Origin of the sequence: Alcaligenes sp. NLF5-7 (genome assembly GCF_024266725.1) — a bacterium.
Classification (GTDB): domain Bacteria; phylum Pseudomonadota; class Gammaproteobacteria; order Burkholderiales; family Burkholderiaceae_B; genus Alcaligenes; species Alcaligenes phenolicus.
Window position 1 is genome coordinate 2,697,461 of the sequence record NZ_CP100755.1, and the last position, 115,108, is coordinate 2,812,568.

103 protein-coding genes and 2 rRNA genes (2 of these 105 cut by a window edge) are annotated in these 115,108 nt (G+C 56.5%); 62 read left to right on the plus strand and 43 right to left on the minus strand.

Translation table 11 applies throughout. The features are described 5' to 3' along the window. The 3 genes from MID00_RS12385 to MID00_RS12395 form a co-directional block, all read left to right on the plus strand. Positions 1-1,518: ribosomal RNA gene (locus MID00_RS12385) — 23S ribosomal RNA — on the plus strand; it begins 1,367 nt to the left of the window's first position. Positions 1,519-1,698: 180 nt separating this feature from the next. Next, a 5S ribosomal RNA gene (gene rrf / locus MID00_RS12390) occupies positions 1,699-1,811 on the plus strand. 600 nt (positions 1,812-2,411) lie between these two features. Continuing rightward, on the plus strand, positions 2,412-2,777 hold the full coding sequence (locus tag MID00_RS12395) for a hypothetical protein (protein WP_009459779.1): 366 nt from the start codon (positions 2,412-2,414) through the stop codon (positions 2,775-2,777). 191 nt (positions 2,778-2,968) lie between these two features. Here MID00_RS12395 and MID00_RS12400 read toward each other — a convergent pair whose 3' ends face one another. The 3 genes from MID00_RS12400 to MID00_RS12410 all read right to left on the minus strand — a co-directional run bounded on the left by MID00_RS12400 (position 2,969) and on the right by MID00_RS12410 (position 5,397). Beyond that, on the minus strand, positions 2,969-3,547 hold the full coding sequence (locus MID00_RS12400; protein WP_250756020.1) for a hypothetical protein: 579 nt from the start codon (positions 3,545-3,547) through the stop codon (positions 2,969-2,971). An 18-nt stretch (positions 3,548-3,565) separates the two neighbouring features. After that, complete coding sequence (locus MID00_RS12405) at positions 3,566-5,011, minus strand: deoxyribodipyrimidine photo-lyase (RefSeq protein WP_254498896.1); 1,446 nt, start codon at positions 5,009-5,011, stop codon at positions 3,566-3,568. A 107-nt stretch (positions 5,012-5,118) separates the two neighbouring features. Continuing rightward, complete coding sequence (locus tag MID00_RS12410; protein ID WP_009459783.1) at positions 5,119-5,397, minus strand: SWIB/MDM2 domain-containing protein; 279 nt, start codon at positions 5,395-5,397, stop codon at positions 5,119-5,121. 318 nt (positions 5,398-5,715) lie between these two features. On the opposite strand from MID00_RS12410, the gene pyrC reads away from it, so the two are divergent. Together pyrC and MID00_RS12420 are read left to right on the plus strand one after the other, a co-directional pair. Further along, the gene (pyrC, locus tag MID00_RS12415; RefSeq protein ID WP_021446964.1) at positions 5,716-6,774 is read left to right on the plus strand and encodes a dihydroorotase; all 1,059 of its coding nucleotides are present in this window, start codon (positions 5,716-5,718) and stop codon (positions 6,772-6,774) included. Between the two features lie 87 nt (positions 6,775-6,861). After that, positions 6,862-7,662 (plus strand): hypothetical protein, encoded by an 801-nt coding sequence (locus MID00_RS12420; protein WP_250756018.1) that lies wholly within the window; start codon positions 6,862-6,864, stop codon positions 7,660-7,662. Positions 7,663-7,666: 4 nt separating this feature from the next. Here MID00_RS12420 and ruvB read toward each other — a convergent pair whose 3' ends face one another. Next, positions 7,667-8,737, minus strand: a complete 1,071-nt coding sequence (gene ruvB / locus MID00_RS12425; RefSeq protein WP_003803078.1) for a Holliday junction branch migration DNA helicase RuvB — start codon at positions 8,735-8,737, stop codon at positions 7,667-7,669. A 201-nt stretch (positions 8,738-8,938) separates the two neighbouring features. Between ruvB and MID00_RS12430 the strand changes: the two genes are divergently transcribed. Beyond that, a complete protein-coding gene (locus MID00_RS12430; protein WP_009459790.1) occupies positions 8,939-9,898 on the plus strand; it encodes a threo-3-hydroxy-L-aspartate ammonia-lyase in 960 nt (319 codons plus the stop codon). Between the two features lie 72 nt (positions 9,899-9,970). Here the strand turns inward: MID00_RS12430 and ruvA are convergent, their stop codons facing one another. The 6 genes from ruvA to MID00_RS12460 all read right to left on the minus strand — a co-directional run bounded on the left by ruvA (position 9,971) and on the right by MID00_RS12460 (position 15,284). Then, positions 9,971-10,552 carry a Holliday junction branch migration protein RuvA gene (ruvA, locus tag MID00_RS12435; RefSeq protein WP_009459792.1) on the minus strand — a complete coding sequence of 194 codons (582 nt, stop codon included), beginning with the start codon at positions 10,550-10,552 and terminating at the stop codon, positions 9,971-9,973. A gap of 18 nt (positions 10,553-10,570) precedes the next feature. After that, the gene (gene ruvC, locus MID00_RS12440; RefSeq protein WP_009459794.1) at positions 10,571-11,116 is read right to left on the minus strand and encodes a crossover junction endodeoxyribonuclease RuvC; all 546 of its coding nucleotides are present in this window, start codon (positions 11,114-11,116) and stop codon (positions 10,571-10,573) included. A 1-nt stretch (position 11,117) separates the two neighbouring features. Further along, on the minus strand, positions 11,118-12,710 hold the full coding sequence (gene purH / locus MID00_RS12445) for a bifunctional phosphoribosylaminoimidazolecarboxamide formyltransferase/IMP cyclohydrolase (RefSeq protein ID WP_254498897.1): 1,593 nt from the start codon (positions 12,708-12,710) through the stop codon (positions 11,118-11,120). 26 nt (positions 12,711-12,736) lie between these two features. After that, positions 12,737-12,976 carry a helix-turn-helix domain-containing protein gene (locus MID00_RS12450; protein ID WP_003803089.1) on the minus strand — a complete coding sequence of 80 codons (240 nt, stop codon included), beginning with the start codon at positions 12,974-12,976 and terminating at the stop codon, positions 12,737-12,739. Between the two features lie 55 nt (positions 12,977-13,031). After that, the gene (gene dusB, locus MID00_RS12455; RefSeq protein WP_035271912.1) at positions 13,032-14,027 is read right to left on the minus strand and encodes a tRNA dihydrouridine synthase DusB; all 996 of its coding nucleotides are present in this window, start codon (positions 14,025-14,027) and stop codon (positions 13,032-13,034) included. Positions 14,028-14,123: 96 nt separating this feature from the next. Next, positions 14,124-15,284 carry an FAD-dependent monooxygenase gene (locus MID00_RS12460; protein WP_254498898.1) on the minus strand — a complete coding sequence of 387 codons (1,161 nt, stop codon included), beginning with the start codon at positions 15,282-15,284 and terminating at the stop codon, positions 14,124-14,126. Positions 15,285-15,410: 126 nt separating this feature from the next. Between MID00_RS12460 and MID00_RS12465 the strand changes: the two genes are divergently transcribed. The 4 genes from MID00_RS12465 (at position 15,411) to MID00_RS12480 (ending at position 18,935) form a co-directional block, all read left to right on the plus strand. Further along, the gene (locus MID00_RS12465) at positions 15,411-15,860 is read left to right on the plus strand and encodes a hypothetical protein (RefSeq protein WP_021446960.1); all 450 of its coding nucleotides are present in this window, start codon (positions 15,411-15,413) and stop codon (positions 15,858-15,860) included. 340 nt (positions 15,861-16,200) lie between these two features. Then, complete coding sequence (locus MID00_RS12470; protein WP_003803097.1) at positions 16,201-16,536, plus strand: hypothetical protein; 336 nt, start codon at positions 16,201-16,203, stop codon at positions 16,534-16,536. A 33-nt stretch (positions 16,537-16,569) separates the two neighbouring features. Next, complete coding sequence (locus MID00_RS12475) at positions 16,570-17,424, plus strand: cytochrome c oxidase assembly protein (protein ID WP_250756015.1); 855 nt, start codon at positions 16,570-16,572, stop codon at positions 17,422-17,424. Between the two features lie 17 nt (positions 17,425-17,441). Next, on the plus strand, positions 17,442-18,935 hold the full coding sequence (locus tag MID00_RS12480; protein ID WP_250756014.1) for a M48 family metalloprotease: 1,494 nt from the start codon (positions 17,442-17,444) through the stop codon (positions 18,933-18,935). Positions 18,936-18,963: 28 nt separating this feature from the next. Here MID00_RS12480 and MID00_RS12485 read toward each other — a convergent pair whose 3' ends face one another. Together MID00_RS12485 and MID00_RS12490 are read right to left on the minus strand one after the other, a co-directional pair. Continuing rightward, complete coding sequence (locus MID00_RS12485; protein ID WP_009460098.1) at positions 18,964-20,094, minus strand: YheT family hydrolase; 1,131 nt, start codon at positions 20,092-20,094, stop codon at positions 18,964-18,966. A 66-nt stretch (positions 20,095-20,160) separates the two neighbouring features. Further along, complete coding sequence (locus MID00_RS12490) at positions 20,161-20,373, minus strand: zinc-finger domain-containing protein (protein ID WP_254498899.1); 213 nt, start codon at positions 20,371-20,373, stop codon at positions 20,161-20,163. A gap of 285 nt (positions 20,374-20,658) precedes the next feature. On the opposite strand from MID00_RS12490, the gene MID00_RS12495 reads away from it, so the two are divergent. The 3 genes from MID00_RS12495 (at position 20,659) to MID00_RS12505 (ending at position 23,170) form a co-directional block, all read left to right on the plus strand. Then, a complete protein-coding gene (locus MID00_RS12495) occupies positions 20,659-21,345 on the plus strand; it encodes an AzlC family ABC transporter permease (protein WP_009460096.1) in 687 nt (228 codons plus the stop codon). Next, on the plus strand, positions 21,345-21,680 hold the full coding sequence (locus tag MID00_RS12500) for an AzlD domain-containing protein (protein WP_009460095.1): 336 nt from the start codon (positions 21,345-21,347) through the stop codon (positions 21,678-21,680). The genes MID00_RS12495 and MID00_RS12500 overlap by 1 nt, the downstream gene beginning before the upstream one ends. 113 nt (positions 21,681-21,793) lie before the next feature. Continuing rightward, entirely contained in the window at positions 21,794-23,170 is a 1,377-nt protein-coding gene (locus MID00_RS12505) for a DEAD/DEAH box helicase (protein ID WP_080748056.1), read from the plus strand. Here MID00_RS12505 and MID00_RS12510 read toward each other — a convergent pair. Continuing rightward, entirely contained in the window at positions 23,150-23,539 is a 390-nt protein-coding gene (locus MID00_RS12510; RefSeq protein WP_009460093.1) for a thioredoxin family protein, read from the minus strand. The genes MID00_RS12505 and MID00_RS12510 overlap by 21 nt on opposite strands. 73 nt (positions 23,540-23,612) lie before the next feature. On the opposite strand from MID00_RS12510, the gene MID00_RS12515 reads away from it, so the two are divergent. From MID00_RS12515 to MID00_RS12525, 3 genes are all read left to right on the plus strand, one after another. Continuing rightward, entirely contained in the window at positions 23,613-24,431 is an 819-nt protein-coding gene (locus tag MID00_RS12515; RefSeq protein ID WP_035271921.1) for an EI24 domain-containing protein, read from the plus strand. After that, positions 24,421-25,230 (plus strand): molybdopterin-binding protein, encoded by an 810-nt coding sequence (locus MID00_RS12520; protein WP_254498900.1) that lies wholly within the window; start codon positions 24,421-24,423, stop codon positions 25,228-25,230. Before MID00_RS12515 ends, MID00_RS12520 begins: the two co-directional genes overlap by 11 nt. 121 nt (positions 25,231-25,351) lie before the next feature. Next, positions 25,352-26,101 carry an IclR family transcriptional regulator gene (locus tag MID00_RS12525; protein WP_009460091.1) on the plus strand — a complete coding sequence of 250 codons (750 nt, stop codon included), beginning with the start codon at positions 25,352-25,354 and terminating at the stop codon, positions 26,099-26,101. Positions 26,102-26,134: 33 nt separating this feature from the next. Here MID00_RS12525 and MID00_RS12530 read toward each other — a convergent pair whose 3' ends face one another. After that, positions 26,135-26,347 (minus strand): hypothetical protein, encoded by a 213-nt coding sequence (locus MID00_RS12530; RefSeq protein WP_009460090.1) that lies wholly within the window; start codon positions 26,345-26,347, stop codon positions 26,135-26,137. On the opposite strand from MID00_RS12530, the gene phaP reads away from it, so the two are divergent. Then, the gene (phaP, locus tag MID00_RS12535) at positions 26,346-26,945 is read left to right on the plus strand and encodes a TIGR01841 family phasin (RefSeq protein WP_009460089.1); all 600 of its coding nucleotides are present in this window, start codon (positions 26,346-26,348) and stop codon (positions 26,943-26,945) included. The two genes, MID00_RS12530 and phaP, sit on opposite strands and share 2 nt — an antisense overlap. A 134-nt stretch (positions 26,946-27,079) precedes the next feature. Here phaP and MID00_RS12540 read toward each other — a convergent pair whose 3' ends face one another. From MID00_RS12540 to MID00_RS12565, 6 genes are all read right to left on the minus strand, one after another. Continuing rightward, entirely contained in the window at positions 27,080-28,114 is a 1,035-nt protein-coding gene (locus MID00_RS12540) for a quinone-dependent dihydroorotate dehydrogenase (protein WP_021446955.1), read from the minus strand. Positions 28,115-28,135: 21 nt separating this feature from the next. Continuing rightward, complete coding sequence (locus MID00_RS12545) at positions 28,136-28,858, minus strand: arginyltransferase (RefSeq protein WP_021446954.1); 723 nt, start codon at positions 28,856-28,858, stop codon at positions 28,136-28,138. 48 nt (positions 28,859-28,906) lie between these two features. After that, positions 28,907-29,635: a leucyl/phenylalanyl-tRNA--protein transferase gene (aat, locus tag MID00_RS12550; RefSeq protein ID WP_254498901.1), complete on the minus strand. Its 729-nt coding sequence runs from the start codon at positions 29,633-29,635 to the stop codon at positions 28,907-28,909. Between the two features lie 2 nt (positions 29,636-29,637). Next, a complete protein-coding gene (locus MID00_RS12555) occupies positions 29,638-30,228 on the minus strand; it encodes an NUDIX hydrolase (RefSeq protein ID WP_009460085.1) in 591 nt (196 codons plus the stop codon). A gap of 20 nt (positions 30,229-30,248) precedes the next feature. Next, positions 30,249-30,851: a DUF2946 family protein gene (locus MID00_RS12560; protein ID WP_254498902.1), complete on the minus strand. Its 603-nt coding sequence runs from the start codon at positions 30,849-30,851 to the stop codon at positions 30,249-30,251. A gap of 111 nt (positions 30,852-30,962) precedes the next feature. Continuing rightward, positions 30,963-31,520: a MarR family winged helix-turn-helix transcriptional regulator gene (locus MID00_RS12565; RefSeq protein WP_021446953.1), complete on the minus strand. Its 558-nt coding sequence runs from the start codon at positions 31,518-31,520 to the stop codon at positions 30,963-30,965. A gap of 840 nt (positions 31,521-32,360) precedes the next feature. Here MID00_RS12565 and aspA point away from each other — a divergent pair. The 3 genes from aspA (at position 32,361) to hppD (ending at position 35,655) form a co-directional block, all read left to right on the plus strand. Then, positions 32,361-33,779: an aspartate ammonia-lyase gene (gene aspA / locus MID00_RS12570; RefSeq protein ID WP_009460082.1), complete on the plus strand. Its 1,419-nt coding sequence runs from the start codon at positions 32,361-32,363 to the stop codon at positions 33,777-33,779. Between the two features lie 147 nt (positions 33,780-33,926). Then, positions 33,927-34,310 (plus strand): TSUP family transporter, encoded by a 384-nt coding sequence (locus MID00_RS12575; protein WP_082453649.1) that lies wholly within the window; start codon positions 33,927-33,929, stop codon positions 34,308-34,310. Between the two features lie 268 nt (positions 34,311-34,578). Next, complete coding sequence (gene hppD, locus MID00_RS12580; protein ID WP_026484753.1) at positions 34,579-35,655, plus strand: 4-hydroxyphenylpyruvate dioxygenase; 1,077 nt, start codon at positions 34,579-34,581, stop codon at positions 35,653-35,655. Between the two features lie 99 nt (positions 35,656-35,754). On the opposite strand, the gene MID00_RS12585 is transcribed toward hppD, so the two are convergent. Both MID00_RS12585 and MID00_RS12590 read right to left on the minus strand, forming a co-directional pair. After that, a complete protein-coding gene (locus tag MID00_RS12585) occupies positions 35,755-36,888 on the minus strand; it encodes an HPP family protein (protein WP_254498903.1) in 1,134 nt (377 codons plus the stop codon). 55 nt (positions 36,889-36,943) lie between these two features. After that, positions 36,944-37,384 (minus strand): hypothetical protein, encoded by a 441-nt coding sequence (locus MID00_RS12590; protein ID WP_009460079.1) that lies wholly within the window; start codon positions 37,382-37,384, stop codon positions 36,944-36,946. 220 nt (positions 37,385-37,604) lie between these two features. Here MID00_RS12590 and gspG point away from each other — a divergent pair, with 220 nt between their 5' ends. From gspG to gspF, 11 genes are read left to right on the plus strand one after another with little or no spacing between them, the layout of a single operon-like run. Then, positions 37,605-37,982 carry a type II secretion system major pseudopilin GspG gene (gene gspG, locus MID00_RS12595; RefSeq protein WP_230940677.1) on the plus strand — a complete coding sequence of 126 codons (378 nt, stop codon included), beginning with the start codon at positions 37,605-37,607 and terminating at the stop codon, positions 37,980-37,982. Positions 37,983-38,004: 22 nt separating this feature from the next. Further along, on the plus strand, positions 38,005-38,454 hold the full coding sequence (locus MID00_RS12600) for a type II secretion system protein GspH (protein ID WP_232466899.1): 450 nt from the start codon (positions 38,005-38,007) through the stop codon (positions 38,452-38,454). A gap of 11 nt (positions 38,455-38,465) precedes the next feature. Beyond that, positions 38,466-38,810 (plus strand): type II secretion system minor pseudopilin GspI, encoded by a 345-nt coding sequence (gene gspI / locus MID00_RS12605; protein ID WP_254498904.1) that lies wholly within the window; start codon positions 38,466-38,468, stop codon positions 38,808-38,810. After that, the gene (locus tag MID00_RS12610; RefSeq protein WP_035271938.1) at positions 38,807-39,406 is read left to right on the plus strand and encodes a type II secretion system protein J; all 600 of its coding nucleotides are present in this window, start codon (positions 38,807-38,809) and stop codon (positions 39,404-39,406) included. Before gspI ends, MID00_RS12610 begins: the two co-directional genes overlap by 4 nt. Continuing rightward, positions 39,403-40,263, plus strand: coding sequence for a type II secretion system minor pseudopilin GspK (gene gspK / locus MID00_RS12615; protein ID WP_254498905.1), 861 nt, complete (start codon positions 39,403-39,405; stop codon positions 40,261-40,263). The genes MID00_RS12610 and gspK overlap by 4 nt, the downstream gene beginning before the upstream one ends. A gap of 4 nt (positions 40,264-40,267) precedes the next feature. Then, positions 40,268-41,233, plus strand: a complete 966-nt coding sequence (locus MID00_RS12620; RefSeq protein ID WP_009460072.1) for a GspL/Epsl periplasmic domain-containing protein — start codon at positions 40,268-40,270, stop codon at positions 41,231-41,233. After that, complete coding sequence (gspM, locus tag MID00_RS12625) at positions 41,230-41,781, plus strand: type II secretion system protein GspM (RefSeq protein WP_021446949.1); 552 nt, start codon at positions 41,230-41,232, stop codon at positions 41,779-41,781. Before MID00_RS12620 ends, gspM begins: the two co-directional genes overlap by 4 nt. Continuing rightward, positions 41,778-42,524, plus strand: coding sequence for a type II secretion system protein N (gspN, locus tag MID00_RS12630; protein WP_009460064.1), 747 nt, complete (start codon positions 41,778-41,780; stop codon positions 42,522-42,524). The genes gspM and gspN overlap by 4 nt, the downstream gene beginning before the upstream one ends. A 13-nt stretch (positions 42,525-42,537) precedes the next feature. Continuing rightward, positions 42,538-44,850 (plus strand): type II secretion system secretin GspD, encoded by a 2,313-nt coding sequence (gene gspD / locus MID00_RS12635; RefSeq protein ID WP_254498906.1) that lies wholly within the window; start codon positions 42,538-42,540, stop codon positions 44,848-44,850. Next, the gene (gene gspE, locus MID00_RS12640; protein ID WP_009459386.1) at positions 44,847-46,265 is read left to right on the plus strand and encodes a type II secretion system ATPase GspE; all 1,419 of its coding nucleotides are present in this window, start codon (positions 44,847-44,849) and stop codon (positions 46,263-46,265) included. The genes gspD and gspE overlap by 4 nt, the downstream gene beginning before the upstream one ends. A 14-nt stretch (positions 46,266-46,279) precedes the next feature. Continuing rightward, positions 46,280-47,482 carry a type II secretion system inner membrane protein GspF gene (gene gspF / locus MID00_RS12645; RefSeq protein WP_021446947.1) on the plus strand — a complete coding sequence of 401 codons (1,203 nt, stop codon included), beginning with the start codon at positions 46,280-46,282 and terminating at the stop codon, positions 47,480-47,482. A gap of 102 nt (positions 47,483-47,584) precedes the next feature. On the opposite strand, the gene MID00_RS12650 is transcribed toward gspF, so the two are convergent. Beyond that, a complete protein-coding gene (locus MID00_RS12650) occupies positions 47,585-48,148 on the minus strand; it encodes a recombinase family protein (RefSeq protein ID WP_128831655.1) in 564 nt (187 codons plus the stop codon). A 649-nt stretch (positions 48,149-48,797) separates the two neighbouring features. Here MID00_RS12650 and MID00_RS12655 point away from each other — a divergent pair. From MID00_RS12655 to MID00_RS12675, 5 genes are all read left to right on the plus strand, one after another. Further along, entirely contained in the window at positions 48,798-50,009 is a 1,212-nt protein-coding gene (locus MID00_RS12655; protein ID WP_254498907.1) for an EAL domain-containing protein, read from the plus strand. Further along, positions 50,006-55,948, plus strand: coding sequence for a YadA-like family protein (locus MID00_RS12660; RefSeq protein ID WP_254498908.1), 5,943 nt, complete (start codon positions 50,006-50,008; stop codon positions 55,946-55,948). Before MID00_RS12655 ends, MID00_RS12660 begins: the two co-directional genes overlap by 4 nt. A 74-nt stretch (positions 55,949-56,022) precedes the next feature. Continuing rightward, positions 56,023-56,796, plus strand: a complete 774-nt coding sequence (locus MID00_RS12665; RefSeq protein ID WP_250756004.1) for an OmpA family protein — start codon at positions 56,023-56,025, stop codon at positions 56,794-56,796. Positions 56,797-56,859: 63 nt separating this feature from the next. After that, positions 56,860-57,408, plus strand: a complete 549-nt coding sequence (locus MID00_RS12670; RefSeq protein ID WP_254498909.1) for a hypothetical protein — start codon at positions 56,860-56,862, stop codon at positions 57,406-57,408. Between the two features lie 24 nt (positions 57,409-57,432). After that, positions 57,433-57,909, plus strand: a complete 477-nt coding sequence (locus MID00_RS12675; protein WP_009459371.1) for a hypothetical protein — start codon at positions 57,433-57,435, stop codon at positions 57,907-57,909. 157 nt (positions 57,910-58,066) lie between these two features. Here MID00_RS12675 and MID00_RS12680 read toward each other — a convergent pair whose 3' ends face one another. From MID00_RS12680 to MID00_RS12690, 3 genes are read right to left on the minus strand one after another with little or no spacing between them, the layout of a single operon-like run. After that, entirely contained in the window at positions 58,067-60,244 is a 2,178-nt protein-coding gene (locus MID00_RS12680) for a phosphocholine-specific phospholipase C (RefSeq protein WP_009459369.1), read from the minus strand. A 21-nt stretch (positions 60,245-60,265) separates the two neighbouring features. Continuing rightward, the gene (locus tag MID00_RS12685) at positions 60,266-60,463 is read right to left on the minus strand and encodes a hypothetical protein (protein ID WP_022983356.1); all 198 of its coding nucleotides are present in this window, start codon (positions 60,461-60,463) and stop codon (positions 60,266-60,268) included. A 21-nt stretch (positions 60,464-60,484) separates the two neighbouring features. Next, entirely contained in the window at positions 60,485-62,563 is a 2,079-nt protein-coding gene (locus MID00_RS12690) for a LamG-like jellyroll fold domain-containing protein (protein WP_022983355.1), read from the minus strand. Positions 62,564-62,730: 167 nt separating this feature from the next. On the opposite strand from MID00_RS12690, the gene MID00_RS12695 reads away from it, so the two are divergent. Next, complete coding sequence (locus MID00_RS12695) at positions 62,731-63,012, plus strand: hypothetical protein (protein ID WP_254498910.1); 282 nt, start codon at positions 62,731-62,733, stop codon at positions 63,010-63,012. Positions 63,013-63,540: 528 nt separating this feature from the next. On the opposite strand, the gene murI is transcribed toward MID00_RS12695, so the two are convergent. Further along, positions 63,541-64,377, minus strand: a complete 837-nt coding sequence (murI, locus tag MID00_RS12700) for a glutamate racemase (RefSeq protein WP_254498911.1) — start codon at positions 64,375-64,377, stop codon at positions 63,541-63,543. A gap of 163 nt (positions 64,378-64,540) precedes the next feature. Then, a complete protein-coding gene (locus MID00_RS12705) occupies positions 64,541-65,887 on the minus strand; it encodes an aspartate aminotransferase family protein (RefSeq protein WP_009459363.1) in 1,347 nt (448 codons plus the stop codon). A gap of 100 nt (positions 65,888-65,987) precedes the next feature. On the opposite strand from MID00_RS12705, the gene MID00_RS12710 reads away from it, so the two are divergent. After that, a complete protein-coding gene (locus MID00_RS12710) occupies positions 65,988-66,911 on the plus strand; it encodes a LysR family transcriptional regulator (protein WP_021446942.1) in 924 nt (307 codons plus the stop codon). Between the two features lie 43 nt (positions 66,912-66,954). Here the strand turns inward: MID00_RS12710 and MID00_RS12715 are convergent, their stop codons facing one another. Both MID00_RS12715 and MID00_RS12720 read right to left on the minus strand, forming a co-directional pair. Next, positions 66,955-67,380, minus strand: a complete 426-nt coding sequence (locus MID00_RS12715; RefSeq protein ID WP_250755998.1) for a lipocalin-like domain-containing protein — start codon at positions 67,378-67,380, stop codon at positions 66,955-66,957. Between the two features lie 116 nt (positions 67,381-67,496). Then, positions 67,497-68,924 carry a PLP-dependent aminotransferase family protein gene (locus MID00_RS12720; protein ID WP_254498912.1) on the minus strand — a complete coding sequence of 476 codons (1,428 nt, stop codon included), beginning with the start codon at positions 68,922-68,924 and terminating at the stop codon, positions 67,497-67,499. Between the two features lie 233 nt (positions 68,925-69,157). Here MID00_RS12720 and MID00_RS12725 point away from each other — a divergent pair, with 233 nt between their 5' ends. Genes MID00_RS12725 through MID00_RS12735 form a run of 3 tightly spaced genes read left to right on the plus strand, consistent with a single transcriptional unit; the run spans position 69,158 to position 72,010 of the window. Continuing rightward, positions 69,158-70,810 carry a cbb3-type cytochrome c oxidase subunit I gene (locus MID00_RS12725; protein WP_026484662.1) on the plus strand — a complete coding sequence of 551 codons (1,653 nt, stop codon included), beginning with the start codon at positions 69,158-69,160 and terminating at the stop codon, positions 70,808-70,810. A gap of 4 nt (positions 70,811-70,814) precedes the next feature. Then, positions 70,815-71,423, plus strand: a complete 609-nt coding sequence (locus MID00_RS12730; RefSeq protein ID WP_009459358.1) for a cbb3-type cytochrome c oxidase subunit II — start codon at positions 70,815-70,817, stop codon at positions 71,421-71,423. Beyond that, on the plus strand, positions 71,420-72,010 hold the full coding sequence (locus MID00_RS12735; protein ID WP_250755996.1) for a cytochrome c: 591 nt from the start codon (positions 71,420-71,422) through the stop codon (positions 72,008-72,010). Before MID00_RS12730 ends, MID00_RS12735 begins: the two co-directional genes overlap by 4 nt. 1,096 nt (positions 72,011-73,106) lie before the next feature. On the opposite strand, the gene MID00_RS12740 is transcribed toward MID00_RS12735, so the two are convergent. Then, positions 73,107-73,967 carry a DMT family transporter gene (locus MID00_RS12740; RefSeq protein ID WP_009459353.1) on the minus strand — a complete coding sequence of 287 codons (861 nt, stop codon included), beginning with the start codon at positions 73,965-73,967 and terminating at the stop codon, positions 73,107-73,109. 677 nt (positions 73,968-74,644) lie between these two features. Here MID00_RS12740 and MID00_RS12745 point away from each other — a divergent pair. The 4 genes from MID00_RS12745 (at position 74,645) to MID00_RS12760 (ending at position 77,706) form a co-directional block, all read left to right on the plus strand. Beyond that, positions 74,645-75,127 carry an AmiS/UreI family transporter gene (locus MID00_RS12745; protein WP_250755995.1) on the plus strand — a complete coding sequence of 161 codons (483 nt, stop codon included), beginning with the start codon at positions 74,645-74,647 and terminating at the stop codon, positions 75,125-75,127. Positions 75,128-75,259: 132 nt separating this feature from the next. Beyond that, positions 75,260-76,414: a transporter substrate-binding domain-containing protein gene (locus MID00_RS12750; protein ID WP_009459349.1), complete on the plus strand. Its 1,155-nt coding sequence runs from the start codon at positions 75,260-75,262 to the stop codon at positions 76,412-76,414. Positions 76,415-76,462: 48 nt separating this feature from the next. Beyond that, a complete protein-coding gene (locus MID00_RS12755) occupies positions 76,463-77,107 on the plus strand; it encodes an ANTAR domain-containing response regulator (protein ID WP_051359129.1) in 645 nt (214 codons plus the stop codon). A 170-nt stretch (positions 77,108-77,277) separates the two neighbouring features. Next, the gene (locus MID00_RS12760) at positions 77,278-77,706 is read left to right on the plus strand and encodes a hypothetical protein (protein ID WP_250755994.1); all 429 of its coding nucleotides are present in this window, start codon (positions 77,278-77,280) and stop codon (positions 77,704-77,706) included. Positions 77,707-77,708: 2 nt separating this feature from the next. Here the strand turns inward: MID00_RS12760 and MID00_RS12765 are convergent, their stop codons facing one another. The 3 genes from MID00_RS12765 to MID00_RS12775 are packed head-to-tail and all read right to left on the minus strand — an operon-like array spanning position 77,709 to position 83,325. Beyond that, a complete protein-coding gene (locus MID00_RS12765; RefSeq protein ID WP_254498913.1) occupies positions 77,709-79,142 on the minus strand; it encodes an efflux transporter outer membrane subunit in 1,434 nt (477 codons plus the stop codon). Beyond that, positions 79,139-82,255: a MexW/MexI family multidrug efflux RND transporter permease subunit gene (locus MID00_RS12770; RefSeq protein ID WP_009459334.1), complete on the minus strand. Its 3,117-nt coding sequence runs from the start codon at positions 82,253-82,255 to the stop codon at positions 79,139-79,141. The genes MID00_RS12765 and MID00_RS12770 overlap by 4 nt, the downstream gene beginning before the upstream one ends. Beyond that, positions 82,252-83,325, minus strand: coding sequence for an efflux RND transporter periplasmic adaptor subunit (locus MID00_RS12775; protein WP_009459332.1), 1,074 nt, complete (start codon positions 83,323-83,325; stop codon positions 82,252-82,254). Before MID00_RS12775 ends, MID00_RS12770 begins: the two co-directional genes overlap by 4 nt. Positions 83,326-83,606: 281 nt before the next feature. Here MID00_RS12775 and soxR point away from each other — a divergent pair, with 281 nt between their 5' ends. Beyond that, positions 83,607-84,083, plus strand: a complete 477-nt coding sequence (gene soxR / locus MID00_RS12780; protein ID WP_009459330.1) for a redox-sensitive transcriptional activator SoxR — start codon at positions 83,607-83,609, stop codon at positions 84,081-84,083. On the opposite strand, the gene MID00_RS12785 is transcribed toward soxR, so the two are convergent. The 5 genes from MID00_RS12785 to MID00_RS12805 all read right to left on the minus strand — a co-directional run bounded on the left by MID00_RS12785 (position 84,080) and on the right by MID00_RS12805 (position 89,780). Next, positions 84,080-86,071, minus strand: a complete 1,992-nt coding sequence (locus tag MID00_RS12785; RefSeq protein WP_009459329.1) for a choline BCCT transporter BetT — start codon at positions 86,069-86,071, stop codon at positions 84,080-84,082. The genes soxR and MID00_RS12785 overlap by 4 nt on opposite strands. Before the next feature lie 85 nt (positions 86,072-86,156). After that, a complete protein-coding gene (pdxK, locus tag MID00_RS12790; protein ID WP_254498914.1) occupies positions 86,157-87,026 on the minus strand; it encodes a pyridoxine/pyridoxal/pyridoxamine kinase in 870 nt (289 codons plus the stop codon). Further along, positions 87,023-87,745 (minus strand): glutamine amidotransferase, encoded by a 723-nt coding sequence (locus MID00_RS12795; RefSeq protein WP_021446939.1) that lies wholly within the window; start codon positions 87,743-87,745, stop codon positions 87,023-87,025. Before MID00_RS12795 ends, pdxK begins: the two co-directional genes overlap by 4 nt. A 32-nt stretch (positions 87,746-87,777) precedes the next feature. Then, positions 87,778-88,830, minus strand: a complete 1,053-nt coding sequence (locus MID00_RS12800; protein WP_254498915.1) for a 2Fe-2S iron-sulfur cluster-binding protein — start codon at positions 88,828-88,830, stop codon at positions 87,778-87,780. Continuing rightward, entirely contained in the window at positions 88,827-89,780 is a 954-nt protein-coding gene (locus MID00_RS12805; RefSeq protein WP_009459326.1) for a diiron oxygenase, read from the minus strand. Before MID00_RS12805 ends, MID00_RS12800 begins: the two co-directional genes overlap by 4 nt. Before the next feature lie 665 nt (positions 89,781-90,445). Here MID00_RS12805 and glyA (MID00_RS12810) point away from each other — a divergent pair. Then, positions 90,446-91,741: a serine hydroxymethyltransferase gene (glyA, locus tag MID00_RS12810; RefSeq protein WP_254498916.1), complete on the plus strand. Its 1,296-nt coding sequence runs from the start codon at positions 90,446-90,448 to the stop codon at positions 91,739-91,741. Between the two features lie 11 nt (positions 91,742-91,752). Here the strand turns inward: glyA (MID00_RS12810) and MID00_RS12815 are convergent, their stop codons facing one another. Then, positions 91,753-93,258, minus strand: coding sequence for a PLP-dependent aminotransferase family protein (locus tag MID00_RS12815; protein WP_021446938.1), 1,506 nt, complete (start codon positions 93,256-93,258; stop codon positions 91,753-91,755). A 125-nt stretch (positions 93,259-93,383) separates the two neighbouring features. Here MID00_RS12815 and serC point away from each other — a divergent pair, with 125 nt between their 5' ends. The 4 genes from serC to MID00_RS12835 all read left to right on the plus strand — a co-directional run bounded on the left by serC (position 93,384) and on the right by MID00_RS12835 (position 97,217). After that, the gene (serC, locus tag MID00_RS12820) at positions 93,384-94,466 is read left to right on the plus strand and encodes a 3-phosphoserine/phosphohydroxythreonine transaminase (protein ID WP_009459323.1); all 1,083 of its coding nucleotides are present in this window, start codon (positions 93,384-93,386) and stop codon (positions 94,464-94,466) included. Between the two features lie 73 nt (positions 94,467-94,539). Then, positions 94,540-95,829 (plus strand): serine hydroxymethyltransferase, encoded by a 1,290-nt coding sequence (gene glyA, locus MID00_RS12825; RefSeq protein WP_021446937.1) that lies wholly within the window; start codon positions 94,540-94,542, stop codon positions 95,827-95,829. Positions 95,830-95,928: 99 nt separating this feature from the next. Next, a complete protein-coding gene (locus tag MID00_RS12830; protein ID WP_009459322.1) occupies positions 95,929-96,639 on the plus strand; it encodes a hypothetical protein in 711 nt (236 codons plus the stop codon). A gap of 2 nt (positions 96,640-96,641) precedes the next feature. Beyond that, entirely contained in the window at positions 96,642-97,217 is a 576-nt protein-coding gene (locus MID00_RS12835) for a hypothetical protein (protein ID WP_009459321.1), read from the plus strand. A 249-nt stretch (positions 97,218-97,466) separates the two neighbouring features. On the opposite strand, the gene queC is transcribed toward MID00_RS12835, so the two are convergent. The 3 genes from queC to MID00_RS12850 form a co-directional block, all read right to left on the minus strand. Then, positions 97,467-98,180: a 7-cyano-7-deazaguanine synthase QueC gene (queC, locus tag MID00_RS12840; protein ID WP_254498917.1), complete on the minus strand. Its 714-nt coding sequence runs from the start codon at positions 98,178-98,180 to the stop codon at positions 97,467-97,469. Further along, positions 98,177-98,851, minus strand: a complete 675-nt coding sequence (locus MID00_RS12845; protein WP_022983354.1) for a 7-cyano-7-deazaguanine/7-aminomethyl-7-deazaguanine transporter — start codon at positions 98,849-98,851, stop codon at positions 98,177-98,179. Before MID00_RS12845 ends, queC begins: the two co-directional genes overlap by 4 nt. Before the next feature lie 250 nt (positions 98,852-99,101). Then, positions 99,102-99,767, minus strand: coding sequence for a TetR/AcrR family transcriptional regulator (locus MID00_RS12850; protein WP_009459318.1), 666 nt, complete (start codon positions 99,765-99,767; stop codon positions 99,102-99,104). A gap of 463 nt (positions 99,768-100,230) precedes the next feature. Between MID00_RS12850 and MID00_RS12855 the strand changes: the two genes are divergently transcribed. The 11 genes from MID00_RS12855 to MID00_RS12905 all read left to right on the plus strand — a co-directional run. Next, on the plus strand, positions 100,231-101,985 hold the full coding sequence (locus tag MID00_RS12855) for an alpha/beta hydrolase (RefSeq protein ID WP_031232705.1): 1,755 nt from the start codon (positions 100,231-100,233) through the stop codon (positions 101,983-101,985). Between the two features lie 136 nt (positions 101,986-102,121). Further along, complete coding sequence (locus MID00_RS12860; RefSeq protein ID WP_254498918.1) at positions 102,122-103,627, plus strand: efflux transporter outer membrane subunit; 1,506 nt, start codon at positions 102,122-102,124, stop codon at positions 103,625-103,627. After that, a complete protein-coding gene (locus MID00_RS12865; protein WP_009459316.1) occupies positions 103,624-104,703 on the plus strand; it encodes an HlyD family secretion protein in 1,080 nt (359 codons plus the stop codon). Before MID00_RS12860 ends, MID00_RS12865 begins: the two co-directional genes overlap by 4 nt. A 3-nt stretch (positions 104,704-104,706) precedes the next feature. Further along, positions 104,707-107,445, plus strand: a complete 2,739-nt coding sequence (gene rbbA, locus MID00_RS12870; protein WP_254498919.1) for a ribosome-associated ATPase/putative transporter RbbA — start codon at positions 104,707-104,709, stop codon at positions 107,443-107,445. Position 107,446: 1 nt separating this feature from the next. Then, a complete protein-coding gene (locus MID00_RS12875; protein WP_021446932.1) occupies positions 107,447-108,571 on the plus strand; it encodes an ABC transporter permease in 1,125 nt (374 codons plus the stop codon). A 54-nt stretch (positions 108,572-108,625) separates the two neighbouring features. Next, positions 108,626-109,066 (plus strand): phasin family protein, encoded by a 441-nt coding sequence (locus MID00_RS12880; protein WP_235484280.1) that lies wholly within the window; start codon positions 108,626-108,628, stop codon positions 109,064-109,066. A gap of 5 nt (positions 109,067-109,071) precedes the next feature. Continuing rightward, positions 109,072-109,818 carry an acetoacetyl-CoA reductase gene (gene phbB, locus MID00_RS12885; protein ID WP_009459304.1) on the plus strand — a complete coding sequence of 249 codons (747 nt, stop codon included), beginning with the start codon at positions 109,072-109,074 and terminating at the stop codon, positions 109,816-109,818. A 70-nt stretch (positions 109,819-109,888) separates the two neighbouring features. Next, entirely contained in the window at positions 109,889-111,073 is a 1,185-nt protein-coding gene (locus MID00_RS12890) for an acetyl-CoA C-acetyltransferase (RefSeq protein ID WP_254498920.1), read from the plus strand. Positions 111,074-111,146: 73 nt separating this feature from the next. Continuing rightward, positions 111,147-113,852: a DUF3141 domain-containing protein gene (locus MID00_RS12895; RefSeq protein WP_368044567.1), complete on the plus strand. Its 2,706-nt coding sequence runs from the start codon at positions 111,147-111,149 to the stop codon at positions 113,850-113,852. A gap of 37 nt (positions 113,853-113,889) precedes the next feature. After that, positions 113,890-114,642 (plus strand): SDR family NAD(P)-dependent oxidoreductase, encoded by a 753-nt coding sequence (locus MID00_RS12900; RefSeq protein WP_009459298.1) that lies wholly within the window; start codon positions 113,890-113,892, stop codon positions 114,640-114,642. 109 nt (positions 114,643-114,751) lie between these two features. Then, positions 114,752-115,108, plus strand: partial view of an SDR family NAD(P)-dependent oxidoreductase gene (locus MID00_RS12905; protein WP_254498922.1) — the 5' portion only. The gene runs 396 nt beyond the window's last position; 357 of the gene's 753 nt are visible here — the first part of the coding sequence; it begins with the start codon at positions 114,752-114,754; its stop codon lies beyond the right edge, outside the window.

A 115,108-nucleotide genomic window follows, 5' to 3' on the forward strand; every position in this document is an offset into this window, starting at 1 on the left:
GTAGCTGATGGGAAGCGGGTTAATATTCCCGCACCGTCGTAGAGTGCGATGGGGGGACGGATTGCAGAATGTTATCGGGGTGTTGGATGTCCCCGTTGGCGCATCATAGAAGGCACTTAGGCAAATCCGGGTGCGTAATTCAAGGGTGTGACTGGATAGAGCTTCGGCTCTAAACTAACTGGAAGCAGTTCCAAGAAAAGCCTCTAAGCTTCAGCTCTACGAGACCGTACCGCAAACCGACACAGGTGGACGGGATGAATATTCCAAGGCGCTTGAGAGAACTCAGGAGAAGGAACTCGGCAAATTAATACCGTAACTTCGGGAGAAGGTATGCCTCATTAGTGTGATGTGCCTGCGCACAAAGCATGAAGAGGCCGCAGTGAATCGGTGGCTGCGACTGTTTACTAAAAACACAGCACTCTGCAAACACGAAAGTGGACGTATAGGGTGTGACGCCTGCCCGGTGCCGGAAGGTTAAGTGATGGGGTGCAAGCTCTTGATCGAAGCCCCGGTAAACGGCGGCCGTAACTATAACGGTCCTAAGGTAGCGAAATTCCTTGTCGGGTAAGTTCCGACCTGCACGAATGGCGTAACGATGGCCACACTGTCTCCTCCTGAGACTCAGCGAAGTTGACATGGTTGTGATGATGCAATCTCCCCGCGGCTAGACGGAAAGACCCCATGAACCTTTACTGTAGCTTTGCATTGGATTGTGAACCGGCCTGTGTAGGATAGGTGGGAGACGTTGAAGCGTGGTCGCCAGATCGCGTGGAGTCATCCTTGAAATACCACCCTGGTCTGTTTGCGGTTCTAACCTAGGTCCCTTATCGGGATCGGGGACCGTGCATGGTGGGCAGTTTGACTGGGGCGGTCTCCTCCTAAAGTGTAACGGAGGAGTTCGAAGGTACGCTAGAGACGGTCGGAAATCGTCTTGATAGTGCAATGGCATAAGCGTGCTTGACTGTGAGACTGACAAGTCGAACAGGTACGAAAGTAGGACATAGTGATCCGGTGGTTCTGTATGGAAGGGCCATCGCTCAACGGATAAAAGGTACTCTGGGGATAACAGGCTGATACCGCCCAAGAGTTCATATCGACGGCGGTGTTTGGCACCTCGATGTCGGCTCATCTCATCCTGGGGCTGTAGCCGGTCCCAAGGGTATGGCTGTTCGCCATTTAAAGAGGTACGTGAGCTGGGTTTAAAACGTCGTGAGACAGTTTGGTCCCTATCTGCCGTGGGCGTTGGATACTTGACGGAGCCTGCTCCTAGTACGAGAGGACCGGAGTGGACGTACCACTGGTGTATCGGTTGTCATGCCAATGGCATTGCCGAGTAGCTACGTACGGAAGAGATAACCGCTGAAGGCATCTAAGCGGGAAACTCGTCTGAAGATTAGGTATCCCGGGGGCTTGACCCCCCTGTAGGGTCGTCCGAGACCAGGACGTTGATAGGCTGGGTGTGGAAGTGCAGTAATGCATGTAGCTAACCAGTACTAATTGCCCGTGTGGCTTGATCCTATAACCCTTGAGGTTGTAGTGAGTTAAGTTGTTGACCACAGAACGTAATATTGAAGTGCAGCGCAACCCGCGCTCGACACCTTCGTAACCGCTGCTAGCTGATCCGTACTGATCGCTAGCGGTGTGCTTCTTCCAATTGGCTGGGGCGTCCCTTAAAAGACGACTCGGCAACCAGTTACGCTTGACGACCATAGCAAGGTGGTCCCACACCTTCCCATCCCGAACAGGACTGTGAAACGCCTTTGCGCCGATGATAGTGGACGGACGTCTGTGAAAGTAGGTCATCGTCAAGCTCTTATTCCTCAAAACCCCCGCAAGCATCCCTTGCGGGGGTTTTGTTTTATGCGGCGACAAAAGCGCAGGCTACCGGTCTGTCTCGGATTGCTCGAAGGCCTGACCCTGGACCGCCCGGTTCAGGCGTACCGCCACCCCTCCTGGCCCGTTCCGGGCTGCGTGTATTCCTTATTCTTACCGACGCCGATTGGCCCAACCCTAGCAGGTCGGTCTTGGCATCCTGTCCCGGCACCAGAGGATTGGCGTTCAATCCGTCGCTGCTTACCTGTAGGGTGGTCGGTCGTTCCTCTCTTGCTGTACTGACTGTCTGTTGTTGAAACGCGGCGACAGACCACTTCTTCTTCTTCTTCTGCTGCTACTGATTGCTCCGGATAGTGACGCTAATCGGCATGCGCGGTGCCTGCTCTATGAGTGGCCCGCATAGCGCTTGTTTCTTCGGTAACTGCATAGAGCGTGACTGGATCATAGAAGCGGCATTTCATACGCCGCTTCTTCTGCCTGGATGGTGGTAGCTCTGCCACTGTCATACGGTTAATGCTCAAAGTATGGGTAAAATAGTTCGGTATAGTTATTGTTAATGCTTGTTTCAGGAGAACCGAATGAATCAGCCCATTAGCCCCGAGCTTGAACCAGGCTTGTCGCTGCGCAAGATTACGCACATCTGCTATGGCTTGTTTTCTTTGGCTATGATCAGTGCAGGTATCTTCGGTGCTGCAGCTGTAGCAGCTGTGATTCTGGCTTACGTCAAACGCGGTGATGCATCGGGCACTATTTATGCCAGCCATCTGGATTGGGTCATCAAGACTTTTTGGTGGGGACTGTTGTGGGTGGTGTTGAGCGCTTTGCTGACGACCATCTTTATTGGTTGGGTAACCGCTCTGGTAGCCATGGTATGGATCATCCACCGTCTGATTAAAGGCTGGTTGGCTTTGGCAGGTGGTCAGGCTCTGGGCCACGACTACTAACGCGATCCCATTTCAGTAGTGTTCTGGCGTAGCCCAGAAAGAAATATTTAAAAGGTGCTCAGATGAGCACCTTTTTTTATTTGATGTTGCTTTGCTTGGGCTTGCTCAGATTTGGCCAGCATCTGCTTGGCTATGCACCCCGGTTCAGGCCCTTGGTCGGTGCGTTTCGCTTATCCCTGTTGAGGAAGACTTTAAGGTGCCAGCAGGTGGATCTGTTCGACATGCATATGATGCAGGCACTCACGCAGCAGCAAGAGATAAATACCCAGGTTTTGATTATTGACCAGCTGATGGATATTTTCCAAAGAGCCCGCGTTGATCATTTTCAGGCTGACCGCTCCTTGGCTGGCTGCTGCATACAGGGTGAACAGGTCGTCAATCATGTCCCGATTAAGAGTGTGCTGCTCGCTGCCTTGGGCATCTGTGAGCCAGACGCCAAGCTCTTCAGCAAACTCCCCAGCGGCAAACACCATGAACTGACGCAGATCCAGGCTGGCTGGCATGATCGCGTCTTCCACGACCTCGATAGCATGTTCCAACTGCGCTGCGCGCGAGCTGGAGTCTGCGAAACAGCTTGCCAAGAGCTGGACGCCACTAAGTTCCGGGAAGTGCTCGGTATGAACAGGGACACCCTTATGAGCCATGCTTATTTCAGCGTGATCGGAGCCGAAATCAAGGATAGCCACTTGTGCTTGAGGATGAGCGGTTTGCAGGTTTTGCAGTATTACCGGGGTACTGGCTGGAGGTGGTGGTCGGGAGCTGTCTGACATAAATATCCTTAAGGTATTTCAATCCGTTTGCTCTTGCTCTCCTGCTTGCTTGAATAGCGCCAAAGCAAGATGCCGTTGTGTGTCGTGATCCACGATGGGGGCCGGGTAATCCTGTCCCAGCCTGAATTCGATAGGAAGCTGCTTGGCCTGCCAGGGGGCATGCACGGCCTGCTTGTCCAGAGACGCCAGCTCAGGGACATAGCGTCGTATGAATTGCCCCTCTGGATCAAATTTACGCGATTGGGTGATGGGATTAAAGATGCGAAAGTAAGGCTGCGCATCGCATCCGGTAGAGGCGGCCCATTGCCAGCCTCCCACATTGGAAGCCATATCGTAATCAAGCAGCTTCTGAGCGAAATATTGTTCACCCCAACGCCAGTCTATCAGCAAGTCTTTCACCAGAAAGGAAGCGCTGATCATACGGAGCCGGTTGTGCATATAGCCTGACTGGTTCAATTGACGCATGGCGGCATCCACAATCGGGTAGCCAGTCCGGCCTTCTTTCCAGGCCTGGAACCAGTCTTCGCGATTAGGGAAGGGCAGATCCTTGTAGGCGGGCTTGAAGCTCTCTGTCGCCGTTTCAGGGTGATGCCACAGGAACTGCTGATAGAACTCTCGCCAGATCAATTCGCTAAGCCATGTTGCTGCGCCCTCGGAGTCGCTGGGCCAAGCTAAAGATACCGCTTGGCGGATAGAGAGGGTTCCAAAGCGCAGATGGGGAGCCAGATAGGACACCCCTCGTTTGGCTGGAAAGTCTCGGCGCTCCTGGTAAGCGTGGATTCTGGGTTCGAATTCTTCCAGCAAGGTTTGGGCGCCTTGCCAACCGGCGGGGTTCAGCAGTTTTGCGCGAGACTCGTCTTGAAAGCCCAGTTGCTCCAAGCCAGGCAAGGCTTGCTCGGGCAGCGCGGCCCATTGGCCTTGCGAGCAGTCGTATGCTTGCACATTTTCAGATTGGATACGCGCCAGCCAATTGCGCTTGTAGGGCGTAAAAACCGTGTAGGGCTGTTTCTGTTGGGTCAGGATTTCATCCTGCGCAAAGATCACCTGGTCCTTGAACAGCTGCAGTTCCATGCCTTGTGAGGATAGAGCATGGCTGACAGCCCGATCCCGCGTGATGGCCGCAGGCTCGTAGTCCTCGTTTGTATAGACGGTTTTTGCATTCAGGCTGATCGCCAATTCTGGAATTTTCTGTACAGGGTCCCCATAAACCGTGATCAGATCACTGCCATTTTGACGCAGCTGCTCCTGAACCTGTAGCAGGCTGTCGTAGATAAAAGCCAGTCGGACATCATTGGCGGGTAAGGATTGCAGGATGGTGCTGTCAAAGACAAACACACAGGCTACAGGCAAACCACTTTTCAAGGCATGGTGCAAGGCAGCATGATCGTGCAAACGTAGATCACGGCGTAGCCAGCACAAGGCGCGTGGGATTTGAGCGGGTGGGGTAGAGAATGAAATCGACATGAATACGAGAAAGCAGCGGACTTGATGCCGCCAAATGAAAAAAGGGCCGCGGCTGAAAGCTCAGCGGCGCGGCCCGATATTGCCAGAGGTGCCTGGGCACCCCGTGCTTATTTCAGGTGAGCGCTGACCAGCTTGGTCAGTTCAAACATGGAGACCTGGTCCTTGCCGAACAAGGGGCGCAGCTTGGCGTCGGCATTGATGTTGCGACGGTTCTTGGGATCCTGGAGATCGTGTTTCTTGATGTATTCCCAGATTTTCTTCGTAACTTCAGTACGCGGCAGCGCGCCAGAGCCAATCACCGCAGCCAGTGTTGGGCTAGGAGTGAGTGGTTTCATGAAGGCTGCATTGGGTTTGCGGGTAGCAGGCTTTTTTTCAGTGCTGGCCATGAACGGAACTCCTGAGAAACGAGTTGAAGGGGCGGGTTATGCGCTAGGGCACGACTTGTCTGTCAGCATACCGTGATACTCCCTATACGTCCAAGCCCTTTGTGAGCAAGAGCTTTGCGGGTCTGTAAGCAGATTTTCCAGTGTTTACAGGCTGCTGCAACGCACTATGGATTTGGGTTCGGGATTCCTGTGCCAATCATGCGCAGCACAGGTAGCTGTAGCATAATGATGGATTCGGCCTGCTGAAAGGCAATTTTGGCACCTGTTGCTTTATTGACGGTTCAAAGCACGGGCCTTTGTTTGATATTGAGTAAAGATATGAGCCCTACTGTGGATACCCTGGTCATTCGTCGTCCTGATGATTGGCATTTGCACCTGCGCGATGGCGCTGTGTTGGAATCGGTCTTGGGCCATACCGCGGCACAATTTGACCGGGCTATCGTCATGCCCAACCTGACGCCGCCCGTTACCGCAACGGCACAGGCTCTGGCCTACCGCGAGCGTATCCTGGCCGCTTTGGCCAAAACTGAGTACGCTGGCAAGTTTGAGCCTTTGATGACCTTGTACCTGACCGACAATACTCAGCCAGAGGAAATTATCCGCGCCAAGGAAAGCGGAGTTGTGCATGGCGTCAAGCTGTATCCTGCCGGTGCCACCACCAACTCCGACGCGGGCGTGACAGATTTGTTGAAGAACTGTTCCAAGGTGCTGGCCCAGATGCAGGAATCGGGTATGCCTTTGCTGATGCACGGAGAGGTCACAGACCCCAGCATCGACTTGTTCGACCGGGAAGCCGTATTCATCGAGCGTGTGATGATCCCCATGCGCAAGGCCTTCCCCGAACTGAAAGTGGTGTTTGAGCACCTGACCACGGCAGAGGGCGCTGCCTATGTGAGCCAGGCGGAAGGCCCGGTTGCCGCAACCATCACCGCCCATCACTTGCTCTATAACCGTAATGCTTTGTTCCAAGGCGGTTTGCAGCCACACTGGTACTGTTTGCCTGTCTTGAAGCGCGAGAAGCATCGCCAGGCCCTGGTTGATGCTGCCACCAGCGACAGCAATCGTTTCTTCCTGGGTACAGACAGTGCACCACACTCGCGTAGCCGCAAAGAACAAAGTTGTGGCTGTGCGGGCTGTTATACCGCACTGCACGCGATGGAGCTGTACGCATCGGCTTTTGACAAGGCTGGCCGTCTGGATCGCCTGGAAGCCTTTGCCAGCTTGAATGGCCCTGCTTTCTACGGCCTGCCCGTCAATGAAGGAACAATGACCTTGCAGCGCAGCCAGTTCACGATCCCCGAGTCTGTGGAGATGGCCGGTGAGCCATTGATTCCTCTGGCTGCCGGTCAAGCCCTGGACTGGAGTGTGGTGAGCTAAGGATGACAGAAGCCGCCTGGCTCCAGCGTCTTTACTAGCGCTGAGTCAGGCTGCTCTGGACAACTGGTTTCACCGCGAGATACCGTCGTGGAAACTGCTTTTCTTGATGTGGCGTGGTCTGCTTTGGCAGTCCGCATGGCCGCCACCGCTTTGGTTGTTGTTCTGGTGTCGTGGTCAGTGAGCGCATTTGGCCCATTGATTGGTGGTGCTCTGGCGGGTTTGCCCATGGTGTTGGGCCCCGGCTTCTATTTTCTGTCCCAGCAGTTCCCCGCCGATTATGTGCAGCAGGCGGCAACCTATGCCGTGTATTCGCTTAGTGCGACTCAGCTGTTTTTGCTGCTCATCATTGTTTGTGCTCCCACTTTGTCGCCTTGGCGCACCTTATTGTGTGCGGTCGCTGGTTGGGCGGTGGCCGCCTTGCTCTTGTCCTTCATGCCTGTGCAACCTGTGTTGGGGCTGGCTTTGTTTATTGCTGTGACTGCGTTCAGTTTGCGCGTGTCGCGTCGTCTGGCCGGCATGAAAGGGACCAGCAAAGCAAAAGCGGGTTGGGGTTTGCTGATATTCAGAGGGGCTTTGGCAGGACTTCTGGTTGCTATCGTGACCACCAGCAGCTCTTTGCTGGGGCCGAGCTTGTCGGGGCTGATCATGGCTTTCCCCATTGGCTACACCGTGGTCGCCGTGACCATTCACCAAACCTTGGGGGCAGCCAGCTTGGTCGCGACTTTGCGTTCGGCCTTGTGGGGAACAGGCAGTCTGGCGGGGTTTTGCACCACGCTGGCGTTGACCTTCACGCATTTACACTGGCTGACAGCCTTGCTGTTGGCTGCCGCCGTGTCGATTGCGATTACCTTGCTGTTGGTGTTCCGCCCCTGGGCTCGCCGGGGCTAAGCGCTTATTCTGCGTCGAACAGATCCTGACCCTGTGTGTTGCGTGGCGGCGTGAGCCCCAGGTGACGCCAGGTGTTCAGGGTAGCAATGCGGCCTCTTGGGGTGCGTTGCAAAAAACCATGCTGGATCAGATAGGGTTCGATCACATCTTCGATCGTGTCGCGTTCTTCACCAATGGCTGCCGCCAGGCTGTCTACCCCAACCGGGCCACCGTCGAATTTATGCACGATGGCCTCCAGCAATTTTCTGTCCATCAAATCCAGGCCTTGTGGGTCCACTTCCAGCATGGACAGGGCGGCTTGTGCGCATTCGGTATGGATGATGCCGCCGGTTTTGACTTCGGCGTAATCGCGTACTCGGCGCAGAAGTCGGTTGGCAATACGCGGGGTGCCACGCGAGCGGCGGGCAATTTCGTAGGTGCCTTCATCCGTCGTGCTGACATTCAGTAGCCCGGCACTGCGAGCCACGATATGCGTCAGGTCTTTGACGTCATAAAACTCCAGGCGGGACACAATGCCAAAACGGTCACGCAAGGGGTTAGTCAACATGCCGGCACGAGTCGTGGCACCGACCAGGGTGAAGGGCTGCAAATCCAGTTTGACGCTGCGCGCTGCCGGGCCTTCGCCAATAAGAATGTCAATTTGAAAGTCTTCCAGTGCCGGATACAGAATTTCTTCGACGACGGGAGACAGGCGATGGATCTCGTCAATAAACAGGACGTCGTTAGGTTCCAGGTTTGTCAGCAAGGCGGCCAGATCACCGGGGCGCTCCAGCACGGGGCCGGAAGTCTGGCGCAGGTTCACGCCCATTTCATGGGCAATGATGTGGGCCAGCGTGGTTTTACCCAAACCGGGAGGGCCAAACAGCAAAACGTGGTCCAGCGCTTCCTGGCGTTGGCGAGCAGCCGCAATAAAGATTTCCAGCTGTTCGCGCGCCCGAGCTTGCCCGACATAGTCCTCCAGCATCTTGGGTCGCAAGGCGCGTTCGATGGACTCTTCGTTGGGTGACAAGGGTTTGGGCGTAATGATGCGCTGTTCAGAAGGCAGGCTGGAGAGCGAATCGGAATGTATGGCCATGATGACTACGCTGATTGAATATACAGTATGGTACACCAAGCACCCACCGCCTGAGTATCAGGGCACATGGCAGTGTTCATGGAGTGCGCGGGCAAATCGGTCATCCGTAGCAGCCAGGCTGGATTTGTCCGGCCAGCGCTAGGCTGCTTCGCATGGCATCGCGCATAATGTGGGTTGGAGTTTTTAATCGAGATTTTAGCCATGTCCCTGGAATTACCTGATTTTGCTGATGTTGTAGCCGCCGCTGAACGCTTGGCGCCTGTGGCACACCGCACACCGGTCTTGACTTCCGCAACCTTGAACGAGCGCCTGAATGGCGAAGTCTACTTCAAGTGCGAGAACTTTCAGCGTATTGGTGCTTTCAAGTTTCGCGGTGGCTTCAATGCGCTGGCGCAGTTGAACGAGCAGCAGAAAAAAGCAGGGGTCGTCGCTTTTTCCTCGGGCAATCATGCGCAAGCTGTAGCCCTGTCGGCCAAGCTCTTGGGGATACCGGCCACCATCATCATGAATTCGGATGCTCCGGCTGCCAAATTGGCCGCAACGCGTGGCTACGGTGCCAAAGTGATCGAGTACGATCGCTTGACCCAAGATCGTGCCCAAATTGCACAAGAGCTGGTCGAGCGTGAAGGGCTGACCTTGATTCCTCCCTTTGCGCATCCTGATGTGATCGCGGGGCAGGGAACGGCGGCACTGGAGCTGCTTCAGGAAGTGCCGGACTTGCAGCAGTTCTATGTTCCATTAGGGGGCGGTGGCTTGCTGTCGGGCTGTTTGCTGGCCGCCAAGGCTATGGCACCGGCTTGTGAAGTCTTTGGTGTTGAGCCGCAGGCTGGGGATGATGCCCAGCAGTCCCTGCGTAGTGGGGAGATCGTCAAGATTGCTCCGCCTGCATCGATTGCTGATGGGGCGCTGACCCAAGCTTTGGCGCCCATGACGTTTGAGCTGATTCGCAGCATGGTCACAGATATTTTGACGGTGCCTGATACCGAGCTGGTTCAGGCCATGCGTTTCTTTGCGGAACGCATGAAGATGGTTGTGGAGCCTACAGGTTGCTTGGGTGCCGCGGCGGTAATGCGTCAGGGTGATTTGCAAGGCCGCAAGGTTGGCGTACTCATCAGTGGCGGGAATGTGGATGTATCCGCCTTGGGGCGTCTGCTCGCTTGATAAATGGAATAGTTTTTAAAAATCGGGCCGTTCATATGAACGGCCCGATTTTTTATACATAGCAGTGTCGTCTCAAGCGCGTGACAGCGATTTCAGCGCTTGCTTGATCCCTTCTGACACATCAATATCATCTGGCAAGGCTTTGACAGCAACACTGGCTTCCTTGTTGGAGTAGCCCAATGCTTCCAAAGCGTGCAGCACATCATCCCGGCTATTGGGAGCGGCGCTGACTGTACCGCCGCTGCCCAGGTCTGCACCCAGCTTGCCACGCAGTTCCAGTAAAAGACGCTCGGCTGTTTTCTTGCCTATGCCCGGAATCTTGACCAGACGGGACGTTTCCTGGCGCGTAATGGCATCAGCCAGTTCTTCTGCACTCATGCCCGAGAGCAAGGACAGGGCGGTGCGGGCACCAATGCCCGTAACTTTGATCAGTGCCTTGAAAGTGCTGCGCTCGTTCAGGCTGGAAAAGCCAAACAGCACGTGAGCATCTTCACGAATAGCCAGATGGGTGAACAGATTGACCTGTGCGCCCAGCTCTGGCATTTGGTAGAGCGTACTCATGGGGACATCGATTTCATAACCGACCCCACCCACATCCACACAGATGGTAGGCGGTTGTTTTTCGATCAAGGTACCCCGGATGCGACCTATCATGACGTTCCTTCTGGAGAGTTAACCCAAGATCCGGCCAGCGCGAATGCGACGGCGCGGCCCGGTGGTGATGGCTCCGCCTTTTTGCAGGCCGCCCACCACACTGCTGTGATGAGCATGACTGATGGCGCAGGCCAGGGCATCGGCCGAGTCCGGTGCGGGCAGGCCGTTCAGCTGCAAGAGCCGCTGGACCATCAGCTGGATTTGTTCTTTGGCAGCATGGCCGCTGCCGGTGACGGTTTTCTTGATCTGCAACGCTGTGTATTCATGTACATCCAGCCCGCCTACGGCCAACGCACACAAAGCGGCGCCCCGTGCCTGCCCCAGCAAAAGGGTGGAGGCAGGGTTGCTGTTGACAAAGACTTTTTCGATGGCAGAGGTATCGGGCTTGCTTTGCTCAATCACTTCAGTGATATGAGTCAGAATCAGCTTTAGCCGCTCTGCCAGAGGCAGATCAGGCGGGACCACGATGGTCCCGCTGGCCACATAGCGCAAGCTGGGCCCCTGGGCGTCGATCACTCCGAAACCAGTGCGACGCAAGCCAGGGTCTATGCCCAGGATTCGCATATTAGTGACGGAAGTGGCGTGTGCCGGTCAAGACCATGGCAATACCACGCTCGTTGGCGGCGGCAATGACTTCGTCATCACGCACGCTGCCGCCGGGTTGAATCACGCAGGTGGCGCCTGCTTCGGCAACTACATCCAGACCATCACGGAAGGGGAAGAAAGCGTCGGACGCAACAGCCGAACCCTGCAGGGTCAAGCCAGCGTTTTCAGCCTTGATGGAGGCGATGCGGGCAGAGTCCACACGGCTCATCTGACCAGCGCCCACACCCAGGGTCATGCCCTGACCGCAGAACACAATGGCGTTGGATTTCACGTACTTGGCCACGTTCCAGGCAAACAGCATGTCTTGCATTTGCTGGGCGGTAGGTTGTACTTGCGTCACGACCTTGAAGGCTTCGGTGTTGTCGCGGAAGGTGTCGGGCGTTTGCACCAACCAGCCGCCGCCGACACGTTTCACGTCGAAAGCGTTGTGAGCCTGACCGGGCTGAATGCTCAGCACGCGCACGTTCTTTTTCGCGGCAAACACGTCCAGAGCACCTTGCGTGTAGGAAGGTGCCAGCAGCACTTCTACAAACTGGCTGCTGATCGCCTGGGCAGCGGCTTCGTCCACTTCACGGTTGAAGGCAATAATGCCGCCAAAGGCCGACGTCGGGTCAGTTTGGAACGCTTTGCGATAGGATTCCTCGGCGGTTTCGCCCAGAGCGACACCGCAAGGATTGGCGTGCTTGACGATGACGCAAGCGCCCGCGTCAAAGCTGCGTACACATTCCCAAGCGGCATCGGCGTCAGCAATATTGTTGTAGGACAGTTCCTTGCCCTGCAGCTGCTTATAGCGACCCAGCAGACCTTCGCCAATGGTGCCGTCTGTGTAGAAAGCCGCGCTTTGATGCGGGTTCTCGCCGTAGCGCAGAGTCTGTTCCTGTTTGAGCTGAATGGTCAGCACATTGGGCCAGGTGTTCACTTCGGGGGCGCTGTCCTGGGCAGGCTCGGCCTGAGCCAGGCTGGTGAGGTAAGCCGCAATAGCACCGTCGTAAGCGGCGGTGTGGGCGTAAACCTTGGCGGCCAGTTCCAGACGCAGGCCGTAAGAAGGGTGACCAGCAGGGCCATCCATATCAGCCAGTACGCGTTCGTAATCGACAGGGTCAATTACCACACAGGCGCCGCCTTCAGGCGTGCCGTGGTTCTTGGCAGCAGCGCGCAACATGGCGGGGCCACCAATATCAATGTTCTCTACCGCATCGGCAAAGGTGCAACCCGGCTTGGCAATGGTTTCACGGAAAGGGTAGAGGTTGACGACCAGCAGATCGATACGGTCAATGCCGTGCTCTTCCAGAGTCTTCAAATGTTCGGCGCTGTCGCGACGCGCCAGCAGGCCACCGTGAATTTTTGGATGCAGTGTTTTGACACGGCCATCCAGAATTTCTGGCGAACCGGTGTGCTGGGCCACTTCGGTAACTGTCAGGCCAGCTTGGGCCAGCAGCTTGGCGGTGCCACCAGTGGATAAAAGCCGCACTCCGCGTTTGACGAGTGCTTGGGCAAATTCGACAATACCGGTTTTGTCGGAGACAGAGAGAAGAGCTGTCTGGATTTTCATGGAAGGTGAGACTTGAGAGTTAGGAATCAGGGTTGCAGATTGTGGGCACTGAGCTTCTTGCGCAAAGTACTACGCGTGATGCCCAGCATTTCTGCGGCCTTGGATTGGTTGCCCGCGGATTTCTCCAGGGCAACTTGCAGGACAGGCCGTTCCACGCAGGAGATGACCATCGACAACAGATCGCGTGGCTCGGATTCGCCCAGATCGGCGAAGTAGCGTTCGAGGCGTTCACGTACGGACTGTTCTAGTGGGTTGGTCGTTGACATTTTTTTCTGAAGGTATACGTAGTACTTAAATACAAAAGAGCCACACAGCTGTCTGTTATTGCAGGTAGGGCTGGTCCAGGTCGCATTCTTGAAACCAGTGAGTAATGGCTTCTAATTGATCTGCACAGTTTTCGATACGATTAATCTGGTCCAGCCAGTGTCGGGAGTCCGGCATATCCGACAAATACCAGCCTATATGCTTGCGGGCAGTACGTACTCCAGTGTGCTGCCCATAGAAAGCGTAATGGTCTTGCAGGTGTTCGATCATGCAATCGCGCAGTTCGCCGAAGGTGGGGGCTGCACGATGTTCGCCATGTTCGAGGTAATGCAGGATTTCCCGGAAAATCCAGGGTCGTCCTTGCGCGGCTCGACCGATCATGACGGCATCCGCTCCGGTGTACTCTAGTACGAATTTTGCCTTTTCGGGACTATCGATATCCCCATTGGCGATGACCGGAATAGAGAGGCTGTTTTTGACTTCGCGTATGGTGTCGTATTCGGCGTGGCCCTGGTAGAAGTCGCAGCGGGTGCGGCCATGCAGAGTCAAAGCGGCGATGCCGATATCCTCGGCCAAGCGGGCAATACGAACAGCATTGCGCGATTGCGCATCCCAGCCGGTGCGGGTCTTGAGTGTAACCGGAACCTGGTAGGGAGTACATGCCTTGACAACGTGTTCAAGGATTTCAATGATGCGTGGCTCGTCACGCAAGAGGGCGGAACCCGAGGCCACGTTACAGACTTTTTTGGCCGGGCAACCCATATTGATATCAATGATGCGAGCACCTTTGCCGATATTGAACACAGCGGCTTCGGCCATCATTTCAGGGTCTGAACCGGCAATCTGTACAGCGACCGGATCCGCTTCACCTTCGTGATTCAAGCGTCGTGACGTTTTCACACTGTCCCATAAGCGCTTGTTGCTGGCGGCCATTTCCGAGACGGCATAACCGGCGCCCAGCGTCTTGCACAGACGACGGTAAGGTCTGTCTGTGACTCCAGCCATGGGGGCAATGAAAATAGGGTTAGGAAGGGTCCAGGGGCCGATACGCATGGGGAAGATTTTAACCCTGCGACACGGGTTCGTGGGCAAGGACTTACAAGAAGAATAAGGGGTGGCCCCGCATCGGGGCCTGTAACGCAGGTGGGCCTAGGCGCGCATTCCTTGCAGCAGCTGCCGGGCAAATGGCTGCCGGGCGAAGGGCAGGGTGTCCATGGCCAACAGTCCCAGACCACATGCATGCTGGATCAATGGATTCCTGGTGGCGAACAGACGCGGCAAGGTGTCGGTGATGGCAGCGGTCAACCAGCGATCTGGGCGACGCAAACGGGCATAGCGGGCCAAAAAGGGATCGGGGTTCTGGCTGCAATCAGCTTGCCAGGCGGCCAGACACTGTGACAATTGTGCGACATCACGCAAGCCCAGGTTCAGACCCTGACCGGCAACCGGGTGCAAGGTCTGGGCGGCATTGCCTACTGCCAGCAGGCGTTCGGACAAGCGACTGGGGCCAGCATGAAAGGCAAGCGGGAAGATGTGACGCTTGGACACCAGCTCCAGATGTCCCAGGCGCTCTCCAAAGGCTTGCAGCATGGCGGCCTGGAACTCTTGAACAGGCAGCTCGGCCAAGGATTGGCTGCGTTCCGGGCTATTGCACCAGACGATGGCATATAGATCGGGAGCGTCAGGGTGGGGCAGAGCTGCAAAGGGGCCGTGCTCGGTGAAGCGCTCGTAGGCCCAGCCGGTTTGAGGCTGGCTGGCGCGCACCGTCGTCAACAAGGCATGTTGACCATAATCGCGTCGCACGCCGGTAGGGCGGACGCCATCACACTGTACGGCAATCAAGGCTGTGGCTTGACCCGCATCGTGGTCGACCAGAATCTGTTTGGGGGCGGAGTGGGTACGGGCCTCCTGAGCGGGCAGCAGCGTGACGCCGCTGTCCCGGAGCCGGGCATGCAGGGCCCAGAGCAAATCATCGTAATGAACCACGGCGCCAAGGTCAGGTACACCCAGTTCGTCGGCTTGAATCAGACAACGGCCCAGACGTCCTTTTTGGGAAACATGCACGGTGCGCATCAGGGCGGCGCGCTCGGGCCAGGCTTTGAGCTGATTCAGAATCAGGCGACGGCTGCCGTGATTGAGGGCCAGGGTGCGTGGATCGCCCTGGGCATGTTCGGTACTGGCCAGATTGAAGTTTTTCCCCAGAACGGCAATGCGTGACGGGCTTGGGTGCTGGGCAACCAGCATTAGCGCCAAAGATGCGCCTACGGGACCGGCGCCACAAATGGCGATGTCGTAGTCGGTGGCATTCATGGGGGACCTCATGACGGCAAGGAAGTAATTCAGGTATTGTACGGGAAGGTGGCTGTCAAATTGGCTTTAAGCAAATGACAGCTGTGCGCAATGGCTGGCAGCACAAGCCCGGATTGGATGCCCTGCATGTCTCAGCAGACTTTGTCATTTGAACAGACCAAACCTTTTCGCCATAAAGTCACCGCTGCGTGGCTGTCTCTTCTATTAGGTGTGGTGGGCGCACAGCACCGCTATCTGGGCAGACGTTTTTGGTATGTCCCTTTGATGTTTACCAGCCTGGCCATTCTGGGAACGCTGATGTTTCAGCAGGGGCTGGATTCGTTATTCCCCAATTTGCTGATCTTGCCGGTCAGTGCCGGGATTATCGAGGCCGTGATTCTGGCGCTGCGTAGCCCCGAAAAATTTGACGCGCTCTACAACCCCCAAAGCGAGCAACACAATCAGCATGGCTGGCCCAGCGTCCTGACAGCGGTGGTCTCGACGGTTGCCTTTGCCAATATCAGCCTGTTCTGGCTGGTACACATCATCATGGCCTTTTATCGTTATATGGGCTGGCTGGATCTGTCTGTGTATTAAACACATCAAGTGCCTTGTAAAGTAAAGGTTTTTCACAGGCCTGCCCTTGTGGCGAGGGCTTGCGCACGTTACAATACGGGTTCTTTAGTTTTATAGGAGCTGTGTGGTGAATCCCGACCCCGGCGACAGTGCTAGTCGATCTATGTTCGACCTATCTATGTCCAGGCGCGTTCAGGCCCGCTGATTCCTTCACAGCTTGCCGCGTCCTGGAAATTTCAGGGCGTGGTGTCTCAGGCGGCTGTTCTGCTGCCTCAAATTCCCCGCCATTTCATTCTCTGGAAAGCCTTTGGCTTTCTGAATCCTGATGTGTTGCAACTTTTATGTGCAATAGGGGGAATGTATGCGTATTTTCGATCTCTTTTTGCGCCGTGCCGGCATCCAGGCTTCTGCCCTGCGTGCTCGTGCCCCTTTGTCCGTCTCCCGTTTGACGGTTGTCTGCCCTCGTGGCGATCTGGCCCAGATCCGGCGTCGTATTTACTCGGACCTGAATACCGCGGGCATCCGCGTGGCCAATGTGCAGGTAGACCATTCCGATACGCACGATACGGCGTGCGTGACCTTGACTTGCCCGCCTGAGCTGCGTGCAGAACTGATGCAGCGTGCCCGACTGATTCGGGATTATCCCGGTGTGCTGAATGTGAAGTGGGCAGGGCGGGAGCGTATTGCTATAAACTAAACCGCAACTGGATTTGTTGCGGATGGCGCTGCTATGTCCTTGCTCGACTGGCTGACACCTTGGGAGTTTTCTCCTGTTCTGCTTTTGACCTTCTTGCTGGTCATCGCTTTGTACGTCCGGGGGCGGCAAGTACACCGCCCCAATCTTTTGCGCCAGTCCTTCTTCTGGATTGGCCTGATTCTCCTCTACCTTTCCTTGCACACGCGCCTGGACTATTACGCCGAGCGCATGTTCTTCATCCATCGGGCCCAGCATTTGATCTTGCATCATCTGGGCCCCTTGTTCCTGATGGGTGCCTATCCCGGTCAAACCTTGCGTGCGGGGCTGCCGTTGAGCTGGCGGCGGGCTTTGGCTCAATGGTTGCGCCGACCCAGTGGCCGACGTGTTCAGGCTGTCCTGACCAACCCGATACTGGTCGCCTTTCTGTTTGTTTTCCTGGTCCTGATCTGGATGCTGCCTACGGTGCAGTTCTATTCCATGCTGGACTGGCGTTTGTACCGTTTGATGAATTGGTCTGTGGTCATCAGCGGGATCATGTACTGGAACCTGATTCTGGATCGTCGGCCTTCACCACCGGCCCGGCTGTCGGTGGGTGGGCGTATACTTTCGCCGGTTATTACGATGGTGCCGCAGATGATTGTGGGCGCCGTCATCACATTTACTGAATACGACCTTTATCCGATTTTCGATTTATGCGGTCGTGCCATTCCGGGTATGGATGCGCTGGCTGATCAGGTCATGGGTGGCCTGATTATGTGGGTGCTGGCCGGTCTGGTTGAAGTGTTTGGCCTTTTGTATGCCTTGGGCACCTTGATGCGCCTGTCAGCGCGTCACCGTTTGCCAGAATCTCGCAAGCGGACAAGCGCTATGATGGTCAGGGCCAATTGATTTTGTCGGGAGTATCCATGCAGTTTAAACCCGCCCGTTCCGCGCTTTCTCTATGCCTGGCTTTGTCGCTGGCTTTCGGTTCAGTGTTGCCTGTGCAGGCGCAGCCTGTGGGCATCCCTTCAATGGGAGCAGCTTCGGGTGCCGAGTTGTCTCCGGCTTTGGAGCGGACTTTGGGCAATGCCATCATGGAGCAGGGCAGGCGTTCACCCGACTATGTCTCGGACCCGGATATCAATCAGTATTTGACGGATATGGGCCGCAAGCTGGCCCAGTACGGTCCTGCCATGGCGCAGCCAGTGACGGTATTTGCCCTGCGTGATAGCAGCATCAACGCCTTCGCCTTGCCCGGTGGCTATATCGGTATTCATAGCGGGCTGTTCACGGCTTCACAGTCCGAGTCCGAATTGGCCTCGGTGCTGGCTCACGAAATTGCCCACGTAGCGCAACGTCACGTGGCTCGCGGTATTACCCAAAGTGCGCAAAGCAACCATTTGCTGATTGCTGCTCTGGCCGGAGCCTTGTTGGGGGCCCTGGCGGGCAGTGGTGACCTGGCGATGGGGGCGGCTGCTTTCGGACAAGCAGCGGCCGTGGATAGGCAGCTGGGTTTTTCTCGTCAGGCCGAGCAAGAAGCTGACCGCGTCGGTTTCGAGATGCTGCTCAAGGCTGGTTATGAGCCACAAGGCATGGTGCAGATGTTTCAGCGTCTGGCCGCGGCTTCGCGTCTGAATGAGCGCGCGACAGCCAATGAGTACGCCAGCACTCACCCCATGTCTCAGCAGCGTGAATCGGACATCAGTAACCGGGTGCGCGGTCTGCCAGCCAGTAATTATCAGGACACCCCTTCGTTCTGGTATATCCGTGCGAAGTTGATGGTGATGCAGGCTGGGGGTGGGCAGTCCTTGCGTGTTCTGGAGCAGGCGCTGCAAAGCACGAACCAGTCACAAAGTGATCTGGAGCGCTCTGCGGCGCAATACGGTCTGGCCTATATTGCGCAAGGCCGTCAGGATTATGAACAGGCTCGTGCGCATCTGACCGAAGCGCGGGGACAGGGCAAATTCCAGGCTCCGGAGCTGGATACCCTGGGTATACGCATTGCGATTGCCGATCGAGATGTGCAAGGTGCTTTGAATTTGGCCAAGCAGGCCTGGCAGCGTTGGCCCAAGAGCCAAGGCGTGGCTTTGGCTTATGTGCAGGTTTTGCAGCAATTGGGGCAAAACGATCAGGCGCAGGCTTTCTTGATGGAGCGTATCAAGCAATGGCCTGATGAACCCCAGCTGCATCAGTTGCTGGCACAAACCTATGATCGTTTGGGCGACGGTGTAAAGGCCCGACGTACCATGGCTGAGTACTATCAATTAGTGGGGGCTCTGCCTACCGCTGTGGAGCAATTGCAGCAGGCCCGCAATTTGACCCAGGACTTCTATCAGCAATCCGAGCTGGATACGCAGATTCGTCAATTGCGTGAACGTGTGGAAAGTGAGCGTATCTTGCTGGAGCGTTTCCGCTCCTGATGAGCCCGCAGGCCCGCTTTAGCCAATCTTAGCTATTGGTTTCAAAGAAGCGGGCCAGTCTTGCGGGTAACCAACCCATATTGCCGGGGATGCTGCCCGTGATGAAACCGACGTGCCCGCCTTCGGCAGGTTGATGCAGCAGGATGGAGTCCGAGCAGTCCTGAATGGTCGGCAAGCTGGCATGCGGCACGAAAGGATCGTTGCGAGCATTCAAAACGAGCGTAGGGATTTTGATATTGCGCAGCAAAGGCTTGCTGGATGCGCGCGTCCAGTAATCCAGCGCATGGCTGAAGCCGTGCATGGGCGCGGTATAAATGTCGTCGAAGTCGCGTATGGTGCGGGCCTGATTCAAGCGGGCAGTATCGACCATGCCTGGAAAACGGTGGGTCTTGTCCTGCAGCTTGCTGCGCATGCTTTTCAGAAAATAGGGCGAGTAAAACCAGCGGCCCATTCGGGATTCGGACAGGTAGCGGCCGCAAGCGACCAGATCCAGTGGTACCGAAATGGATGCACATGCCTGCAACCAGGACACTTCATCACCCGCTTCCCCCAAATATTTGAGCATGGCATTGCCGCCCAGCGAGGTGCCGGCTACGTGCCAGCGCACATTGGGCAGATGGCCTCGAACCGTATTCAGGATAAAGCTGATTTCTTCCGAGTCACCCGAGTAATAGGCGCGTGCCATGCGATTCGGGAAGCCCGAGCAGCCCCGGAAATGAGCGACCACCACAATCCAGCCACGGGCGCGGAAGTACTGGGCGATTGCCTGGATGTAATGGCTGCGGCTGCTGCCTTCCAGCCCATGAAACAGAACCAGGGCATGGGTATCGGCCGTGCTGGGCAGGCTGTCCCAATCCTGGGGTTGCATCCAGCGACGGGCGGCGGTGCGGGATAAGTGGGCGTCGGGTTGGGCGGTGGCACCGTTGGCCAGCTTGTCGGCAAACAGGCCAGGCCCGGTCCAGTCCAGGTCCAGGAAGTCGCCATCGGGTGTATCAATCCTTTGACGGACAAAGGCGATATGGTGATGGCGGGCAAAAAATGCCCCATGAATGGTCTGTATGTGTCCGCCAGGTAACCAGGCGGGCAGGGGGCAGGCGCTGGCATCCAGACGGGCAACCGTATCGGCATGACGCCAGGGTTGCGCGTCAGCTCCGGGCACAGGGCCCGGCTCTATCGCATTGCCAGAGGGGGGAGCAGTGGGGTCCAACGAAGCCAGATTCAGAAATTAATGACCGTTAACTTTCTCGCCTTCTTTCAGGCGGTAGCGGGCACCACAGTAAGGGCAAGCGGCTTCGCCGGTCTTGCTGATATCGATATACACGCGGGGGTGCATGTTCCACAGTGTGCCACCTGGACGGGGGCAGTGCACGGGCAGATCGTCGGCTCCGACCATAATCAGTTCGTGATCTGCTTTTTTAGGTTCGATAGCGGCGCTCATAAGGTTCCTGATAACAATGAGAGAGGTAAGAATACCGTGCACGCAACGGCGGTGCCGAACTTTACGTGCGTAGACTAGCGATTGTAGCAAGACCCGGCCTGTTTTTTCTTGACCTTATCAACAGAGCAAGATGTTCGTGCCTCGGTTTTGCTTCTAGAATAAGAAAAATCATAAGCAAAGCTGCCGCCGCTGTTTACAGCTTGCGGGCAGCACATCTCAGGAGACGGCGTGTCAGCCATCACAAGATTATCGGCCTTGTTGCCTAGTGCACAGGATCGTGTACACATGCGCGCCGGTTTCATCGACTTCATTCCCGCCTTGATTGCCACTGTGGTCTGGGGCTTTGTAACGGGCGTGGCCATGGTCAAGTCCGGCTTGAGCGGGTTTGAAGCCACCTTGATGACCTTGTTTGTGTATGCGGGCTCGGCCCAGCTGACGGCCTTGCCGCTGATCGAGTCCCACGCGCCCTTGTGGTTGATTTTCACTGCCGGGTTCATCGTCAATATTCGCTTCATTATTTTTGGAGCGGCCTTGCAGCCTTTTTTTCGTCATCTGAGCTGGAAGAAACGCCTGGGCCTGGGCTATATCACCAGTGACATGGTGTTTGTGCTGTTCATGTCCAAGTATGGCGACTCCAAAGAGCGCGGCTCTCGCGAGCATCTTTGGTATTACCTGGGAATCATCCTGCCTGGTTGGCTAAGCTGGCAGATTGCCTCCTTGTCAGGCATTGTGCTCAGTGCCTATGTGCCGCCTTCCTGGTCGCTGGAGTTTGCGGCCATTCTGGCCCTGCTGGCGCTCCTGATTCCCTTGGTCAACAACCGTGCCATGTGGGCCTGTTTGATTACGGCCAGCGTGATTGCATGGGTCGGACAGGCGCTGCCCCTGCGTTTGGGGCTGGTGGCAGCGGTGCTTGGCGGAGTGCTGGCTGGCGTGGCGGCAGAACAACTGCAACGGCATAGGGATGCACGGTGATGAGCGATTGGCAGTATGATTGGTACGTTTTGGGTGCAATCGCCCTGTTGGTGTTGTGCAGCTTGCTCACCCGCTCCGGCTATTTCATGTTTGGTGATTTGCTGCCCCTGACCGAACGTATGCGGCGCGCCTTGCGCTTTGCTCCGGTAGCTGCTCTGGCAGCAATCATTATCCCGGAACTTTTGCCTTGGGCTTACGGCGACACCCCCCGATTGGATATTAAAGCTCTGGCCAGCCTGGTGGCTGTGCTGGTGTTCATCCGTACCCGTAACGCTGTTTGGGTAATCGTGGCCGGGATGGTGGCGTTCTGGCTGATACGTGCCGTGATGCCATAAAATCCTGACCCGAGTACTGACATGCCCGTGACTGCTGTGAGGCAGGCGGGCATAAGTTAAAATAGGATTGTTACAAATGCTTGCCACTGGTGGCAAGCCGACTTTTTGCGTACATGACAGATAAAACTCCTTCGACCCCCAATGACCTTACGTTTGCTGATTTCGGTCTGCACCCTGGAATATTAAGCGCCGTTACCGAGGCGGGATATTCCAAGCCTACGCCTATTCAGGCCGAGGCGATTCCCGTGGTGCTGGCCGGCCGTGATGTCATGGGGGCAGCCCAGACGGGTACAGGTAAGACGGCAGCCTTTTCCTTGCCTATCCTGAATCGTCTGATGGCGCACGCCACGACCAGCGCTTCGCCCGCCCGCCACCCGGTGCGGGCTTTGGTGTTGACACCAACACGCGAGCTGGCCGACCAGGTGGCCGAGAGCATTGCGCTCTACAGCAAATCGGTCCCCTTGCGCTCGACGGTGGTGTTCGGTGGTGTGGATATTGGTCCGCAAAAAGAAGCCCTGCGCCGTGGTGTTGAAATTGTCATCGCCACCCCAGGTCGTCTGCTTGATCACATTGATCAGCGCACGATCAACTTGAGCCAGGTCAGCATTCTGGTGCTGGATGAAGCTGATCGCATGCTGGATATGGGCTTCCTGCCCGATCTGGACCGTATTGTGTCCTTGCTGCCCAAGAATCGTCAGGGCCTGTTGTTCTCGGCGACGTTCAGCAAGGAAATCCGCAAGCTGGCCCGCAACTTCCTGAATGATCCGGTCGAGATCGAAGTGGCTGCCCGTAACGCGACCGCATCGACAGTCACCCAGGTGGTGTATCCCATGTCGGCGGACGAGAAGCGTCGTGCCGTGGCGCATCTGATCAAGACCAAGAAGCTGACCCAGACTATCGTCTTTTCCAATACCAAGATTGGTGCTGGTCAACTGGCCCGCTATCTGGAGCGTGAAGGCATCAAGGCGGAATCCATCCACGGCAATAAAAGCCAGCTGGAGCGCATGAAGGTACTGGACGCCTTCAAGAGCGGCAGTGTGGATGTGTTGGTAGCAACTGATGTGGCCGCCCGCGGTCTGGACGTGGCCGGTATGCCTTGCGTGATCAACGTGGACTTGCCGTACAACGCTGAAGACTACGTGCACCGTATTGGCCGTACTGGTCGTGCTGGCGCCTCGGGTGAAGCCATTGCCCTGATGGCTCCTGATGAAGAGCATTTGCTGCAAGAAATTGAGAAGCTGATTGGCACGGCTGTGCCACGTCTGAAGCTGGATCTGCCAGCGGCTGCCTCCTCGTCCCGTTCCGGTTCCAACCGTCACGAGCGTGGCGAGCGTCGTTCGTATCAGTCGAACACGCCACCCGTGGATGAATTTTTCCTCAAGCCTTACGAGCCATCGACCGCTGCTGCGCCCAAGCCAGCGGTGACGACTCCTTCCAATACAACGCGCAAGCGTTCGGTGGGTGTGCTGTTAGGCGGCGGCCGCTACTAAGGCGCGCAAATCCCCAGGCCCGGCATCAACGACCGGGCTGCGTTCGGAGATGCTGTGCACCAGACGCTCCAGATGTTCGATATGAGGCAGCATGGGACCGTAGAAAACGGTCCCATTTTCGTTCTGGATCAGCAGCGTGGGGAAATCTTCAATATCTTCATCGCCCACTAGCTCGGGCTGCTCTTCAATATCAATCCAGATCAGGCAAGCCTGGGGAAACTGTGTGGCCAAAGCCTCAAAAGCGGGTTGATACTGCTGACAGGTTTTGCACCATTCGGCGCAGAAACAGGCAATCAACAAAGCATCGGGTTCGGCTTGCAGGTGGGCCGCCAGGGCGGTCAGATCGTGTTGGGCGTTGAACAAGGCCATAATTTCATACAGACAAAAAGAAGCGACTGTGTCTATGATACTCGGGTAATCGATTTTGCTTAGCAGGAGCAGTATGTCCGTATCTTCGTCTGCCCCATCGCGATCGGGCCCTGCTGGCGGTTGGGCCAGCATCTCCATCGCCTTCAAGCGTTCTTTGGTGTCGCAATTTCAGCCACGCATGCTGGTGGCCCTGGTCATGCCTTTCCTGATCATGTTTGTGGGCCTGATTTTACTGAGCTGGCTATTGTGGACCCCCATTCAGACCTGGTTGCTGGAGCTGCTGGGGGGCTGGAATGCCTTTGAATCCGTGGATCAGTGGTTGGTGGGCTTGGGCCTGTTCTCGCTGAAAGTGTATCTGGCGCCCTTGTTGGCTTTAGGCATTTTGTTGCCTCTGGCCGGTGTGTTGGGCCTGATTATTGCCGCTGTGCTGGTCATGCCTTTGGTCCTGGGCCATTTGCAGCAGAAAGACTATCCCGATCTGATCAAGCAAGGCCACAATGCCACGGTCTACAGCGTCTGGAACGCGGTGTGGGTGGGAACCTTGTTTGTAGTGGGTTGGCTGGTCACCTTGCCGTTATGGATTTTTCCTCCTTTTGCGCTGATTTTGCCCGTGCTGTGGTGGGTTTTTGCCCTGACGCGCATGTTGCGGGTGGATTCCCTGGTTGAGCACGCGAATGTGCAAGAGCGCAAATATCTGTGGTCCCGTCTGAATAGCCAGTACTGGTTGATCGGTCTGATCTTTGCCCTTTTGAACCTGATTCCACCGGCCTGGCTGGTCTTGCCTGTGTTCTCGGCTCTGGTGTTTGCCCACTTCTCTTTGGAAAACCTTCGTCGCCTGCGCCAGCACGAGGCAGCAGCGGCTTCTACTACGCTTATTGACCATGACAACTAAGGATCAAGCCATTATTCGTCTGATTATTATTGGCGACGAAATCCTGTCGGGACGTCGCTACGATAAACACTTTTCAAAACTGATCGAGCTGCTGGGGGCCAGGGGCTTGCAGCTGGGAGGCGCCCAGATCATCCCTGATGACCTGGATACGATTGCCGCCACCCTGGAGCGCAGTTTTGCGACGCCGGATATTGTGTTTTGCTGTGGTGGGATTGGTGCGACACCGGATGATCAAACCCGCCAGGCGGCGGCCAAGGCTTTGGGTGTGGAGCTGAGGCTGCATCCCGAGGCCGCAGCCTTGATTGCTGAGCGCTGTGCTGAAAATGAGCGTAATGGCGTGGGTAGTGCGGATATGTCCTTGCCCGAGAACCAGCAGCGCCTGCAGATGGGTGTGTTCCCGGTGGGTGCCGAAATTGTGCCCAACGTCTACAACAAGATTCCCGGTTTTTTCATTCACAATCACACCTTCATGCCGGGTTTTCCTGTGATGGCCTGGCCCATGATGGAGTGGACGCTGGATACTCGCTATCGGGAACTGCACCATCTGGCTCATCGAGTCGAACACTCTTTCCTGGCCTTTAACTTGCCAGAGTCGCGTATTACGCCGGCCATGGAGCATGTAGAGCTAAATTGGCCAGGTGTGAAAGCGTTTAGCCTGCCCAGCGTGGGGGAAGCGGGCGGACAGCCACATATTGATCTGGGCGTTAAAGGGGAGCCGGAACCGGCGGCAGAGGCCTTGGCTTATTTGCGCCAGCAGGTGCTGGACTTGGGCGGGAGCTTGAGCCCTGCGCTAAAATAGCGCTTGCCAAGCGCGCGACCATTTCATATTATGGAATTTGTTGCGTTGCATCATAATTCTCCTAATAATGACAACAAATTCCTTTACGCCCTCAGGCGCGTCGTCAAACAATGGTGGTCAGATGTCGATCCAGGTTCTGGAACGCGCCATGATTCTATTGGACGAACTGGCCAAGCAATCTGAGCCAGTGGCATTGAAGAATCTGGCGGCTGCAACTGGCCTGCATACCTCAACCACTCACCGTATCCTGAACGATCTGGTAGTGGGGCGTTATGTGGAGCGCGTGGACAGCGGTTTATACCGACTGGGCATGCGTTTGCTGGAGCTGGGCTCCCTGGTTAAAGGCCGTCTGAATGTGCGTGCGGCTTCCCTGGGCCCCATGCGCGAGCTGCACAAGTACACCGGACAAACGGTGAATCTGTCCTTGCAGCAGGGCGATGAAATTGTCTATGTGGAACGTTCCTGGAGCGAGAGCTCGGGTATGCAGGTGGTGCGCGCCATTGGTGGCCATGCACCTTTGCATTTGACCTCGACCGGCAAGCTGTTTCTGGCTTCCTGGGAACCGCGTCAGGTGCGGGCCTACGTCATGCGTACCGGCTTGGCCGGTGCTACCCGTAACAGCATTACTCAACTGGAATTGCTGGAGCGCGAATTGGCGCAAGTTCGTCGTCTGGGCTATGCCCGCGATAACGAGGAGCTGGAGATGGGTGTGCGCTGTATTGCGGCTGGTGTGTATGACGACACCGGCAAGCTTTTGGCCGGTCTGTCTTTATCTGCTCCGGCCGAGCGTTTGCACGACGACTGGATTCCCGTTTTGCTGAATACCGCCGCTAAAATTTCCGAAACGCTGGGATACGACAAACAGCGTTAAGTCTGTGTTTTAGTGTTGTTTTTCCAGTCTTGATTACAAGTCCATGACGGTTTTGTTGCAGCGCAACAAATTACGTTGACTTTGTTTTGGATAGCGCTTAAAGTTGAATTGTTGCGGTGCAACATAGAAGGTTTGCCTTGCGTAGTTGCGAATGGGCCGGGCCTTCTTCAGACCCTTGTCTAGTAACACTGACACTAATTTCACGCTGGCTTGACCCAGGCCACGTATCTCCAAGGAAAACATCATGAGTGCTATTCCACAAAACGTACTGGAATCCCAACAAGCTACTTTGAACAACCTGTTCGCTGCTCAAGGTCAATTGCTGCAAGGCTTTGAAAAACTGGTTGGTCTGAACCTGAATCTGCTGCGCAGCTCGCTGGAACAAGCGGCAGGCCAATCCCAGCAAGTTATCAACGCCAAAGACGTGCAAGACGTTGTGGCCCTGTCGCAAAGCGTGGCCAAGCCTAATGCTGCCCAGGCTCTGGAATACGGCAAAAGCGTTTACGACATCTTCTCCGATCTGCAACTGAACCTGTCGCGTATCGCTGAAGCTCAACTGGCTCAAGGTCAACAGCACGCCGCTGACGCTATCGACCAGCTGGCCAAAAATGCGCCTACCGGTACCGAAAGCGCTGTTGCTTTGCTGAAGTCTTCCTTCGCCACGGCTTCCAACGCTGCTGAAACCGTTGTCAAGGCTGCTCGCCAAGCTGCTGATGCTGCTGAAAGCAACATCCAGGCTGCCACCAACGCCAGCCTGAAAGCTGCTGCTCAAGTCACCGAAGCCAGCAACAAAACGGTTGAAGCCGCTGCCGCTGCTGCGACTGCTGCTACCAGCAAGAAGTAAGTTTTTGCTTGTCTGATTTAATCAGGCGCTAAAGAAAAAGCCAGCTCATTGAGCTGGCTTTTTTCTTGCGTGCAGTGCCAATAGTGAACGTGCTTCAGGGTGCTAGTGCACGCGTTACGCGGGCACGATGCGTTTTACAGGGCGCGAATGCACTCGGAAATCAGGGCCGGGCCTTTGTAAATCAAGCCGGTATACAGCTGTACCGCCTGGGCTCCGGCCTGGATCTTTTCCTGAGCCTGACGGCCAGATTCAATACCGCCAACACCAATAATAGGGAAGTCGGGGCCTAGTTGCTCGCGCAGACGACGAATGACGTTCAAGGATAATTCGTGCACTGGTGGACCGGACAAACCGCCTTGCTCCTGGCCGTGGCGCAAACCCTGTACGGCATCGCGCGACAAGGTGGTATTGGTGGCAATAATGCCGTCCAGACCTTGCGATGGAACCGTGTCCGCAATGGCATCAATTTGTGATTGATCCAGGTCAGGGGCGATTTTCACCACAATGGGCACGTAGCGTTGGTGTTCTTGTGCCAATTCCGTACGTAGCGCTTGCAAGGAACCGAGCAGACGAGCCAGTTCATCCTGAGCCTGCAAGGCACGCAGGTTTTGCGTGTTGGGTGAGGAGATATTCACAGTGACGTAATCGGCGTGGGGGTAGACCGCACGCAGACACGTCAGATAGTCCTGATCGGCCTGTTCAATAGGGGTGCTCGCGTTCTTGCCAATATTCAGGCCCAGAATGCCGCCTTGCGAGCGGAACTGGCTTTTGCGCACATTTTCAATAAAGGTATCCAGGCCGTGGTTGTTAAAGCCAAAGCGATTGATCAGGCTATTGGCTTCAGGCAAGCGGAACAGGCGTGGTTTGGGATTGCCGGGCTGCGCTTTCGGGGTCACTGTGCCAACTTCGACAAAACCAAAGCCCAGTGCGCCCAGGGCATCAATATGCGCGCCATTCTTATCCAGGCCTGCGGCCAGACCCACAGGATTGCGCAGCTTCAAACCCATCAGTTCCAGAGGCTTGCTGGGCAGGTCTTTCAGCAAACTGCCCAAAATAGGAGTTTGGTGGGCGCAATGCAGGGATTTCAGAGTCAGTTCGTGAGCGTGTTCAGCATCCAGACTGAACAGCACCCGGCGAGCCAAGGGATAAAGGCTGAATAGGGCAGACATGGGGATCGATAAAAGAGGACGTTAAGCCAGCCATTCCCAACGACCTTTCATCAGGAGCTGGTAGGGGCGAAAGCGGGTTTTGTAGGCCATTTTACGGCTTTCTTCGATCCAGTAGCCTAAATAGAGCCAGGGCAGGGATTGTTGACGGCAATAGTCCAACTGCCAGAGCACGGCGTAGGTGCCCAGACTGCCGGTGTCGTCGGGATCAAAAAAGGTATAGACAGCGGAAAGCCCGTCTTGCAGCACGTCGATGACGGCCACAATTTTCAAGGTACCGTCGGGTTCACGAAACTCCAGCAGGCGCGAAGTGACATGGCTGGCCAGCAGAAACTGGGCGTACTGAGACTGGTCGTCCTCGTCCATGCCGGCGCCGGGGTGGCGACTGGCCTGGTAACGGCGGTACAGCTCGTAGTGTTCGGCATTCCAGTGCAGGGGCAGGTCTTGTACGACCAGATTGCCGTGGCGTTTTTTGGCACGGCGCTGGGCACGGTCAGGCTGAAAATGCAGGGTGTCACAACGCAGGGGCAGGCAAGCGCGGCACTGGTCGCAATAGGGGCGATAGGTGAAGGTGCCGCTGCGTCGAAAGCCTTGCTGGACCAGCTTGGAGTAAACCGTGTCGTTAATCAGGTGAGCAGGAGCGGCAACCAGCGAGCGTGCCTGTTGTTCTGGCAGGTAACTGCAACGATAGCTGGCCGTGGAATAGAATTGCAGCGTTTGGGGACTGGGTGCTTTGGGATAATTCATGCGACTCTGCCAAGCGTGATAGAGCCATTATGGGATGCTCGCGCCAGCCTAGCAAGTTGGGGGCAGGCCTAGTTGCAATGCCCCACGCGGCCAGACCGGGCTGGGTTGATCTTTGGCCCAGCTCAGGGCAGCCATAAAGTCTTTCCGGGGGATGGGGCTGGCACCCAGACTGGCCAGATGCGATGTCTCTTGCTGGCAGTCTATATACGGGATGCCCGCGAACTTCAGGAACTCCACCAGATGGGCCAGGGCGATCTTGCTGGCATCGGTTTGCAAGGCAAACATGGATTCGCCAAAGAAAAAGCGGCCCAGATTCACCCCATACAAACCGCCGACCAGCTTGCCGCCCATCCAGGTTTCTACGCTGTGGGCGTAGCCACTGTGGTGCAAATCTGTATAGACCTGCTCAATATCCGGGCTGATCCAGGTGCCGGTCGCACTACGTTGGGCGGCGCATTGGCCTATAACTTGCTCAAAGGCCAGATCGCAGGTGACACGGACAGGGGCGTCGTCCTGATCTTGCTGCCGTGCAATCTGGCGCAGTTTTTTGCCCAGGGAGCGGGAAATCTTGAATTGATCGACCTCCAGCACCATGCGCGGATCAGGAGACCACCACAGAACCGGGTCGCCAGGGCTGTACCAGGGAAACATGCCCTGGCTATAGGCTTCCAGGAGGCGTGGAACGCTTAAATCCAGACCGGCAGCCACCAGCCCGTCGGGGCTGGCGTGTTCAGGGCTGGGCAGGGCCTGATCAGGAGCGACCCATACAAGCGACATGATCAGCCGTGGTCGCGGGGGGCGATATCAAATTCGTGAATCTGGAAGCGGCCTGCCTTGTGGTCTTCGACGTAACGCTCCAGGGTGGCGGTTACGGTGCGAAAAGCCAGGTTGTCCCAAGGGATGTCGTCCAGGTGGAAGAAGCGGGCTTCCAGGGACTCCGGACCGGGGTCCAGCACGTCGCTGATGACTTTGGCCAAGTAGTACACGTGAACTTGTTCAGCGTAAGGTACGCTGATAACGGTAAAGAGTGGGCCGGGTTCGACTTGCGCACCCGCTTCCTCGCCCATTTCACGCAAGGCGCCTTGCCCCAGCGTTTCGCCCAGCTCCATGAAACCGGCGGGCAAGGTCCAGGTGTTGTAGCGCGGCTCGATAGCGCGACGGCACAGCAAGACCTGATCGTCCTTCCACATGGGCACAATACCGACCACATTGCGGGGATTCTGGTAGTGCACCGCGCCGCAATTTTCGCAGACATCACGCATGCGGTTATCGTCCGGGGGCACCAGGCGTGTCAATTTGCTGCCACATTGATTGCAGAAGTTTTGCGTGCGTGGGGCGGGGAAATAGAAAGAGGCGGATGGCTGGGTCATGCAGATTCTGTGATGGCGGTTCAAATGGGATCGGGCTCTGGCAAAACAATATACGCCAATTCCTCGGCGGGCGACACGCAGGACGACCAGACTGTCAGGGAAAAGGCTTGTGGGTAAGCGGGCAAGGACCAGCCCTCGCTGCGCTGGGCTTGCTCCAGATCCAGACTCTCCAGGCCGTGTTGGTCTGTGCGTAACTGTTCCAGCAGGGCAGGAACATCACGACCCGCCAACAAGGCCGGGCCTGCGGAGGTGCGCAAATAGAGCCTGCCCTCAGCGCTGATGTACCAGGCCTGAATAGTTTCAACAGGTCGGCCAGTATGGTCTTGCAAATGAGCTTGATCCTGGGCCAGGGACACAATCAGTGGGGCGGCGTCCAGACGGACATAAACACGTTGCGGACCATTCTGGATAAACCAGCGGCCTTGTTCGTCCGCCTGATAATTGCGGTTGAAAAATGCCAACAAACCCTGGTGGGCAATGCGCTCGCCCACTTTCCCTGGGTGCTGGTTAGCATCGCCAGCCGGGTGATGACGCCAATGACCAGACTGATCCAAAGAGATATACCCGCTGACAGCGGGTACATTGGGCCATTTTTTCATGGCATCCATAACAGCAGCATCCATAAGTTTCAGCCTTGCAGGGACGAAAACAAAGGGTGGCACCGATACGGTTGCCACCCTTGACGGTGTAGGGCCGACGACAAGGTCGACCCTGGGGCAAGGCGAGTTTGCGCCTTAAGCCATATAACTGCGCTGCATGGTTCCGGGGATGGTGTGCGAAAGAGGCTTTTCAACTTTGATTTCCGGTGTGTCGTTGCCTTGCAGGGCTTTGGATAACAAATTGGACAAGCGTTCGCGCACGTCTTGGGGCACATGACTAAATACGCCCGATAGCCACTCGATGTAATAGGGCAGCAGGTGCTCGCACAACTCTTGTCCGGCCTCGGTGAGTTTAACAGTGAGCACGCGGCGGTCCGAGGTATTGTTCTGGCGTACCAGCAATTGCTGCTGTTCCAGCCCGTCGAGCAGGCCGGTGATGGTGGCGCGGGTCACGCCAGCTTGTTCTGCCAATAGCGCGGGGCTCAGGCCAGAGGGTTGGCGGCTAAGCAAGAACAGCAGAACCAGACGTCCTTCGGACAGACCAAATTCGTTCAGAACAGAGCTGGAAGCGCGATTAATGCTGGAGGCCAGCGACAGAACGCGTAAACACAGTTCGATATCCTCGGTTTTAGGGTGGGCCTGGCGTTGGGATTCGCTCAGGATAGTTTGATATTTCAGATCGAGTAATTTCATAGTGCTGTGCCGTTAAGGAGTGCGCGGCAAAGAGCAGTAGTTATTTAGAAAGAATCAATAAAACCCAATAAAAACGGGTTTGCTTTCTTTTATTACTGAGCCGCTGCTTTTAATGTGGAAATTTATCTTATTTTTTAATTCCATTTTTATTGATTTAAACATCTTTTATTGATTAGGAATTTTCATTTAGTAAAATAAGGTCAATTTTTTTCAGTATAAGCGGCTATGGGTTTACAGAATAGTCGTAAAGCTTGTGTATACTCTTTTGCCTTCCTTTTTTTCTCAAACTGCAAGGTTTCCGGACTTCCTATCCGGGCAGCATGGGATGATTTTTGATCCTGTGCTGTGAGTCTTATGGCTTGAACGCATCAAAATGATGCAAGCGCGCAACGCTCGTGTCCAAAGCGCCAGACTCTTGTTACAGACATGATGAGCGAGCTATATCGGAGATACACCGCTAAATTAAGCGAGTTTTCAACTGTCAGTCAGGAAGACAAGGCGGCCCAACTCAAGAAAAACCGCAAAACGACGTGCATGTGAGCGCTCGGCGTTTACAATGTTCAAAGCGCTTCCCGAGCTCGACGATGCCTTCAAAAAAGGCGGTTGGATCATTCACCCCGCTTGGCGGATTGCAATAGAGGCCCGTTTTTTACGGGCCTTTGCTTTCCGGAATTGGATACAAGCATTATCCAAAGCTTATTAGCGGTATTTGCCAGCATGTCCCCGAGCCCCTGCCAAGTTCGCAAGAAATGGTAGGGCTTTGTTCCGTTTGTAGTCCGGGATTGAGTATGAGGCGTATCAAAAAAGTCTTGCTATCGTTATTAAGGAAACGAAGGAATTATGAGTCAGTTCCGTATCGAACATGATTTGCTGGGAGACCGCCAAGTCCCCGATGAAGTCTATTATGGTGTTCATACCTTGCGTGCCAAGGAGAATTTCCACATTACCGGTACGCCTATTTCAACTTACCCGGAACTGATTAATGCTCTGGCGCTGGTCAAGCAGGCAGCTGCTCAGGCCAATTTCAAACTGGGTTTGCTGGAGCAGGATAAGCACGACGCCATTGTGGCTGCATGTCAGGCCGTACAAGCGGGCAAGTGCCATGAGCATTTCGTGGTAGACATGATTCAGGGCGGCGCAGGTACCTCGACCAATATGAATGCCAACGAGGTTATTTGTAACTTGGCCTTGGAACATATGGGGCACAAGCGCGGCGAGTACCAGTATCTTCACCCCAATGAAGATGTGAACATGGCCCAAAGCACCAACGATGTCTATCCAACGGCTTTGCACCTGGCTGCCTACCGTTCGCTGGACCCGCTGTTTGCCGCCATGGAACGTCTGCGCGACGCCTTCCTGAAAAAGTCCGAGGAATTCTCCTCGTACATGAAGATTGGCCGCACTCAGTTGCAAGATGCTGTGCCCATGACCCTGGGTCAGGAGTTCAACGCCTTTGCCACCATGATCAACGAAGACATCGTGCGTCTGAAAGAATCGCGCAAGCTGATGTGTGACGTGAATCTGGGCGGTACGGCTATTGGTACCGGCATTACGGCTCACCCTGAGTATGCTCAGCTGGCTGTGGCTGCCTTGTCCGATCTATCCGGTGTTCAACTGCGTGTCTCTGACGATTTGATCGAAGCCACTCAGGATTGCGGCGGTTTCCTGCACCTGTCGGGTGTGTTGAAGCGCGCTGCCGTCAAGCTGTCCAAGCTGTCCAACGACTTGCGTCTGCTCTCCAGTGGCCCTCGTGCTGGTATGGGTGAAATTTGTCTGCCCGCCGTGCAAGCTGGTTCGTCCATCATGCCCGGTAAAGTCAACCCCGTGATCCCTGAAGTGGTCAACCAGGTTGCCTTTGAAGTGATTGGTGCCGACATGACCGTGACCATGGCTGCTGAAGCCGGTCAGTTGCAGCTGAACGCGTTTGAGCCTGTGATTATTCACTCCCTGTTGCGTAGCATGGCTTTGTTGAGCAATGCTTGCGACACGCTGACCCAGTTCTGCGTGGTAGGTATCACTGCCAACCGTGAATGCCTGGAAAGCAATATCGAGCGTTCCATTTCCCTGGTCACCGCCTTGAACCCGTTCATCGGTTACAAAGCGGCTACCTCGGTTGCCGCCGAAGCCTTCCAGACAGGTACCAATATTCGTGACGTGGTTCTCAAGCGTGGTTTGATGGATGCCGAGACCCTGAATGACGTGTTGCGTGCCGAATCGCTGATCCAACCTCGTGATCTGCGTGCTGCTGACCCAGCCTGAACCAATCTGAACCAGGCCTGATTGGCCAGTCTTGGCCGACGCCGGTAACAGTTTGGGAAGCCTCCATTGTGGGGGCTTTTTTCTGTCCGCTCGATTCGTAAAGAGAGATACTGTCGCTTGTCTACAGGCAAGGAGCAGCGGGGGATGATGGAGTCGGTTTACTGGGCGGTGGCTGTTGGCGCCATTGTGGCGGGTTTTGTGCAGGGTTTGTCGGGATTTGCCTTTGGCATGGTGGCCATGTCCTGCTGGGCCTGGTTTCTGGAGCCTCAACTGGCGGCGGTGCTGGCGGTATGCGGTGCCTGGACAGGGCAGATGATTGCCGCCTTCACCCGGCGGCGTACCTCTTATTGGCAGATCCTGTTGCCGTCTATAGGACTGGTGATGCTGGCTGTGCTGATCCCTGTGCTGGCGGGCGCGCGCCTGTATGTGGGCATTAGCCAAAGCACGTTTCGGGCCATTGTTTTAAGTCTGTTGACCCTGTCCGGCATTGCCATGCTGGTCTCGTCCGTGCCGCAGCTGCTGGCGCGCTAGAGCAGGTGGTTGAAGCCTCTAGGGTAATGCTCTATATCGAAAAAAGGCCTGTTTACCTGATAATAAATGTCGGCGATGGGAATGCATTTCGGCTTCCCGCCCACTGGAGCAGAGCCTGTGAGGTTTCTGGGATTTCAATTGTTGTTTGGTGATCACTTGGCACGCAGTGTGCGTGGGGTATCCTGCGCGCCCCCCTGCAAGGCTTGAGCCCAAGTTTCAAGGCGTTTTTACGCCATCTTTGATTACCTGATTGCAACTGGAGTCTGCTATGACTGACTTGTTTGAAAATCCAATGGGCCTGATGGGCTTTGAGTTCATCGAATTTGCCGCTCCCCAGCCTGGTGTGATGGAACCTGTCTTCGAGATGATGGGGTTCACCAAAGTGGCGGTACACCGCTCCAAGAAAGTGTCCCTGTATCGCCAGGGTGAGATCAATCTGATCCTGAACGAAGAACCCAAGAGCCACGCTGCTTACTTTGCCGCCGAGCATGGCCCTTCGGCCTGCGGCATGGCGTTCCGGGTGCGTGATGCGCAAAAAGCCTACGAGCGCGCGCTGGAACTGGGTGCCCAACCCGTCGATATTCCTACCGGACCGATGGAACTGCGTCTGCCTGCCATCAAGGGTATTGGTGGTGCCCCTCTGTACCTGATCGACCGTTTTGGTGAAGGCAACTCCATCTACGATATTGACTTCGTTTACCTGGACGGGGTGGATCGTCATCCCGTGGGCGCGGGCCTGAAAGAGATCGATCACCTGACCCATAACGTGTATCGCGGCCGCATGGCTTACTGGGCCCAGTTCTATGAGCACCTGTTCAACTTCCGTGAGATTCGCTATTTCGACATCAAGGGCGAATATACCGGCCTGACGTCCAAGGCCATGACCGCCCCCGATGGCAAAATCCGCATTCCCCTGAACGAGGAATCTGCCAAGGGCTCGGGCCAGATCGAAGAATTCCTGATGCAGTTCAATGGTGAAGGTATTCAGCACGTGGCTTTCCTGACCGACGATCTGATCGCCTCCTGGGACAAGCTCAAGGCCATGGGCATGCGCTTTATGACCGCACCGCCACAAACCTATTACGAGATGCTGGAAGGCCGCCTGCCTGCACACGGTGAACCCACCGCAGAACTGCAAAGCCGTGGCATTTTGCTGGACGGCACATCGGAAGGTGGCCACCGCCGTCTCTTGCTGCAGATTTTCTCTGAAACCTTGATGGGCCCCGTGTTCTTCGAGTTCATTCAGCGCAAGGGCGATGATGGTTTTGGTGAAGGCAACTTCAAGGCCTTGTTTGAATCCATCGAGCGCGATCAGTTGCGCCGTGGTGTCTTGCAGGCCGAGTAACAAGGTTCTGCGCCTGTGCTGGACGCACGGGTGCTGATCTGTCCCCACTGTTTGGCGATGGCAAACAGTGGGGATTTTTTTTGGGCTGAATCTATATATTCAGTCCTGCTTGCCGCGTGGTGGCTGCAGGATTCTGAACAGCTCCAGCATCAGGTCAGATTGGGTAATCATGCCTACCAACTCTTTATGGTCATTGACCACAGGCATGTGACGGTGGCGGCCCTGGCTGAACAAGGGAATCAGCTCTGCCACCGACCAGTTTGCGTTGGCGGTAACGGCAGGCGCAGTCATGATCTCGGCTACTGTGGGGGCTGCACGCTGTCGGGGGCTCAAGAAGCGCTTGAGTCGCTGGCGCAGATTATCCGGCTGATCCAGTCCGGCGCGTTGCAAGAAGTCCGACAGGGCCAGGATACCAATCACGTGCTTGTTCTGATCCAGCACGGGCAAGGCCTTGATCTTGCGCTCGCGCATCATGTCCCAGGCCTGCTGCAAGGGCGTACTGACCAGGCAGGACAGAGGCGCATCATTCATCAGGGTGGAGCAGCGGCGTGTGCCCAGATTGCGTCGGAAGGCAGACTGGTGCACATAGCCGACCAGCTTTTCCAGATCATCGTGGCTGATGTTCAGCGTCTGGTTGTAGTGGCTTAAAGCCGCATCGTAATCCTGGTCCGTAAAGCGGGCTGGTGTGGCGGCCGGACGTGTTGCGGGTTTATGTACCGGCGGATAAGCCACGCCGGTCAGGCGGTTGTACAGCATGCCCAGAAGGATCAGCACGCAGGAGTCAAACAGCACCGGAAACAGGACGAAGTCGTAGTTCTGAATACCATTCAGGGCGGGAAAGACCGCCATTGCCAGACTGGGCGGATGCACGCAGCGCAGGGCCAGCATGATGGGCATGGCAACGCAGACGGCCATCGTAATGGCAGCAATCGGATGAGGGAGCAGCACCGCGCAGGTAATGCCTGTGAGTGCGCCCACCAGATTGCCCAGCAATATGTTCCAGGGCTGTGCCAACGGGCTGCTTGGCACCAGAAAAATCAGCAAGGCGCTGGCAGCCAGGGACGCCACCAACCAATGATGCGTATGTGCAAAATCCGACAGGTACAGGCTAAGAGAGGAAACCAACAACACGCTAAGCGTGGCGCCTAGCGTGGCACGCAGCATTTCAGGGCGTGCAATGGCCAGCGACTTGGGGCGCAGGCTGTCAAACCAGTGACGAAGTAAAGCAGGCATACCCACCAGGGTGAAGAAGAAAGACAGCTTTAAATCATACTGCTAACTCTTCAATTCAGGGCTTAGCCCCTTGCTGGATACCGGGAATGATGGCGGGGCCTTTGCGCTCAGTGGCGATTTGTTGAGGCACGGCATCGACCGTAATCACAATGTGTTCGCGTTGCAGCGAATCCAGCAGCACACCCGGTGCCAGCTCCTGGCCAGGGCGATACGCACGTACCGGCTGTTGATTGATGCTGAGCAGGGCTGCCCCCGACTGGCCGCTTACGATCATGCCATGCAAACGCAACTCGGGCAGCGCGGTGCTGCCTCCAAACCACTGCGCAATTTGCTGCGTGCTGATCTGCTCGCGGTGGTCTTCTTCCAGTACCGGCGCAATGGTCCCATCCGAGGGCAGGAACAGGTTGATCAGCAAATTGATCAGGGCCAGAGCGATACCGGCCTGACACAGACGCAACCAAAGATGTGACGGAAATATGGCGGAAATAATACCCATTTAGACTGCATCGCATAGTGCTTTGGCAGACGGCCGAGATGGCTGTCTTAAGGGCTCTTAGTGTGCGTGTGCTGCATGAAGCCCGTATGACAAGAGCTTGGGTTTTTTTGGGTAGCTTATTTCCTTCATGTCTCGATCTACTTTATCTCGCCGTCCGGCACGCCGTTTGGCCGGCTCTGTTCAGTCCCGCGCTCAACAAGGTTTTTCTCTGATTGAGGTCATGGTGGTGGTGGTCATCATGGGCATTATGGCCGCCCTGGTCGTCCCCAGTCTGATGGACCGTCCCGATCAGGCACGTGCCGTCGCCGCTCGTCAGGACATTGCTGCCCTGACACAGGCCCTGAAGCTGTACCGCCTGGATAACGGCCGTTACCCCAGTACCGCTCAAGGTCTGGCGGCACTGCACCAGCGTCCCACCCAGCCTCCCGAGCCACGCAACTGGCGTCCTTATATGGACCGCCTGCCCAACGACCCTTGGGGCAATCCGTACCAGTATCTGCAACCCGGCGTTCATGGCGAGATTGATGTGTTCTCGCTGGGGGCGGATGGGCAGGCCGGTGGGTCGGGCAGTGATGCCGATATAGGCAATTGGGACTGATGTGGCTCAGCGGGGCTTTTCCTTGATCGAGACCCTGGTGGTCTTGCTGATCGTGGGCATTGTCAGCAGCGCGGGTTTAAGCGTGCTGGTGCTGGACCGGGATCACGGAATACAGCGAGAAGCCCGTCAACTGGCTCTGCGTCTGGCCGAGCTGCAAAGCTATGTGCGTGAAAGCGGGCGTAGCGTCGCCTGGAGTGCGGATCAGCAGGGCTATCGCTTCAGCTTGATCCCGGACGCTACGGATGGTGCCAGCCCCACTCCGGGCTGGCTGCGCGATCAGGCCCGTTTTGCCCAATTGTTTCCCCAACGATCCTGGACTTTGGAATCAGTGCGTGTGCGCCTGGAGCCGGCGGGACCGTGGGTTTTTGTGAATGAATGGTTGTCCGCGCCGCGTCAGCTGGAGCTGGATGATGGTCACGAGGTCCTGCATTTACGCAGCGACCCGACGGGCCGTTTTGATGTGCAGTCATGACAGAGCGTGGCATGAGTTTGATTGAAGTATTGATTGCGCTGGCGATCGTCTCGGTGGCCTTGACCGCCGGATTGCGCGCACTGGGCCTTAGCGCCTCTGGTAGCCAGGCCATGCATGAACGCAGCCTGGCTCTGTTGGCAGCCGATGGTGTGGTGGCCGAGATGCGGCTGCGCCGCCTGTTTCCCGATCCGGGTGAAACCGTTGTGCCTTGTCGTCAGGGGGCCTTGAACTTGCAGTGCAAGCAAACCGTGCAGGCCACGGCCAATCGCTTCTTTCGTCAGGTAACGGTACAAGCTTTCTTGCCCCAAGGCCCCGTGCTGGCCGAGTTGCACGCGACCTTGGCGTCCTTGCCATGACAGACGCGAGCCAGGAAGGCTTCACTTTGGTGGAAATGTTGGTGGCCCTGACCATCATGGCCTTGATCAGCCTGATGTCCTGGCGTGGCCTGGATGCGGTCTTGCACGCGGATGAGCAGCTTGGCCGACAGGCGCGCCAGACCCAGGCCTTGTTCAATGTCTTGTCCCAAATGGGCCGGGATCTGGAGTTGCATCTGCCCACCGCACCAGGTCCCGCGGATCCGACGGGGGCGATGGCGGTATTGCCAGCCAGTATTCGCTGGCAAGCCAAGGGCGAAGGCCCGGCCATCCTGATGATTGAACGTCGCGCCGAAGCCGGAGCGGGAACCCAGCAGATTCAATGGCGTTTGCAGCAAGGCGTGTTGCAACGGGCTATTGCCCAGGCAGGAACGGTTTACCCCTTGCCCGAGTTGGGCCCTTTGCAAGATGTGCTGGAGCAGGTCACCGCCTGGAACTTGCGTATCTGGATTCCGGCGCGTGGCTGGCAAAGCTGGCCGTGGCCCGATCAAGCCGGGGCAGCCGCTACAGGCATAGAACTGACAGTGCAGTTGGAAGGGCAGGAGCACCCGTATCGCAAAGTGGTGATGCTGCTATGAATCGGGCATCTCAACAAGGCATGGCGGTGATCAATGCGCTGGTGGTCGTGATGGCGGTGTCCATTGCCACCATGGGCATCGTCCAGCGTCAAAGTGGGCTGGCAACCCAGTTGGCCAGCGAGCGCGATTACATGCAGGCCAACTGGTTGCTGCGCGGTGCGCTGGATTGGGCTGTGCTGGTCTTGCGTCTGGACTCGCAGCGCTCGGCTGTGACGCACAAAGGTGGACTGTGGGCACAGGCCCTGAGCGAGCTGAAGATAGAGACTCCGGACAAGACCCGTGCGGCTTACTTCTCCGGCTATATCCAGGATGAGCAGGGCAAATTCAATCTGGCTTTATTGCTGCGCGATGGTCGCATTCAGGCCCGCTATGTACAGGCATTGGAACAATTGCTGGGCAATGTGCAGCAGGAACCCTCTTTGGCTTTGGAGCTGGCCCAGCGATTGGAGCGGGCACAGGCCGGGCAAGCGCCTTGGCCCTCTCATTTGCAGGACTTCTTTCCCAATGCAGAGCAACAGGCCAAGCAACTGGAGCCATATCTGAGCTATTTGCCGCAAGCCAAATCCGTGAATGTGAATACCGCCAGTGCCCAGGTGCTGGCGGCAGTGCAGCCTTCCGTTAGCCTGGTGGAATGGCGTGGCCTCTTGGAGCAGCGCGACCGGGGCCAGTGGTTTCGGGACCAGGCCGATGTGCAAGCGCGCTTGCAACGTCAGGAGGCGCTGGAGGGGCAAACGCTGGGCGTGCGCAGTGAATGGTTTTTATTAAGTGGCGAGTTACGACTTGACCATAGCCGGGTAGCGACCCAGGCCCTGATCAACAGGGCCGCGGACCGCAGCCGGATTGTCTGGATTCGTTGAAGTGATGAGCAAAGTGCTGCGTATTTATTTGGACTCTCCGCCAAGGCTGGATCAGCCGGTGGACTTTGTGCTGCGGGACAAGCGCGCCAGGGTATTGCGCCGTGGGCGGGGAGAGGTGCAGGAGTTCAAGGGCCTGGCCCGCTCTTTGGAACTGGTCCTGCCTGCAGGGATGGCGACGGTGACGGAAGCGCGTATTCCCTCGGTCAGCGCCTCGCGGCGGCAGGCTGTGGCGAGTAGTGCGGTCGAGCCTATGTGCTTGAGTCCTATCGAACAGGTGTGGGTGGCCTGTTCGGCACCGGGGCCGTCCGGGATGAGTCAATTGGCCTGGACGGAGCGCCAGCCTTTGCTGGCTTTGGGGGAGCAGGCGCGTCAGTTGGGACTGCCGTTGAGCGGGGTTTATGCCTGGTCCGATGGCCATGAGCAAGACAGGCAGGGCCAGGGCCAAACCTTGACCGTACCCGCCTGCTCCTTGCTGATGCCGGAGATGGCCGCCAGTGGCGGAAACAGCGTGCTACGACAAAGCCTGTGGTGGACTTTGGCCGCCATCTTGAGCTGGACCTTGGTCTTGCAGCAGCAGGCGCAATCGTTGCGATCCCAGATGAAACAGGTACAGACCCAGATGGAGCAGGCGGTTCGGCAAGCCTTGCCACACCTGCCCGTTATCGTCGCGCCCTTGACGCAGGCCAGACAGCATCGTGATGGTTTGCTGACCGAGAAAAGCCCGGCCTCGGCTCCCTTTGATCGTTTATTGATGGCCAGCGCCGTGCAGTGGCCTGCTTTGCAAGGACAGGTGCGGGCATTGAGTTTCAAAGATCAGCAATTGCATTTGACGCTGGCTAGCGAACTGGCCGCGCAGCCTTTGCCGGCTGAATCGGATCTGGAGTGGAAGCAGGGCGAGTCTGCCCGCCAATGGGAAATTGGTTTCAGCAAAGCAGCGCAAGCAGCCAGCCAGCAGGGGGCGCCGCAATGAGCAAATTCACCGCACTCCAGCCTGTATGGCTGACCGTACAAAGCAAGCTCGCCCTGGCAAGACAGTACTGGCAAGCCTTGGGCCGTCGGGATCAATTGGCCTTGTCGGTATTGGGCGCTTTGCTGGTTTTGATGTTTCTGTGGTTGTTGCTCTTACGTCCTGCCATTCGTGATCTGGCCTTGGCAAAACAGGAGCTGCCTCGTCTGCAATACGAGATGGCGCAACTGCAAACCGTGCTGTCGCAAATTCAGGTTCTGGATAAAGAGCTGGTCGCGCCTGTGGATGGACAAGGGCAAGACAAGGCGTTGCAGCGCAGCTTGCAGACCTTGGGTACCCAGTGTCAGACAGAGCAGTCACAGGCCGAGCAACGTGTTCTGGTCTGCCAGGCCGTGGCCGCTCCTGCCTTGATAGATTGGCTGATGCACGCCCCTCGCGTGCTGGGCTTTGCCGTGCAGGAAGTCAGCATGAGTCGCTCTGTGGTCGATAGCCGTGAACGCGCCGGTCTGCTGGATGGCCGCATTGTGCTGCGTGCAGGAGAGCCTTCATGAAAAAGCTGACCAAGATCATGGGGTGGGTTTTGCTGGCGCTGTCTCTGCTGCTGGCCGCCGTGCCCTTTCTGCCTGCCCGCATGATGCTGGCCTGGCAGCCCGAGCAGTTGCCGCTACGGCTGGAAACCGCCCATGGCAGCCTGGCCTCCGGTCAAGGCTTGCTGGTAGTGGGTTCGGGTCTGTTGGCCCGCACCGTTCCTGGTCCTGTCAGCTGGCGTTGGCGTTTGGCACCCTGGCCGCAAATGGAGTTGAGCCATGGCTGGTTGGATCAGCCTGTGCGCCTGCAGGCCAGCCTGCAAGGTTGGCGTATTTCGGGCCAAAGCCTGACCGCTCCCGCCGCGCTGTTAGGACGTTTACATCCTTTGTTGCAGACCGTGCAACCGCAAGGGCAATTGCAGCTGCGCTGGCCCAGTCAGGCTCTGGCCGCTGAAACCGGGCCGTTGCTGGAACTGGATTGGCGTAATGCACGCTCCGCGCTGGCAGCCCAGGCCGAGCTGGGTGATTACCAATTGGCAGTCAGCCGCAAGGGTCAGGGCGTGCAGTTAAGCCTGCGTACCTTGGCGGGGGATTTGACCTTGGCAGGTCAAGGTCAGTGGGGGCCGGATGGTGGGCTGTTTGAAGGACGCGCCCAAGCCAAACAAGCCGACGATCAACGATTCAAAGAGTTACTGGAGGCCTTGGGGCCTCAGCGTCAGGGTGTGACCCAATGGCAAATAGCCACAACGACTAGCAAGCAGGAATAACGATATTTTGACTATGAGTACCTTGACTAAACGACCTCATGGGCTGCGGCCTCGCTTCCTTTTAAGCCTGGGTGCAGCCGTGCTGTTGAGCGCCTGTGCGAGCAATGGTCAGAAGCCTGAACCCGGCCCCGATCCTTCTTCGTTTTTTGCCTCGGTAGGCAAGACGCCTGTTCGTAGCACTCAGGCTGACCCGCGCTTTGCCAATAGCAATACGTCGCCTCCGGCTGTGACGCGTCGGGTCCCGCAGCGTGTCGGGGGCAGTGCTGCTCCGATCGACTTGCCCGATCCGGCCGAGTTCCCGCAAGGCAACGACATCACACTGAATTTTGTGGATGCCGAGCTGGATGGGGTTGTAGCTGCCTTGGCCCGCTTTACCGGCCAGAACTTCATCGTGGACCCTCGCGTAAAAGGACAGCTGACTTTGGTGTCCGAAGTACCGGTCGATGCCCGTACCGCCTACGAGATGCTGTTGTCTGCCCTGCGCATGCAAGGGTTTGCCGTGTTGCGTAGTGGCAAGGTCAGTCGGGTGGTCCCTGAAGCTGAAGCGCGCCAGCAGGGCGGTGCAGTGCGGGCGGCCGGTACCGGGGCCAGTGGCAGCGGCGAGCTGGAAACGAGGGTGTTTACCTTGCGTTATGAAAATGCGACCGCCTTGGTTCCGGTGCTGCGGCCGATGATTTCGCCCAATAATCCCATCAATGCCTACCCGTCCAACAACACGCTGGTGGTGACCGATTACGGTGACAATCTGGACCGTATCGCTCAGGTCATTGCGGGGATCGATACCCCCGCAGGCTTGAACACGGACATTATCCCGATTGACTACGGCGTGGCCCTGGATGTGGCAGCCCTGGCCTCGCAAATGCTCGATACGCCCGGCAACGATGTGGCGCAGCGCATTACGGTGGTGGCCGACCCGCGCAGCAACTCGGTTCTGGTGCGGGCAGGCAGTCCGGCCCGGCTGGATCTGGCCCGTGACCTGATCCGGCGTATTGACAGCCCGGAAAGCAATAAAGGCAATTTGCATGTGGTCTATCTGCGCAATGCTCAGGCGGTGCAGCTGGCTGAAGTGCTGCGGGGGGCCTTGACTGGGCAAGCGCCTTCGGGGAACGCGAGTACCGGGAATCAACAGGCGAACAGCAATAGCCTGGCACCCGCCGCCAACGCCAGCACCACCGGCGGTGCCAAAGCCATGGACACGTCGGCCACCGCCAAGCAGCAGCCTCAGGCCGAGATGGGTTTGAGCGCCGCAAACAATGCTAGCGGCACCGTGGCCTTTAGCGCTGGCGGTGCCACTGTGCAGGCTGATCCATCCACGAATACGCTGATCATTTCGGCCCCTGATCCGGTTTACCGCAGCTTGCGTGAAGTGATCGATCAACTGGATCAACGTCGCGCTCAAGTGCTGGTCGAGAGCCTGATTGTGGAGGTGAATGCGGAGAATGCGGCCGAGTTTGGCATCCAGTGGATGACAGGCGGTGGCAATATTGCCGATGGAGGTTCAGGTTTTGTCGGGGGCGCCAATCTGGGCGGCAGCGGGATTAACAAGGCCGGGGTGACCACGCTGGATTCTTTGGCGGCGGGTTTAAGTCTGGGCGTGGTCAAAGGCACGGTGAACGTGCTGGGCCAGCAGATTGTCAATCTGGGCGTCCTGGCCCGGGCGATGGAGCGCCAGGGCGGCATCAATATTCTGTCCACACCCAACCTGATGACGCTCGATAACGAAGAAGCCAGCATCATGGTGGGCCGTACCGTGCCCTTTGTGACGGGGCAGTACACGACCACGGGTGATGGGGCCAGTAATCCCTTTCAGACCATTCAGCGCGAGGATGTGGGCCTGACCCTGAAAGTGCGTCCGCAGATTTCCGAAGGTGGGACCGTCAAGATGGCTCTGTACCAGGAGGTCAGCAGCCTGGACCCTACTACGTCGGTATCGCCCAGCGCGCCTGTCACGCGTAAACGTGCGCTTAGTACCAATGTTCTGGTCGATGATGGGCAGATTATTGTGCTGGGCGGCTTATTGGAAGACTCGATTGAAGATGGTCAGCAATCGGTTCCCTTGCTGGGCGATATTCCGTTGGTGGGCAACCTCTTCAAATACGAGAAACGCAAGCGTACCAAAACCAATTTGATGGTGTTCCTGCGCCCTCATATTGTGCGTAATGCCCAAGATAGCCAAAGCCTGTCTTTGGACCGCTACAACTACATGCGTGCCGTGCAGACAGGCTTGCCCGATCGCTCCACCTGGTTCCACCCGGATGCGGGACACATGGTGTTGCCACAGGCCGCAGGCTCGTCCGGAGCCGTGGACCTGCGAGAGACGCTATGACCCGCCTGCCGTACTCCTGGGCACGTCAGCACCGTGCGGTGCTGACGCAGCAGCAAGGCGTGGGCACGCTGGTCATTAGCGAGCGTACACCGGATTGGGCCTTGGTGGAATTGCGGCGACGCTATCCCGAGCTGGACGAGCGGCAAGTTCCGGATGCGGAGCTGGATACCCTGATTGATGCCAGTTACGCACAGGGCGACGATGCCGCCAGCGTGGTGGATGCGGCTGCCAATGAGGTGGACCTGGATCGCCTGATGCAGGAACTGCCCGCTGTCACTGACTTGCTGGAAAATCAGGACGATGCGCCGGTCATCCGCATGATCAACGCCTTGTTCACCCAGGCGGTGCGGGATGGTGCCAGTGATATACACCTGGAGCCTTATGAAACCCATTCGGTCGTGCGTTACCGGGTGGATGGCCGTTTGCGCGATATCGTCAGCCCGCGTCGAGCCTTGCATGGTGCTTTGGTGTCCCGCATCAAGATTATGGCCAGCCTGGATATTGCCGAAAAACGCTTGCCCCAAGATGGCCGTATTGCCCTGAAAGTGGGGGGCAGGGCCTTGGATCTGCGTGTCTCGATTCTGCCTACCGGACATGGCGAACGTGCCGTGATGCGTTTGCTGGACAAGTCAGCCGGGCAACTGGAGCTGGAGCGTCTGGGCATGGCCCCGGACATCCTGGCTCAGCTCGATGAGCTGATTCATCAACCACACGGCATTGTGCTGGTTACCGGGCCTACCGGCAGCGGTAAAACCACCACCTTGTATGCCGCTCTGGGCCGTGTCGATACAGCCCGCAGCAATGTGCTGACGGTGGAAGATCCGATTGAATATGACTTGCCAGGCGTGGGCCAGACGCAGGTCAATCCCCGTATTGAGTTGAGCTTTGCACGTGCCTTGCGTGCCATATTGCGACAGGACCCGGACATCATCATGATCGGGGAAATTCGGGATCTGGAAACCGCGCAGATTGCGGTGCAGGCTTCTTTGACAGGTCACCTGGTGCTGGCCACCTTGCACACCAACGATGCCGTGTCCGCCGCGACTCGCTTGGTCGATATGGGTGTGGAGCCTTTTTTGCTGGCGTCTACCTTGCGTGGCGTGCTGGCCCAGCGGCTGATACGCAAGCTGTGCCGACATTGTCGTCAGCCTGCCGAGCACGGGCAGTATCGGGCCAGTCCTGCTGGTTGCGAGCATTGCGCTCACACGGGTTATCAAGGCCGTACCGGGATTCACGAGCTGTATCGCATCGATGAACGTGCCCAGCACTTGTTGAATGCTGCCGGAGCCGAACCTGCCTTGCGTCAGGCCGCGCGTGAATCGGGCATGCGTAGTTTGCGCGAGGATGCCCAGCGTTGGGTAGAGCAGGGCATCAGTACCCCTGAAGAAGTATTGCGCGTCACGCGCGAGTTATAAGGGGGCGAAAGAGCATGGGTACTTATCATTATGAGGCGGTGGACCAGGCCGGACGCAGCGAGCGGGGTGTGCTGGAGGCCGAGAGCGAACGGCTGGCGCGTCAGCAATTACTGTCCCGGGGTCTGCTGACAGTTTCCCTGAAGGCGGGCCGTAGCCGAGCCGCTGCCCGTGCTCGCAGTGCGGGCCTGCGTCGTACCGAGTTATCCTGGCTGACCCGACAGTTAGCCAGTCTGGTGGCGGCGGGCTTGTCTCTGGAGGCCAGCCTGGGCGTGGTGATTGAGCAGGCGACTCGTCGGCCTTTGGTGCAATTGCTGGCAGCCCTGCGTGCGGATATTCGGGCAGGACAAAGCTTGAGTGAAGCCTTGGCGAATCACCCGCGCGACTTCCCTGAGATCTACCGAGCATTGGTGCGGGCAGGGGAGCAGTCTGGCGAGCTGGAACAAGTGCTGGACCGTCTGGCGAGTTTCATTGAGGACAGTGGAGCCTTGCGCGGCAAGGTGCTGACGGCTTTTATCTACCCAGCCATCGTCAGCCTGATTTCCGTGGCGATGGTGGTGTTCTTGCTGAGCTACGTCGTCCCGCAAGTGGTAGGGGCCTTCACCCAAGCCAAACAGCAACTGCCCATGCTGACTCGGGTCATGATCAGCGCCAGTGATCTGCTGCGTGAATGGGGCCTGGTGTTATTTGTTGTGCTCTTGCTGGCGGCTGGCCTGGTGGCTTTTTTGCTGCGACAGCCGGCCTTGAAGCTGGCCTTTCATCGGCGTCTGTTAAGCGTGCCTGTTCTGGGAGGCTACTTGCTGGGCGTGGATACCGCTCGCTTCGCTGCCACGTTAGCTATTCTGGCTGGCAGCAATGTGGCCTTGCTAACGGCATTGGAAGCGGCCGGGCGTACTGTGTCCAATCTGGCCTTGCGCGGTGCCGTGAATCAGGCCGCCATCCATGTGCGTGAGGGTCTGCCTTTGGCGACCGCCTTGCAGCGTAGTGCCTTGTTCCCGCCGCTGTTAGTCCAACTGATTGCCAGCGGTGAAAAAACCGGTGAGCTGGCGCCCATGCTGGATCGGGCTGCGACGACCTTATCAACCGAGCTGGAGCGCAAAGCCCTGACCATGACCGCCTTGCTGGAACCTTTGATGATTTTGCTGATGGGCGGTTTGGTGCTGTTGATTGTTCTGGCAGTGATGCTGCCAATTATCGAGATGAATCAGCTGGTGCAGTAAAAGGCGGTAGGGTGCTTGCCCTGTTCCTCTACAGATCATTGCCGCCACCTAGTTGTCTGGCGGCAATGCTGACTAATACTTAAGTCACTTGCGTTGAGCCGGCTATGTCGAGGCCGTGGCCTTGATGCGGCGGATTGTCCTGGGATGCACGTCATATTTTTTGGCAACGATGTCCAGCGGAACTTGATTGGTCAGCGCAATAAGTGCTTCTTTGTGTTGGGCGGGTGATAAGGCAGGGCGTCTGCCTAGTGGCCTGCCATTGGCACGCGCTGCTGCCATTCCTGCGCGAGTGCGTTCGCTAATCAGCGAGCGCTCAAACTCAGCCAGGGCGGCCATCATATGAAACAGCAATCTACCACCCGATGTTGTCGTGTCTATATTTTCCGTCAAGGAAATGAAATGGATATTCTCTTTGCCTAAACGATCGATCGTGTCGACCAAATAGCGTAGTGATCGGCCCAGCCTATCCAGACGCCAGACAATAAGCGTGTCACCCGATTTCAGTTTTCGCTGCAGATGATTCAATCCTGGACGTGTTGCTTTAGCCCCTGATATCCCTCTATCCGTATAGATATGATCACAATTCACCTTTTGTAAAGCCGCGATCTGTAGGTCCAGGTTTTGATCCTGTGTTGAAACGCGTGCATATCCATATTTCTTACTCATAGTACCCATCTTCCTAGCGCAAAGCGCAGCCTCCCCCCTCCCACTCGACCACATCTCAGTGCAATCGATGTTAGTAAACCCAAGATGGTCCAGTGGAATGTTGGCCACGCGATGTCAAGTTTTACTAACCGCATGCAAACCTGCTGCCACGTAAACGGCGATTGAGGTAGCTCGTACTGCAATAAAAACTATTACGTAATTTTTTATTAACGCTGTGTTTCAGATGCAGATACTGATTAAGTGTTAGCGGCGGCCACATGTGTGTCAACACGAAGCAGGTCTGACCGATGCACTTTCTGAAGAACGTTGCAGCCAGCCATAGGCAAGCGTCAACAATGGTTAAGAAAAGGCGTAAATAGGCTTGCGATTTTGACAAGAAGCCTCCTTTTAGTCCCAACCGAATAGCGCATCGAAATGATCCTTTTCAGCGTAATTTTCACGTACAAACGTGTCTATTTGTTATGGAATCGATGTTGACATAAAGGAGGCTTTTTGACCGCTGTCAGGTGAAAAGCCAGACGCTGATTCACACACAGCGTCCAGAGTGCCAACCGGCGAAGCGGGGCGCGTAATGGGCGTCCAGTCGCTAGAGTCATTGTCCTGCTGGTTGCAGCAAGTTACTCCTTCAAGCAGCTATTTGCTTTTAGGCTTGCGAAGACTGGCAACGCTTGCCCAGGCCTATGATGCGCGCCTGTTCCAGCAAGCCTTTTTGTCCGCCATTTCGGCGCGCCTGCGTCCCTACGGCATAGCACGCAGCGACATCCTGGTGCTTGATCAAGTGGTGTTGATTGGTTTGACGAATTGTCGTCTGCCCAGCCAGCTTGACAAGGACCTGTTTCTGGAACGAGTCAAAGCGGCGCTGTGCTACGAGCCCGTTCGCTGCGGCTCGGACCGCATCCTGGTCAATGTTGTTCCGGCTTGGGTTGAAGCATCGGGCGACCGTCCGGTTTGCCTGTCTCAATTGCAGTCTCTGGCCAGCACTATTGCCTTCTCCGAGCTTGAGCCTCCTGTTGGCGAGCAGACTCGGCGCGACATGGCTTTGGCGACTCGTTTCTTTGCAGATATGCGGGACGAGAAGGTTGCCCTGTCATTTCAGCCTGTGGTCTTTGTGCAGGATCGCGGGCAGGTTCTGTACTACGAAGTGCTGTTGCGCTGGGATGATGCGCAGAACAGTACTCAGTCCGTTTCTTGTGCGCCGGTTGTTCAGGCCATAGAGCGCTTGCATGTGACCGAACGTCTGGATGCCAGCGTTCTGTGGTCGGTGGTACAGGTGCTGGAGTGTTATCCAGATGTTCACCTTGCCTGCAATATTTCCCCCTTGTCTTTGCAACAGGGGCCGTGGTGGCGGCTGCTGATTGCGGTGCTGCGCGATGCGCCACAGCTGGCCAGCCGTTTGACCCTGGAAATTACCGAAACGGCTTCTGTCTTTGATCAGGAAGCCGCCATTAGCCTGCTGCGCACCTTGCGCGGCCTGGGTTGCAAAGTTGCCATTGATGATATTGGGACCGGATTCAATACCTTGGATCTGGCTCGGCAGATCCGACCCCAGGTCTTAAAACTTGATAAATCCCTGGTGCATCAGGCACGGGACAGGGACGGCCTTGCTGCCCTTCATTCTTGGGTTCATGCCTCGCATGGCATCAGCCAATACGTCATCGCCGAAGGAATTGAGACTGCCCTGGATTTCCAGTTGAGCGTCGATGCCGGCGTGCACGCCGTCCAAGGCTACTACATAGACCCCCCCTGCGTCCTGCCCCCCCGGGAGGGGGCGGAGCCTTTGTGCGTTCGAGACAGTTTCAGCCCCACACACATCAACGTAGCACTCAACACGTATTCCTTAAAGGATCAGGAACAGAGATGAATCACGTCTATAAAACCATCTGGAATGAGCAAACGGGAACATTTGTTGCCGTTTCTGAGCACAAGAAAGCCAAAGGCAAGCGCAGTTCCTCGTGCGTCAAAGGAGGAAAGCGTGCGTCTTTTTCCGCACGCATGGGATGGCTCGCCTTGTTGACAGCAAGCGCATTGGCGATGAGCAATGCCTGGGCGGCAGTCGAGATTCCAGGCGACGGTCAGAGCAACCTCATTGACTTCACCAGCCCAGGCGGCACCATTCGGTTTACGGGTGGTGGTGGCAGCATCGTGGGGTTGAGTAGCCTGATGATCTCCGGCGCCTTGAGTGCCGATCAGATTACGGTGGGTGGTGAGTCTGTGGCGACCCAGGCGCAGCTCAATGCTACGTCCGCTGAGGTGCAGACCAATACCGGCAAGATTGATGGGCTGGAAGGGCGGGTCACGAGCAATGAGTCCACTCTGACGGATCATGGGACTCGCATTACGGACAATGAAACGGCCATCATGGCCCATGACAGTCGAATTGCGGGCAACGAAACCGCCATCGCTGCACATGACACTCGAATTGGCGCTACTGAAACAGGGTTGGTGACTGTTAACGATCGTCTGATTGCCTTGGGAGTGGATGAAACCAATCCTGGCGTGAAGTATTTCCGTGCGAACTCGGAGCTGCCTGATTCCGAGGCGAATGGTGAAGAATCCATTGCAATTGGCCCTGAGTCCAAGGCAGAGGGGGATCGCAGTATTGCTGCAGGACAAGGTGCGCTGGCCGACGCCGACAGCGCGATTGCATTGGGTGACGGTGCCAGTGTCGCCAGCGCAGACAGTCGACCCAAACCGGAGGCAGCCATTGCCATTGGAAAGGATAGTCGGAGCAGCGGTTTGGCCAGCGTTGCGGTAGGCCGCGAAGCAGCGGCAAGTGGAAATAATGCGCTTGCCTTGGGTATGCAGGCACAGGCCAGTGGGGCTAACGGGATCGCCTTGGGTTTAGGTGCTCAGGCTGATGCAGAAAACAATATCTCTATCGGTAATGGCGCAGGCCAGGCCACTGGCAATCATCTGCCGGGTGATCGTTCGCACAATATTGCCATCGGTCAGGCCAGTGGTCAGAACGTCAAAGGTCAGTTCAATGTGGCGCTGGGTGATGGCACCGGCAATGGCGTGGATGGCAACGAAAACGTGGCGATTGGCCGAGATGCCGGCCTGAATGTCATAGGCGATAGCAATGTCAGCCTGGGCAAGAATGCGAATCGGGGGCTGTCATCAAACCGTGCGATCGGTATTGGTGAGGACTCCGGCGCTGAAACAGAAGGCGTGGCGATTGGGTACAAGGCGATTGCCGGTAATACCGGGGTCGCGATGGGTCGTCAGACAACGGCATTGGGAACGGGTACTGCCATTGGCCCTAATGCTCATGCTGACAGCAATTTCGTAGCCCTGGGGTTGAACTCTCATGCCGCGCAAAACGATGTGTCTGGCTTGAGCAAGTTCACCAATAGAGGCTTCAATGGCAGTGCCGTTTCCGTTGGTAGCAGCCAGTCGGGCAGTGAGTTCACACGTCGTATTGTGAACGTGGAAGACGGTGCCAATGAGACCGATGCAGTGAACGTGCGCCAGTTGCAGTCGGCTGTTGATCAGGTGACGCTGGGTGCGACTGTGGATTATGAAAAGCTGGCCGAGAAGGTTGGCGAGGACTGGGGCCAGCAGATTGCCGATAGCAAACCTCGTTACTTCAGCGTTAATGATGGTGGTGTCGACAAGGGCAACAAGAACAATAACGGTGCTGCTGCAACAGCCATCGACTCGATTGCCATCGGCCCTGATGCAACTGCCAAGGAAAAGGACTCGGTTGCTATTGGACATATGGCAGGGGCAGAGGGAGCGTCATCTGTTGTGCTGGGACACAACATCAAAGGCTTGGGGCTGAATTCCACGACTATCGGTAACTCCCAATCCGAAGCGCGGGACGAGAGCGGCGTGGCAATCGGTACGCACGTTGTCAGCCGTGACAAGAACTCCATCGTCATTGGCCGGGATTCCTACACAGATCGCCAGGCAAACGGTCCCTCGGTCGAGAACTCGATTGTGATCGGTACAGAATCCAGTTCTACAGCCGTGGAAGGGATTGTGATCGGTAAAAACTCGGTGGTGAATGCGGCTCGCGGCATCGCTCAGGGTAGCAATGCGACGGCAACGGCTAATGACGCTATGGCGTTTGGCACCCGATCACGGGCGGCTGCCGGTGATTCCCAGGCCAGCGGTACGGATGCCAAAGCCTTTGCGGCACGCGGTATTGCAATGGGTACTAACGCTCGCTCCGGCCAGTCTAATCCTGATGTCGAAAATCAGGACAAGAACCGCGACTCCATTGCGCTGGGTACGGACTCCATTGCCCAGTTCAATAGCAGCATTGCGGTAGGTCGCGAAGCTCAGGCCACCGCTGATTTTGCACAGGCACAGGGCAAGGGTGCACATGCCTTTGGCGAGGCATCGATTGCACAAGGCCGTGACGCTTGGGCGCTTGAGCGTCAGGCAATCGCGCTGGGTGACGGCTCCCGCAGCACGGCCGATCGTGCTGTCGCTATTGGACAGGGTTCAAAGGCGCTCAATGCACGCTCGGTAGCGCTGGGTGATGGTGCAGAAACAGCAGGCGCGGTTGGCACCTTGAATGCTTCTTTGAACGGGCTGAACTACGGCAACTTTGCCGGAGATCGTCCTGTTGCTACCGTCAGCGTGGGTACGGAGCAGGAAAAACGCACAGTGACGAATGTGGCCGCGGGCCGGATCAGCGCCAGCAGCACAGATGCGATCAATGGCAGCCAGTTGTATGCCACGAATTCGGTGCTGGGCAATGTAGCTAACACCACGAAAAACATTTTGGGTGGCAATGCCACGCTGGCCTCTAATGGCAACCTGAGCATGAGCAATATCGGAGATACCGGTGAAAACACGGTGCACGATGCGATCAAGTACGCGGCTCAAGGTTGGAATGTGAGTGCCAATGGTGCCATGGCTGAGAACGTGAAGCCGGGTGGTTCGGTAGACTTCAGCAATGATGACGACAACATCGTTATCTCGCGTGATGGCACCGATCTGGCTTTCAATCTGGCCGATGATCTGACTGTGGGTAATAGCATCACTGTAGGCGATACCGTGATCAACGGTGACAGCGTCACGACTAACAATCTGACTGTTACGGGCGAAACCCATTTGGGTGACAGCTTTGTTGTCCAAAACACCGGGGATGTTATCTACAAGGGCAACGAAATTGCCACCCAGGCTGATGGCTTGAGCTTTGCGGGCAACACCGGCAGCACCATTGCCAAGACGCTGAGTGACGACACACCGCTGACCATCTCCGGCGAACTGGCCGAGGGAGCAGAGTCCACGGGTGCCAACCTGCGTGTTGATAGTGACGGCAACAAGCTGAATCTGGTCATGGCTCAGAACCTGACGGATCTGAATAGCATCACCATCAATAACGGTGGTCCGGTGATCAACGGTGCCGGCATCAATATGAACGGCAAGAAAATCACCAATCTAGCCAAAGGGACAGACGACACCGATGCGGTGAACGTGTCGCAGTTGAAGGATGTTGAAGAGGTTGCCAACGCAGGCTGGAACATCAGCGCCAATGGTGCTGCCGCCGAGAACGTCAAACCCGGAGCATCGGTGGACTTCAGCAATGACGACGGCAACATCACCGTGACGCGCGATGGCACCGACCTGGCTTTCAATCTGGCCGATGATCTGACTGTGGGTAATAGCATCACTGTAGGCGATACCGTGATCAACGGTGACAGCGTCACAGTAGGTGACACGATCGTTAATGGCGACAGCGTCACGACCAACAATCTGACTGTTACGGGCGAAACCCACCTGGGTGACAACTTTGTTGTCCAAAGCGGTGGTGATGTTATCTACAAGGGCAGCGAGATCGCCACCCAGGCTGATGGCTTGAGCTTTGCCGGCAATACCGGCGACGCGATTGCCAAAACGCTGGGTGACAACACACCGTTGACTATCTCGGGTGAACTGGCCGAGGGCGCAGAGTCCACGGGTACGAACCTGCGTGTTGATAGTGACGGCAACAAGCTGAACCTGGTCATGGCCAAGGATCTGACGGACCTGAACAGCATCACCATCAATAACGGTGGTCCGGTGATTAACGATGCCGGCATCAATATGAACGGCAAGAAAATCACCAATCTGGCCAAAGGTACAGACGACACCGATGCGGTGAACGTATCGCAGCTGAAAGAAGTTTCAGAGGTTGCCAACGCAGGCTGGAACATCAGCGCGAATGGTGGTGCTACTGAAAACGTGAAGCCTGGCGCCTCGGTGGACTTCAGTAACACGGACGGCAACATCAACATTTCGCGTGATGGCACGGACCTGGCCTTCAACCTGAACAAGGATATTGATCTGGGCGCAGACGGTAGCCTGAAGACGGGAAACACGGTCGTGAACAACGACGGTCTGACCGTGGATGATGGGGCAGGTAACAAGACCTCCACGACTGCGGCAGGCACCACGGTCAGCAATGCCGCCGGTGACACGACTACCGTAGGCGCAGGTTCGATCACGGTGGCAGATGCGGCCGGTAACAGCACGGCTATCGGCAGCACGCAGGTCGTGGTGGGCGGAGCAAACCCGGTCACGATCAATGGTGATACCGGCCGAATCGGCGGACTGACCAATCTGACTTGGGATCCGGACAACTACACCAGCGGTCAGGCGGCGACCGAAGATCAGCTCAAGCAAGTCAATGACGTTGCCAGCGCTGGCTGGAATGTGACCGATGCGGATGGCAATAGCGCCAATATTGGCCCGAACGGCCAGGTTGCCTTTGTCGGTGACAAGAATGTCACGGTTGAGCAGACTGGCACCGATGATTCCGGACAGGTTGAAGTCAAGCTGAACAAGGACATTGATCTGGGAGCAGATGGCAGCCTGAAGACCGGCGATACCGTCATCAACAACGCAGGGGTTGCGGTAGGAAACGACGTACATCTGGGTAACACCGGCCTGACCATCAATAATGGCCCGAGCATCACCCTGGCTGGCATCAACGCAGGTGATATGCGCATCACCAATGTTGCCGCCGGTCGCAATCCGACCGATGCCGTCAATTATGGTCAGCTCCAGCCTATCGAGTCCTTCATTGGTCTGGATGGAAACGGCTCGTTTGCCTACAACGGTGGCCAGCACTCCTCCTTGAAAGATGTTCTGGACAGCATGCACTGGAATGTTGAAGCACCGACGGATGGCAAGGAAGGCGGCAATACTGGTGGTTCCAACGGCAATGGTTCCGGCTCCACAGGTGGTGGCAATAATGGCTCCGGTGACGGCACGCCTATCCATAATGGCAACACGGTGGGCTTTGTTGAAGGGGACAACATCGTTATCTCCAAGACGGACCGGGTCAATGATGCAGGCCAGACCGTTGGCGCTGATATCAAGGTATCGGTATCCCAGGATCTGAAGGTCAATTCCATTACGGCAGTGAATGTTCAGGCCGATGAAATTCAGATCAATAACGGTGGCCCGATCATTAACGAGAACGGCATCAATATGTCCGGCAAGCACATCACCAATGTGGCGGCGGGCGTGAATGACACCGATGCGGTCAACGTAAGCCAGTTGAATCAGGTGGCGGGCAATCTGCAAGGTCAGATCAACAATATTCGCCACGATATCAATCGTCTGGATAACCGCTTAAGTGCAGGTGTGGCGGCCGCGATGGCAACAGCGTCTCTGCCTCAGGCTTACTTGCCGGGCAAGCACATGATGTCCATGGCCGGCGGTACCTGGCGTGGAGAGTCCGGTATGGCCATTGGTTTCTCCGGTATTACCGATAACGGTAAGTGGGTTTACAAGCTCTCGGGCAATACCACCTCGCGCGGTGATTACGGTGGTGCCGTGGGTATTGGTTATCAATGGTAAGTCGGCCCTGACTCTATGGTGCATCGGCGCATTGGCGCCGATGCACAGCACACACTTTTGAAGGAATTCAGATCATGAAGAAAAATTGGTTTGGGGCTGCTTTGCTAGGCAGCCTGGTGCTTGCTGGTTGCGGAACCTTGAGTCAGGTGGACTCGGAGGGCCACACGGAAAATCCGGTGTTTCCGGAAGTGGATAAAGCAACTTTTCACACGGGCTCTTACCCGAATATCGACAATCTGCGTCAGGTCCGGGAAGGCGTGACTCGCGATCAGCTGTATGACCTGCTGGGTCGCCCGCACTTTGCTGAAGGCTTCAAGGTTCGCGAGTGGGATTACCTGTTTCACTTCAACACGGCACAGGGCATCAAGACTTGTCAGTTCAAGGTGCTGTTTGATCAGGACAAGCTGGGTCGCAGCTTTTACTGGAAGCCTGGTGAGTGTGCTTCTGTTCTGGATGCGGCGCCGAAAACCGCAACCATTCAGCCGTTTTCGCTTTCCGGGGACGTGGCCTTTGCGTTTGGCAGTGCGACCTTGACCAGCGCAGGTCTGAGCACGATTCGTGATATTGCAGGCCAGCTCAAGCAAATGTCCGACATCGAACGGGTGACGGTTTCCGGTCACACAGATCGGATTGGAAGTGCGGCATCGAATCAGCGTTTGTCGCAGCAACGTGCCCAGACGGTACGACAGGCCTTGTCCGCCCAGGGCATACCAGCCGCCGCAATTGTGACGCAAGGCTTTGGTCAGGACCGCCCCCTTGTGCAGTGTGATCAGCCCAATCGCAGTGATTTGATTGCCTGCCTGGCACCGAATCGTCGGGTCGATATCGAAGTTCAAGGCCAACGCTAAGTTGGATGCGGCAACCAGGCACGCACCCGTCTTGACCGGGTGTGTGCCTTGATCGAGAAAACAATGAATATTCTGCACAAATTAGCGGTGTTGATTCTGGCTGGTGGCCTGGCTGCTTGTCAGCAAACCATGCCTCGTCATATTTCCGAACCTGTAGATCCAGCACCGCCTGTCATGCAAGGCGCGGGTGGTTCGAACAATGCCAGTACGGCGGCACCGACGGCCTCACGTGCCCAAGCTCAAACTGTCATTACCCTGCATTTGGCGCAAGAGAAAGCAGAAGCGCCCTTGGTGGCCGTGGATGTGGGGGGAACCTCGCTGTATGCGCTGCCCCAGCCTGTTTTGACGCAATCCGATCTGCACCGCGTCACCCCTGTAACCACTCAGGATCAAGGTACGTTTTTGCTACTGGAGATGAACCAGAACGGCATTAGCAAACTGCGCAGTGTCACGGCTCAGGCACGAGGCCACTATCTGTTGTTAAGTGTGCAAGGGCAGTTGGTAAGCGTGGCCCGTATCAGTGAAACGATTTCCGATGGGCGTTTGCTGATCGGAACCCAGAACGCCCAGCATACACAGGCCATTATTAAATTGATGCAGGGTGGTCGGTGATAACAGGACTGCGTATCGCGCCCTATGTATGATTTTGATGTGGTTTTTCTCCTGATTGCACAGCCTGCATCATCGCGTGTGGGCGATATGCTGGCCCTGCATGATTATTTGGCCGGCTCCGGGGTGTGCACGACGGTAGCAACCAGTCCTACAGACCTTGCCACTTTCGGAAAGCGCCAGCGCATTCTGATTATTGACGGGGAGGGCGAGAGCGCGTTTGATGTGTACGCCGTTATTTCCGCGATGCGGCAGCTGGATAATGTCGCCCTCCTGTTTCTGGCCGATGAGTCCCCCCTGTCCAGTGAGCGTGCTATGTATGCAGGGGCTGACGTTTGCTTGCCTGCCCGTACTGCTTACTCTGCTGTTTTGCGCGCGGTTGTGGAGTTGGGCAGCGCCCGGATATCGGTCCAGGTCAAAGAGGAAAGAGTGGCGACGAAAAGAAAGCGGCAACGTAGAAGGCACTACCTAGGCCTGGGTCTTCGGTCGCGCTTAACCCGCTAAGTTTGCTGGATCCGCGGGCTTTTAGTTGCCGCTTCACACCAGTCACTACAAAAAAAAGCCCCGATGCCAAGCAAAGGCATCGGGGCAAAACGTGTGCGTGGTGCGCACGCACACATAGTCAGACGATAGAGAACTATAGATGCACAGCGTTTAAGTCTTACAGGTAAGCCGGAATGCCCAGAGCCGGATCGCTGACACCGTGCTCGCCAAACTCCACGCGGCCAGCGAAACGACGGTAGTAGCTTGGGTCGCTGTTGCTGCGCACCACAAAGTCGTACCAGTGACCGCTGGATTTCAGAACCCAGGATTGCTTGGCTTGCTTGCCTGGTTCCACGGTGACTTCCCATGGGCCGTCCTCACGGTACGCCATGGACTGGATGGTGAAGGTGCAGGCCGACTGGCCACCGTTCATCATTTCCAGATAAACATCACCTTTGGTCACTTCGTAACAAACGCGGATTTCTGGACGGGCGGTGTCGGGCTGGCTCAATACGCTGACATCACCACGGAAGTGGCGGTGGAAACCATTCGGGCCCAATACCCACAGGTCGTAGTGCCCCAGATTGTTCGCCTGCACGTCCCACACATCGTCCAGAATCTGGTCGGGAGCGACCATGTAGCGGCGCGGGATACGGTCCAGGTTCAGCTTGTCGTAGACGTGGAAAACAGCGGCGGCTTTACCTGTGTTGGAGAACAGCAGTTGTACGCCTTTTTCACTGTCGCAACGGGCGCTGACGTGCAGCTCGTAGGGCAGGGCACGCGATGGGCGTACACCGGTTTGCTGCACGGGAATGCGCTGGTTGTCCACGGGCTGAGGTACTTGAGCCAGACGTTCCTGAGCGTTGCGAATGGCATCAGCCTCTTGACGGTTGCGACGGCCGTTCAAGGTAGGCAGTGGCTCGTCGTTCGGGCTGGCAAAGTTGAAGGCCGAGGTCAGGTCACCACACACGGCACGGCGGTAGGGGCTGATATTGGGCTCCATCACACCGAAGCGCTCTTCCATGAAGCGGATGACGGATGTGTGATCAAACACTTGCGAGTTCACCCAACCGCCACGGCTCCAGGGGGAGATTACGTACATGGGCACGCGCACGCCGGGGCCGAATACTTTGCCATCACGTGGAGGCTGGCCGGCCAGACCTTTGGGACTGGGGTAGTTGTAGTATTCAAACGCGATTTCTTCTTCGCTCAGCGAGGTCTTGCCAGCAGGTTTGCCAGTGACAGGATCAATCGATGGGGCAGAGGGGGAGGGAATGTGGTCAAAGAAGCCGTCGTTCTCGTCAAAGTTGACCAGCAATACGGTCTTGCTCCAGACCTCGGGATTGGCCGTCAGCGCATCAAGCAGTTCTTGGGTGTACCAAGCGCCTTGCACGGGGCTTGAAGGGCCAGGATGCTCAGAGTAGTTGGCTGGGGCCACCACCCAGGAAATTTGTGGCAAGGTGCCGGACTCGACATCCTTGCGGATTTGTTCCAGAAATCCGCCGTCGGGCATGGTGTTGGCAATGCCCTTGAATAGAGGATTGCCGACGTCGTCAGATGGTTCGTACGGGGCATTGGTGGGTTTGCCCGATTTTTCAGCGGCAAGTCGGTACTGGATAAAGCCAGCCAAGGGGTTATCGGTGAAGTTGTCAGGCAGGTTCTGGTACACCTTCCAACTGATACCGGCTTCTTCCAGGCGTTCGGGATAAGTTTTCCAGGTGTAGCCGCCAAAGATCGAGGGCCACAGGCTGTCCCACGCATTGTTGACGGTACACTCGCCTGTGCCGGTCGGACCGTTTGTGCCGGTCCATAGGAACATGCGGTTGGAGTTCGTGCCGGTGTGCATGGAGCAGTGGTAGGCATCGCAGATGGTGAAGGCGTTCGCCATCGCGAATTGGAAGGGCAATTCGGCTTCGCGGTAGTAGCCCATGGAGTGACGATTCTTGTGCTTGGGCCAGAAGTCCATGCGGCCGTGGTCCCAGGCAGCCTGGCCGTCCGACCAGGAGTGCGGTGTGCCGTTAACGCGCTGGGCATTGCCTTTGGTGGCGTCCAGATGATAGGGCATCACGGTTTCGGTCGAGCTGACATTTTGCTGCCAGACGTTGCGCCCATTGGGCATTGGGATTGTGAAACGGTCTCCAAATCCACGCACGCCTTTCAGGGTGCCGAAGTAGTGGTCAAAGGAGCGGTTCTCTTGCATCAGAACCACAATGTGTTCTACATCCTTGATGGTGCCCGTCTTGTTGTTGGCGGGGATGGCCAACGCTTTGCGGATACTGGGAGGAAAGGCGGCCAGGGAGCCGGCTGCCAGGCTGGCACCGGTCATGTTGCGTAGGAATGTGCGACGTGAAGTCATTGTGCTTAATCTCTTAATCAATCAAGGGGCGCATTTGAGTTGCGGCGCAGGTTCTGGGTTAGGTTTGCCCGGCTCAGCAGGTTCTTCGGTAGAGCCGGAGCTGTTCGAGTTGCCTGTGTCGTTACCGCCGCCGCAAGCAGCCAGCAGGCCGCATAACATCAGCAGCACGGATGCGCGTTTCATGCGCTCGAAAGTGAATGAAGTGCTCGTTGGAGTCATGAGAATTCCTTGGTTGTGCTATCAGGGTTGGAGGCTGGACAAGGGTTTGCGCGATTCGTAAATACTGGTCAGCTCGTCCGTGCTCAGGTCACGATCCCAGATGGCCAGTTCGCCAAAGTCCATATTGATGTCGCTGCGACCCCAGCGTTTGTAGTACTGGCCGGTAACGTCTTCGTTCAGCCCCAGTTCGCTGGTGCCGGTTCCGCCCAATGCGGCGATTGTGCGGGCCTCCAAGGCTACAGACCCGAACTGCGCCCCTTTTTTGGTATCGAATACGTGCCCACGCATGATGCCTTTGGACTTGTCAATCACGACGGCTATGTAGGCCCATTGGTCGGGTGTGACGTTGTAACCCTGACTTTCATTGCGACCGCCCCCATAACCGGTGTTAAAGCGGACGTCACAACCATTGGCGTTGAACAGGCCCAGTGCAAAGCCGGGAGTGTTACCGGAGTCGTAGTTCTTGTTGGCCATGATGGGAGCGCCATAGCCGTGACAGTTGTCGGGGGTTCGGAACCAGAAACCGATGGTCAGTTTTTGCACACCACCTGTGCCCAGCAACTCGCGGCTCAAGGACAGGCGATAACCCCGGTTTCCATTGGCATCGGCTTTGCTACCGACCAGGCGCAAGCCCCCTTTAGGCTGGGAGGGATCCAGGAAGTCAGCAGCAATAAGTTCACCGCTCGGGACGCTAGGGCTGGATGTTTGCAGGCTGCTCCCGCCCTTAGCATCGGTAAAAGGTTGTGAGCTGAAGGTGTAGTAGCTGCGCAACCCATTTTTCAGCGTGTCGGCCAGCTTGGGAGGGGGTTGGTACCCGACTTCAGCCTTGATGGTGGATGCGGCCTTGCCTGAACTTATCGAATAGATCAGCGAGTAAGTCTGAGCATTTTCCGATACTGGCAATGGGTCGGAGTACTGGGTTGTGCCGGCAGGCAGGGTAGCGATCAGCTTGCCGTCGCGCATGACCTGGATTTCCTGCGAGGCGTCACCATCCAGTACCCATTTCAGGTCCACCATGTTCTTGTCGGCGGGTTTGCTGAAGGACACGTTGCGCACACGAGTTTCAGCTTGCAGTGGGGAGCCACGGAAGCGGTACTGTTCGCTTTGGATGCCCAGGTGGGACAGCACAGTGGGGGCAATGTCGATAACGGCCGCCAGGGTGTTCATGTCCGTCGTGCTGGTCACGGCGCTGTCAACGGCTGGCAAGGAGGCCAGTGTCTTGTTGGTGGCGATGAAGCTGGTCTTGTTGCGGTTGAATTGCGAGCCAGTGGTGCCGCCAAATTCGTCCAGACCATAGCTGGTGGTCAGAATGACCAACCAGTCTTCCGAAGCGTCTGCCTGCTTGCGTTTTTCGATCAGGGCAAACAGTTTGTCCACTGAGGCCAGCGAGGCTTGCACGGCTTGCTGGTAGGCCTGGCCACCCATGCCACCCTCGGAGGCAGCACGGGCGGGAGCCTGGATTTGGGCCAGGATCAGGGATTTGCCTTGCTGCAGGTATTTTTCGGTTTGCTCGCTGACACAGCTGTCGGAGTCGGTACAGTTGGCTGCTTCGAGGATGCGTCCGGCCTGCAGGTCTTCACCTAGCAGCTTGCGGTAGTCGGCGGCGCTCAGGGCCATGGCGGCCTGGGGCTGCTTGTCAGCCAGGGCTAGCAGGGTGGGGGCGCTCAGTGTGGGGGCGGCAGTGCCTACGCCACGCAGGCCGTGCTGGTCTGCCCAAACGCCGGTGATCAGGGAGGCCCAGCCAGGGACGGGCAGGGTGCGTTGTTCGCTGCTGGTGCCGACATAGCCGCCGGTTTGTGCGGGGGCGATGGTCAGTGATTTCAGGGCGGGGTGCTGGCCGGCCTGACGGGCTTGCAACAAGGCTTCGTAGCTCAAGCCGTCGATGGTGACGATCAGTGCTTTTTTGCCACCCAGGGCCTGGGGTTTGTCGCCGGGTTCAACGGTAGGGGGTTCCGGGTCCACGCCAGGACTGGTGGAGCCATCATTGCCGCCGGAGCCACCACTACAAGCACTTAGCAGCAAGGCCATGGACAGAGTAAGCCCGGCTTGCTGCATGCGCTGCAATGCCGGGGACTTGGGAAGACGGGGAGAGAAGGTCATACAGCCACTCGTGTAGAAAAGTGAAAAGAGAGGCCAGACTGGGCGTGGGGGTGGGCTGCTCAGTTGGCATCGGATCAGGACTGCGGGCAGTGTAGGAAGGGCGTATGACTGCCCTGTGAACGGATCAGCAAATCCGCCGATGATTGGATTGTGTTTTATGTGAAGGGATGGACGGGGGTGGGAGCAGTGGGGCTCAAGGGCTGGCTGGCTGCGGCTTGGCAGGCATATGGCGGCTTGATGGATGGTTTGTTACGGTGGCGTGGTTTGGCGGGGTTTTAGGCGTTTTTTATGCTTTAGGCTCAAAGTTGTTGTTGTTGTTGTTGTTGTTGTTGTTGTTGTTGTTGTTGTTGTTGTTGTTGTTGTTGTTGTTGTTGTTGTTGTTGTTGTTTGCTGAGCTTGAAGGTGGAGCAGGCTTGGGGGCGTTGGTTGCTGCAGAGTGGGGGGCCTGAGGCATTCTTCGTAGGGCGCTGCTCGGGGTGCCGGCACAGGGGCGCGGGGCGGACCACTTGCCGACGCTGCGCGTCGGTGCCCTTGGCAGAGTGACAATCGGGGCGCAGCCTGAACTCGCCCGGTGGTTTGTCCCCCGGACAAACCACAAGCGTCGGGCTCAAGCAGCAGGCTGCTCGCATCCCCGATCGTCACTCCGCCTGCGGCAAGTGGTCTGACTCGCCCCGCGCCCCTGTGCTGGCACCCCGAGCAGCTCTCAATGGCTTCGAGAGTGAGGTCGGGAATCGTTGTTTGGGTGGAGTGCTGGTTTGAGTTGTGATGGGGCAGGATCGTTGTTCGGGCTGACTTTAAAACCGTCCGGGGGGAGGGCGTCATGTCACCCCGTCAGTTCGAACCCAGAGTCGAGGCGAGTGGAGATGGTGAACGGAGGGGGGGGCCGTTGGGCCGCTAAAGATAGTGGTCAGCTAGCTAGAGCAGCCAACTCAAGCGGCTCTTGCTGGAAACATCGAGAGATTGAGGATGAACAATTTCTACAGCGCGCTTGGCGAATGTATGGGGAATGCCAGCATGGTGGGTTCGCTCAGTCCTGTCAGGGCTTGGATGACTTTTTGGGCTTGGTCCACGGGGGCGCTGCTGATGAAGGCGCTGTTGCCTGCTTGGGCTTGTGTGTTCAGGCAGTTGGCCTGCTCCAGGCGACGGTGCACTTGGGCGGCGACGGCAAAGGACGGTTCCAGAATATGGAAGCGCGAGCCGCTGATGGCTTCGATTGTGGGACGTAAAAAGGGGTAGTGTGTGCAGCCCAGGACCAGGGTATCGGCCTGGCTTTGCAGGGCGGGGGCCAATCGTTCTTTGAGTTCTGCTTCGATTTCCGGGCCTGACAGTTGCAGGGCCTCGACCCGGTCGGCCAGCCCTGGACAGGGAATGCGTATGACTTCCACGTCGTTGGCATAGCGGTCAATCAGGTTTTGCAGGCCGCCGCTGTCCAGGGTGCGGCTGGTGGCCATCAGGGCGACGCTACGGCTACGGCTCAGGGCGGCAGCCGGTTTTATGGCGGGTTCGATGGCGATGATGGGGATGGAAAGCCTGGAGCGCAGGGCGGGGGCGGCTACCAGTGTGGCGGTGTTGCAGGCGATGACCAGTGCCTTGCAGCCTTGGTCTACCAGCAATTGAGTCATTTGCAGGGTACGCTCCACAATCCATTTGGGGGATCGGTCTCCGTAGGGAGCGTATCGGGAGTCGGCCAGGTAGAGCAAATGCTCGTTGGGCAGGGATTGGCGCAGGGCACGCCAGATGGACAATCCGCCCACGCCCGAATCAAACACGCCAATAGGGGCTTGTGCAAAAACGGCGGGGCGGGATGGACTCATGGCGCTGAACGATGCTTGTGGGGCAAAAATTCTATTATGGCGCTTTTGTGGTGTTTGGAGCAGTGGCTTCAGCCTGGTTTACAGCGGCTGTCTCCTTTAGGCCCTGTTCCAGGTCTTGGTTGGTGTGTGGGGCGGTCTTTCCATGACCGCCCTGTTGCTGCGTTCAAGCCAGGTTCTTCAGGACGCCTCCCACCGCATCGAAGAGCGAGTTGAGTTGCTCGGGGGTAGAGGTAAAGGTGGGGCCAAATTGCAGGGTGTCGCCACCAAAGCGTACGTAAAAGCCCTGTTTCCAAAGTTGCAGTCCCGCTTCAAAGGGGCGGATGGCGGGGTCGCCATTCCGTGGGGCGAGCTGGATGGCACCTGCCAGGCCGCAGTTGCGGATGTCGATGACATTCGGGCTGTCGCGCAACTGGTGCAGGGCTTGTTCAAAATGCGGAGCCAGTTCAGCGGAGCGTTGCAGCAGATTATCCTGTTCCAGCAACTCCAGGGCAGCCAGTCCAGCGGCGCAGGCGACGGGGTGGGCAGAGTAGGTATGACCGTGGCTGAATTCCACGGCGTGCAGTGGCAAGTCCTGGCCCATGAAGGTTTGGTAGATTTCCTTGCTGGCAACGACCGCGCCCATGGGGATGGCACCGTTGGTCAACTGCTTGGCCATGGTCATGATGTCGGGGGTGACGCCAAAGTATTCGGCCCCGGTATAGGTTCCCAGGCGGCCCAGGCCGGTGATGACCTCATCAAAGACCAGCAAAATGTTGTGCTGATCGCAAATCTGGCGCAGGCGTTGCAGGTAGCCGGTAGGTGGCACCAGTACGCCTGCCGATCCGGAGACGGGTTCGACAAAAACGGCGGCGATGGTACTGGCGTCGTGCAATTCGATCAGTTTCAGCAGTTCGTCGGCCAGGGCAAGGCCCCCTGTTTCGGGCTGGCCGCGCGTGAAGGCGCAGTCTGCTTGCAGTACGTGGGGCAGGTGGTCGGCATCCATCAGTTGCCCGAACATCTTGCGGTTACCGCCTATGCCTCCCAGGCTGGTGCCGGCCACGTTCACGCCGTGGTAGCCACGAGCACGGCCAATCAGACGGGTTTTGGTCGCCTGGCCTTTAATACGCCAGTACGCCCGCACCATCTTGACGACCGTGTCGGTACATTCAGAACCGGAGTTCGTGAAGAAAACATGATCCAGACCGTCAGGGGTGTGCTGGGTCAGCTTGTCGGCCAGCTGAAAAGCAGCGGGGTGTCCAAACTGAAAGGCGGGAGAGTAGTCCAGTTGCCCGAGTTGACGATGCACGGCGGCCTGGATTTCATGGCGAGCATGTCCGGCACCACAAGTCCAAAGCCCGGACAGGCTGTCAAAAATCTGGCGGCCATCCTGATCGTACAGCCAGTTGCCTTCGGCTTTGACGACAAGGCGCGGGTCCTGCTGGAAGTGTCGGTTCGCGGTAAAGGGCATCCAGTGGGACTGAAGATTGAGTTCACTGGCAATCTGCTGTGGCGCAAAGTAGGGTGAGTTCATGGTGGTCTCCTCAAGGCGGTGAATACCCCCAGTGTAGGCAGCTAAGTTGTTGAGTAAAATACGTTTTTATTCAACTTCACTTATTGTTTTACTCACCTATATGCAACTCAAAGGACTCTTGCAGGTTTCCGATTTTGATTTGCGTCTGCTGCGTGTGTTCAGAACGGTAGCGCAAGTGGGCAGCTTTTCGGCTGCGGAAGGCGTGCTGGGCATTACACGTTCGGCCATCAGCTTGCATATGAGCGATCTGGAAAAACGTTTGGGTGGAATCCGGCTGTGTCAGCGTGGCCGGGCGGGTTTTGCCTTGACGGAAGAAGGGCGACAGGTACTGCGGGCCAGTGAAACCTTGATGGCTGCGGTGGAGAATTTCCGCAGTGAGGTGAACCAGCTGCATTCCAGTTTGCGGGGGGACTTGAATATAGGCTTGATGAATAGCCTGATCTCGCAGCCTCATATGCACATCACCTCGGCCTTGCGTGCCTTGCGGCAAAACAGTGAGGCGGTGCGCGTCCATATCAGCATGAGTACGCCGGGTGAGATTGAGCGTGGTTTACTGGACGGTCGCTTGCATATGGGTGTGCTGCCTGAAACCAATGCCTTGAGCGGGCTGGAGTATCGCACGCTTTATGCCGAACCTTATTTTCTGTATTGCTCCTGGGAACATCCTTTGTTTGCCGCGGCGCAAGAAGGGACAGTGTCTCAGGAAGTCTTGCGCCGGGCTGCAGCCATTGCGCCTGCTTATCGCATGAGCCTGGAGGCGATCGGTCAACACCAGGATCTGAATTGTGTTGCCACGGCCAGTGACCGGGAAGGGATCGCCTTTTTGATTTTGACGGGGGAATACATCGGTTTCTTGCCCGAGCACGTGGCGGCTCGCTGGGTAGAGAAGGGCCAGATGATTGCGGTGGACCCGCAGCAGCGTCAGTTCACGATTCCCTTGTCCTTGGCCATGCGTAAGGACAGGCGCGCACACGCGATTGTGGATTATTTTCTGGGCCTGTTAGATAGTGAGACTCAAAACTGAAACGGCCAGCATAAGCTGGCCGTGGGGTGGTGTCCCCAAGCGGTCAGACAGGCTTGGCACGATGCCACAGAAGGGTGCCTGTGCCCAGCTTGCCTGCGACGGTGATGGGCGTGCCTGTCGTCAGTTCGAGCTCATCCTGGGTAAGACGTGCCAACCGCGGTTGGGGAATACCGAGCCAATTGGGAGATAGGGACATATCTACAAAGTGGGTAACACACTGAGAGGTTTCATCGACCGCAAATGTTCCTGCGTAGGCCAAGTATTTGTCTAGTAGCGTTTGGCTGCTGTCTCGCTCCGTTCTGTCTTTGCTACCTAGTTGCGCTGTCACATAGCCTGTTTCTGTGTACGTCAATTGCCCAATGGGATTTGGCCCAAACCCCGGGTAATTGGGCGAGCCATCTTCCGGGACAAAATCAAAGGACACCAATTGCCAGACACCGATCAGCTTGCTACGTAAGGTATGGGCCATCAAAAACTCCTGAATAGACAGTGTTGTTGCGTTATGTAACTAAGCCATCATGCTGTCTTTTTGTTTGTTATTCAATGACTTGCCTATTCTTATTTTCTATCGTCAGGCCCTACGCTTCATGACTTTTTAAGTGGCAATGGTCGGCATAAATTACCCAGTATTTCCAGTGCGTGATCGCTGTGTTCTGTCCACGGATGGCCAAAGTTAAGACGTAGGCAATGGCTGTAATTCTGGGTAGTTGAAAAGATGGAGCCTGGTGCCAGACTGATGCCTTGTGACAGGGCCTGGCGATGCAGTTCCAAGGTCTGCACACTTTTTTCCAGCTCTACCCACAGGAAGTAGCCGCCCTCGGGGCGGGTTGCCCGAGTTCCTGCGGGGAAGTAGCGTCCCAAGGCTTTGGAGAACTGCGCATACTGGCTTTTTAGTTGAGTGCGTAAACGGCGCAGGTGTTGCTCGTACGCACCTTTTTCCAGGTAGCTGGCCAGGGCCAGTTGGGTGGGCACGGGGGACGTCAGGGTAGTAGTCAGTTTGGCTTGGGCGACTTTACGTATATAGCGTCCCGGCACAGCCCAGCCGATGCGATAGCCGGGTGCCAGGGTTTTGGAAAAAGAGGAGCAGTGCATCACCAGTCCCTGACGGTCAAAGGCTTTGGCGGGACGGGGGCGCTCCGTGTCGAAGTACAGTTCGCCGTAAACATCGTCCTCGATCAAGGGGATTTCATAGCGGGCCAGCAGCTCGACCAATTGGGCTTTTTTGGCATCGGGCATCAGGCTGCCCAGCGGGTTCTGGAAGTTGGTCATCAGCCAGCAGGCTTTTGGGGCGTGATGCTTGATCGCGTGTTCCAGCGCTTCCAGATCAATGCCTTCACGCGGGTGGGTGGGCACTTCCAGGGCTTGCAGCTTCATGCGTTCCAGCGATTGCAGCGCGGCATAAAAGGTGGGCGATTCCACCAGCACGATGTCACCCGGTTGAGTTACCGCTGCAAGACATAGGTTCAGCGCTTCCAGAGCTCCGTTGGTAATCACAATATCGTTGGCATTGATGGCCATGCCTTGAGCCAGATAGCGCAAGGCAATCTGGCGACGCAGGGGAGCGTGGCCTTGGGTCAGATCGTCCACGCTGGCCCAGGGATCTTGCTGTTTCAGACTGGCAGACAAGAAGCGGCCCAAGCGTTCCAGAGGAAAGAGCACAGGGCTGGGGAAAGCGGAGCCTAAAGGCGCTACGGAGCGCTCTGAACTGGATTGCAGGATCGCCATGATCAGGTCGCTATTGTTAACGCTGGTCGCTTGCAGCGGTGGCTGGGAGGCCGTGTCCGCCTCCAAGGTATGAGGCGCCAGGCTGGAGCAGACGTAGTAGCCCGAACGAGGACGCGCCTTGATCAAGCCTTGTGCTTCCAGTCGGTAATACGCCTGGAAAATCGTCGAGGCACTGATCTTGTGCTTATCCATCAATTGACGCACAGAGGGCATGCGCTCGCCTGCGGCAACTGTGCCGTCAAGAATGGCCTGGGCCAGTTCCTTGGCCAGCGTCTCGTACAGTTTCATGTCCTTCTGTGCTCCATCTGATACGGTAATTTCAATAAATGTAGTTTTTTTATTATCTGATGGGTATGTCTTCAAGCACAAGCAAACGGCAATTTGCGGGGCTTTCAGGACAACTGATAGGGTTTTTTAAGCTTTAACTGATTCTTGGAATGCTCTGTGCCGACAGGTAGCCTTGCCGGGTGTTTTCGTCCGTGCCCGTGTGGGCTGCGGGCCTATCTAATCAGAGGAATACCATGAACCCGACGGCGCTTTTGCTTGCCGCATTCATCCTGTCGATTGCCGGGCTTTTTGCCTTTATCTGGTCCTTGCGCAAGGGCCTGTTCGATGCTGACGTCAGTGGTGCGCGCACTATTTTTCACAAGGGCGAAATCGGCCAGCCCGAAGAGCCCTCGGCCGATGCTGCCCAACGGCAGGCGCTAAGCCTGGCGGCGGCCGACCATATTGCAGAGAACCATGGTCAGCAAACCAGCGCGCTTGAAATGGCGGCGCGTGAACAGGCCGACCGTTCCAGTTCCATGCCTGCGTTTTTACTGATTGTCTGTGCGGTAGTCTGGCTGGTGGTGGCCTCGTTTGCGGGTCTGATCAGTTCCTTGAAACTGCACTGGCCCGAGTTCCTGGGTGACGTTTCCTGGTTGAGCTTTGGCCGTCTGCGCACGATTCACCTGAACGGCGTGGCATATGGCTGGGCACCCATGGGCTTGTTGGGGCTAACGATCTGGATGTTGCCGCGCTTGCTGCAAACCCCTTTGCTGGGTGGCCGTTTGGTGATGGTGGGCGGTCTGGTCTGGAATGCTGCGCTGGTAGCGGGGATTGGTGCTTTGGCCATCGGCTTGAACGCGGGCCTGGAGTGGTTGGAAATCCCCTGGCAAATCGGTGTGCTGTTCGCCTTTGGCGGCATGATGATCGGCATGCCGCTGGCCTTGATGCTCTCGCAACGCAAGGTCAAGCACTTGTACGTGTCGGTGTGGTACATCGGCGCGGCGCTGTTCTGGTTCCCCATTCTGTATCTGGTCGCCAAGGTTCCTGGCGTGCACTTTGGGGTGGAGCAAGCCACCATGAACTGGTGGTTCGGGCATAACGTGCTGGGCTTGTTCTATACCCCCATGTCGATTGCCGCTATTTACTACTTCCTGCCCAAAGTCATTGGACGCCCTGTGCGCTCCTACAACTTGTCGCTGCTGGGTTTCTGGACGCTGGCCTTTTTCTACGGGCAGGTGGGTGCGCACCATTTGATTGGTGGTCCTATCCCTGAATGGCTGATTACCTTGTCCATCGTGCAAAGCGTGATGATGGTGATTCCGGTGCTGGCCTTCTCGGCTAACCAGCATTTGACGTTGAAGGGGCATTTCAGTGCGCTGCGTCACTCGCCCGTTCTGCGTTTCATCGTCTTTGGCGCCATGATGTACACCGTTGCGTCCCTGCAAGGTTCTGCTGAAGCCTTGCGTTCGCTGAATTCCATTACACACTTCACGCACTTCACGGTGGCTCATGCTCATCTGGGTATGTACGGCTTTGTGACCATGGTGATTTTCGGCGGAGTGTACTTTGCCTTGCCTCGCATTCTGAACACGGCCTGGCCCCGTCCTGCCTTGATCTCCTGGCACTTCTGGCTGGTGGTGGCTGGCTTTGCCGTGTACATGATCACGCTCAGCATTGGTGGCGTGCTGCAAGGTTTGGCCTTGCTGGATCCTGCCCGTGGTTTTATGGAGTCGGTGGCAGTCACCATGCCCTGGTTGCAAGGCCGTTCTATTGGCGGCGCCATGATGACGCTGGGCCATCTGGTCTTCGCCCTGCACGTACTGCTGATGATTGTGAAGTCGGGTGCGTTTGCCTTGACCGAGTCCCGCTCGGCTGCAGTGCGCCGTACCGCTGAGCTGGAGGTTTAAGGACATGGAAAACGAACTGAAGTTGATTATCGGGTCCATGGTGACCTTGTCTCTGGCAACGGCGGCCATGATTGTGGTGCCGTTTCTGCAGCTGAAAGACGAGCCTGCCCCGGAAGGTTTGTTGCCTTATACCAGTCAGGAAATACGCGGTCGGGCGGTGTATCGGGGCAATGGCTGCATTACTTGTCACACGCAGCAGCCCAGTACAACGGGCGCGGGTGTGGCGGATGCCAGCCGTGGTTGGGGGCGCGCTTCGGTGGCAGGGGATTATCACTACGACGATCCGCCTTTGCTGGGCACCATGCGTACCGGGCCGGATCTGTTCAATATTGGTGTGCGTCAGCCTAGTCAGGATTGGCATTTGGGGCACTTGTACGACCCGCGCGCTTACTCGCCGGGCAGCAATATGCCTCCCTATCGTTTCTTGTTCGAGGCCAAAGACCCGGATCAGGTACAGCCCGATGAGCGTGTGGTGAGCCTGCCGCCAGGTGTGGCACCGGAAGGCAAGGTGGTGGTGGCTCGTCCGGAGGCTTTGGATCTGGTGGTGTATTTGCAGTCGCTCAAGCATGTGTATCCGATCTTGAGTGCGGATGCCGTGGGAGGTGAGGAATGAGTCGCCCTGTGCAAAGTCGTCAAAGCGAGAATGCAGATCCTCACGAGCAGTACAACCCGGTTCCGCGCGTAGTGATTCTGGTGATTTTGGCCTTGCTGGCCTGGGCGGTGTATTACATCGTCTCGGCTCAGCCCAACAGCTCTCCGCGTTTGGGGGATCAGCGTCCTTTGGCGGTTCTGGCTCCTGCGCCTGGCAGTGCATCTGCGGATGGTAAGCAGTTGTATGCCAATGCCTGTGTGGCGTGTCATCAGGCGACGGGGCAAGGTTTGCCAGGGGTGTTCCCGCCTTTGGCGGACTCAGAGTGGGTGAAGGGTGACCCCAAGGTACTGGCGCAATTGGTGCTGCAAGGGGTTACGGGAGCTATCACGGTGAAAGGTCAGGAATATCAGGGGGCGATGCCTGCATTTGCAGAGCAGTTCAGTGATGCGGAGCTGGCGGCTGTGTTGAGCTTTATTCGCCATGAGTGGGGGAATGAGGAGGATGCCATTACCCCCGAGTTTGTTGCCCAGGAGCGGGCTGCCAGTGGGGATCGTAGTCAGCCTTGGCAAGGGGAGAAGGAACTGTTGGAGTGGATTGCGGCGCATTGAGGTGGCTGCGATGAGTTCTTCTGGAATTAATAATTAGAAGCACGTTTTGAAACGGTAGTACGCCGGGAACAGGCCCCCGGCTTTTGAACCGATATCTCGCCCGACCCCAGGGTTGGAGATGTCGGTTTTTTTTTGTTGGGTGTCTCGGTGTGGGGACGCCGCTTGGGGGCCGGGTCCAGGGGGGCGGGCTTGACTACTTGCCGATGCTGCGCATCGGTACCCTTGTCGATTCTGATATCCGGGCGCCCTGTGAACTCGCCCGGTGATTGGTCCCCCGGACCAATCACAAGCGTCGGGCTCAAACAGCACAGGACTTGCATCCCGGATATCAGAACCGCCTGCGGCAAGCAGTCTGAATCGCCCGCCCCCCTGGGCCCGGCCCCCAAGCGGCTCACAACGGAGAAATATACAAAACCGATTTGTGGCGGAAGGAAGTGCTGGTTGTAGCGCGGACGGGGGGCTGTCTAGTGTTTTTGGGTTTGGTGCTTGGTGGGGCCAGGGCTTGTGGTTGGCCGAGTTGTTGTGATGAGTTGAAGGGCTACTGCGATTGGGCGGAGTGCGGCCAGTTGAAAAAGCCCAAAAGTATTCAGCAATGATAATTAGCATGCCTGCAGTATTCACACGCTGATGACAGGTATCGATCTGTAGCGAGAGCTCGTAAATCAGTAGTTTTTAGAAGGGCGCTTTGAGGGTTGCCGCTTAAGAATAAAGATCTAGGCATTGAGATCTGTCCATGCCGTGCCTGGATTTGGGAAGTAAACCGACTTGAATCGTGGATATGTATCACTGTGAACCACTTGGGTCCCTCTGCAGGGATTGGGCGGATCAGAGTACTTGCCGCGGGCAGGAGATAGCGTAGGGGTGCAAGCATCCTGCTGTTTGAGCGGGGCGCTTGTGGTTCGTCCGGGGGACGAACCACCCCGCGAGTTCAGGATGCGCCCGTAGCTATCTCCTGACTAGGGCACCGGTGCGCAGCACCGGCAAGTGCTCAGCCCAATCCCTGCAGAGGGCCCCAAGTGGTGGCTTCACGGAGACCGATCTCATCATTCAAAGACCGATTTAACTCTCCGTGAAACCCCACTTATAAAAAGCAGACTTACGCCGCCTTCTTCCGTAATGTCAGCCACAGACCCGCCAAGATAGCCACCAGTCCCAGCCCTGCGCGAGCTGCCAAGGTATTCCCCAGAATCAGGAAATCCAATCCCGCCGTCACCACAGGAACCAGATAAAACAGGCTAGTGACATTGACCAGATTCCCGCTGCGAATCATGCGATACAGCAGTAACTGGGCCAGTACGGAAATCACCAGACCAAGCCAGACCACCGGTCCCCAAAAGCCCAATGTGTTCTCCCAGCGGATTTCTTGTCCCAAACCCAGGGACGCAAGAATAAACAAGCCCAGAGACAAGGAATACTGCAAAGGCATTCCTTGCAAAGCCCCCACGGGCTGACGCTTTTGAACAATGGTCCCCACAGTGATGCTCAACAAAGCAGCAATTGCAAATACCAGACCCATCACGGACAAACGGCTGACAATCAGGCTTTGATACACCACCAGAATCAGTCCTGTCAGCGATAGTGCCAAACCGGCCACACGGCTCAAAGAAAAACGCCGCTCGGTCAAAGCCAAGGTCAGAATTGGCTGCACACCCAGGATCGTCGCCAGCAGACCCGGTGTGATCCCTTGAGCCAGGGTTTCAAAATAGAAAAACGAATACAGCCCGATCATCAGCAAACCGCTGATAGCTGGCAGCAGACGTTGCCCTTTGGGCGGCAGCCAGCCGCCATTGAAGTGCCCCAGCATGATCACCATAGGTAGGGCGATGGCAAAACGCAGGATCAGCATGGCCATAACCGAGCCATGATCCAGACCGATACGCGTGAAAATACCCGCGCTGCCCCAAAGCAGCACGAACAAGGCAATAGCACCCGCTTGGGCGCGAGAAGAAGAAATCATGATGTTCTTTATCTGTCTAAATAAATTAGGTTTGTCTGCAAAGACATTCCAGGCGCATCAATGGCGCAGGAAAAGAAAAAGAGGTCTTAGGAGCAGACGCTGTAGACGCGTGTGTCGACGACGACGTCGGACACGACTGCGGCTTGATTGACGACGCCTGGGGCGACGACAGTCAACAGCAAGACAGATGGAGGGGAGCCCGCCCGCAGCGACGCGGCCCGCGACAGGGGCAGAGTGCTTGGCAAAGAGGATGCGGGGCGGTTCATGAAATAAGAATCAGATCGTTAAATCGATGAAATACTGTAGCACAAAATATATTTAGGACGCCAATAGTCAGCCGCTAGGGTAATCGCTAGTACAGACGATAGAGCAGGCTATGTAAGAATTGCACCGATCGCGATTTCAGATCGCTGCGACATTTCCGAATAGACACGACATCCGCTGCCAATGCTGCCAGCGCCGATGCCGGGCAAAAAGGCCCAGACCGGTTCAATGCTTGAACCGGTCTGGGCCTTTTTGTTTGCCTGAAATAAATCCGACCTCGTAGTTAGGTTGCGAACTATCTGGAATCCTGCTTCGCGGCACGATGCCATCGCGATACACAGAGCTCACGCAGCGTCAGCAATATCTGACGCCAGCCAGGCCGGAATCGTCACCTTGTTTTGGAGGCTTATGCCATGTTGGGTGTTGCGCTTTTCTTTATTGGGGCTGTGCTGATTGTGAATGGCGTGGGTTTGACTGGACGTATTGAAAGTCGGGACCTGGCCCCCTTTAACTTGCTGGTGGGGCTGTTGGCCCTGTTCATCAATTTGCTGGGCTTGCAGCGCGGCGAGCAAATGGCGGATTACTTTGCCGTTGCTGGTGGGCTGCTGTTTGCCTTCACCTATCTGTATCTGGCTGTGGTGCAGTGGTATGGGCTGAAAGGAGTGGGTTTTGGCTGGTATTGCCTGTTTGTTGCCATCAGCGCACTGGCCTTTGCCGGTTCTGTCAGCGATCCGCGTTTGATCGCCATGTGGCTCTTGTGGTCCAGCCTGTGGTTTCTGTTTTTCCTGGCCTTGGGACTGGGACGATCCTTGCGTATCTTGCCTGCGTATACCGTCCTGATCGGGGCCTTGACCTGCTGGTTGCCCGGCACCCTGATCATGATGGATGCCTGGTAGTTTTCATAGGAGTGCAAGCGTGGTGGGGAGCCAGAGTAATGCAGTTTTTTGGAGTAACCTGATGCTCGCTCGTAGTGTTTACCGGCAGGTCCGTCGACCTGCGCCCCTACCATGCTAGACAGGAGATGGACTTTGGCTCACAACGAACCCGTACGCGTCGGCGTTCTTTATTCCGCAACCGGCATGACCTCTACCATTGGTCAGTCGCAATGGCAGGGTACCAAACTGGCGATTGAGGAAATCAACGAGGCCGGTGGCCTGCTGGGGCGTGAACTGGTGGCGGTGTGCTACGACCCGGCGTCCAGGCCCGCTTGCTACGCTGAACAGGCCGAGCGGCTGATTGTGCAGGACCGCGTCAATGTGATCTTTGGCTGTTATATGTCCAGCAGCCGCAAGGCCGTGATCCCGATTGTGGAGAAGTGGAACAAGCTCTTGTTCTATCCCACCCTGTACGAAGGTTTCGAGTTTTCGGGCAATGTGATCTATACCGGCGCGGCGCCCAATCAGAACAGTGTGCAGCTGGCGCATTTCATGACCAGCAATTTTGGCGCGCGGGTCTACATGATTGGCTCGGACTATATCTACCCCTATGAGTCCAATCGCATCATGCGCGAGCTGGTCATGCAGCATCCCGATAGCAACGTGCTGGGCGAACACTATCTGCCATTGGATGCCAGCGAGAGCGATTACAGCCTGATCATGGAAGACATACGCCAGAAGCAGCCGGACTTTATTTTCTCCACCGTGGTGGGGGACTCCACTGCCAATCTGTATCGCGCTTATGCCAATGCGGGCTTTAATCCGCAAACCATGCCCATTGCCAGTTTGACGACCTCCGAAGCCGAGATTGCCCAGATGGGCGCGGAAATTGCCTGTGGGCACTTCACCGCTGCACCGTATTTTCAGTCCATCGAGTCGGAAGTCAATGCGCGTTGTCTGGCCAGTTTGCGCAAGCGCTTTGGGGCCGACTGCCACCCTAATCTGTGCTGGGAAGCTGCCTATTCACAGATGCATTTGTTCGCCAATGCGTATCGACAATCCGCCAGTGATGCGATCGGAGATCTGCTGCCCTACCTGCTGGGCAGTGAACTGGATGCGCCTCAGGGGCGGATCAAGATCGATCCCAATAATCACCATACTTGGCTTTATCCACGGATTGGCCGCATCAATGCCGACGGCGAATTTGCGATTGTGCGCCAGGCAACGCGCCCGGTCTCGCCCGACCCGTATCTGGTTACCCATTCCTTGGGCGACTGGACTGCCAAGCTGGATACTTTGGAGACATAAAGCGTGGCCAACTCCTCTTCCTACGGTGATGAGCCGGCAAACAAGCCTTTGCGAGTGCGGAATCGTTTTCCGCATGCCACCTCGCCGCAGCTCAAGGAACTGCGGCAATTGACGATGGTGGTCATGCATCCGGACGATAGCGATGGCCGCTTGCTGACCCAGCAACTGCAGCGTATCGGGTGTTCGGTCCAGACGATCTGGCCGCCCACGCAAAACCTGCCTTCAGGAACGGATCTGGTGTTTCTGGCCGTGCAGCCTGATCTTTTGCACCTGCGCCTGGATTGGGTCTGCGAGGAGGAAGCACCCACGATTATTGCTGTGGTCAATTATGAAAACCCCACGATAGTGTCGGCCGTGCTGGATTTGAATATTCAGGCGATCCTGCCTTCGCCCATACGCTCTTTTGGCTTGTTGTCCACGGTGGTGCTGGCGCGTAAATACCATAAAGAACTGCGCCAGCAACGTCGGCTGATCAGCAAGCTGCAAACCAAACTGATGGGGCAGCGGCATGTGGCGCAAGCCAAGACGATCTTGATGCGTACCCATCAGGTGTCCGAGGACCAGGCCTACGATTTGATTCGTGAGCAGGCCATGAATAAACGCAGCACGATTGAGGATATTTCGATTGCCATTGTGAATGCCAGTGAAGTGCTGTCCCTGGGGCAAAAAGGTTCGTCCTTGCGGGGGAACTAGCCAGGTGTTTTGGCCAGGCTGAGCTGCGGTGGCTGGCTAGAGCAGGCGCGTGATTGAAGTGGTAGGCATAGGCTTGCTTGGTAAAGAGAAAAAGGCAGAAACACTACCCGTTTTCATTCCTCCTACAATAGCGATTTTCTAGAGTACGCCGCTGCCCCAGCGTAGAGATAATGAGCCATCAGGAATATGAACAGCCCCGGTCTGCCCTTGCGGTGACATCAGAGCAGCGCGCTGCCTGGGTGCAACTGCAAAAAGACCGTGATCAGCTTCACGAGCAATTAGAGACTCTGAACCGTGGCCACCTGGATTTGAGGAAATTCTTGCTCAAGGCCAAGCGCAATAATTGGATTGCCTGCACTTTAGTGGTGATTTTTACCGCGCTTGGCTGGTTGCTGGATGCATCGGTCTGGCTGCGTTGGTATGTATTGCCGATTACGTTTTTCTGCTGCGCCTTGTTGTGGTTTGGCGGAAAGCTGCTGGATCGGCTGATGCAAAGCAAGATTGCGAATCTATCCGAGTTTTTGCAACAGACGGATGCACAAATAGAAAAAGGGCGGCCTATCTTCGAGACAGACCACCCCCAATTCGATCAAGCTTGAAGTTATTCAGTGGAGCTTGGTGTCGCCACTCCCCAACCCAAGGCCTGATACAAGGCAATTACATTCAGGTACGAGCCGGTTTCCGCTATTGCCAGTTCTTGCCGGGTCTGGTTCAGGCTGCGCTGATTTTCCAGCACTTGCTGATAGGCACCGGCTCCCACTTCATAACGCGTCAAGGCACGCTCATGGGCATTTTCCAGATGTGACGCCGCTCGAGTCAGGCTAAGCAGGCTTTCCTGATGTTGAGTCAGCCGTTGCAAAGAGCCCTGAATTTCTTCCTGAGCTTGCAACAGCACTTGTTGATAGTGCAGGCGTGATTCATCGGCCACCGCCTCCATGCCACGCAAGCGCGCTTTGGCATGGCCCAGGCGCAGGGCAGGCCATTGCATGGCAGGTGAAACATCAAAGGCACGGGCAGCATGGCCCAGGTCGCTACCTCGCAAGGCAAAAAAGCCAATAAAGCCAGCCAGATCCAGGCGGGGGTACAGCTCGGCGGTGGCGGCGGCCACTTCGTGCGAGCTGGCCAGGATTTCTTGCCGGGCGGCGCGTACGTCAGGCCGGTTGAACAGCATGGCGTTCACATCGCCTAACGGCAAGGAAGCGGCCAAGGGGGCCTTGGCGCTGGGCAACGGCGTATCAATGCTCCCGGCTTGCCCGCCGCTTAGCACCTGGATGCGCAAACGAGCCAGCTCCAGGTCGCTGCGCAGTTGGGGCACCAGGGTTTTGGCGCGCTCAAGACCAGCCTGGGCATTGTCCAGATTCTCCGGCAATTCCCGACCCAGCGAAACGCCAGCCTGCACCAGCCTGAGTGTATGCTCCCAGCTGCGTACGTCATCCTCAGCCAGAGCCAGTTGCCGTTGCAAACCTTGGGCTTGCACGTATTGGCGTGCCAGTTCAGCCGCGATAGCCTGGCGAGTCAGATCAAGTTGGTCTGCACTGGCCTCGCTGCGAGCCTGCGCAGAACGGGCCAGTTGCTCCAGACGACCGAACACATCGATCTCCCAAGTGGCCTGCATGCCAAGGCGCCAGTTCTCGGTAATACCGTGATCAATGGAGCCATCGGGCGCGGCAAATTGTGAACCGCTACGGTTGTAGCTGGCGTGGGCCGTGATGGCGGGTAGACGGTCGTGTTGGCGCTCGTCGATCAGGGCGCGGGAGGCCCGCCAGCGGGCCTGTGCCTGGGCAATATCCAGGTTGTGGTCCAGGGCCTTGGCAATCAAGGCGTTCAGTTGCGGGTCTTGCAGCAAGGTCCACCAGTTTTCGCGTTGCTCGGTGGCTTGAGCGAACTGGCTGTTCCAGTTGGTGTCGGCCAAGCTTGGAGCGGTGGGAATGGAGGTGTCCAGCCCCACAGCGCAACCGCTCAGGATCAGGCTGGGGATCACCAGTCGCAGAGCACGCGCCACAGGCGCTAGCCTGTTTGATAGTTGTGGCGTCATGATGAGTGTTCTCCAGTCGAAGGGCGCAGGGCTTGCGCCAAATCGCGCGCCCGCGGGGTGTCTGCTTGATGGGCGTGATCACGCGCCAGCAAGGTATACAAAGTCGGCAAGATAAACAGGGTGAATACCGTGCCGATCAACATGCCCGAGACCAGCACCACACCCAGGCCAAAGCGGCTGTTAGCACCCGCACCGGAGGCAAACAGCAGAGGCACCAGACCAAAGACCATGGCCCCGGTTGTCATCAGCACAGGGCGCAAACGAATGCGGGCGGCTTGCAAGATGGCTTCGGGCTTTTTCAGGCCCTCTTTGAATTGCAGTTCATTGGCAAACTCCACCATCAGAATGCCGTGCTTGCTGATCAGGCCGACCAGCGTTAACAGACCTATCTGGGTGTAGATGTTGAGCGTGCCAAATCCCAGGGCCAAAGGCAGCAGGGCACCGCACAGGGACAAGGGCACCGTCACCAGAATGATGATGGGGTCCACCAGGCTTTCGTACTGCGCGGCCAGCACCAGATAAATCACCACCAGCGCAGCCAGGAAGGCCCACACCAGAGACTGACTTTCCTGGGTGAATTGGCGCGACTCCGATTGCCAGTCATGCGTGAATCCTGCAGGCAATTGACGGGCGATGTCGTCCAGATAGCCCACCGCTTGACCCAACGTGACGCCCGGTGCTGGAATGGCTTGCAGCGTGGCCGAGTTTTGCTGGTTGAATTGGCGCAGGCTGTTGGGTTCCACTTCGCTGTGGATTTGGACCATGGCCGACAAAGGCACCAGCTCGCCATTGGCGCTGCGTACAAACTGACGTGTCAGTGCTTGAGCTGTCAGGCGCAGTTCACGCTGGCTTTGTGGAATCACGTCATACGAGCGACCATCCAGCGAAAAGCGGTTCAGGTAATTCTCGCCCACCAGCACGGCCAGGGAATCAGCAATATCTCGCAGACTAATACCCATGCTGGCCGCTTTGCTGCGGTCAATTTCCACGCGGGAAACGGGCTTGTTGTAGTCCAGATCGCTGTCTACCACGACGAACAATCCGCTTTCACGGGCTTGCTGTTTGACCCACTCCATCGTGTCGTACACCGTGCGGTAGTCGCCGGGGCTGCGCAGTACCAGTTGAACCGGCAGACCGCCGCTGGAACCGGGCAAGGGGGCAAGCTGGAAGGCGAAGATACTGCTGCCGGGAATCGCGCTGACACGTCCTTGCAGCTCACCCTGTACGGCGCTGGCATCGCGCTCGCGCTTGCTCCAGTCCTTCAGGTTGATCCCGCCAAAGCTGGCAGCCGGGCCGTCTGTCCCCACAATCAACCAGGTGCTTTCGGTTTCGGCCACTTCACGATACGTGTCATCCAGCAGCTTGCCGTCGCGCTCGGCATAGGCCAGGTTGGCATTTTGCGGAGCTTTCACGGCTGTCAGCACGCTGGCCTGATCTTCAATGGGAGCCAGCTCACTGTGCGTCATTTGATAGAGCACGGGCAGGCTGATAAAGACCAGCAAGGCCATGGCGCCCGTGATCCAGCGATGGCGCAAGGAGCGGGCCAGCAGTCGACCGTAGCGGGCCGACAGACCACCAAAGAAACTCTCTGCCAGGTGCGCCATGCGACCTTCATCTTGCTGTGAGGGCAGTAGCAAGGAACTCATCACTGGGGACAAGGTCAAGGCCACGACCCCGGATACCAGCACGGCACCGGCCAGCGTCAGGGCAAACTCTTTGAACAGTGCTCCAGTCAGGCCACCCATCAGCCCAATCGGGGCATAGACGGCGGCCAGGGTCAGGGTCATGGCGATCACTGGGCCGGCCACTTCACGTGCGCCCAATAAAGCCGCCACCACGGGTGAGCGTCCGGCGGCAATGTGACGGTGTACGTTTTCAACCACAACAATCGCATCGTCCACTACCAGTCCGATAGCCAGCACCATGGCCAGCAAGGTCAGCAAATTGATGCTGAAACCAAAGGCCAGCATCAAGGCGGCTGCTCCCAACATGGACAAGGGAATGGTAGCCAGCGGAATCAGCACGCTGCGGAAAGAACCCAGACACAGATAAATCACCAGCACCACGATAATCATGGCTTCGGTAAGGGTCTTGAGCACCTCATCAATCGAGGCCTGGATGAAGCGGGCGGTTTCAAAAGCCAGGGCCACTTCCACGCCGGGAGGCAAGGTGGCCTCAATGGCTGGGAGGCGATCACGAATGCCTTCCACAATCCGCAAGGGGTTGCCGCCGGGAGTGGGGAACAAGCCCAGGTGAATCGCGGGCAGGCCATCCATCAGGGCGCTGGTTTCCGTCGCTGCTGCTCCCAGCTCTACCTTGCCTACGTCGCGCAGTCTAACCAGCGAGGTGCCGTCTTCGCGCACGATCAGGTCCTGAAATTCGGCCACGCTGGTCAGGTCCGAATTGAGCTGAATATTGCTCAAGACATGCTGGCCTTTGACCATGCCGGGGGCGGCCTGATAGTTGTTGGCACGCACAGCCTGGGCAATATCGGCAGCCGTCAGTCCATAGCCCGCCATGCGATCCGAATCCAGCCACAGTCGCATGGCCAGTTTTTGACCACCAAAGGTCTGGATTTTCGCCACGCCATCAATGGTGGAGAACATAGGCTCCACCACGCGGGACAGATAGTCATTCAGTTCCGGGATGGAGATTGACGTCGTGGAAAAGCCTACATAGGCCACCGCAGTGGAGTCCCCGGAGGAACGTTCCACAACCGGGTCATAGGCGCCTTCAGGCAGGCGGTAGCGCACCTGGCTGACCTTGCTCATGACTTCGGTCAGGGCCTGGGTAGAGTCGCGGTTCAGCTCCATGCGCAGGGTCACGACACTGCGGCTTTGCACGGAGTTGGAGGACAGGTAATCCACCCCTTCCACCGAGGCCAGAGCCTGGGCGATGGGCTGGGTGACAAAGCCTTGCATCAGTTGTGCAGAGGCGCCGGGGTACTCGGTGGTAATCGTGATGGTGGAGTTCTCCAGCAGGGGATACTGCCGGATGGGCAGCTTGTCCAAAGAGAACAGCCCCAACATCAGGAGCAAGGCGCTGACCACCAGGGCAAGTACCGGCCGACGAACGAACAAGTCGGTAAAGCCGGGACGGGAGGTGGTGTTCATACGGGCTCCTTGTCCTTGGCGGTTTGTACTGTGGAGCCGTCCTGAATCTTGATCTGGCCGGCGCTCACAACCTTGTCGCCTTCTTTCAAGCCATCAATGATTTCGACACGCTCATCCCATTGCTCGCCAGTTTGTACGGCCACGCGCTTGACCTGCCACAGACCCTGATCCGTGGGGGAGGCCACAAACACGGTCTGGCCGTAGGCGGTGTAGGTCAATGCGGTTTCGGGCACGGTCAGGACGGGCGCTTCGGCGGGGCGCTTCAATTGAGCACGGGCGTACATCCCCGCTTTCAGGCGATTGTCCGGGTTGGGCAGCAGCGCTTGCAGGCGCACGGTGCGCGAATCTCCAATCAAGGGATCGATGGCGCTGATTTCAGCCTGGAAGTTCTCGCCTGGCCAGGCGTCCACCTGTACGTGCAGGGTCTGGCCCACCTTCAGATCCGGCAGGCTTTGCTCTGGCACGGTCAGGTTCACACGCAGTTGACTGTCATCGACCAGGCTGGCGATGGCTTGGCCGGGTTGCAAGTAGTGGCCCTGATGCAAGCTGGTGATACCGATGCGACCCGAGAAGGGGGCGGCAATCTGTTTCAAGGCCAGTTCAGCGCGTTGATATTGCAGTTGGGCCTGGGCCACAGCGTGATCGGCCTGGGCTTGATCCAACTGCTCCTGGGTAGCGGCTTGCTGTTCCTTCAGCTTGCGTACACGGGTGAGCTGAATGGCGGCCTGTTTGACCTGTGCCTGCTCGCGGCGCACGCTGGCTTGTTCCAGTTCGTCATTGAGCAAAACCAGTGGCTGGCCTGCCTTGACTTGCTGTCCGGAGGTGAAATCAATCTTGCGAATACGGCCGCTGGTCTCTGCACTGAGCAGCACTTGCTGCCAGGCTTCCAGTGCACCGACGGCATGCAAAAGACGAGGAGCGGTCTGGGACTCGACGCTGGATAGTTCGACGACGGCAGGCGGATAGGCTCCCCCTGCTTGAGCTTCTTGCGAGGCTGGCAGCAAACGCCAGCCTATGGCCAATACGCCGGCCAGAACGGGAATCATGATCCAAGTACGACGCGAACTCATGCTGCCGACCCTCCTGTCAGGGAAGAGGGCCACAAAGGCTGTTTGTTGGGAAGAGTCCAGCCGAATCGCTGATCACTTTGCGACCAGTCTTCGGGTTTGAAGTAGGTGGCTGACACAAGCTGGGCTTGCCGTAACCATGACAGAGGTCCGGCAAACAGAATCCAAATGAGGGGAGGCATGGCAGGTTCCTGTGACAACAAAGAGGCAGCCAACATGGCTTGCCTTAATTAGGTACCTGGACTATAAAACCTCAAGTTAACTTGAGGTCAAGGGGTGTCAAGATGGCAAAAACAGTGGATTTCAGTCGTGCCTTGACGGTGGGGGAAGTGGCCAAACGCAGTGGTGTCCCTGTCTCGACCGTGCATTTTTATGAAGCCAAGGGCTTGATTGCCAGTACCCGTAATAGCGGGAACCAGCGTCGTTTTGATTCGGTGGTTTTACGCTACATTGCGATCATCAAAGTAGCGCAGCGTACCGGGATTCCTCTGGAGGAAATCCACGAGGCCTTGCGTGGTTTGCCACCGGGCAGCAAGCCATCGAGCAAGCAATGGCGAGCCATGTCCAGCCGTTGGCAGGCCAGTTTGAATGATCGTATTGAGCAGTTGACGCGACTGCGCGATGAGCTGACCCACTGTATTGGCTGTGGGTGCTTGTCCATGAGTGAGTGTCCCTTGCGTAATCCGGCCGATATTCTGGGCCAGCAAGGGCCCGGTCCCCAGATTCTGGAAAGAAAACTGGAGACCGGAACAGAGGCTTAGCTCGGGTCGGGCGACTGCGCGTACAGCGCGGTGGCTTCGGAAGTGACCAGGGACTGATAGCGCTCGAAGTGGTTCAGGATGTCGTTAATGACCTGACTGGAGGACAGGCCCATCAAGTCATAACCCCGACTGCCATCGGCAAAGACAGTACGCACTTGCCATTCTTGAGGGCGAGCCTGTTCGTTGCGTGCTGCTGCCGCGGTAAAGCTGGCAACCCGACGAGCGCGCAACTCGACGCCATAGACAAAGTTACGCTGGTTGTCGGCCTGAATGGTCAGTTGGGCCGTATCCTGCTCGCTTGTCTCCAGGCTGACATTCAGATTGCGTTTGCCCAGCTCGTCGGCCACGGCCTGCAAAGCGGGAACCACGGTTTCACCCATGAAGCGCCGGGCATCGCGTTGGTTGGGCGTGTGCAGGATCGTCGAGAGGCGTCGACGCCAGGACACTTCCGAGCCGGGAGCCGGGCCGGACATGGGGCCTTGACGACGCAATCGTGACATATCTGCCTTCATGCCTTTGAACAGCCCCAGGATCAACAAGAACATGATGATGGCAAAGGGCAGGGCGCTGACCAGCGTGACGGTTTGCAAGGCTGTCAGACCACCGGCCAGCAAGAGCAGGGAGGCAGCGGTGCCTTCCAGCGCGCACCAGTAAATGCGTTGCCAGACTGGAGCATCTTCCACCCCACCGGCGGCCAGGGTATCGATAACCAAAGAGCCCGAGTCGGCCGAGGTCACAAAGAAAATGGCTACCAGGATAATTGCCAAAGTCGAGGTTACATTGGACCAAGGCAGGTATTCCAGGAACTCGAAAAGGGCCACGGATGCATTCGCGGCAGCATCCTGGGCTAGTTGGCCTGCCGCCACACCCATATCCAGGAAGATGGCGGTGTTGCCAAAAACGGTCATCCAGAAGAAGGTGAAGACGGTGGGCACCAGCAAGACGCCCAGTACGAATTCACGTACGGTGCGGCCACGCGAGATGCGGGCGATGAACATGCCGACAAAGGGCGACCACGCGATCCACCAGGCCCAGTAAAACAGGGTCCAGGCTTTCATCCAGCTTTGCCCGCGGAATGCTTGTGTACTAAATGAGCGTGCAAAGAAGTTATCGAGATAACCGCCGATATTCTGTACAAAAGCATTCATCAAAAAGGCTGTGGGGCCCACGGCGAGCACAAACAGCATCAAGGCAATGGCAACCAGCAAATTCAGTTCGGACAGGCGGCGAATGCCAACATCCAGTCCACTGACAACAGATAAGGTAGCCAGTGAGGTAACCACCACAATCAGGACAATTTGCAGCCAGGTTTCCTGCGGCCAGCCAAATAAATGCTCCAGACCGGCATTGATTTGAAGTACGCCCAAACCCATGGAGGTAGCAATACCAAATAGCGTGCCGCACACGGCAAAAATATCCACGCTATCGCCAATCCAGCCTTCAATACGCTTGCCAAATAAGGGATACAGGCCCGAGCGGATGGTTAAAGGCAGGTTGTAGCGAAAGCAGAAGTAGGCCAGCGACAAGCCAACGACCGCATAGACGGCCCAGGCGTGAACGCCCCAGTGAAAGAAGGTGATGATCTGCGCCTGATGGGCGGCTTCCACTGTGCTGGCCAGGCCCGAGGGCGGGGCCGAGAAGTGTTGCAGTGGCTCGGCCACGGCAAAGAACATCAGGCCAATCCCCATACCGGCAGCAAATAGCATCGCCATCCAGGTGAGATAGGGGTAATCAGGCTCCGAGTCGTCCGGCCCTAATTTCAAATTGCCGTAGCGGCTTAATGCCAGATAGACGACGGCAAAGAAAAACAGGGCCACAGCCAGGATATAGAACCAGCCGAAACTTTTGATGACCCAGTTTTGTAACTGCTCAAAAATAAGTGCGGCGTCTTTAGGGAAAATAATCCCGATCAGCAAAAAGACCAGGACGATAAAGGTAGATCCCCAGAACACCCGTGGATGTAGCGTGCTTTTAAAAGGCAGCCCCATGTCATGCTCCGTTTGTAACTAAGAGGGCACAGCTTAACGAGAACGACTGCCGGTTGAAAGGTTTGTTAGATTAGGAAATATTTGCTCAGGCTCGGAAAGGATCTATTGGCAAAATTAATTCCTGATGTCCGGCCTGGCGGGTCAACTCCAATTGATGCAGCACACTGGCACTGGCCGTATGCACCGCAGAATGCAGGTCTGCACCCAAAATAAGATGGGCCAGCAAGGTGGAGGCAAACAGGTCTCCGGTACCTTTGGCGGCACAATCCACGCGCGGATGGCTAAGCAGGGTGTCGGCACGCGGCTCCTTGCGAGACATCAATAATTTGATCTGACCATCCTGCCAGGAGTCGGGGGCGGCACTGGTGGCAATGACCCATTCGGTCCGGCCATTTAGCAAGGCGTGCGCGGCGCTGGAACTGCCCTGGATGGTGTCGCAAGGCTGTTGGGACAGCAAGGACAGCTCGTAATTATTGGGGGTCAGGCCCGTGGCCAGCGGCAGCAAGGTTTCGTGATAGGCGGGGATCAGTGCCGGGTCTACGTAGACGCCTACATCCAGATCACCCATGACCGGGTCCACTATCACCAGAGTGTCAGGGTGCTCTTGCAGCAACGCTTTTAACCAGCGTGCAATGATGACGGCCTGGTTGGCGCTGCCCAGATAACCGATCAGGACAGCGTGTACCTTGTCCAGCGCACCGCGCAAGACCAGATCATTCAGAAAGCCTTCCAGCCATTCATCGGGGACAGCGCCGCCGTGCACCGTGGGGTATTGCGGGTTGTTGCTGAGCAACACGGTGGGAACGGCGGCCACTTTAAAGCCGTGTCTACGCAAAGTCGGGCCGGCAACATTGTTGCCCACCCGACCGTAGACGACTTGCGACTGAATCGAAACGACATCCACATGGTAGGGATGTCGTTCACGATCGACGAACGTTACAGCAGCAGTGTTCATGCAGCGCAATCAGCGGAACTGGCCTGTTTAAGTTGGCTGAGCCAGCTGGTCAGGACCGTAGCGGCAGCGGCGTGCAGGCGTTTTTGTACCGCCATGGCTTCCAGACGCAGCATTTGCGGATCGATATCAGCTTGTCCCAGTTCGTTGGCATGACCAACCAGCCAGCGTTCCAGTTTGCTGGTGTCGGCTTCCAGGTGAAATTGCAGGCCCAGTACTTGGGTTCCGAAGGAGAAGGCCTGATTGGGGCCTACGTCCGTGCTGGCCAGGTGAATGGCTCCGTCTGGAATATCGAACTGATCCCCATGCCAGTGCAGGACGGGAATGCCGCTAACGGCGGCCAGGGGCGATTCTTTGCCCGCTTCGCTCAGTTTCAACGGAGAGAAACCGATTTCTTTCACACCCAGGGGGTAGACATTGGCACCCAGGGCGCGCGCAATCAATTGTGCGCCCAGGCAAATGCCCAGCAAAGGTTTGCCTGCCAGCAAGAACTTGTTGATCAGTTCCAGCTCATCAGACAGGAAGGGGTAAATCTTTTCGTCGTAGGCGCCGATTGGCCCGCCCAATACAACCAGCAGGTCAGCGTCCTGTTCACCCACGTGACGCAGTGACTCGACGGAAGGGTCAATGTATTGAACTTGGTAGCCCTGTTCGATCAGAACAGGCTCCAGTGTGCCCAAGTCTTCAAAATGGATATGACGCAGTGCGATGACTTTCTTCATAAGAGGTTCTTTCAATCCAGATGGTAAGGATGTCAGCTCGTGGTACCGATGTCTACATTAATGGCACCCGATAAGGGGAAGGTGCAACATGCCAGTGCATGGCCCTGGGCCTTGTCCTGGTCGCTCAGGCAAAAATCCGGTTCAGAGCGGTACTCGCCCTCCGAAATCTGTACCCGGCAAGCGCCGCAAATGCCCGAACGGCATTGGCTGCGAATAGGCACATCGCCTGCTTCCAGCATTTCCAGCAGGCTGCTGCCCGGCTCAGGGTTGAGCGTTTGCCCGGTGCTGCGTACATTGATTTGCAAGGGCGCGCTGTCTGCTTCAGGCAGGATTTCCACGCCGGAACTGGCGGGCGGGGAAAAAGCCTCGATCAACATGTGCGAGATGGGGTGAGCCTGAAGGGTGTATTCGCGCAAGGCCTGGGCAAAACCGTGGCTGCCGCAAATCACGACGGCCTGTGGGTCTTTTAACTGCTCCATATTTTCAAAAGAGGGGCGACCCACTTTGAAATGAGCGCTTTCGCGAATCTTTTCCTGCGTGACAAACACGGTCAGCGTGAACCAGCTGGTGCCCAGATCCAGTTGCAGCAGTTCATGCAGGAAGGGAATGTCGGCAATACGGGCAATACTGAGCAGCAAATGTACTTGTGGCACAGGCAAGCCGTCCTGGGCTCGCGCCGCCAATTCACGCAGCAAGGCAATGGGCAGGGTAATGCCAATGCCGCCGGCGATCATGGCGATACGCTGGTAACCCACAATGGAGTTCACCGAGATTTCACCCGCCACATATTGCAGGGGCACACTCATGCCCTCGCGCAAGGTGGCGTGCAGGTGATCGGAGACGCTATTGCGGCCCGACCCTTTCACGGCAATTTCAATCAGGTCTGGATCGGCCACACGGGTGATCGAATACATACGCTGTTGAATGGTGCCGCCGGTATCTGGGTAGCTCAGGGCGACATGCTTGCCTGCCTGCAAGGCTCTCAGAAAATCAAAGTGGCCACTTTGCACTCGCAAGGTAAACACTTTGACGTTTCCGGCCTCGGGGCGAACGGTCTCGCAGCGCGCCTGAATCATGGCTGTCATTGCAGCGCCTCCTGCTGTTCGGCCTCGGCAGGAGCCTTGCCGGACTTGCTGTTCAGGCCAATGCGCTCGATCAGGCTTTCTACCGAGCCGGTGTACACGCCAATTTCGTTGGAGTCGCCGGTGTCGTGCAAAATGTCGCGGGCATTGGGGAAATTCACCATGGAAAAGACTTTTTCCCAGGCGCCCATTTCATTGTTGGCGAACATTTCTACGGTGCGCAAAATAACGGCGCGCATATGCTCGCGCTCTTTCTGGCTCAGTCCGTGAATGATGTCCGACGCAACAAAGCTGAACACGCTGGAGTGGCTCCACTCGTCCATGGCATGGGTGCGGGTAACTTCATGGCACACGGTCTGGATGCTCTTGTCCTCGGCCATGGTCTTCAGGTAGTCGGTAATCAGGGTCTCGGACGCGCAGGCAATGGCAAAGCGGGTCAGACGACGCTCGGATTCGGAACCGCATTGGCTCAGGATGTCATTGCGCCACTGCACCAGGTTGAAATTGGTGAAATCCAGGGGCGTCAGACCACGCATGGAGTAGATGTAGTTGCAGGCCATGATGGACATGCGAGTGTGCAGGGCCTCGTCCAGCAAGGCCTGGGACATCACGTCTTGCAGTAGATTGCGGTTGGCGCTTGGGGGCGGGGTCTTGATGATGTCTTCGCAAGAAGGCGTGACCACGTTGCACTCAACGTAAATGGTCTTCAGGTTGTAAATGCCCCAGGCGTAGGACAAGCACTGCGATTTCAATTCTTCAGGAGCTTCCAGCCATGCCTGATGCCCGCGAAAAGGCAGCAGGCATTCACTGAAATCGGCCTTGTTGGGATCGAAAGCCAGATTGTTGTAGTCCGGCAGTTCCTGATTCACGGCAGCCCGGTTTTTCCAAAGTACAGACAGCTTTTGCAGCATATTCCGTACGGCGTCATCAGTTTCGTAGCTTTTGATTGTCATTTCAAACTTCCTTGCTGTTGATTGCGATCTGTTCGAAATGAACAGGTCGTTTCTTTACTCCACCTATCTTTATTTCCAAATGGAAATTCGCAGGCTTAAAAGGATTTGCCGATTCTTATGGACAAGGCCCAAAAAAATCCCGTTGCCGGGTTTCTTGAGCTGTGGGGATCAGCGTGGTTGAACTGCCGTTAAAGCAATGGCGTTTCCTGTAGTCGTGGGAAAACTGGGGATGTGTTTATCGTGTACAGATTGAAAAAGGTGATAATCTGCTTGAACGTTTAGAAGTACGGGCGTTGAGTATTCGTTGGCTGCATTCTAATGATCCTATGACAATAAATGACAGACCATTTCAAGATCATTTGACAGACCACTTAATGATAAAAATTTGAATCTTGTTTTAATTCTTGACCAGGATGATCGGGATTGGCGTTCTCTCTGTGTTTCAGAGGGTTTTTAATTCTTTATGCTTTGAATTTTTATTCAAATAACAATAATTAAAAGTGGTCTGGTGAGTTAATTTTTAATGGACTGTTTTATAGATCGATAAACAGAATAGGATGTTTATCTTTCGCCCTTGGAGTTCGTGCGTCCAGGGCAGCACTTTTGCCTGGTAACGGGCAATGAGCCACGACCCTATCGTGGCCAATCTCTAAACAGGAACTCCCATGAAGAGTCTTGCCGGTGGCGACACCCCCCACCAGCCTCTGGCGGGTTCGCAATTTCTACAGCAAAGTGATCGCAATCTTTGGGACATCATCGAAGCCGAACGGCGTCGTCAACAACACACCATTGAGCTGATCGCTTCCGAGAATTACCTGAGCCGCTCCGTTTTGGACGTGCAGGGCTCCTTGCTCAGCAACAAGCAGGCGCAAGGCTATCCTGGGCAACGGATTTACGGCGGGTGCGAACAAGCCGATCAAACCGAAGAGCTGGCTATCGAGCGGGCCAAGTCGGTTTTTGGGGCCTCTTACGCCAATGTGCAGGCGCACTCGGGCAGCCAGGCCAATCTGGCGGTGTACCTGGCCTTGCTCTCGCCGGGCGACACGATTCTGGCGCTGGATCAAAGTGCGGGCGGGCACCTTAGCCACGGTTCGCATTTCAATGTGTCCGGACGCTGGTTTCAGACCTGCTCGTACGGAGTGGATCGTCAGACGCAATGGGTCGACATGGACGAGGTTCGTGCCCTGGCCCACAAGGAACGGCCGCGGTTGATCATTGCCGGAGGTTCGTCCTATTCACGTACGCCAAATTTTGCCGAGTTCAGGAATATTGCCAACGAGATCAACGCTTATTTGATGGTGGATTTGGCCCACGGCGCGGGGCTGGTGGCGGCAGGTCTGACGGAGTCACCCGTCAAACATGCCCATGTCACGACCTTTTCCACGCATGGCACCTTACGCGGACCGCGTGGTGGGATTATCTTGAGCAATGAGCCCAAGCTGGCCGAGCGCTTGAGCCAGGCCGTATATCCAGGGCTGCAAGGCGGACCTTTGCTGAACATTCTGGCCGCCAAGGCGGTGGCTTTGGGTGAAGCGATGAGCCCATCCTATAAGGCCTATGCCCAGTCCGTCATCATCAATGCGCGCAGCCTGTGTCGCCGCTTGTCCGAAGGTGGGCTGACGGTGGTGTCAGGGGGAACAGACTGTCATTTTGGTGTGGTGGATTTGCGCCCTTGGGGCCTTTCCGGGCCTTTGGTTGAGCAGGTTCTGGCTCAGTTGGGCATTAGCTTGAGCAAACACCGTGTGCCGTATGAGCAAGCCTCTGGCGCCTATTCGGGGGTACGGGTCGGCAGTGCCGCCTGTACGACTCGCGGTTTGGGTGAAGATGATTTCAAGGAAATTGGCGACATGATTCTGGCCTTGCTGGGCGGGGTGCGCAGTGGTTCGCGCAATCCCCGCACCGAGAATGCCATTTTGGAAGGGGTCGCAGACCTGAACCGGCGATACCCCTTGATGTACTGATTTTTCCCGGCTCAGCCTTTGCCCTGACGCAGAGCGTTGGCCAGACGCAACATGGCGGACTCGATCTCGTAGGCGGTCAGGGAGGCATAGCCCAGCAGCCAGCCCTGTTGTTTTTCTTCACCAATGTACAGACGGCTCAAACCCGGCAGTTGAACGCCAGCGCTCAAGGCGCGGCGCAGCGTGTGTTCTTCTGACCAGCCCGGCTCCAGAAAGCAGGGAATCTGCAAACCGCCTTCAGGTCGGGCCGCACGAACGATTCCTTGTAAGTGCTGCTCGATGGCTTCCAGCATGATCTCCCGCCGCCCGGCATACAGCTTGCGCATAGCGCGAATATGCGAGTTGTAATGTCCGTCCTCCATAAAACGCGCCAGCGTCAGCTGCAGGATTTGCGGTGTGTGACCATCCATGATGCTGCGTGCCTGGGTGAAGGGTTTGACCAGCTCGGGTGGCAGGGCCATATAGCCCATGCGCAGGCCCGGATACAGGGTTTTGCTGAAGGTGCCCAAGTAGATTGTGCGTTGGTATTTATCCAGACCCTGCACACACGCCGTGGGTAAGCCGTCGTAATGAAATTCACTGTCGTAGTCGTCTTCCATAATCCAGCGGCCATTTTCAGCCGCCCAGTGTATGAGCTCCAGACGACGTTCCAGGGACATGGTGGCCCCGGTGGGGTACTGGTGCGAGGGTGTCACGTAAATGCAGTTCGCGCCGCTGCGATCTTCATTCAGCAGATCGGTGCGCAAGCCTTGCTCGTCCACGCCAATCGGTACGACACGAGCCTCGGCCGCTTCAAAGGCTTTGCGGGCGCCGAAGTAGCCAGGATTTTCAACCAGAATGGGTTTGCCAGCATCGACCAGTAATTGCGCGCACAGGAACAAGGCCTGGCGCGTGCTGCTCAGAATCAAAATTTGATCGGCCGAGACCTTCGCACCACGCTCCAGATTCAGGTACACGGCAATCGCTTTACGCAGGGACTCGGTGCCTTGCGGATCGCCATGCAGCAGGATGTTGGCTCGATAGTCTTTCATGGCCTGACGCTGCAGGCGTTCCCACACATCGGTGGGGAAGTTGCGGGTTTCCGGCAGGCCAGTGGCAAAGGCCTTGATGGTCTGTTGATCGGCAATGCCGCCACTTTCAAACACGGCGCGACCCCGACGGCTCAAGCCCGTACCGGGTTCCATTACGCTGCGTTTCAGATCCTGGGCTTTGATGCGGCGATAGGCACTGCCGCGCAGCTCCGTGCCGACCGACTCGGAAACATAGCTGCCCGAGCCCTCGCGCCGCACGATAAAGCCGTCGCGATGCAGTTGAACATAGGCGTTTTCAACCGTATCGCGGGCCATGCCCAAGGATTTGGCCAGCGAGCGTGTGGCAGGCAGCTTGACCCCCGGACCCAGCGCGCCATCCAGAATCAACGCCCGCAAGGCACGCTGAATGCGTTGGTGAAGATCCAGGGATTGAAGTTCGTCATCGTTAAGACGCATCTTCAAGGTGTCCAGTTCAAACGAACGCGTCATGCGGTCTGCTCCAGAGAATATTAATGGTCTGACTAGTCAGACCATTGTGCTCGTAGACTTGATTGTCATTGCCGAAATAGGGGGGCCTGTTCCGGCGTTCAGGTTTGTACAGGATCTCAGCAAGTATGTCCCGACCCTTTAATTTCAGCGCAGGGCCCAGCGCCTTGCCAATGGATGTTCTATTGCAAATACGTGATGAGCTGCTTGATTTTGCGGGCACAGGGGTGTCCGTGATGGAAATCAGCCATCGTTCCCAGCCTTTCATGGATTTTGCCCATCGTACCGACGCCGCTGTGCGTCGTGTTCTGGCCGTGCCAACGGACTATCACGTCTTGCTCCTGCAAGGAGGGTCGTACCTGCAGTTTTCTCAAATACCGATGAACCTGCTTCATCAAGCAAACACAGCGGACTATATACATACGGGTTTATGGTCGGAACAGGCGGCTAATGCCGCCAAGCAATATGGGAATGTCGAAATCGTAGCCAGTTCTTATGAAACTGGATTTGATCGTATTCCCGAGATTAATGAATCTAATATTAATCGGGATGCAGCGTACTTGCATTACACAGAGAACGAAACTGCACAGGGCTTGCAATTTTCAAAACCACCTGTTTCACCTATTCCCTTGGTATGTGATGCTTGCTCCAGCTTGATGTCAAAACCGATTGATGTCTCGGCTCACGATTTGATTTATGCCTCGGCCCAGAAAAATATGGGAATTGCCGGTGTTACGCTGGTATTACTTAATCCTGCTATTTTAGACAGGCCTTTGGCAAATACGCCACAAGCTTTGGATTTTTCCATTCAAGCAAAAAAACAATCGCTATTAAATACGCCCTCAACCTTTTCCTGGTATGTGCTGGGTTTGATGCTGGAATGGATAGAGCGTGTTGGTGGAATAGAAGTATTGCACAAAATAAATAAGAAAAAGTCGCAGCTGCTCTATGAGATTATTGATGGCAGTGATGGTTTCTATATCAACAATGTTTTACCTGACTATCGATCCATCAATAATGTTCCATTTCATATTGCTGAAACTGATTTAGATATTTTATTTGTTGAAGAAGCGCAAAAGAATGGTTTTCACGGCTTGAAGGGCCATCAGTCAACGGGGGGCTTGCGCGCCAGCATCTACAACGCCGTCACCTTGGATGCGGTACAGGCGCTGGGAGAGTTCATGCGCGAGTTCAAGCGCACGCACGGTTAGGGCGTGCGCCTGCTTTGCAAGGCGGCCAAGCAAGTAGCCGCGACGTGGGTAGAAATTTTTTTAAGGAAAAGCGATGTACGACAACACACTCAGCCTGGCTGAATTCGACAAGGAATTGGCTCAGGCCATTCAGGGCGAAGAAAGCCGTCAGGAAGATCACGTAGAACTGATTGCCTCGGAAAACTACGCCAGCCCTTTGGTTATGCAGGTTCAGAACTCCGTGTTTACCAACAAATACGCCGAGGGTTACCCGGACAAGCGTTACTACGCCGGTTGTGAATTTGTAGATGTAGCCGAACGTCTGGCTATCGAGCGTCTGAAAGCGGTGTTCGATTGTGATTACGCCAACGTACAGCCTCATGCTGGAGCGCAGGCTAACACTGCAGTATTCCTGGCTTTGCTCAAACCGGGCGATACGGTGATGGGGATGAACCTGGCTCAGGGTGGTCACCTGACCCACGGTAACCCCATCAACATTTCCGGGCGTCTTTACAACATTGTTCCTTACGGAGTTGATACCCGAACCGGGCTGATCGATTACGACGAAATGGAGCGCATTGCTATCGAGACCAAGCCCAAAATGCTGATTGGTGGTTTCTCCGCCTATTCGCGTGTGAAGGATTGGGCGCGTATGCGCCAGATTGCTGACAAGGTCGGTGCCTGGTTCTGGGTGGATATGGCCCACGTAGCTGGTCTGGTGGCGGCGGGTGAGTACCCCAGCCCCTTGCCACACGCCCATGTAGTCACCAGCACAACGCACAAAACCCTGCGCGGTCCACGTGGTGGCGTGATCATGGCTAAAGGGCAAAGCGAAGATTTCTACAAACGTCTGAATTCCGCTGTATTCCCCGGCGTGCAAGGCGGCCCATTGATGCACTTGATCGCGGCCAAAGCCATTGCTTTCAAAGAGGCTCTGCAGCCGGAATTCCGTACCTATCAGCAAAACGTGGTGCGTAATGCCCGTGCCATGGCGGCGGTACTGATGCAGCGTGGTCACAACATCGTGTCAGGCGGGACAGATAACCACATGATGCTGATCAACTTGTCGACCAAGCCCTACACCGGGCAAGAGGCCAGTGATGCCTTGGCAGATGCCTATATCACCGTGAACAAGAATTCGGTGCCCAATGATCCCCGTTCGCCCATGGTGACCTCGGGTATTCGTATCGGAACGCCGGCTGTAACAACACGTGGCTTTACGGTGAAGGACTGCGAGCAGCTGGCGCATTACTTGTGTGATGTGCTTGATGCCTACGAGGCTGGCACTTTAGATAAGGTCAAGCACGAGATTCGGGAAAAAATTGTGAACCTGTGCCGAAGCTATCCGGTGTATCAGGTGCAGACGGAGCCAGCGCAGCTGTGATTTAATTAATTTTTTATAGGAGCCCAGCCACTTTGGTGGTTGGGTTTTTTATATGGTAGTTGCACTGTTTTTGTTGAGCTTTAAATAATTGAGGGAAGGATGAAGCTATACGAGAATATTACTATTGGTAATTTTCTGTTTGCGCTTGGTTACTCTCTGCGTGATAAGCAGAGAAAAAATATGCTTGCAGGCTCAGTTAATCTATTGCAGCAAACCCCCGCTGATAAATTGTTAGGTGACGTACTCCTCAAGTTTACAGGCGTCGTTCGGCTTATTGAGTTTAAGGCGGAGGGAGCGAATTTAGCTAAGGAGAAAAGCCGACATTCGATTTTGTGTGTGGCAGTTCAAGAGAGGCAGTTTGAGTCGATTTCGAGAGAGGTCCATTGGTCAATTGAAACCAAAGCTACCGAAAATACTCTTGGATTAAGGGTGGTTCCATACTTGGATGCTTTTCCCCGTCCAAGAGGTCCAAAAATAGAGCTGTTGGAAGACTTTATTCACACTTTAGCCAAAGATATAGTCACCCAAAATTTTCTATATACAGGGGCTCAAATAAATGAATACTTGGCTTGGGTAAGACGCACGCAGGGGAAGGGGGAAGTAGGTTCAGGGGGGCTTTTGCTTTTGGCTGAGCCAGGAGGGCTTCTTAGATTCGCACCACTCACTGATTTGTTAGAGTTGAATCTTGAGCATTCTCTATGGATAAAGGAAAGGCAGGCGAAGTTAGAGAAGGATCTTGAACTCGTGAGACAGCGTGCGAAAGAGCGACAATATAAACTTGAACGGAAAGGGCTAAGTTTGGAAAGGTAGATATGACACCTAAAGAATTTGATGACCAGATTCAGACTCAACTCGATGTGGTGACTAAGATTTTAATTGCCAGCGGGCAAAACCAAGAAAAAGCAGAAGCTGCGATTTCTGCATTGGATGAGATGCGGACAAGGATAGAAGCCCGTATGGGGACTCTTGCGCAGTCTGTGGTTCATAAGATTGATGGGGCTGCGACGACCCATGCTGTTGAAGCAGCTAAGCTGCTTCAACAGCATTTCATAAAAGCTGACGAGCAAGCTGTGCTAGCGGCGGACAGGTATAGGCGTGCGGCGAGATGGTTGGGACTTAAGATTTTTTGTAGTCTAACCATTTTGATATTTGTAATTTTGGGCGCTGCATTGTTAGTTGTTATGAGTATCATTCCGACGAAGGAGGAAATCGATACTCGGCGCCAAGAGATAGCTGCTATGGAATCACGCGCTCTTGAATTGGAAAAGTTAGGTGTAAATCTTATTTGGTCTAAGTGTAGTGGCTCGCTGTGTTTCAGAACAAACGAGAAAGAGGGGGCATGGGGCTCAAATGGTGAAACCTGGCGTAGGCCTTACGAGAGAAGATAATTAATGATATTTAACTTTTTTTAATTTAAAAAATTTTGGAAGGTTTTTTTAAATATAAGACTTTTTTTAATGGTAATTAATGAGATTAGAAAAATTCTTATGGGATAAGTATTTAATTAAATTGTGGATCATTGAGGGGGCTTGATTTTTTGGAATCGTGGTCGTTGTATGCAGAGTAAGGGTGTGGGATGAGACATGGAGCCTACATGGTGCTCTGCACCCTTGCCACTGCAAAAAGTAGCGAGGCGATCAGCCCCTCAACTTCCAATCTCCATACCCTTTCGCCCGCAGCTCACAAGCCGGACATTGCCCGCAGCCATATCCCCAGTCATGCAGGGTTTCCCGCTCGTTCTGGTAACAGGTATGGCTGTCTTCCTGAATCAGCTTCACTAAAGCATCCGAGCCCAGCTGGTGGGCCAGCTCCCAAGTATCTGCTTTATCCAGCCCCATCAGTGGTGTTTCCACGGTCAGTGGGCGCTCGATCCCCAGGCTTAATGCCACCTGCAGTGCTTTCAGCGTGTTATCGCGGCAGTCCGGGTAGCCCGAATAATCGGTTTCGGACATACCGCCAACCAGCGTATCCAGTCCCCGACGGTAGGCCAGGGCGCCAGCCAGGGTAAAGAACAGCAGGTTTCGACCCGGCACAAAGGTATTGGGCAGACCATCTTCCTGCATGGCAATCGTCATGGATTCAGTCATCGCGCTGCCGCCTATCTGAGCCAGGACGCTGGCATCGAGCACATGGTCTTGCCCGAGGCGCTCTGCCCAGTGCGGGAACTGCTGGCAAAGCTTGTCTCTTAGTGTCTGTCGACACTGCAATTCCGCATGGTTGCGTTGGCCGTAGTCAAAGCCCACGGTTTCTACAAAGGCAAAGCGGTCCAAAGCCCAGGCCAGACAGGTGGCTGAATCCTGTCCGCCCGAAAAGAGAACCAGTGCCCGGCGGCGGGGAGTGTGCGGCTTCATGCTTTGACCTGTGCGGTGCTCAGGGCGCGGCGCTTCATGGTGCTGATCAGGGAATTGAGCAGTACGCCATACATGGGTACAAACAGCAGCAGGCTGACGCCCAGTTTGATGACGTAATCGACGACGGCGATCTCGCCCCAGTGTTCGGCCATGAAGGGATTGCTGCTGTGCCAGAAAGCGATGCCGAAAAAGGCCAAGGTATCCAGTGCCTGCCCAAAGATCGAGGCGGCCGCTGGAGCAAGCCACCATTGTTTGTAGTCGCGACGGATGCGATCAAAGACCTGTACATCCAGCAGTTGCCCTAATACATAGGCGGCAAAGCTGGCCAAGGCAATACGGAACACAAAGCTGTTGAATTCGCCCAGTGCTTGCAAGCCGTTGAACTGCCCTTCATTAAAAAGCACCGAGACCACATAAGAGGCGATCAGGGCTGGAAACATCGCGCGGGTAATCACGCGGCGCGCTTCGGACTTGCCCATCAAGCGGACGGTCAGGTCGGTAGCCAGAAAAACAAAGGGAAAGCTGAAGGCTCCCCAGGTGCTATGGAAGCCGAACAGTTCAATAGGAAGTTGAACCAGATAATTGCTGGCAATCACAATAAAAATGTGAAAGGCAATCAGAAGTCGTACGTAGAACGACAGCCGTGAAGACGGCACGGTAGGCAGAGTCATGTCTGGACCTTTTTGGTGAATGGGGTGAGGGAACCCATTGAAAATGGACTGCAACCGACTATTGTACGGTCAGTTGCGGTTCGATGGAATGGTTGTTGCCCGCAAGTGTAGCGTGTGCATCAGACGCGCTTATACGTCTGCCTTGATGAGGCTTATGGCACAGCCAAGGGGTAGGGGGCATGCAGAGGCTCAAACAAGCCCGCTTGCCAAAGCAGATGAACTTGTTTGGCTTGTTCTTGATGAGCAGCCCTTAGGCCGATGCAGGTTGCAGGCACTCTATCAGCAAGCGCTTGTGCAACTGATGTACTTCTTCAAAGGGCACGGGCGAGTTCTGTGGTCCCAGAACCAGCAAAACCATCAGCCACATCAGGGAGGGAGAGGCGGCCAGGATGTAGTCGGAGGGACTGACGTCAGGGCGGATGAGACCTCGCTGTATGCCCAGTTCAAAAAACGCCTGATTGGCGGTGTAGTTCTGGCTCAGGAGCTGTTTGCCCCAGTAATGGGCCAGATCCGGCACGCGGCCACTTTCTGTCATCAAAAGCCTGAACATGGCTTGCACGTCCGGGTTGGACAGGCGTTCATACAACTGGTGCAGGTACTCATCCACGATACAGGACAGGGTGTCTGCCTCGGAGGTATCGGACAACTCAAAGGTATTGCCATCAGGTGGCAGCAGAGTGCTGTGGAGCATGTCCTCGAACACTTCATCTTTGCTGCTGTAGTGCGCGTAGATGCCGGACTTGGAGATCCCGGCGCGCGCGGCGATGCGCTCCAGCGAAGTGCCCAGAAATCCCCGATGAGAAAACTCTTCAAAAGCGGCTTTCAGGATTTCGCGTTTGCGCTCAGCTGACGGTAGGTAACGTCGCTTGTTTGTGCTTTCGTTTTTAGAAGGTTTATTTTGGTGCGTGTCTGTCATGTCATCCTGTGGGGATGGGCAAGATATGGGGCTTGCAGTATATCAGGCCACTTGTCCCAGGCCGATGGCAAGCCAGCCTGGCTGCGGCTGGAGGGCTTGACGAGGGGCTGTGCTTGTTTTGTCACATTGCTGTGGAAATAATAGTTGTGCCATGAGTCTGGGTTACCGCTTGTTTCACTGGATTGCATCGCCTTTGTTTTTTAAAGCCTGAGTTTTTTTAGTGAGGCTTTATTTGTTTTTCCACTTGTTTTTATTTCCCTATTCCATAACAGGCACGGTATAACAACAAATGTGGTTGAGGCTGGTCGTTTTTTATCTGCCATGAACTTGATCTAACGCAAAGGTTTTTTATGGCTCTTTATTAAAAGGCCTGCATACAAAAAGTTTAGATGTAAACTGGTGTATTGTTAAAAAGACTAAGCAGTCGTATCTGTTTTTTGTATGTACTTTTTGCGGAGTGGCAATGGTTAGCAGGCAGTCCCTTGATCAGACTGAACAGTTAGACGCATCCGCACGAGCCGCCTGGGCTCGTATCTGGAGTTCCATCTCCCCCGAATCGCAGTTTCTTGCCTGGATGGACTGGATGCGTCATCTGGCCCTTAGCCCTGGCAAACAAGAACAGTTGCGTCAGTTGGCGCAACGTCAGTGGGAACAGCTATTTCGTGAATGGAGCGAGGAGCTGGCCGCATCAGCCCAGTTGTCTCCCCAAACCTCAGAACAAGCTGCAGCGCCTGCCTATACCGACCGCCGCTTTTCCGACCCCGCCTGGGATCGTTGGCCTTTTAATTTGCTGCGACAAACCTATCAGGCGCAGCAGCAGTGGTGGCAAAGTGCCACGGAAGGCGTAGCCGGTGTGGAGCCTCATCATCAAAAACTGATTGCCTTTGGTGTTGAGCAATGGTTGAACATGCTCAGCCCCAGTAACTTTGCCTGGACCAACCCCTTGGTGTGGGATAAAACCCTTGCAGAACAGGGGGATAACTTCAGCCGTGGCCTGGAGAACTGGCAGCAGGATATGCAGGCCCAGTTCGCGGGTGAACCGCCCGTAGGCACCGAAGATTTTGTGGTCGGCAAGGATGTGGCGGCCACGCCGGGCAAGGTGGTACTACGTAACGAGCTGGTCGAACTGATCCAGTACACGCCTTCTACCAAGCAGGTCCATCCAGAGCCTGTGCTGATCGTTCCGGCCTGGATCATGAAGTACTACATTCTGGATCTGTCCGAACAAAATTCCCTGATCAAATACCTGGTGGATCAAGGCCACACGGTGTTTTGCCTGTCCTGGAAAAACCCGCTTGCCGAAGATCATGCCTTCGGGATGGACGACTACATTCGCCTGGGCTGGAAGGCCAGCCTGGATGCTGTCAACGCCATTGTTCCCGGCCAGAAAATCCACGCCACCGGTTATTGCCTGGGCGGTACCTTGCTGGCGATTGCCGCGGCTGCCATGGCACGCGATGGGGACGACAGGCTTGCCTCCCTGACGTTCTTTGCGGCCCAAACCGACTTTTCCGAGCCGGGCGATTTGTCCCTGTTCATTGACGAAAGTCAGGTCAGCCTGCTGGAAGCTCAGATGGCCGACGAGGGCTATTTGCGCGCCAATCAGATGGAAGCCGCTTTTCAAATGCTGCGCTCCGCTGATTTATTGTGGGCGCCCATGGTTAATAAATATTTATTGGGCGAACGCCGCCCCTTGAACGATTTAATGGCCTGGAATGCAGACGCCACGCGTATGCCCGCCACCATGCATTCGCAATATTTGCGCCGCATGTATTTGAATAATGATTTAAGTCAAAACCGCTATCCGGTTGAAGGCCGTATTGTTTCTCTGGCGCAGGTTAATTTGCCTATTTTTTGTGTCGGTACTGTTTCCGATCACGTTGCCCCCTGGCGCTCTGTTTACAAGTTGCATTATCTGGTGCCTGCCGAAATTACCTTTGTATTGACCACAGGTGGGCATAACGCCGGGATTGTCAGCGAACCGGGCCATCCGCGTCGCAAATATCAGATTCATACCCGCGCAGCAGGCACTGCGCCTGTTCTGGTGGACGACTGGCAGGCACAAGCCACCTCGCATCAGGGTTCCTGGTGGCCCGCCTGGACGGAATGGCTCAAGGCGCGCTCGGGAGCGGAGGTGAAACCACCGCAAATGGGTGCCGCCAAACAGGGCTACGCCCCAATCGGCCCGGCTCCCGGTCAATACGTATTAGTGAAGTAAGCAGTCAGTTCATACAAGCTCGCTAAATGGTGAGCTTGTCGCTCTGTTTGATGTCGGCGATAGGCGCAAAGCCTATCGCTGACGTGCTGTTTTGCCTTGACGGCAGTTCCCTTTTTCTCATTAGGCATTTTTTCCAATGGCCCCACAGACCTACGATTTGAGTCTCAAGCACCGAAGCGCTGCGCGTCGCCCTCATTTCGCGCTGGCTGCCTTGCTGGTCACCCTGGCGGGTTGTGCCTCGATGGCACCCGATTACGATCAGCCCGCTTCCCCCGTTCCACAGGCTTACTCGGACCTGTCCGCAGGCCCGGCCAATGCGGTGCGAGCGCGTGATCTGGGTTGGCGCGAATACTTTAAAGACCCGGTTCTGAGCAAGCTCATTGAGACTGCGCTGGAAAATAACCGCGATATGCGCGTGGCTGTTTTACGGGTGGACGAAGCCCGTGCCATGCTGAATTTGCAGCGCAGCGAACGCTTTCCTGAATTTACCGTAGGGGGGCAAGCTGCTCGTTCGCGTGTGCCTGGAGACATGAACCCCAGCGGTCAGGCGGTGACAGGTGGTGATTATCGTGCCCAGGTCGGTTTGACCAGTTGGGAGCTGGATTTATGGGGACGCGTACGTAGCCTTGAAGATGCCGCCTTGCAAGGCTGGCTGGCTACCGAGGCAGGCCGACAAGCCGTGCATGTCGCTTTGGTCTCGCAAGTGGCCAATAACTATCTTGTGGTGCGCGAGCTGGACGAACGCGTGCAGATCGCCCGCAAAAGTGTAGAGACTCGTCAGGAGTCTTACCGCATTTTCTCCCGTCGTTATGAAGTTGGCGCAACGTCCAAGCTGGATGTGACGCAGGTGCAAACCTTGCTGACGCAGGCTCAGTCCATGCTGGCCCAGCTGGAACAGCAACGTGCGGTGCAACTACATGCCTTGCAACAGCTGCTGGGGGCCGATCCGGGCGTCTCTCCAACCGGTGCGCCTTTGAATGAAAACATCATGTTGGCCGAGCTGTCCCCCGGTTTGCCTTCGGACCTGATGGTCTGGCGTCCCGACATTATTGCGGCTGAACACAAGTTGCGTGCCGCCAATGCCAATATTGGGGCTGCCCGTGCCGCTTTCTTCCCCCGCATTGCCTTGACTGGCAATTTCGGCACCGCCAGCGCCGAGCTGGATGGTTTGTTTGATTCTGGCAGCAAAGCCTGGATGTTTGCTCCGACCATCTCCCTGCCCATCTTTGATGGTGGCCGCCGCAGCGCGAATCTGGACGCCTCCTATGTGCGTCGCGACATGCGCATTGCTGAATACGAGAAAGCTATTCAAACCGCCTTTCGTGAAGTGTCGGACGCCTTGTCGACACGCCACTGGTTAAGCCAGCAGTTGGAAGTTCAGCTGGTCGCCCGCAGCGCCCAGACCGAGCGCGCCCGTCTGGCGCAGATGCGTTACGACAACGGTTCGGCTGCCTATCTGGAAGTGCTGGATGCGCAGCGTGACTTGCTGGATGTGGAGCAGCAAGTGGTGCAAACGCGCCGCGCGCTCCTGGCCAGCCAGATTGCCATGTATAGCGCCTTGGGCGGTGGGCTGGACCCCTCCGAGCCCCTGACCAACACCCATAACTCCTCTAATTCGGATCCATCCTCGAGCCAGCTATGAGCAAACAATCCTCTTTGAAAAAAAATCTTGTTCCTGTCCTAATCGTTGCCGGGGTTCTGGGCCTGGGGTGGTGGGCATGGCAGAAAATGTCCAATACCGGCCCTGGCGCTGGCTTTGTCAGTGGTAATGGCCGTATCGAGGCGACCGAGATTGATATCTCCACCAAGTTTGCCGGACGTATCCAAAGCATCGCCGCCCACGAGGGCGATTTCGTGAAAGAAGGTGAAGTGCTGGCCATCATGCAGCAAGACAGTCTGGAAGCGGCCCGCGATGAAGCTGTGGCTGGTTTGCGTCAGGCTGAAAACAATGTGGCGGCCTCTCAGGCCCAAGTGGCCTTGCGTGAAAGCGATGCCATCGCTGCCAAAGCCTTGATTGGTCAACGTGAGTCGGAACTGGACGCAGCCCAACGTCGTCTGGCGCGTTCCACCACCTTGTCCAAAGAAGGTGCCGCTTCGGCGCAGGAACTGGATGATGACCGTGCCCGCGTGCGTGGTGCTCAGGCTGCGGTAGCTGCTACCAAGGCCCAGGCCAATGCCGCAGAAGCGGCCATTAATGCTGCCAAAGCTCAGCTGATCGGTGCCCAATCTGCCGTGGAAGCCGCCAAGGCTGCTGTGGCCCGTATCGAAGCTGACTTGCGCGACAGTGAGCTGGTCAGCCCCCGCGATGGTCGCGTGCAGTTTCGTGTCGCCCAGCCCGGTGAAGTACTGGGTGCGGGTGGCCGTGTGCTGAACGTGCTGGACCTGTCCGATGTGTACATGACTTTCTTCCTGCCCAGCGAAGTGGCCGGCAAGGTGGCGTTGGGTACCGAGGTGCGTCTGGTGCTGGATGCCATTCCGGACATCCCGGTTCCGGCTACTGTGTCCTTCGTGGCCAGCTCTGCCCAGTTCACTCCCAAGAGTGTGGAAACGGCCTCGGAGCGCCAAAAACTGATGTTCCGCGTCAAGGCCCAGATTGCCCCCGAGCTGTTGAAAAAGCACCTGGAGCAAGTCAAGACCGGCTTGCCCGGTGTGGCCTGGGTAAAGCTGGACCCCAATGCCAGCTGGCCTGAGTCGCTGACTTCCACCTTGACGGAGTAAACCATGCCCAAGCAGCAAGCGGCGGCGGTTGCTCGCGTTGTTGAACTTAGCCAGCGTTATGGCGACACGCTCGCACTGGATCGTTTAAGCCTGGATGTGCCTGCCGCTTGCATGGTCGGACTGATTGGTCCTGACGGCGTGGGCAAGTCCAGCTTGCTGTCCTTGCTGGCGGGCGCCCGTGTGATTCAGGAAGGCCGTATTGAAGTGCTGGGTGGCGATATGGCGGAAAAAAGCCATCGCGACCAGATTTGCCCGCGCATTGCCTACATGCCTCAAGGCTTGGGCAAGAACCTGTATCCCACCTTGTCGGTGGAAGAAAACCTGCAGTTTTTTGGTCGATTGTTCGGGCACGATGCTGCCGAGCGCCGTCGCCGAATTGACGATTTGACGCGCAGCACGGGCCTGCATCCTTTTCTGACACGGCCTGCAGGCAAGCTTTCGGGCGGTATGAAGCAAAAGTTGGGTCTGTGCTGCGCATTGATTCACGACCCGGACTTTCTGCTGCTGGACGAGCCTACCACCGGCGTGGACCCTTTGGCCCGCAAGCAGTTCTGGGATCTGATCGAGCGTATTCGCATCGAACGTCCCGGCATGAGCGTGATTGTCGCCACCGCTTATATGGACGAGGCCCAGCGCTTTGATTGGCTGGTTGCCATGGACGACGGCCAGATTCTGGCAACAGGTTCGCCCAAGGAACTGCTGGAGCGCACGGAAAGCAAGAGTCTGGAGCAGGCCTTTATTCGCCTCTTGCCCGAGGACAAGCGTCAAGGCCATAAGGCCGTAGAAATCCCGCCACTGGATGTGGATGCCGACGATATTGCCATTGAGGCCGAAGGGCTGACGATTCGCTTTGGCGACTTTACCGCCGTGGACAATGTGTCCTTCCGGATACGTCGTGGCGAAATTTTTGGCTTTCTGGGCTCGAACGGCTGCGGTAAATCCACCACCATGAAGATGCTGACGGGGCTGTTGCCTGCCTCCGAAGGTCAGGCCTGGTTGTTTGGCCACGAGGTTGATCCCAAAGACATCGATACCCGCCGTCGTGTGGGCTATATGTCACAGGCTTTTTCCCTGTACAGCGAGCTGACGGTCCGGCAAAACCTGGTGCTGCACGCCCAGTTGTTCCACGTCCCTGAGGACGAGGTGGAAGGCCGTGTGGCGGAAATGGTGGAGCGTTTTGAGCTGGGCCAGATTCTGGACCGTTTGCCCGATGCCATTCCTTTGGGGATGCGCCAGCGCCTGTCCTTGGCGGTGGCCATGGTGCATAAGCCAGAGCTGCTGATCCTGGACGAACCCACTTCCGGTGTGGACCCAGTGGCTCGCGACAATTTCTGGCGTTTGCTGATTGAGTTGTCCCGCCGCGACAAGGTCACGATTTTTATCTCCACCCACTTCATGAACGAGGCCGAGCGTTGCGACCGCATGTCCATGATGCATGCCGGTAAAGTGCTCGATAGCGATACGCCTGCGAACCTGGTGAAAAAGCGCGGCGCCGCTGATCTGGAAGAAGCCTTTATTGGTTATTTGCTGGAAGCCAGTGGCCCCGAGCCTGAAGTAGAACCGGCGACAGAACAGGCAGTGGTGGCAAACGAAGCTCATAGCGAAAAGCGCGAACGCTTCAGCTTGCAGCGTTTGCTGAGCTACACCTGGCGCGAAGCGCTGGAGCTGCGTCGTGATCCGGTGCGAGCCACTTTGGCCTTGGCCGGTTCCCTGATTTTGCTGTTTGTGATGGGTTTCGGTATCACGCTGGACGTAGAGGATTTGCGCTACGCCGTGCTGGACCGCGACCAGACCAGTATCAGCCAGAACTACGCCTTGAATCTGTCCGGCTCGCGCTATTTTCTGGAGCAGGCCCCCTTAACGGATTACCAGGATCTGGACGACAGAATGCGGCGCGGCAAGATTGCGCTGGCGATCGAAATTCCGCCCGGTTTTGGACGTGATGTGCTGCGCGGCAGCAAGCCGGAAATCGCCGCCTGGGTGGACGGTTCCATGCCTACCCGTGCCGAAACCATTCAAGGCTACGTGAAGGCCATGCATCAGCAATGGCTGATTACTCAAGCCAAGGAGCGTCTGGGGGCAGGGGCTTTGGTCGTGCCCGCCAGTATTCAGGACCGTTACCGCTATAACCCGGACGTCAAGAGCTTGCCGGCCATGGTGCCTGCCGTGATTCCGGTGCTGCTGCTGATGTTGCCTGCGATGTTGACGGCATTGTCCGTGGTGCGTGAAAAGGAACTGGGTTCCATCATCAACCTGTACGTTACGCCGGTCACCCGAGTGGAGTTTTTGCTGGGCAAGCAAATTCCCTATATCGGCCTGGCGATGATCAACTTTCTGTGCATGTGCCTCTTGGCCATCACGGTGTTCGATGTACCCATCAAGGGCAGCTTCCTGACCTTGAGCGTGGCCACCTTGATGTTTTGCGTGATTTCTACCGGCATGGGGCTGGTGGCTTCCACCGTGACGAAAAGTCAGATCGCGGCCATGTTCTTTGCCATGATCGGCACCATGCTACCCGCCACGCAATTGTCCGGTTTGCTGAACCCGGTGTCCTCCATGGAAGGGATCAGCCGTTGGGCGGGCGAGATTTATCCGGCTACGCATATGTTCAACATCAGTCGCGGGGTATTTAACAAAGCGCTGACGTTCTCGGATCTGCACGGGGCCTTGTTTGCCTTGTTGCTGGCCATTCCGGTGGTGTTGGGCGCGGCGGTCATGCTGCTGAAAAAGCAGGAGAAGTGAGATGAGAAAACTCAAGAATGTACTGTTGCTGGGCCGCAAGGAGCTGTGGAGTCTGGCGCGCGACCCCATGATGCTGCTGCTCATTGTGTACGTGTTTTCGGTCTCGATTTACACCTCCGCAACCGCGCAGCCCGAAACCTTGAACAATGCGCCTATCGCGATTGTGGACCAGGACCAGAGCCCCTTGTCAGCGCGCATTACGTCGGCTTTTTATCCGCCTGAATTCATCCACCCGCACATGATCGAGTATGGGGAAATGGACTCGGGCATGGATACGGGGCAGTTCACCTTTGTGCTGAACATTCCACCGAACTTTCAGCGCGATGTGCTGGCCGGACGCAGCCCCGAAGTGCAGTTGAATATTGACGCCACCCGTATGAGCCAGGCCTTTACCGGCAATAACTACATCCAGCAGGTGGTGATGGGCGAGGTTAACGAGTTTGTGCGGCGGTATCGCAGCATTGACACCTTGCCGGTGGATCTGGCCTTGCGGGTGCGGTTTAACCCCACACTGGAAAAAGCCTGGTTCGGCAGTATTGCTGAGGTCATCAACTCGGTGGCGATGCTGTCCATCATTCTGACCGGAGCCGCCCTGATCCGGGAGCGCGAGCACGGCACGATCGAACACTTGCTGGTGATGCCGGTCACACCGGGCGAGATCATGGCGTCCAAGGTCACGGCCATGGGACTGGTGGTTCTGGTGGCGACGGCGGCTTCGCTGAATTTTGTGGTGCGAGGTCTGCTGGGCGTGCCTATCGAAGGTTCCATTCCCTTGTTCCTGTGCGGCGCCGTTCTGTGTCTGTTTGCCATGACTTCCATGGGGATTTATCTGGCTACCTTGTCGCGCAGCATGCCCCAGTTTGGCCTCTTGTTGATGTTGACCTTGCTGCCCATGAACCTGCTCTCGGGCGGACGTACCCCCCGCGAAAGCATGCCTGAAATTGTTCAGAACCTGATGCAACTGGCTCCCACTACACACTTCGTGTCCCTGGGGCAGGCCATCTTGTTCCGGGGGGCTGGCATTGAAACGGTATGGCAACCCTTTTTAGCCCTGCTGGTGATCGGGACGGCTTTGTTCCTTCTGTCACTGCGGCGTTTTCGTAACACCATCTCTCAGATGGCTTGATGGACTGGGCCCCGTCAGGGGGCACTTTTTTCCTTTAAGGAGATTTCGATGAGCATGGAAACACTTCCCCTGGATCTGTACAAGGCCAATGTTGAGTTGCAACTGCGTATCACGCGCCTGCTGCAGGAGGGCGGCCATCGCTGGCTGGAGTCCGTACAGAAAAGTAATTTGCGCAGCATGGAGCAGACCACGGCCGAGATTGAAGGCTTGTTGCAAACGGCTAACTGGCAGTCCTTGGCCACCTTGCCCGCCGACACGTTCTGGCGCTTGTTCCAGCACGGCGTTAACGACAGCCAGACCATCAATCAATTAGCGATTCAGAACCAGACCGAGTTCACCTCCGGTTTGCAGGAAGCGCTGGAAGCCTGGCAGAAGTCGGTGATGGCGGTGGTCAGCAATACCAGTGCGGCCGTGCCAATGATGGATATTTTCAAGCAGTGGGGCGCACCTTGGGCAAACGCTGCCAGCGCCTCTGACACTAAAAAGGGAGCATAAGCGGTATGTCTACGGTTAAACGCACGGCCTTGGTGACAGGTGGGATGGGCGGTCTGGGCCAAGAGATCGCCCGTGCCCTGCATGATGCGGGCCATCAAGTCCTGGTGACTCACTCGCGCAGCGAGGCTGATGCCCAGGTCTGGCTTAAAGAGCAGGCCGATGCAGGTTATGTGTTTCAGGGCTATCACGTTGATGTGGCCGATTTCGAATCGTGCCAGCAAATGGCGCAAGCTATCGAGAAGGACGGTCTGCAAGTCGACATCCTGGTCAATAACGCCGGTATTACGCGCGATGGCACGTTCCGCAAGCTGAGCAAAGACAAGTGGGACGATGTGCTGCGCGTCAATCTGGACTCGGTGTTCAACGTGACCAAGCCTTTTATTGACGGCATGCTGGAGCGTACCTGGGGCCGAGTGATCAATATCTCGTCCATCAATGGCAGCAAGGGACAGTTCGGTCAAACCAACTACTCGGCCGCCAAGGCAGGGATGCACGGTTTCACCAAGGCTTTGGCTCAGGAAGTGGCGCGCAAGGGCGTGACCGTGAACACAGTTTCCCCTGGTTATCTGGCCACCAAAATGGTCATGGCTGTGCCTGAAGATGTGCGTAACAGCATTATCGCGGGCATTCCAGTCGGCCGTCTGGGCAAGCCCGAGGAAATTGCCGCTCTGGTCACCTTTATTGCCAGCGAAGCAGCTGGATTTATGACAGGTAGTAATGTCGCCATGAATGGCGGCCAGCATATGTATTAAGTCCGACCCGGTTCGGCTGCTGCCTGTATGGGCCCGCTTGTCGGGCCTGCGACTTATGAAAGGAATGGATATGCACAAAGATATCGCCATTGTTGCTGCGACTCGTAGTCCCATCGGCCGTTTTCAAGGGGGGCTGTCTACGGTGCCCGCCCACGATTTGAGCGCACAACTGATTCGTGCCGTGCTCCAGAGTACGGGCGTTGCAGCCGAACAGATTGATGAAGTTATTCTGGGCCAGATTCTGACCGCCGGCGCTGGTCAGAACCCGGCCCGTCAGGCCGCGGTGAACGCTGGCCTGCCTTATGAAGTTCCCTCCATGTCCCTGAACAAGCTTTGCGGTTCAGGCTTGAAAGCGGTGCATCTGGCGGCTCAGGCCATCGCCCTGGGCGATGCTGATCTGGTGCTGGCTGGCGGTCAGGAAAGCATGAGCCTGGCCCCCTTTGTTGTACACAAGGCGCGTACCGGCTTGGGCCTGGGCCACGCCATGATGGACGACACCTTGTTGCGTGACGGTTTGACCGACGCTTTTCATAACTACCACATGGGGATCACGGCTGAAAACCTGGCCGAGCGCTACGGCATCACCCGCGAACAACAAGATGCTTTTGCGGTGGAGTCCCAGCGTAAAGCCGTAGCCGCGATGGAAGCCGGACGCTTCAAGGACGAAATTACCCCCATCGACGTACCTCAGCGTAAAGGCGACCCTGTGCGCGTTGAGGCCGACGAACAGCCGCGTGCCCAAACCACGCTGGAGTCCTTGGCCAAGCTGCGTCCTGCCTTCAAGAAAGACGGCACGGTTACCGCCGGGAACGCGTCCACCATCAATGACGGTGCAGCCGTACTTTTGCTGGCCAGCGCAGAGAAAGCCAAGGAATTGGGCCTGCCCGTTCTGGCCTGGATTCGTGGCTGGGCCAGCACGGGCGTAGATCCGGCCATCATGGGTATTGGCCCGGTATCGGCCAGCCGCAAGGTCTTGAAGAAGGTGGGTTGGGAACTGGATCAACTGGACCTGATCGAAGCCAACGAAGCCTTTGCCGCTCAATCGCTGGCGGTGGCCAAAGACTTGCAGTGGGATATGGACAAGGTCAACGTCAATGGCGGTGCCATCGCTTTGGGTCACCCCATTGGTGCTTCCGGCGCGCGCGTGCTGGTGACCTTGGTTCATGAAATGCGTCGCCGTGGTGCCCGGAAAGGTCTGGCCACCTTGTGCATTGGCGGTGGTCAAGGCGTAGCGATTGCTATTGAGGCCGCTTGAACAGATAGCTGATGGAAGGGAGAAGATGATGACAGATAAGTCTCGTGACGACAGCACGGCCTGGTCCTCCTGGATGATGAATCCCTGGAACCTGGGTCAGACCGTCTCCTCGTACCTGGTGGACGCCTGGCAGCGCGCCATTCTGTATGCCGATATCGAGCGTCAGGTCGGGGATCAGTACCAGGCCCAACGCAAGGTTGAGGTGCCCAATGTGCTGAACTTTCCGGCTGAACTGGTCATGTCGGGCCTGAGTCTTCCCCGACCCGTTAACTATCTGATGGTGCGCATTCTGGCACCGGAAGATCAGCCTACCGATCCCAGCAAACGTCCTTTCCTGGTGGTGGACCCCAGGGCAGGGCACGGGCCGGGGATCGGTGGCTTCAAGTCCGACAGTGAAATCGGTGCTGCGCTGCAAGCCGGGCACCCTTGTTACTTTGTTGGTTTTTTACCGGACCCTGTTCCCAGCCAGACCGTCGAGGATGTGATGCGTGCCCATGCTGCCTTTGTTAGCAAGGCGGCAGAGCTGCATCCGGAAAGTCAGGGCAAGCCGGTGGTGATCGGCAATTGTCAGGCGGGCTGGCAGGTCATGATGGCCGCCGCCGTCTGGCCGGAGCTGTTTGGCCCCTTGATTCTGGCCGGTGCGCCCGTCTCCTATTGGGCCGGTCGCAACCCCATGCGTTATGCCGGTGGTCTGCTGGGCGGTAGCTGGCTGACCGCCATGACCAGCGACTTGGGCAATGGCCGTTTTGATGGTGCGTGGCTGGTCAAGAATTTCGAGAACCTGGACCCGGCCAATACCTTGTGGTCCAAGCAGTACAACGTGTACGCCAAGGCCGACACCGAGGCCGAGCGCTATATCGGTTTCGAGAAGTACTGGGGCGGTTATGTCTTTCTGAATGATGTGGAAATGCAGTACATCGTGGACAACCTGTTCATTGGCAACAAGCTGTCTACAGCCCAGTTATTGACGTCGGATGGCATCCGTATCGACCTGCGCAATATTCGCTCGCCCATTGTGGTGTTCAGTTCCTTTGGCGACAACATCACGCCGCCTGCACAGGCCCTGGGCTGGATTACTGACTTGTATCTGGACGACGATGATGTACGCAGTCACGACCAGACCATTGTGTTCACGACCCATGATCGTATCGGGCACTTGGGTATTTTCGTGTCGGGCAGTGTGGGCAGCAAAGAGCACCGCAAATTTGCCAGCACGATTGATCAAATTGACCTGTTGCCCGCCGGAATTTATCGGGCCACTGTCGAGGAAACGCCTGACGACGACACCTTATTGGATGACCCCTATCTGATGTCGGTGCGTCAAAGCAGCCTGGCTGAAATTGCCGAGATTGTGCAGCCTGATCCCGAATCTGATCGCCGCTTTGCTGCCGCTGCCCGTCTGTCGGAGATCAATCTGGCTTTTTACAAGAGCACCTTGCAGCCTTGGGTAAAAGCGTTGACCACGCCTTATACCGCTGCGCTGCTGGAAGCATTGCATCCCATGCGCTTGTCTTACGAGTCCTGGACCAGCGCCCACCCCTGGGCCGCAACAATCCACCAATGGGCCGAGAATATCGCACAGCAGCGTCAGACTGTGGATGAAGATAATCCCTTCCTGGAGGCGCAGGAGAATTTCTCCCAGGCCATGGAACGGGTCTTGAATAATTACCGTGATCGTCGCGACAGCATCTATCAGATCTGGTTCGACACCGTCTATGGCTCTCCTTTGCTGATGGCCCTGGCCGGTCATGCACCGGGCGATTCCATTCCGGCGCGTCCCCATCCAGGCAGTTCGCCCGAGCATCTGGCCTTTGTACGCCAGCAAATGCACAGACTGGATGGCTTGTTGAACGAAGGCGGTTTGCTGGAAGCAGCACTGCGTGGTTTGTTCCATATTGCCAAGCAGCGCAACAGCGTGGACGAGCGTTATCACCATGCTGCCATGCGTTTGCGCGAGCAATACGACACGGGCAATTTTGATATTGAAAAAATGCGTGCTGCAATTCGCGAGCAGGCCCTGGTGCTGGCGCACCACGGTCATAAGGCCGTGGAAGCGATTCCACATTTGCTTAGCAAGCAGACGCCCGAGGAAATCCGTCTGGTGGCATCCCTGATCAAGAAATTGATCAGTGCTATAGACGAGCAGGATGCCGCTCCCGAGGCGGTGGTCAAGGCGTCTGAAGAAGTGTTGGGTTTGTTCGAGTCAGCTGCCAAACAGCAGGAGCAGGCAGGGAAACCGGATGAGGCAAGCACCAAGCCTGTAGTGAACACGGCGGCCAAGACGGCAGCCAAGACCCCAGCATCAGCGGCCGAGAAAGCTGCAGCTCCTGCGCCGGTGAAATCTGTCGCTCAGACCTTGATGGCGACGGCAGCAACACCAGTGAAAACCGGTGCCCAAGCCTCTAAAGCGACGCAAGCCAAATCAAAGACAGCAAGCTCGGCAAGTAAAACGCAGCCAGCCGCTAAAGCAGCTGCAAAACCGGCTGTGGCAGAGTCAGTGAAACCGGCTGTGAAGTCGACAGCAAAGCCGTTAGCTCAAACCGCAGCAGGCATTCCCGCTAAAGGCGGGGAGGCAGCAGCCAAGCTGGTGGAAAAGGTAGAAGCCAAAACCGCTGCGCCCAGCAAAGCTGCTCCTGCCTCTGCTAAAGCAGCAGCTGAAAAAGCGGCTTTCGCAGCTGGCTCCTCATCCGTTGCAGCCAAGTCGCCTTCAAAAGCGTCGGCATCCCAGTCAGCCAGCACCGGCGGTACGGCATCCAGGAATCGTCAGCGCAAATCCTGAGATTTGGCGTGAATGAATTTTTGAAGGAGTTTCAAGCATGAAGTATTCATTTTCCGGCCACTCTGCTCTGGTAACGGGTGCGGCCTCCGGCATTGGTGCCGCCACGGCCCGCATGCTGGCGGCCAATGGTTTGTCGGTCGTGGTGTCCGACGTACAGGCTGATGCCGTGCAGGCCGTAGTCAAGGAAATTGAGCAGGCCGGTGGCAAGGCCGTGGGCAATGTGGCCGATGTCACCCAGCCTGATCAAGTAAAGGCGGCTGTTGATTGCGCCATTGAGCATTTCGGGGCCTTGCACTTTGCCGTCAATAACGCCGGTGTGGGCGGGGATTCCGGCCCGGCTGGCGAAATGGACCTGGATGGCTGGCGTCGCCTGATCGACATTAATCTGAACGGCGTAGCCTATGGCCTGCGCTATCAGATCCCCGCCATTTTGGCGGCAGGGGGCGGCGCCATTGTGAATATGTCTTCCATCATGGGCCTGGTTGCCAATCCGACATTGCCCGGCTACAACGCGGCCAAGCATGGAGTCGTCGGCCTGAGCCGTTCTGCGGCTTTGGAGTATTCCTCCAAAGGCATACGCATCAATACCATCCACCCCGGTTATGTGGATACCCCCATTCTGTCGGGCTTTGATGAGGCCGCGCGCGCTGCTTTGGTGGCCCAGCACCCGATTGGTCGTTTGGGCCATGCGGATGAAATCGCCCATGCCATTGCTTTCCTGCTTTCGGATGGTGCCAGCTTCATGACGGGCGCCTGCATGGTGGCCGATGGGGGCTACACCTCTATTTGAGTTGGGGGATCACGTCGCTGCGAGAACAAAATCAGTATTTCAATCCAAAATTAGCCAGCGAAAATCCGGGCCCCACTTTTACTGGGGCCTATTTTTAAGGAGTTCCACAATGAAGTATTCATTCTCTGGTCACTCTGCTTTGGTGACGGGGGCAACGTCGGGTATTGGCGCTGCAACCGCACGTGTGCTGGCTGCGAATGGTTTGTCTGTGGTGGTGTCCGGTAGAAATCGTAGTGCCCTGGAGGAGGTGGTCAAGGAGATCGAACAAGCGGGTGGCAAGGCGGTAGCCCAAGTAGCCGATGTGACCAAGCCCGAGCAAGTGAAAGCCTTGGTGGATTGTGCCATTGAGCATTTTGGCGCTTTGCACTTTGCTGTCAATAATGCAGGCATTCTGGGCGGCTCCAAGCCGGTTGGGGAGATGGATCTGGATGATTGGCATCGCCTGATCGATACCAATCTGAATGGC

Coding starts and splice junctions, on each gene's coding strand:
- MID00_RS12395 (WP_009459779.1), top strand. CDS start 2,412: ATGAATCAGCCCATTAGCCCCGAGCTTGAACCAGGCTTGTCGCTGCGC.
- MID00_RS12400 (WP_250756020.1), bottom strand. CDS start 3,547: ATGTCAGACAGCTCCCGACCACCACCTCCAGCCAGTACCCCGGTAATA.
- MID00_RS12405 (WP_254498896.1), bottom strand. CDS start 5,011: ATGTCGATTTCATTCTCTACCCCACCCGCTCAAATCCCACGCGCCTTG.
- MID00_RS12410 (WP_009459783.1), bottom strand. CDS start 5,397: ATGGCCAGCACTGAAAAAAAGCCTGCTACCCGCAAACCCAATGCAGCC.
- pyrC (WP_021446964.1), top strand. CDS start 5,716: ATGAGCCCTACTGTGGATACCCTGGTCATTCGTCGTCCTGATGATTGG.
- ruvB (WP_003803078.1), bottom strand. CDS start 8,737: ATGGCCATACATTCCGATTCGCTCTCCAGCCTGCCTTCTGAACAGCGC.
- MID00_RS12430 (WP_009459790.1), top strand. CDS start 8,939: ATGTCCCTGGAATTACCTGATTTTGCTGATGTTGTAGCCGCCGCTGAA.
- ruvA (WP_009459792.1), bottom strand. CDS start 10,552: ATGATAGGTCGCATCCGGGGTACCTTGATCGAAAAACAACCGCCTACC.
- ruvC (WP_009459794.1), bottom strand. CDS start 11,116: ATGCGAATCCTGGGCATAGACCCTGGCTTGCGTCGCACTGGTTTCGGA.
- purH (WP_254498897.1), bottom strand. CDS start 12,710: ATGAAAATCCAGACAGCTCTTCTCTCTGTCTCCGACAAAACCGGTATT.
- MID00_RS12450 (WP_003803089.1), bottom strand. CDS start 12,976: ATGTCAACGACCAACCCACTAGAACAGTCCGTACGTGAACGCCTCGAA.
- dusB (WP_035271912.1), bottom strand. CDS start 14,027: ATGCGTATCGGCCCCTGGACCCTTCCTAACCCTATTTTCATTGCCCCC.
- MID00_RS12460 (WP_254498898.1), bottom strand. CDS start 15,284: ATGAATGCCACCGACTACGACATCGCCATTTGTGGCGCCGGTCCCGTA.
- MID00_RS12465 (WP_021446960.1), top strand. CDS start 15,411: ATGTCTCAGCAGACTTTGTCATTTGAACAGACCAAACCTTTTCGCCAT.
- MID00_RS12470 (WP_003803097.1), top strand. CDS start 16,201: ATGCGTATTTTCGATCTCTTTTTGCGCCGTGCCGGCATCCAGGCTTCT.
- MID00_RS12475 (WP_250756015.1), top strand. CDS start 16,570: ATGTCCTTGCTCGACTGGCTGACACCTTGGGAGTTTTCTCCTGTTCTG.
- MID00_RS12480 (WP_250756014.1), top strand. CDS start 17,442: ATGCAGTTTAAACCCGCCCGTTCCGCGCTTTCTCTATGCCTGGCTTTG.
- MID00_RS12490 (WP_254498899.1), bottom strand. CDS start 20,373: ATGAGCGCCGCTATCGAACCTAAAAAAGCAGATCACGAACTGATTATG.
- MID00_RS12495 (WP_009460096.1), top strand. CDS start 20,659: ATGCGCGCCGGTTTCATCGACTTCATTCCCGCCTTGATTGCCACTGTG.
- MID00_RS12500 (WP_009460095.1), top strand. CDS start 21,345: ATGAGCGATTGGCAGTATGATTGGTACGTTTTGGGTGCAATCGCCCTG.
- MID00_RS12505 (WP_080748056.1), top strand. CDS start 21,794: ATGACAGATAAAACTCCTTCGACCCCCAATGACCTTACGTTTGCTGAT.
- MID00_RS12510 (WP_009460093.1), bottom strand. CDS start 23,539: ATGGCCTTGTTCAACGCCCAACACGATCTGACCGCCCTGGCGGCCCAC.
- MID00_RS12515 (WP_035271921.1), top strand. CDS start 23,613: ATGTCCGTATCTTCGTCTGCCCCATCGCGATCGGGCCCTGCTGGCGGT.
- MID00_RS12520 (WP_254498900.1), top strand. CDS start 24,421: ATGACAACTAAGGATCAAGCCATTATTCGTCTGATTATTATTGGCGAC.
- MID00_RS12525 (WP_009460091.1), top strand. CDS start 25,352: ATGTCGATCCAGGTTCTGGAACGCGCCATGATTCTATTGGACGAACTG.
- phaP (WP_009460089.1), top strand. CDS start 26,346: ATGAGTGCTATTCCACAAAACGTACTGGAATCCCAACAAGCTACTTTG.
- MID00_RS12530 (WP_009460090.1), bottom strand. CDS start 26,347: ATGATGTTTTCCTTGGAGATACGTGGCCTGGGTCAAGCCAGCGTGAAA.
- MID00_RS12540 (WP_021446955.1), bottom strand. CDS start 28,114: ATGTCTGCCCTATTCAGCCTTTATCCCTTGGCTCGCCGGGTGCTGTTC.
- MID00_RS12545 (WP_021446954.1), bottom strand. CDS start 28,858: ATGAATTATCCCAAAGCACCCAGTCCCCAAACGCTGCAATTCTATTCC.
- aat (WP_254498901.1), bottom strand. CDS start 29,635: ATGTCGCTTGTATGGGTCGCTCCTGATCAGGCCCTGCCCAGCCCTGAA.
- MID00_RS12555 (WP_009460085.1), bottom strand. CDS start 30,228: ATGACCCAGCCATCCGCCTCTTTCTATTTCCCCGCCCCACGCACGCAA.
- MID00_RS12560 (WP_254498902.1), bottom strand. CDS start 30,851: ATGGATGCTGCTGTTATGGATGCCATGAAAAAATGGCCCAATGTACCC.
- MID00_RS12565 (WP_021446953.1), bottom strand. CDS start 31,520: ATGAAATTACTCGATCTGAAATATCAAACTATCCTGAGCGAATCCCAA.
- aspA (WP_009460082.1), top strand. CDS start 32,361: ATGAGTCAGTTCCGTATCGAACATGATTTGCTGGGAGACCGCCAAGTC.
- MID00_RS12575 (WP_082453649.1), top strand. CDS start 33,927: ATGGAGTCGGTTTACTGGGCGGTGGCTGTTGGCGCCATTGTGGCGGGT.
- hppD (WP_026484753.1), top strand. CDS start 34,579: ATGACTGACTTGTTTGAAAATCCAATGGGCCTGATGGGCTTTGAGTTC.
- MID00_RS12585 (WP_254498903.1), bottom strand. CDS start 36,888: ATGCCTGCTTTACTTCGTCACTGGTTTGACAGCCTGCGCCCCAAGTCG.
- MID00_RS12590 (WP_009460079.1), bottom strand. CDS start 37,384: ATGGGTATTATTTCCGCCATATTTCCGTCACATCTTTGGTTGCGTCTG.
- gspG (WP_230940677.1), top strand. CDS start 37,605: ATGGTGGTGGTGGTCATCATGGGCATTATGGCCGCCCTGGTCGTCCCC.
- gspI (WP_254498904.1), top strand. CDS start 38,466: ATGAGTTTGATTGAAGTATTGATTGCGCTGGCGATCGTCTCGGTGGCC.
- MID00_RS12610 (WP_035271938.1), top strand. CDS start 38,807: ATGACAGACGCGAGCCAGGAAGGCTTCACTTTGGTGGAAATGTTGGTG.
- gspK (WP_254498905.1), top strand. CDS start 39,403: ATGAATCGGGCATCTCAACAAGGCATGGCGGTGATCAATGCGCTGGTG.
- MID00_RS12620 (WP_009460072.1), top strand. CDS start 40,268: ATGAGCAAAGTGCTGCGTATTTATTTGGACTCTCCGCCAAGGCTGGAT.
- gspM (WP_021446949.1), top strand. CDS start 41,230: ATGAGCAAATTCACCGCACTCCAGCCTGTATGGCTGACCGTACAAAGC.
- gspN (WP_009460064.1), top strand. CDS start 41,778: ATGAAAAAGCTGACCAAGATCATGGGGTGGGTTTTGCTGGCGCTGTCT.
- gspD (WP_254498906.1), top strand. CDS start 42,538: ATGAGTACCTTGACTAAACGACCTCATGGGCTGCGGCCTCGCTTCCTT.
- gspE (WP_009459386.1), top strand. CDS start 44,847: ATGACCCGCCTGCCGTACTCCTGGGCACGTCAGCACCGTGCGGTGCTG.
- gspF (WP_021446947.1), top strand. CDS start 46,280: ATGGGTACTTATCATTATGAGGCGGTGGACCAGGCCGGACGCAGCGAG.
- MID00_RS12650 (WP_128831655.1), bottom strand. CDS start 48,148: ATGAGTAAGAAATATGGATATGCACGCGTTTCAACACAGGATCAAAAC.
- MID00_RS12660 (WP_254498908.1), top strand. CDS start 50,006: ATGAATCACGTCTATAAAACCATCTGGAATGAGCAAACGGGAACATTT.
- MID00_RS12665 (WP_250756004.1), top strand. CDS start 56,023: ATGAAGAAAAATTGGTTTGGGGCTGCTTTGCTAGGCAGCCTGGTGCTT.
- MID00_RS12670 (WP_254498909.1), top strand. CDS start 56,860: ATGAATATTCTGCACAAATTAGCGGTGTTGATTCTGGCTGGTGGCCTG.
- MID00_RS12675 (WP_009459371.1), top strand. CDS start 57,433: ATGTATGATTTTGATGTGGTTTTTCTCCTGATTGCACAGCCTGCATCA.
- MID00_RS12680 (WP_009459369.1), bottom strand. CDS start 60,244: ATGACTTCACGTCGCACATTCCTACGCAACATGACCGGTGCCAGCCTG.
- MID00_RS12685 (WP_022983356.1), bottom strand. CDS start 60,463: ATGACTCCAACGAGCACTTCATTCACTTTCGAGCGCATGAAACGCGCA.
- MID00_RS12690 (WP_022983355.1), bottom strand. CDS start 62,563: ATGACCTTCTCTCCCCGTCTTCCCAAGTCCCCGGCATTGCAGCGCATG.
- MID00_RS12695 (WP_254498910.1), top strand. CDS start 62,731: ATGGACGGGGGTGGGAGCAGTGGGGCTCAAGGGCTGGCTGGCTGCGGC.
- murI (WP_254498911.1), bottom strand. CDS start 64,377: ATGAGTCCATCCCGCCCCGCCGTTTTTGCACAAGCCCCTATTGGCGTG.
- MID00_RS12705 (WP_009459363.1), bottom strand. CDS start 65,887: ATGAACTCACCCTACTTTGCGCCACAGCAGATTGCCAGTGAACTCAAT.
- MID00_RS12710 (WP_021446942.1), top strand. CDS start 65,988: ATGCAACTCAAAGGACTCTTGCAGGTTTCCGATTTTGATTTGCGTCTG.
- MID00_RS12715 (WP_250755998.1), bottom strand. CDS start 67,380: ATGGCCCATACCTTACGTAGCAAGCTGATCGGTGTCTGGCAATTGGTG.
- MID00_RS12720 (WP_254498912.1), bottom strand. CDS start 68,924: ATGAAACTGTACGAGACGCTGGCCAAGGAACTGGCCCAGGCCATTCTT.
- MID00_RS12725 (WP_026484662.1), top strand. CDS start 69,158: ATGAACCCGACGGCGCTTTTGCTTGCCGCATTCATCCTGTCGATTGCC.
- MID00_RS12730 (WP_009459358.1), top strand. CDS start 70,815: ATGGAAAACGAACTGAAGTTGATTATCGGGTCCATGGTGACCTTGTCT.
- MID00_RS12735 (WP_250755996.1), top strand. CDS start 71,420: ATGAGTCGCCCTGTGCAAAGTCGTCAAAGCGAGAATGCAGATCCTCAC.
- MID00_RS12740 (WP_009459353.1), bottom strand. CDS start 73,967: ATGATTTCTTCTTCTCGCGCCCAAGCGGGTGCTATTGCCTTGTTCGTG.
- MID00_RS12745 (WP_250755995.1), top strand. CDS start 74,645: ATGTTGGGTGTTGCGCTTTTCTTTATTGGGGCTGTGCTGATTGTGAAT.
- MID00_RS12760 (WP_250755994.1), top strand. CDS start 77,278: ATGAGCCATCAGGAATATGAACAGCCCCGGTCTGCCCTTGCGGTGACA.
- MID00_RS12765 (WP_254498913.1), bottom strand. CDS start 79,142: ATGACGCCACAACTATCAAACAGGCTAGCGCCTGTGGCGCGTGCTCTG.
- MID00_RS12770 (WP_009459334.1), bottom strand. CDS start 82,255: ATGAACACCACCTCCCGTCCCGGCTTTACCGACTTGTTCGTTCGTCGG.
- MID00_RS12775 (WP_009459332.1), bottom strand. CDS start 83,325: ATGAGTTCGCGTCGTACTTGGATCATGATTCCCGTTCTGGCCGGCGTA.
- soxR (WP_009459330.1), top strand. CDS start 83,607: ATGGCAAAAACAGTGGATTTCAGTCGTGCCTTGACGGTGGGGGAAGTG.
- MID00_RS12785 (WP_009459329.1), bottom strand. CDS start 86,071: ATGGGGCTGCCTTTTAAAAGCACGCTACATCCACGGGTGTTCTGGGGA.
- pdxK (WP_254498914.1), bottom strand. CDS start 87,026: ATGAACACTGCTGCTGTAACGTTCGTCGATCGTGAACGACATCCCTAC.
- MID00_RS12795 (WP_021446939.1), bottom strand. CDS start 87,745: ATGAAGAAAGTCATCGCACTGCGTCATATCCATTTTGAAGACTTGGGC.
- MID00_RS12800 (WP_254498915.1), bottom strand. CDS start 88,830: ATGACAGCCATGATTCAGGCGCGCTGCGAGACCGTTCGCCCCGAGGCC.
- MID00_RS12805 (WP_009459326.1), bottom strand. CDS start 89,780: ATGACAATCAAAAGCTACGAAACTGATGACGCCGTACGGAATATGCTG.
- glyA (WP_254498916.1), top strand. CDS start 90,446: ATGAAGAGTCTTGCCGGTGGCGACACCCCCCACCAGCCTCTGGCGGGT.
- MID00_RS12815 (WP_021446938.1), bottom strand. CDS start 93,258: ATGACGCGTTCGTTTGAACTGGACACCTTGAAGATGCGTCTTAACGAT.
- serC (WP_009459323.1), top strand. CDS start 93,384: ATGTCCCGACCCTTTAATTTCAGCGCAGGGCCCAGCGCCTTGCCAATG.
- glyA (WP_021446937.1), top strand. CDS start 94,540: ATGTACGACAACACACTCAGCCTGGCTGAATTCGACAAGGAATTGGCT.
- MID00_RS12830 (WP_009459322.1), top strand. CDS start 95,929: ATGAAGCTATACGAGAATATTACTATTGGTAATTTTCTGTTTGCGCTT.
- MID00_RS12835 (WP_009459321.1), top strand. CDS start 96,642: ATGACACCTAAAGAATTTGATGACCAGATTCAGACTCAACTCGATGTG.
- queC (WP_254498917.1), bottom strand. CDS start 98,180: ATGAAGCCGCACACTCCCCGCCGCCGGGCACTGGTTCTCTTTTCGGGC.
- MID00_RS12845 (WP_022983354.1), bottom strand. CDS start 98,851: ATGACTCTGCCTACCGTGCCGTCTTCACGGCTGTCGTTCTACGTACGA.
- MID00_RS12850 (WP_009459318.1), bottom strand. CDS start 99,767: ATGACAGACACGCACCAAAATAAACCTTCTAAAAACGAAAGCACAAAC.
- MID00_RS12855 (WP_031232705.1), top strand. CDS start 100,231: ATGGTTAGCAGGCAGTCCCTTGATCAGACTGAACAGTTAGACGCATCC.
- MID00_RS12860 (WP_254498918.1), top strand. CDS start 102,122: ATGGCCCCACAGACCTACGATTTGAGTCTCAAGCACCGAAGCGCTGCG.
- MID00_RS12865 (WP_009459316.1), top strand. CDS start 103,624: ATGAGCAAACAATCCTCTTTGAAAAAAAATCTTGTTCCTGTCCTAATC.
- rbbA (WP_254498919.1), top strand. CDS start 104,707: ATGCCCAAGCAGCAAGCGGCGGCGGTTGCTCGCGTTGTTGAACTTAGC.
- MID00_RS12875 (WP_021446932.1), top strand. CDS start 107,447: ATGAGAAAACTCAAGAATGTACTGTTGCTGGGCCGCAAGGAGCTGTGG.
- MID00_RS12880 (WP_235484280.1), top strand. CDS start 108,626: ATGGAAACACTTCCCCTGGATCTGTACAAGGCCAATGTTGAGTTGCAA.
- phbB (WP_009459304.1), top strand. CDS start 109,072: ATGTCTACGGTTAAACGCACGGCCTTGGTGACAGGTGGGATGGGCGGT.
- MID00_RS12890 (WP_254498920.1), top strand. CDS start 109,889: ATGCACAAAGATATCGCCATTGTTGCTGCGACTCGTAGTCCCATCGGC.
- MID00_RS12895 (WP_368044567.1), top strand. CDS start 111,147: ATGATGAATCCCTGGAACCTGGGTCAGACCGTCTCCTCGTACCTGGTG.
- MID00_RS12900 (WP_009459298.1), top strand. CDS start 113,890: ATGAAGTATTCATTTTCCGGCCACTCTGCTCTGGTAACGGGTGCGGCC.